This is a genomic window from Aeromonas sp. TS_SC_11, assembly GCF_057318915.1.
Map to the genome: position 1 here is coordinate 2537809 of NZ_CM170470.1, position 115343 is coordinate 2653151.

General features: G+C 52.8%; 108 protein-coding genes, 1 other RNA gene, 1 pseudogene and 1 CRISPR repeat array (2 of these 111 only partly in view). Of the genes and pseudogenes, 50 read left to right on the forward strand and 60 right to left on the reverse strand.

The genetic code is table 11. The features are described 5' to 3' along the window. The 8 genes from AC1P02_RS11895 to AC1P02_RS11930 all read right to left on the reverse strand — a co-directional run. Positions 1-342, reverse strand: the 5' portion of a protein-coding gene (locus AC1P02_RS11895; RefSeq protein WP_485182283.1) for a hypothetical protein. It extends 114 nt beyond the left edge of the window; 342 of the gene's 456 nt are visible here — the first part of the coding sequence; the start codon lies at positions 340-342; its stop codon lies off the left edge, out of view. Positions 343-396: 54 nt separating this feature from the next. Continuing rightward, positions 397-1155 carry a substrate-binding periplasmic protein gene (locus tag AC1P02_RS11900; protein ID WP_485182284.1) on the reverse strand — a complete coding sequence of 253 codons (759 nt, stop codon included), beginning with the start codon at positions 1153-1155 and terminating at the stop codon, positions 397-399. 118 nt (positions 1156-1273) lie between these two features. Next, the gene (locus AC1P02_RS11905; protein ID WP_485182285.1) at positions 1274-4378 is read right to left on the reverse strand and encodes an efflux RND transporter permease subunit; all 3105 of its coding nucleotides are present in this window, start codon (positions 4376-4378) and stop codon (positions 1274-1276) included. A 9-nt stretch (positions 4379-4387) separates the two neighbouring features. Next, positions 4388-5587 (reverse strand): efflux RND transporter periplasmic adaptor subunit, encoded by a 1200-nt coding sequence (locus AC1P02_RS11910; protein WP_125598067.1) that lies wholly within the window; start codon positions 5585-5587, stop codon positions 4388-4390. A 345-nt stretch (positions 5588-5932) separates the two neighbouring features. Further along, positions 5933-6739: an exodeoxyribonuclease III gene (xthA, locus tag AC1P02_RS11915; RefSeq protein WP_021138035.1), complete on the reverse strand. Its 807-nt coding sequence runs from the start codon at positions 6737-6739 to the stop codon at positions 5933-5935. Positions 6740-6878: 139 nt separating this feature from the next. Further along, positions 6879-7841, reverse strand: a complete 963-nt coding sequence (locus tag AC1P02_RS11920) for an ion channel (RefSeq protein ID WP_087756156.1) — start codon at positions 7839-7841, stop codon at positions 6879-6881. 60 nt (positions 7842-7901) lie between these two features. Further along, positions 7902-9548, reverse strand: coding sequence for a tetratricopeptide repeat-containing response regulator (locus AC1P02_RS11925; RefSeq protein WP_113720179.1), 1647 nt, complete (start codon positions 9546-9548; stop codon positions 7902-7904). A 110-nt stretch (positions 9549-9658) separates the two neighbouring features. Continuing rightward, a complete protein-coding gene (locus AC1P02_RS11930; RefSeq protein ID WP_429233469.1) occupies positions 9659-10699 on the reverse strand; it encodes an FAD:protein FMN transferase in 1041 nt (346 codons plus the stop codon). A gap of 331 nt (positions 10700-11030) precedes the next feature. Between AC1P02_RS11930 and azu the strand changes: the two genes are divergently transcribed. Further along, on the forward strand, positions 11031-11471 hold the full coding sequence (azu, locus tag AC1P02_RS11935; protein WP_005312677.1) for an azurin: 441 nt from the start codon (positions 11031-11033) through the stop codon (positions 11469-11471). 212 nt (positions 11472-11683) lie between these two features. Next, the gene (locus AC1P02_RS11940) at positions 11684-11887 is read left to right on the forward strand and encodes a hypothetical protein (protein WP_005312679.1); all 204 of its coding nucleotides are present in this window, start codon (positions 11684-11686) and stop codon (positions 11885-11887) included. A 33-nt stretch (positions 11888-11920) separates the two neighbouring features. Here AC1P02_RS11940 and AC1P02_RS11945 read toward each other — a convergent pair whose 3' ends face one another. After that, a complete protein-coding gene (locus AC1P02_RS11945) occupies positions 11921-12478 on the reverse strand; it encodes a HutD family protein (RefSeq protein WP_485182286.1) in 558 nt (185 codons plus the stop codon). 296 nt (positions 12479-12774) lie between these two features. Between AC1P02_RS11945 and AC1P02_RS11950 the strand changes: the two genes are divergently transcribed. Together AC1P02_RS11950 and AC1P02_RS11955 are read left to right on the forward strand one after the other, a co-directional pair. Then, on the forward strand, positions 12775-13743 hold the full coding sequence (locus AC1P02_RS11950; protein ID WP_096118767.1) for a nucleoside hydrolase: 969 nt from the start codon (positions 12775-12777) through the stop codon (positions 13741-13743). Between the two features lie 158 nt (positions 13744-13901). Then, positions 13902-14237, forward strand: coding sequence for a DUF3634 family protein (locus AC1P02_RS11955; RefSeq protein ID WP_192896151.1), 336 nt, complete (start codon positions 13902-13904; stop codon positions 14235-14237). A 71-nt stretch (positions 14238-14308) separates the two neighbouring features. Here the strand turns inward: AC1P02_RS11955 and AC1P02_RS11960 are convergent, their stop codons facing one another. Further along, positions 14309-15508, reverse strand: a complete 1200-nt coding sequence (locus AC1P02_RS11960) for a c-type cytochrome (protein WP_485182287.1) — start codon at positions 15506-15508, stop codon at positions 14309-14311. Next, positions 15505-17430, reverse strand: coding sequence for an NAD(P)-binding protein (locus AC1P02_RS11965; protein ID WP_485182288.1), 1926 nt, complete (start codon positions 17428-17430; stop codon positions 15505-15507). Before AC1P02_RS11965 ends, AC1P02_RS11960 begins: the two co-directional genes overlap by 4 nt. Positions 17431-18038: 608 nt before the next feature. Between AC1P02_RS11965 and cyoA the strand changes: the two genes are divergently transcribed. The 6 genes from cyoA to AC1P02_RS11995 all read left to right on the forward strand — a co-directional run bounded on the left by cyoA (position 18039) and on the right by AC1P02_RS11995 (position 24453). Then, the gene (gene cyoA / locus AC1P02_RS11970; RefSeq protein ID WP_087756149.1) at positions 18039-19064 is read left to right on the forward strand and encodes a cytochrome o ubiquinol oxidase subunit II; all 1026 of its coding nucleotides are present in this window, start codon (positions 18039-18041) and stop codon (positions 19062-19064) included. A 3-nt stretch (positions 19065-19067) separates the two neighbouring features. After that, complete coding sequence (gene cyoB, locus AC1P02_RS11975) at positions 19068-21044, forward strand: cytochrome o ubiquinol oxidase subunit I (protein ID WP_021138023.1); 1977 nt, start codon at positions 19068-19070, stop codon at positions 21042-21044. A 4-nt stretch (positions 21045-21048) separates the two neighbouring features. Then, positions 21049-21663, forward strand: a complete 615-nt coding sequence (locus AC1P02_RS11980) for a cytochrome o ubiquinol oxidase subunit III (RefSeq protein WP_005312702.1) — start codon at positions 21049-21051, stop codon at positions 21661-21663. Next, entirely contained in the window at positions 21664-21996 is a 333-nt protein-coding gene (locus AC1P02_RS11985; RefSeq protein WP_005312705.1) for a cytochrome o ubiquinol oxidase subunit IV, read from the forward strand. A gap of 11 nt (positions 21997-22007) precedes the next feature. After that, complete coding sequence (gene cyoE / locus AC1P02_RS11990; RefSeq protein WP_005312708.1) at positions 22008-22901, forward strand: heme o synthase; 894 nt, start codon at positions 22008-22010, stop codon at positions 22899-22901. Positions 22902-23091: 190 nt separating this feature from the next. Further along, positions 23092-24453, forward strand: coding sequence for an MFS transporter (locus tag AC1P02_RS11995; protein WP_485182289.1), 1362 nt, complete (start codon positions 23092-23094; stop codon positions 24451-24453). Positions 24454-24531: 78 nt separating this feature from the next. Here the strand turns inward: AC1P02_RS11995 and AC1P02_RS12000 are convergent, their stop codons facing one another. The 4 genes from AC1P02_RS12000 to AC1P02_RS12015 form a co-directional block, all read right to left on the reverse strand. Next, complete coding sequence (locus tag AC1P02_RS12000; RefSeq protein ID WP_485182290.1) at positions 24532-26250, reverse strand: alpha/beta fold hydrolase; 1719 nt, start codon at positions 26248-26250, stop codon at positions 24532-24534. A 481-nt stretch (positions 26251-26731) separates the two neighbouring features. Continuing rightward, positions 26732-27835, reverse strand: coding sequence for an ElyC/SanA/YdcF family protein (locus AC1P02_RS12005; RefSeq protein ID WP_485185450.1), 1104 nt, complete (start codon positions 27833-27835; stop codon positions 26732-26734). 235 nt (positions 27836-28070) lie between these two features. Continuing rightward, a complete protein-coding gene (locus tag AC1P02_RS12010) occupies positions 28071-29291 on the reverse strand; it encodes an alpha/beta hydrolase family protein (protein ID WP_485182291.1) in 1221 nt (406 codons plus the stop codon). 344 nt (positions 29292-29635) lie between these two features. Then, positions 29636-30673 (reverse strand): Mal regulon transcriptional regulator MalI, encoded by a 1038-nt coding sequence (locus AC1P02_RS12015; protein WP_485185451.1) that lies wholly within the window; start codon positions 30671-30673, stop codon positions 29636-29638. A gap of 315 nt (positions 30674-30988) precedes the next feature. On the opposite strand from AC1P02_RS12015, the gene malX reads away from it, so the two are divergent. Together malX and AC1P02_RS12025 are read left to right on the forward strand one after the other, a co-directional pair. Further along, positions 30989-32560, forward strand: a complete 1572-nt coding sequence (gene malX, locus AC1P02_RS12020) for a maltose/glucose-specific PTS transporter subunit IIBC (protein ID WP_485182292.1) — start codon at positions 30989-30991, stop codon at positions 32558-32560. A gap of 86 nt (positions 32561-32646) precedes the next feature. Beyond that, positions 32647-33843: a MalY/PatB family protein gene (locus tag AC1P02_RS12025; RefSeq protein WP_485182293.1), complete on the forward strand. Its 1197-nt coding sequence runs from the start codon at positions 32647-32649 to the stop codon at positions 33841-33843. 65 nt (positions 33844-33908) lie between these two features. Here the strand turns inward: AC1P02_RS12025 and AC1P02_RS12030 are convergent, their stop codons facing one another. Next, positions 33909-34238: a hypothetical protein gene (locus AC1P02_RS12030; protein ID WP_429233478.1), complete on the reverse strand. Its 330-nt coding sequence runs from the start codon at positions 34236-34238 to the stop codon at positions 33909-33911. Between the two features lie 146 nt (positions 34239-34384). Then, the gene (locus AC1P02_RS12035) at positions 34385-36292 is read right to left on the reverse strand and encodes a PTS fructose transporter subunit EIIC (protein ID WP_429233479.1); all 1908 of its coding nucleotides are present in this window, start codon (positions 36290-36292) and stop codon (positions 34385-34387) included. A gap of 707 nt (positions 36293-36999) precedes the next feature. On the opposite strand from AC1P02_RS12035, the gene AC1P02_RS12040 reads away from it, so the two are divergent. After that, positions 37000-37155: a hypothetical protein gene (locus tag AC1P02_RS12040; protein ID WP_005312738.1), complete on the forward strand. Its 156-nt coding sequence runs from the start codon at positions 37000-37002 to the stop codon at positions 37153-37155. Positions 37156-37384: 229 nt separating this feature from the next. Here the strand turns inward: AC1P02_RS12040 and manA are convergent, their stop codons facing one another. Beyond that, positions 37385-38584: a mannose-6-phosphate isomerase, class I gene (gene manA, locus AC1P02_RS12045; protein WP_485182294.1), complete on the reverse strand. Its 1200-nt coding sequence runs from the start codon at positions 38582-38584 to the stop codon at positions 37385-37387. A 132-nt stretch (positions 38585-38716) separates the two neighbouring features. On the opposite strand from manA, the gene AC1P02_RS12050 reads away from it, so the two are divergent. Next, the gene (locus tag AC1P02_RS12050; protein WP_059167618.1) at positions 38717-39592 is read left to right on the forward strand and encodes a helix-turn-helix transcriptional regulator; all 876 of its coding nucleotides are present in this window, start codon (positions 38717-38719) and stop codon (positions 39590-39592) included. Positions 39593-39793: 201 nt separating this feature from the next. Continuing rightward, the gene (gene icd / locus AC1P02_RS12055; protein WP_005312750.1) at positions 39794-41047 is read left to right on the forward strand and encodes an NADP-dependent isocitrate dehydrogenase; all 1254 of its coding nucleotides are present in this window, start codon (positions 39794-39796) and stop codon (positions 41045-41047) included. A gap of 76 nt (positions 41048-41123) precedes the next feature. Here icd and AC1P02_RS12060 read toward each other — a convergent pair whose 3' ends face one another. From AC1P02_RS12060 to dsdX, 3 genes are all read right to left on the reverse strand, one after another. After that, entirely contained in the window at positions 41124-41300 is a 177-nt protein-coding gene (locus tag AC1P02_RS12060; protein ID WP_005312753.1) for a hypothetical protein, read from the reverse strand. A gap of 339 nt (positions 41301-41639) precedes the next feature. Beyond that, on the reverse strand, positions 41640-42971 hold the full coding sequence (dsdA, locus tag AC1P02_RS12065) for a D-serine ammonia-lyase (protein ID WP_485182295.1): 1332 nt from the start codon (positions 42969-42971) through the stop codon (positions 41640-41642). Positions 42972-42988: 17 nt separating this feature from the next. Further along, positions 42989-44326, reverse strand: a complete 1338-nt coding sequence (gene dsdX, locus AC1P02_RS12070; RefSeq protein WP_282790645.1) for a D-serine transporter DsdX — start codon at positions 44324-44326, stop codon at positions 42989-42991. Between the two features lie 226 nt (positions 44327-44552). On the opposite strand from dsdX, the gene dsdC reads away from it, so the two are divergent. After that, positions 44553-45497 carry a DNA-binding transcriptional regulator DsdC gene (dsdC, locus tag AC1P02_RS12075; protein WP_485182296.1) on the forward strand — a complete coding sequence of 315 codons (945 nt, stop codon included), beginning with the start codon at positions 44553-44555 and terminating at the stop codon, positions 45495-45497. A gap of 509 nt (positions 45498-46006) precedes the next feature. On the opposite strand, the gene AC1P02_RS12080 is transcribed toward dsdC, so the two are convergent. Further along, entirely contained in the window at positions 46007-46558 is a 552-nt protein-coding gene (locus AC1P02_RS12080; protein WP_485182297.1) for a hypothetical protein, read from the reverse strand. A 120-nt stretch (positions 46559-46678) separates the two neighbouring features. Here AC1P02_RS12080 and AC1P02_RS12085 point away from each other — a divergent pair, with 120 nt between their 5' ends. The 6 genes and pseudogenes from AC1P02_RS12085 (at position 46679) to AC1P02_RS12110 (ending at position 52096) form a co-directional block, all read left to right on the forward strand. Then, positions 46679-46885, forward strand: coding sequence for a helix-turn-helix domain-containing protein (locus tag AC1P02_RS12085; protein ID WP_485182298.1), 207 nt, complete (start codon positions 46679-46681; stop codon positions 46883-46885). A 394-nt stretch (positions 46886-47279) separates the two neighbouring features. Further along, the gene (locus tag AC1P02_RS12090; protein ID WP_485182299.1) at positions 47280-47549 is read left to right on the forward strand and encodes a hypothetical protein; all 270 of its coding nucleotides are present in this window, start codon (positions 47280-47282) and stop codon (positions 47547-47549) included. After that, positions 47528-48694 (forward strand): hypothetical protein, encoded by a 1167-nt coding sequence (locus AC1P02_RS12095; RefSeq protein ID WP_485182300.1) that lies wholly within the window; start codon positions 47528-47530, stop codon positions 48692-48694. The genes AC1P02_RS12090 and AC1P02_RS12095 overlap by 22 nt, the downstream gene beginning before the upstream one ends. A 561-nt stretch (positions 48695-49255) precedes the next feature. Next, positions 49256-50359 (forward strand): DUF3289 family protein, encoded by a 1104-nt coding sequence (locus tag AC1P02_RS12100; protein ID WP_485182301.1) that lies wholly within the window; start codon positions 49256-49258, stop codon positions 50357-50359. A gap of 609 nt (positions 50360-50968) precedes the next feature. Continuing rightward, a pseudogene (locus tag AC1P02_RS12105) lies at positions 50969-51154 on the forward strand (DUF4172 domain-containing protein); the annotation flags it as partial. Between the two features lie 114 nt (positions 51155-51268). Then, complete coding sequence (locus AC1P02_RS12110) at positions 51269-52096, forward strand: Fic family protein (RefSeq protein WP_485185452.1); 828 nt, start codon at positions 51269-51271, stop codon at positions 52094-52096. 76 nt (positions 52097-52172) lie between these two features. Here the strand turns inward: AC1P02_RS12110 and AC1P02_RS12115 are convergent, their stop codons facing one another. The 6 genes from AC1P02_RS12115 to AC1P02_RS12140 form a co-directional block, all read right to left on the reverse strand. Beyond that, positions 52173-52433, reverse strand: a complete 261-nt coding sequence (locus AC1P02_RS12115) for a hypothetical protein (protein ID WP_485182302.1) — start codon at positions 52431-52433, stop codon at positions 52173-52175. 224 nt (positions 52434-52657) lie between these two features. Further along, on the reverse strand, positions 52658-53146 hold the full coding sequence (locus AC1P02_RS12120) for a TIGR00645 family protein (protein ID WP_374840757.1): 489 nt from the start codon (positions 53144-53146) through the stop codon (positions 52658-52660). A gap of 357 nt (positions 53147-53503) precedes the next feature. Further along, complete coding sequence (locus AC1P02_RS12125) at positions 53504-53911, reverse strand: H-NS family histone-like protein (protein ID WP_485182303.1); 408 nt, start codon at positions 53909-53911, stop codon at positions 53504-53506. Positions 53912-54697: 786 nt separating this feature from the next. Next, the gene (locus tag AC1P02_RS12130; RefSeq protein ID WP_485182304.1) at positions 54698-55000 is read right to left on the reverse strand and encodes a hypothetical protein; all 303 of its coding nucleotides are present in this window, start codon (positions 54998-55000) and stop codon (positions 54698-54700) included. A gap of 119 nt (positions 55001-55119) precedes the next feature. Further along, a complete protein-coding gene (locus tag AC1P02_RS12135) occupies positions 55120-55311 on the reverse strand; it encodes a hypothetical protein (RefSeq protein WP_265455427.1) in 192 nt (63 codons plus the stop codon). A gap of 15 nt (positions 55312-55326) precedes the next feature. After that, positions 55327-55578 (reverse strand): hypothetical protein, encoded by a 252-nt coding sequence (locus tag AC1P02_RS12140; protein ID WP_125602553.1) that lies wholly within the window; start codon positions 55576-55578, stop codon positions 55327-55329. Positions 55579-55787: 209 nt separating this feature from the next. Between AC1P02_RS12140 and AC1P02_RS12145 the strand changes: the two genes are divergently transcribed. The 3 genes from AC1P02_RS12145 (at position 55788) to AC1P02_RS12155 (ending at position 59392) form a co-directional block, all read left to right on the forward strand. After that, on the forward strand, positions 55788-56231 hold the full coding sequence (locus AC1P02_RS12145; protein WP_042010740.1) for an antitoxin Xre/MbcA/ParS toxin-binding domain-containing protein: 444 nt from the start codon (positions 55788-55790) through the stop codon (positions 56229-56231). An 805-nt stretch (positions 56232-57036) separates the two neighbouring features. After that, a complete protein-coding gene (locus AC1P02_RS12150) occupies positions 57037-58527 on the forward strand; it encodes a SulP family inorganic anion transporter (RefSeq protein WP_485182305.1) in 1491 nt (496 codons plus the stop codon). Positions 58528-58546: 19 nt separating this feature from the next. Next, positions 58547-59392: a universal stress protein gene (locus tag AC1P02_RS12155; RefSeq protein WP_485182306.1), complete on the forward strand. Its 846-nt coding sequence runs from the start codon at positions 58547-58549 to the stop codon at positions 59390-59392. 940 nt (positions 59393-60332) lie between these two features. Here AC1P02_RS12155 and AC1P02_RS12160 read toward each other — a convergent pair. Next, complete coding sequence (locus AC1P02_RS12160; RefSeq protein WP_485182307.1) at positions 60333-60836, reverse strand: SRPBCC family protein; 504 nt, start codon at positions 60834-60836, stop codon at positions 60333-60335. Between the two features lie 185 nt (positions 60837-61021). Here AC1P02_RS12160 and AC1P02_RS12165 point away from each other — a divergent pair, with 185 nt between their 5' ends. The 7 genes from AC1P02_RS12165 (at position 61022) to AC1P02_RS12195 (ending at position 67802) form a co-directional block, all read left to right on the forward strand. After that, on the forward strand, positions 61022-61486 hold the full coding sequence (locus AC1P02_RS12165; protein ID WP_485182308.1) for a hypothetical protein: 465 nt from the start codon (positions 61022-61024) through the stop codon (positions 61484-61486). A gap of 369 nt (positions 61487-61855) precedes the next feature. Then, positions 61856-63232: a hemolysin family protein gene (locus AC1P02_RS12170; RefSeq protein WP_485182309.1), complete on the forward strand. Its 1377-nt coding sequence runs from the start codon at positions 61856-61858 to the stop codon at positions 63230-63232. Continuing rightward, complete coding sequence (locus tag AC1P02_RS12175) at positions 63229-64242, forward strand: CNNM domain-containing protein (protein ID WP_485182310.1); 1014 nt, start codon at positions 63229-63231, stop codon at positions 64240-64242. Before AC1P02_RS12170 ends, AC1P02_RS12175 begins: the two co-directional genes overlap by 4 nt. Before the next feature lie 231 nt (positions 64243-64473). Further along, entirely contained in the window at positions 64474-64956 is a 483-nt protein-coding gene (locus AC1P02_RS12180; protein ID WP_485182311.1) for a hypothetical protein, read from the forward strand. 118 nt (positions 64957-65074) lie between these two features. Beyond that, on the forward strand, positions 65075-65869 hold the full coding sequence (locus AC1P02_RS12185; RefSeq protein WP_485182312.1) for an undecaprenyl-diphosphate phosphatase: 795 nt from the start codon (positions 65075-65077) through the stop codon (positions 65867-65869). A 13-nt stretch (positions 65870-65882) separates the two neighbouring features. Continuing rightward, on the forward strand, positions 65883-66944 hold the full coding sequence (locus AC1P02_RS12190; RefSeq protein ID WP_485182313.1) for an AI-2E family transporter: 1062 nt from the start codon (positions 65883-65885) through the stop codon (positions 66942-66944). Positions 66945-67013: 69 nt separating this feature from the next. After that, a complete protein-coding gene (locus tag AC1P02_RS12195; RefSeq protein ID WP_485182314.1) occupies positions 67014-67802 on the forward strand; it encodes a hypothetical protein in 789 nt (262 codons plus the stop codon). A gap of 31 nt (positions 67803-67833) precedes the next feature. Here the strand turns inward: AC1P02_RS12195 and AC1P02_RS12200 are convergent, their stop codons facing one another. The 12 genes from AC1P02_RS12200 to umuD all read right to left on the reverse strand — a co-directional run bounded on the left by AC1P02_RS12200 (position 67834) and on the right by umuD (position 81985). Continuing rightward, positions 67834-68055, reverse strand: a complete 222-nt coding sequence (locus AC1P02_RS12200) for a hypothetical protein (RefSeq protein WP_485182315.1) — start codon at positions 68053-68055, stop codon at positions 67834-67836. Positions 68056-68482: 427 nt separating this feature from the next. Continuing rightward, positions 68483-69457 carry a hypothetical protein gene (locus tag AC1P02_RS12205; protein WP_485182316.1) on the reverse strand — a complete coding sequence of 325 codons (975 nt, stop codon included), beginning with the start codon at positions 69455-69457 and terminating at the stop codon, positions 68483-68485. A gap of 424 nt (positions 69458-69881) precedes the next feature. Next, a complete protein-coding gene (locus AC1P02_RS12210; protein WP_485182317.1) occupies positions 69882-71207 on the reverse strand; it encodes a hypothetical protein in 1326 nt (441 codons plus the stop codon). A 407-nt stretch (positions 71208-71614) separates the two neighbouring features. After that, positions 71615-72574: a bacteriophage abortive infection AbiH family protein gene (locus tag AC1P02_RS12215; protein ID WP_485182318.1), complete on the reverse strand. Its 960-nt coding sequence runs from the start codon at positions 72572-72574 to the stop codon at positions 71615-71617. A gap of 1 nt (position 72575) precedes the next feature. Then, positions 72576-73676 carry a PIN domain-containing protein gene (locus tag AC1P02_RS12220; RefSeq protein ID WP_485182319.1) on the reverse strand — a complete coding sequence of 367 codons (1101 nt, stop codon included), beginning with the start codon at positions 73674-73676 and terminating at the stop codon, positions 72576-72578. A 277-nt stretch (positions 73677-73953) separates the two neighbouring features. Then, positions 73954-74409, reverse strand: coding sequence for a hypothetical protein (locus AC1P02_RS12225; RefSeq protein WP_485182320.1), 456 nt, complete (start codon positions 74407-74409; stop codon positions 73954-73956). Between the two features lie 2 nt (positions 74410-74411). Further along, a complete protein-coding gene (locus AC1P02_RS12230) occupies positions 74412-74831 on the reverse strand; it encodes a hypothetical protein (RefSeq protein WP_485182321.1) in 420 nt (139 codons plus the stop codon). Next, positions 74828-76933: a hypothetical protein gene (locus tag AC1P02_RS12235; RefSeq protein WP_485182322.1), complete on the reverse strand. Its 2106-nt coding sequence runs from the start codon at positions 76931-76933 to the stop codon at positions 74828-74830. Before AC1P02_RS12235 ends, AC1P02_RS12230 begins: the two co-directional genes overlap by 4 nt. Next, positions 76917-78524, reverse strand: a complete 1608-nt coding sequence (locus tag AC1P02_RS12240; protein ID WP_485182323.1) for a hypothetical protein — start codon at positions 78522-78524, stop codon at positions 76917-76919. Before AC1P02_RS12240 ends, AC1P02_RS12235 begins: the two co-directional genes overlap by 17 nt. 1 nt (position 78525) lies before the next feature. Further along, the gene (locus tag AC1P02_RS12245; RefSeq protein ID WP_485182324.1) at positions 78526-79752 is read right to left on the reverse strand and encodes a tyrosine-type recombinase/integrase; all 1227 of its coding nucleotides are present in this window, start codon (positions 79750-79752) and stop codon (positions 78526-78528) included. Positions 79753-80301: 549 nt separating this feature from the next. After that, positions 80302-81561 (reverse strand): translesion error-prone DNA polymerase V subunit UmuC, encoded by a 1260-nt coding sequence (gene umuC, locus AC1P02_RS12250; protein ID WP_485182325.1) that lies wholly within the window; start codon positions 81559-81561, stop codon positions 80302-80304. Next, entirely contained in the window at positions 81542-81985 is a 444-nt protein-coding gene (gene umuD, locus AC1P02_RS12255; RefSeq protein WP_485182326.1) for a translesion error-prone DNA polymerase V autoproteolytic subunit, read from the reverse strand. Before umuD ends, umuC begins: the two co-directional genes overlap by 20 nt. A gap of 116 nt (positions 81986-82101) precedes the next feature. On the opposite strand from umuD, the gene AC1P02_RS12260 reads away from it, so the two are divergent. Beyond that, positions 82102-82290, forward strand: a complete 189-nt coding sequence (locus AC1P02_RS12260) for a DUF3283 family protein (RefSeq protein ID WP_485182327.1) — start codon at positions 82102-82104, stop codon at positions 82288-82290. A gap of 44 nt (positions 82291-82334) precedes the next feature. Here the strand turns inward: AC1P02_RS12260 and AC1P02_RS12265 are convergent, their stop codons facing one another. Next, on the reverse strand, positions 82335-83252 hold the full coding sequence (locus AC1P02_RS12265; RefSeq protein ID WP_485182328.1) for a BrxR family helix-turn-helix transcriptional regulator: 918 nt from the start codon (positions 83250-83252) through the stop codon (positions 82335-82337). Positions 83253-83394: 142 nt separating this feature from the next. Here AC1P02_RS12265 and cas3 point away from each other — a divergent pair, with 142 nt between their 5' ends. From cas3 to cas2, 7 genes are read left to right on the forward strand one after another with little or no spacing between them, the layout of a single operon-like run. Further along, on the forward strand, positions 83395-85938 hold the full coding sequence (gene cas3, locus AC1P02_RS12270) for a CRISPR-associated helicase Cas3' (protein ID WP_485182329.1): 2544 nt from the start codon (positions 83395-83397) through the stop codon (positions 85936-85938). Then, the gene (cas5c, locus tag AC1P02_RS12275; RefSeq protein WP_485182330.1) at positions 85928-86656 is read left to right on the forward strand and encodes a type I-C CRISPR-associated protein Cas5c; all 729 of its coding nucleotides are present in this window, start codon (positions 85928-85930) and stop codon (positions 86654-86656) included. Before cas3 ends, cas5c begins: the two co-directional genes overlap by 11 nt. Next, positions 86653-88569, forward strand: a complete 1917-nt coding sequence (gene cas8c / locus AC1P02_RS12280; protein ID WP_485182331.1) for a type I-C CRISPR-associated protein Cas8c/Csd1 — start codon at positions 86653-86655, stop codon at positions 88567-88569. Before cas5c ends, cas8c begins: the two co-directional genes overlap by 4 nt. Before the next feature lie 10 nt (positions 88570-88579). After that, positions 88580-89428 carry a type I-C CRISPR-associated protein Cas7/Csd2 gene (gene cas7c / locus AC1P02_RS12285; protein WP_042081050.1) on the forward strand — a complete coding sequence of 283 codons (849 nt, stop codon included), beginning with the start codon at positions 88580-88582 and terminating at the stop codon, positions 89426-89428. Positions 89429-89465: 37 nt separating this feature from the next. After that, the gene (gene cas4 / locus AC1P02_RS12290) at positions 89466-90095 is read left to right on the forward strand and encodes a CRISPR-associated protein Cas4 (RefSeq protein WP_485182332.1); all 630 of its coding nucleotides are present in this window, start codon (positions 89466-89468) and stop codon (positions 90093-90095) included. Beyond that, positions 90092-91126: a type I-C CRISPR-associated endonuclease Cas1c gene (gene cas1c, locus AC1P02_RS12295; protein WP_485182333.1), complete on the forward strand. Its 1035-nt coding sequence runs from the start codon at positions 90092-90094 to the stop codon at positions 91124-91126. The genes cas4 and cas1c overlap by 4 nt, the downstream gene beginning before the upstream one ends. Positions 91127-91138: 12 nt before the next feature. Continuing rightward, positions 91139-91432 carry a CRISPR-associated endonuclease Cas2 gene (gene cas2 / locus AC1P02_RS12300; RefSeq protein ID WP_485182334.1) on the forward strand — a complete coding sequence of 98 codons (294 nt, stop codon included), beginning with the start codon at positions 91139-91141 and terminating at the stop codon, positions 91430-91432. A 183-nt stretch (positions 91433-91615) separates the two neighbouring features. Continuing rightward, positions 91616-93538: direct repeats of the CRISPR family, unit length 25 nt; unit sequence CCCCCGCGGGCGCGTGGATTGAAAC. 141 nt (positions 93539-93679) lie between these two features. Here cas2 and radC read toward each other — a convergent pair. The 7 genes from radC to AC1P02_RS12335 form a co-directional block, all read right to left on the reverse strand. Next, positions 93680-94180, reverse strand: a complete 501-nt coding sequence (gene radC, locus AC1P02_RS12305; RefSeq protein WP_485182335.1) for a RadC family protein — start codon at positions 94178-94180, stop codon at positions 93680-93682. A 111-nt stretch (positions 94181-94291) separates the two neighbouring features. Then, a complete protein-coding gene (locus AC1P02_RS12310) occupies positions 94292-94549 on the reverse strand; it encodes a hypothetical protein (RefSeq protein ID WP_485182336.1) in 258 nt (85 codons plus the stop codon). Continuing rightward, positions 94542-94952, reverse strand: coding sequence for a hypothetical protein (locus AC1P02_RS12315; RefSeq protein WP_485182337.1), 411 nt, complete (start codon positions 94950-94952; stop codon positions 94542-94544). Before AC1P02_RS12315 ends, AC1P02_RS12310 begins: the two co-directional genes overlap by 8 nt. Before the next feature lie 9 nt (positions 94953-94961). Next, positions 94962-95387, reverse strand: a complete 426-nt coding sequence (locus AC1P02_RS12320; protein ID WP_485182338.1) for a DUF2787 domain-containing protein — start codon at positions 95385-95387, stop codon at positions 94962-94964. A 19-nt stretch (positions 95388-95406) separates the two neighbouring features. Then, positions 95407-95754, reverse strand: a complete 348-nt coding sequence (locus AC1P02_RS12325) for a YkvA family protein (protein WP_485182339.1) — start codon at positions 95752-95754, stop codon at positions 95407-95409. An 82-nt stretch (positions 95755-95836) separates the two neighbouring features. Further along, positions 95837-96667, reverse strand: a complete 831-nt coding sequence (locus AC1P02_RS12330; RefSeq protein WP_373884538.1) for a hypothetical protein — start codon at positions 96665-96667, stop codon at positions 95837-95839. 16 nt (positions 96668-96683) lie between these two features. Then, positions 96684-97007 (reverse strand): hypothetical protein, encoded by a 324-nt coding sequence (locus AC1P02_RS12335; protein WP_123173866.1) that lies wholly within the window; start codon positions 97005-97007, stop codon positions 96684-96686. 246 nt (positions 97008-97253) lie between these two features. Here AC1P02_RS12335 and AC1P02_RS12340 point away from each other — a divergent pair, with 246 nt between their 5' ends. Continuing rightward, positions 97254-97604, forward strand: a complete 351-nt coding sequence (locus AC1P02_RS12340) for a helix-turn-helix domain-containing protein (protein ID WP_101530889.1) — start codon at positions 97254-97256, stop codon at positions 97602-97604. Positions 97605-97615: 11 nt separating this feature from the next. On the opposite strand, the gene AC1P02_RS12345 is transcribed toward AC1P02_RS12340, so the two are convergent. From AC1P02_RS12345 to AC1P02_RS12360, 4 genes are all read right to left on the reverse strand, one after another. Next, entirely contained in the window at positions 97616-98596 is a 981-nt protein-coding gene (locus AC1P02_RS12345; RefSeq protein WP_485182340.1) for a recombination directionality factor, read from the reverse strand. Next, positions 98593-99582 (reverse strand): YqaJ viral recombinase family nuclease, encoded by a 990-nt coding sequence (locus tag AC1P02_RS12350; protein ID WP_485182341.1) that lies wholly within the window; start codon positions 99580-99582, stop codon positions 98593-98595. Before AC1P02_RS12350 ends, AC1P02_RS12345 begins: the two co-directional genes overlap by 4 nt. 94 nt (positions 99583-99676) lie before the next feature. Then, complete coding sequence (locus tag AC1P02_RS12355; protein WP_373884535.1) at positions 99677-100630, reverse strand: DUF932 domain-containing protein; 954 nt, start codon at positions 100628-100630, stop codon at positions 99677-99679. 170 nt (positions 100631-100800) lie between these two features. After that, positions 100801-102561 (reverse strand): hypothetical protein, encoded by a 1761-nt coding sequence (locus AC1P02_RS12360; RefSeq protein ID WP_485182342.1) that lies wholly within the window; start codon positions 102559-102561, stop codon positions 100801-100803. Between the two features lie 89 nt (positions 102562-102650). On the opposite strand from AC1P02_RS12360, the gene AC1P02_RS12365 reads away from it, so the two are divergent. The 3 genes from AC1P02_RS12365 to AC1P02_RS12375 all read left to right on the forward strand — a co-directional run bounded on the left by AC1P02_RS12365 (position 102651) and on the right by AC1P02_RS12375 (position 105767). Next, positions 102651-102923 (forward strand): helix-turn-helix transcriptional regulator, encoded by a 273-nt coding sequence (locus AC1P02_RS12365; protein ID WP_373884533.1) that lies wholly within the window; start codon positions 102651-102653, stop codon positions 102921-102923. After that, the gene (locus AC1P02_RS12370; protein ID WP_485182343.1) at positions 102920-104458 is read left to right on the forward strand and encodes a YfjI family protein; all 1539 of its coding nucleotides are present in this window, start codon (positions 102920-102922) and stop codon (positions 104456-104458) included. The genes AC1P02_RS12365 and AC1P02_RS12370 overlap by 4 nt, the downstream gene beginning before the upstream one ends. Before the next feature lie 592 nt (positions 104459-105050). Next, positions 105051-105767, forward strand: a complete 717-nt coding sequence (locus AC1P02_RS12375) for an inovirus Gp2 family protein (protein ID WP_485182344.1) — start codon at positions 105051-105053, stop codon at positions 105765-105767. Between the two features lie 141 nt (positions 105768-105908). Here the strand turns inward: AC1P02_RS12375 and AC1P02_RS12380 are convergent, their stop codons facing one another. The 3 genes from AC1P02_RS12380 to smpB form a co-directional block, all read right to left on the reverse strand. Next, the gene (locus tag AC1P02_RS12380; RefSeq protein WP_373884530.1) at positions 105909-107159 is read right to left on the reverse strand and encodes an integrase domain-containing protein; all 1251 of its coding nucleotides are present in this window, start codon (positions 107157-107159) and stop codon (positions 105909-105911) included. Between the two features lie 177 nt (positions 107160-107336). Continuing rightward, positions 107337-107696, reverse strand: a transfer-messenger RNA (tmRNA) gene (gene ssrA, locus AC1P02_RS12385). 122 nt (positions 107697-107818) lie between these two features. Then, complete coding sequence (gene smpB, locus AC1P02_RS12390) at positions 107819-108307, reverse strand: SsrA-binding protein SmpB (protein ID WP_005312834.1); 489 nt, start codon at positions 108305-108307, stop codon at positions 107819-107821. 88 nt (positions 108308-108395) lie between these two features. Here smpB and AC1P02_RS12395 point away from each other — a divergent pair, with 88 nt between their 5' ends. The 3 genes from AC1P02_RS12395 to AC1P02_RS12405 are packed head-to-tail and all read left to right on the forward strand — an operon-like array spanning position 108396 to position 109437. Then, entirely contained in the window at positions 108396-108611 is a 216-nt protein-coding gene (locus AC1P02_RS12395; protein WP_282684446.1) for a hypothetical protein, read from the forward strand. A gap of 39 nt (positions 108612-108650) precedes the next feature. Beyond that, positions 108651-109085 carry an SRPBCC family protein gene (locus tag AC1P02_RS12400; RefSeq protein ID WP_005312837.1) on the forward strand — a complete coding sequence of 145 codons (435 nt, stop codon included), beginning with the start codon at positions 108651-108653 and terminating at the stop codon, positions 109083-109085. After that, positions 109078-109437: an RnfH family protein gene (locus AC1P02_RS12405; RefSeq protein ID WP_005312840.1), complete on the forward strand. Its 360-nt coding sequence runs from the start codon at positions 109078-109080 to the stop codon at positions 109435-109437. Before AC1P02_RS12400 ends, AC1P02_RS12405 begins: the two co-directional genes overlap by 8 nt. Positions 109438-109550: 113 nt before the next feature. Here AC1P02_RS12405 and AC1P02_RS12410 read toward each other — a convergent pair whose 3' ends face one another. The 4 genes from AC1P02_RS12410 to AC1P02_RS12425 all read right to left on the reverse strand — a co-directional run bounded on the left by AC1P02_RS12410 (position 109551) and on the right by AC1P02_RS12425 (position 114475). Then, the gene (locus AC1P02_RS12410) at positions 109551-110186 is read right to left on the reverse strand and encodes an NAD(P)H-binding protein (RefSeq protein WP_096119233.1); all 636 of its coding nucleotides are present in this window, start codon (positions 110184-110186) and stop codon (positions 109551-109553) included. Between the two features lie 61 nt (positions 110187-110247). Beyond that, complete coding sequence (locus tag AC1P02_RS12415) at positions 110248-110586, reverse strand: outer membrane protein assembly factor BamE (protein WP_011898937.1); 339 nt, start codon at positions 110584-110586, stop codon at positions 110248-110250. Positions 110587-110706: 120 nt separating this feature from the next. Next, on the reverse strand, positions 110707-111426 hold the full coding sequence (locus AC1P02_RS12420) for a hypothetical protein (protein WP_485182345.1): 720 nt from the start codon (positions 111424-111426) through the stop codon (positions 110707-110709). Position 111427: 1 nt separating this feature from the next. After that, positions 111428-114475, reverse strand: coding sequence for a DUF1566 domain-containing protein (locus AC1P02_RS12425; protein WP_485182346.1), 3048 nt, complete (start codon positions 114473-114475; stop codon positions 111428-111430). Between the two features lie 221 nt (positions 114476-114696). On the opposite strand from AC1P02_RS12425, the gene AC1P02_RS12430 reads away from it, so the two are divergent. The 3 genes in view from AC1P02_RS12430 to cpaB are tightly spaced (at most 8 nt apart) and all read left to right on the forward strand, a layout consistent with a single transcriptional unit that may run on beyond the window. Next, positions 114697-114900 carry a Flp family type IVb pilin gene (locus tag AC1P02_RS12430; protein WP_005312855.1) on the forward strand — a complete coding sequence of 68 codons (204 nt, stop codon included), beginning with the start codon at positions 114697-114699 and terminating at the stop codon, positions 114898-114900. Beyond that, positions 114897-115313 carry a prepilin peptidase gene (locus tag AC1P02_RS12435; RefSeq protein ID WP_485182347.1) on the forward strand — a complete coding sequence of 139 codons (417 nt, stop codon included), beginning with the start codon at positions 114897-114899 and terminating at the stop codon, positions 115311-115313. Before AC1P02_RS12430 ends, AC1P02_RS12435 begins: the two co-directional genes overlap by 4 nt. A gap of 8 nt (positions 115314-115321) precedes the next feature. Next, positions 115322-115343, forward strand: partial view of a Flp pilus assembly protein CpaB gene (gene cpaB / locus AC1P02_RS12440; RefSeq protein ID WP_219615376.1) — the beginning only. 869 nt of this gene lie beyond the right edge of the window; the window shows 22 of its 891 coding nt (coding positions 1-22); the start codon lies at positions 115322-115324; its stop codon lies off the right edge, out of view.

The window sequence follows — 115343 nt, forward strand, 5'->3', positions numbered from 1 at the left end:
CCCCAGATGGGGCAGCAGCAAAAGGGGGAGGGCAAGCAAGGTCAGCAGCGCGGCCAGCAGTGGCAGGCCGGCCCCGGTTGGCGAGGTGAGGCCGCCGTGCATCTGGCAATCTCCCTGGCTCATGGCGTTGCCTTGCTCTCCATCATCGGCTGCCATAGTGTGACAGGCGAGCCCCTGCATGGCGGTCGCACTCATGGTTGCGTTGTTGCTGCCGGTCGTCATGGTGGAGGAGATGACATCGGTCCCGTGCCAGCTGATACAGAGGGTCAGATTGCAGACAAGCATCAGCGCCAGCAACAGCCGGGCCAATAGCAGGGTGGGCAATCGAACCAAACTCATCATGTGTCAACTCTGGCAAGGGATGGGGCAAATCTAAACCTTACTCGCGGGAGAAGGTCAAGGCATCTGCTGAGTCTGTCGTTGCTGCTCCAGATAGAGGGTGCTGTATTTGTCCAGCAGTTGATCTATCCACTGACCCATACCCGGGGCCTGCAACATGGGTTCGAGTTTCTCCAGGGTATCGAGGTGAGGGGAGTTGAGGGACACCGAGATGTAGAGTTCTCCCTGTTGCAGGGGCCAGAGCAGATCGGCCAGACCGCTATCCGGGTAATTTTCCCGTAAAAAGAGGCGACCAGAAGAGCGACCGTAGGGCACAAAGTCGACCCTGTCGCTGGCCAGCAGCCCAAAGACCTGCTTGAGGGAGTTGACCCTGTGGATCCGGGTATTCTCTTCCAGAAATGTGTCCAGCTCGCTGCCAAGGCTGACCCCGATCATCATAGCTCCCCTTAGCCCGGCCAGATCCTCCCGTTGCTCCAAGAGACGCGGGCTGGGCTGGCGAACAAACACAGCCATGTCATTGATGGCCATCGGTGTTTGCGTGAAGCGGGAGTAGCTTTCACGCTCGCTGTTGCGCAGGGCACAAATATTGATGTCTACCTCGCCGGAGGCCACCTTTTGCTGGCAACGGGCCCAGGGGCCTACGTAGTCAAGGTTAACGTTGAGCCCCAGCCGTTGATAGAGGGTGCTCACTACTTCGGCGCAGACTCCCACGATTTTACCGCCCGCATGCCAGTTCCACGGGGGATAGTCATGGTGACCACAGGCTGTCATGTTTGATCCGGCAAGTGCCGCAGCGAGCCAAAGCTGAACCAGCATAGAAATACTCCCCCTCAAATCTCCCTGAGTTTAGGTGATTGAGTCGAGTTGATTTGAATAAAAACGCCCTCGCAGAGCGAAGGCGTTTGAGCAAATACCATATTGATTGATAACGGTATTAGCGCTTCTTTTGCGAGCCTTGCATGATCAAGCGGAAGAAGAGCGGGATAAAGAAGATGGCGATAAAGGTGGCTGCCAGCATGCCGCCAATGACCGGCCAGCCGAGAGCATGGCGGCTGGCCGCCCCGGCACCGCTCGATGTGATCAAGGGGATGCAGCCGAGAATAAAGGCCAGCGATGTCATGACAATCGGGCGAAAACGCAGGCGCGCCGCCTCTAGTGCCGACTCGGCAATACTCATCCCTTCCTCATGCTTCATCACGGCAAACTCCACGATCAGGATGGCGTTCTTGGCCGCAAGCCCCACCAGGGTGACCAACCCAATCTGGAAGTAGACGTTGTTGGTGAGGCCCACGGCCCAGGTGGCGAGCAGGGCCCCGAACAGCGCGAAGGGAACCGCAGTGATCACCGCAAACGGCAGACTCCAGCGTTCGTACTGGGCCGCCAGAATGAGGAAAATCATCACTATGCCGAAGCCAAACGCCATGCCGGCACTGCCGGCAGAAGCTTTCTCCTGATAGGCAGATCCGGTCCACTCCAGTTTGGCATCGTTGCCGAGGGTACTGTTCGCGATCTCTTCCAATGCGGCAATGGCTTGTCCTGAACTGTATCCCGGTGCAGGTTGCGCCATGATCTTGGCGGCAGGGAACACATTGAAGCGCTCTACCAACTCGGGGCCGCTGGCGTCGCGTACCGTCACCAGGCTGCTAAGGGGGATCATCTCGCCCTTGTCGGAACGGACATAGATGTTGCGAATGTCGCCCTTCCTGGCACGATAATCCGCTTCTGACTGAAGCTGGACCCGATAGGTACGACCGAACTGGTTGAAGTCGTTGACGTAAACCTGACCGAAGGTGGCCTGCATGGTGTCGAACACCGCATTGATGGGCAGCCCCAACGCCTTGGTTTTTTCCCGATCAAGATCCAGATAGACCTGAGGGACATTGGCGCGATAGGTCGAGGTGACGCTGGCAAACTCAGGCCGTTCTCTGGCTGCGGCCAGGAAATGTTCAACCTCTGCCGAGAAGGTCTTGGCATCGCTGCCGCTGCGGTTTTGCAGATACCCTTCCAGTCCCCCCGTGGTGGACATCCCCTGGATTGGTGGTGGATTGAAGGAGGCCACAAAGCCATCCGCCAGCCCCATCAGACTCATGCCTTGAAAGGTATTCGCCAGGGAGAAGGAGTCTTGTCCTGCGTCTTTTCGCTCGCTCCAGTCCCTGAGGGTGATGAAGCTCAGGCCGCTGTTGCTGATCACAGCACTGGAGAGAATGTCGAAACCGGAGAAGGTGACGACATCCTTCACGTTCGGGTTGGCCATGGCGATTTGGTCAAACTTGTCAGCCAGCGCCTGGGTGCGAGTGAGTGCCGCTGCGTCTGGCAGCATGATGGCAGAGATGAGGTAGCCTTGATCCTCATCCGGTACCAGTTCCCCCGGTACTTTCATAAACAGCAGATAACTGGCGAGCAGCATGGTCACTATGATGCTGAAGGCCAGTGCCACCCGGCGATTCAGGAAAGCCACCCCACGCACATATCCTCTGGTGAGCTGGTCAAAGCGGTGATTGAACCAGACGAAGAAGCGAGCGGGCTCCTGATGGCCGTCCTTGAGCAAGACAGCACACAAGGCCGGCGACAAGGTAAGGGCAATGATGCTGGAGATAACCACAGAGACGGCGATGGTGATGGCAAATTGCTTGTACATCACCCCTGTCATGCCACCCATAAAGGCCACGGGTATAAACACGGCGCACAGGACCAGGGTGGTGGCGACGATGGGGCTGAACACCTCCTGCATGGCGAGAATGGCGGCTTGCGGCGCCGAGAGCTTTCGCTCGCGCATGCTGCGCTCCACGTTCTCCAGCACCACTATGGCGTCATCCACCACTATGCCTATGGTCAGCACCATACCGAACAGGGTGAGCAGGTTGATGGAGAAGCCCAGCAGCAGCATGCCGGCAAAGGTGCCGATCAAGGACACCGGCACAGCGATACAGGGGATCAGGGTGGCGCGGAAATTCTGCAAGAAGAGGTAAACCACCACGAACACCAGCACCATGGCTTCAAACAGGGTATGCACTACCTCCTCAATGGAGAGTTTTACGAACTCGGTGGTGTCATAGGGGATTTGATACTCGATATCCTGCGGAAACCGGGTTTGCAGTTGCGCCATGGTGGCGTGCACGGCATCTGCCACGGCGACGGAGTTGGCACCCGGTTGCAGATAGGTCGCTATACCGATGGCCGGTTTGCCGTTGGCGCGAGCGACTATGTCGTAATCCTTGCCACCCAGCTCGACCCGGGCAATGTCTTTGACCCGAATTTTGGCGCCATTTGGCATGGATCGGATGATGATGTTCTCGAACTCTTTGACATCCTCAAGGCGCCCCTTGGTCTGCACCGTGTAAGTGAAGTCGATGGGCGTGCTGGTGGGCTGAGCCCCTATTTTGCCCGCGGCAAATTGGGTGTTCTGTTCACGGATGGCGCCAATCACATCGCCCGGAGTCAGCTGCAACTGGGCAAGACGATCCGGGCGCAGCCAGATCCGCATGGCGTAGTCAGTGCCACCAAAGAGCATGGTGTCGCCAACGCCAGGTATCCGCTTGAGCTCGTCGATGATGTTGAGCAGGGCATAGTTCGACAGGTAGGTCGTATCAAATGACTGGTTGGGTGACACCAGGGTGATGACCTGCAAGATGGAGGTCGATTTTTTCTTGACCGTGACCCCCTGCTTTTTCACCTCTTCCGGCAGTTGGGCCATGGCGGCCGAGACCCGGTTGTTGACGTTGATGGTGGCCTGATCCGGATCGGTACCGATCTCGAAGTAGACGTTGAGGTTCATCTGGCCATTGGAGGCGGAGCCAGATTGCATGTACACCATATGCTCAACCCCGTTGATCTGCTGCTCGAGTGGGGCTGCAACGGTTTGAGAGATAGCTTCAGGGGTTGCCCCCGGGTAAAAGGCCGTGACCGATACCACGGGGGGCGTGATCTGCGGATACTGCTCGACGGGCAGGGAACGCATGGCGGCCAATCCTGCCAGTACGATAATGATCGATATCACACAGGAAAATATGGGGCGCTCAATGAAGAACTTGGAAAACATACGAGCTCCTTACCTGGCCGCTGGCTTGCTGGCCATCTTGTCGCTGATCGCCTGCATCTCTTGGGCCGAGACAGGTTTGACTATGCTGCCGGGTCTGGCTTTCATCAGCCCCTCTACGATGTAACGCTCGCCTGCATCAATGCCGCTCTCGATCAGCACACCTTCTGCAATGGCCGGACCGAGTCTGACTGGGCGTGGCACCACCTTGTCATCGCCGTCCACCACCATCACCATGCGATCGGCCTGGGATTGCACAATCGCTCTGGCTGGCACCACTATGGCGTTTTTACGAATACCTAGGTCGATGGTGAGTCGGACAAATTGACCCGGTAGCAGGACCCCCTCTTTGTTGTCAAAGATGGCGCGGGCCCGGATTGTTCCCGTCTGTGGGTCGACCCGGTTATCGGAGAAGTTGAGCTTGCCCGCCTGGGGATAGACGGAGCCATCAGCGAGACGGATATGGGTACGCCAGTTGGTGGTGTCTTTGGCCTCAATCAATCCTTTTCGCACCGAGGTTTCAAAATTGAGACGGTCCTGTTCCGAGTAGGAGAAATTGACGTAGAGCGGGTTGTACTGGGTGATGGTGGTGAGCAGGCTGCTGTTGGCATTGGTTGAGATAAGGCTCCCCTCGGATTGGGAGCTCTTGCTCGCCATGCCATCAATCGGTGCCGTCACCTGGGTGTAGCTGAGGTTGAGTTCTGCTTCTTTGACTGTTGCCTGTGCGGCCTGGCGGCTGGCAATGGCCGCTTCGTAGTTGGCGATGGTGTCGTCATAGTCCTTGCGGCTCACGACCTGGCGCTTGAACAGCGGTATGATGCGATCCCGATCTGCGCGTGCCTTGTTGAACCTGGCCTGTTCCTGAGCCAGGGCCCCCTTGGCCTGTTCCAGTGCCACCTTGTAGGGGGCGGGATCGATGAGGAACAGCTCCTGGCCTGCTGTCACGGGTTGCCCTTCCACATAAGTGCGTTCAAGCAGGATGCCGTTTACCCGGGAGCGAACTTCGATTTCGCGATAACCCGCCGTCTCTCCCACCATCTCGGTCGTCAGCGGCACATCGGTCAGTTTGGCCTCGGCCACTACTACGGGCACAGGGGGGCGTACCTGGGCACTACTGGCTGGTTTGTCGCCGCAGCCAGCCAGCACGCTGACCAGTGCCAGAGCAATGCAGCCACGCTTGAACATACTTTCCCCGACGTTTTGCACCTTCATCATCACACTCCTGTTGAATGGACAGCGATCGTCGTGCCCACCCCTGTTCTGAACTGATGTCATCAACTGCATGATTAATAATTCAACTTATTGGATTACAAATAGTTTTTAAATGATAGAGCACAGACATTGAACCCAAGCTGCTCGGTGTTGAATGTTGTCAGCTCCAAGGAGGAGATGGGCGGTAGGCCAGCGACAATGGTTATCCTGATGGTGCGGGCGCACTCCATTATGAGCATTGCTCATGATCCGGGAGGTTTGTCGGGAATTATAAGAAGGAAAGGGGTGGGGGAAGTGGGGGCTGGGTCACAGTGGGGAGTCAAACGTCCCCACTGTGTGGATTTATCAGGCGAAGGTGGCCCAGATGGGAGCGTGGTCGGAGGGTTTCTCGATACCGCGCAGCTCGTAGTCGATGCCGGTTTCGGTCACTGTGTCCTTGAGGGCGTCGGAGGCCATGATGAGATCGATGCGCAGGCCGCGGTTCTCGTCAAAGCCCTTTGAACGGTAGTCAAACCAGGAGAAACGTTCGCACTCCGTGGGGTTGGCTGCGCGGAAGGTGTCGGTCAGGCCGAACCCTTTCAGGCGTTCCATCCATTCGCGCTCGATGGGCAGGAAGGAGCACTTGCCCTCTCGCAGCCAGCGTTTGCGGTTTGCCTCGCCGATACCGATGTCGAGATCCGTGGGGGAGATGTTCACATCCCCGATCAGCACGAGTTGATCATTCGGGGTGTGGTGAGTTTCCAGATAGTGCTGCAAGTCCTCGTAGAACTTCTGCTTGGCCGGGAACTTGGTCTCGTGATCCTGGTTCTCCCCTTGCGGGAAATAGCCATTCATCACCTTGATGAGGGAGCCATCCTCCCGTTTGAAGGTCGCCATGATCATGCGGCGTTGGGCATCTTCCGGATCGGTAGGGAAGCCTTTTTGTACCTCGACCGGCTTCTGCTTGCTCATGATGGCCACCCCGTAATGGGCCTTCTGACCGTGGAACTCCACGTGATAGCCCATGGCTTCCACGTCTGCCAGCGGGAAGGCCTCGTCGTGTACCTTGATCTCCTGCAGGCCGATCACATCCGGCTGGTGTTTGTCGATGATGGCTTGCAGCTGATGAAGGCGGGCGCGCAGGCCATTGATATTAAAAGAGATGATCTTCATGTCAGGGATGCTCATGTCATTTTTATAAGTCGCTATTGGACTAGGAATCCGCTGCGGATGCAAGTTCAGGGGCCGGCTTGGCCCCGCTTGCGTGGGAGCTTGCCCCGGCGCCAACGCTGGCCGGGGAGGGCGGCGCCACTCACCGTGTCATCTTTTTCACGAACACCACCACAAATAGTGCCAGCGTGAAGCTGCCGGTAAAGGCCTCGAAGGCGGCAAAGATCCGCGACAGGCCCACGGGAGTGAAGTCGCCATAACCCAGGGTGGTGAAGGTCACCACGCTGTAGTAGAGGCATTCGAGCAGGAAGATGGCGTTTTGTTCGAAGGGGGCGCCGGGCTGGTAGATGAGGTACTCCCCCTGGAAGTTCAGGCCGAAGAAGAAGTAGAAGATGCTGCAGATGAAGATGAGCAGCAGGGAGAAGAGCACCACCCGCATCGGCGCCTCGCCGTAGCCGCAGAAGAGATCGACGATCCAGGAGGTGAACCTCTGGATTGACCAGAGTGGCAGCTGCAGGCGGCGCATGGTGAGCTCCCGCTGTATGTAGCGGCCGGACATGGTGAAGATGCCTTGCGCCTCCGAGGCCTTGCGCAGATCCCGGTAGGTCTCTTCCGCCTCCTTGAACCAGATGCGGGCTTGCGCCGGATCCCGCTCGCTGCGTCCGCGCCGCTCCTGCATCAGTCGTTTGCCGGTGTTGAGGTTGTCGAGGCGGGTGTTGTGCCAGCGGATGCCGAGCAGATTGACGTTGTCGAGTTCGGCGCAGTGGAGGTTGGCATCACTGAGATCCGCCTTCATCAGGCTGCCGCCCTTGATGCGAATGCCATAGAGGTGGGCACCTTGCAGGTTGGCCCGATAGAAATTGCACTGCTCCAGCAAGAAGCCCTGTGGTGCCCCCTTCTTCACCAGATTGAGCCCGGCCAGGTTGGCACGGGCCAGTTGCAGGCCGTGGCACAGACCGCCTTGATGAATGTAGTGCTCAAGCTCATGAGCCGTCTGGGGATCCTGATGATCGGCGTGGGGATCGTGCCAGCGGCACAGCTCGTGCTCCCCTGCCTCCTCGCTGCAGTGACGCCCGTCCGCCACCAGATATCGACACATCGCCATTGCGGTTCTCCTCCCGTCGCCGAGTCTGTATCAGCATAGGCGAGAGGAGCCGCTTCCGAGTCAGCTGAGTTGGGTAAACTCCTGACGCAGCTTGCGAAAACGATCCTGCTGGGCGGGATTGAGCGGTATGCCGTCCAGCACCTCCAGCGTCTCCTTGCACTCGGCACCAAACTCCGGGCTCTTGCGATTCTTCTGCATCAGTTGCAGCAGCACCTGGATCTTGTTGAGGGCGGCGCCTGTATTGGCAGGGGCGCGGCGCAGGGCCTCGCGAAAGTGGCCGAGGGCCTGCTCCAGCTCACCGCTCTGATAGGCCTTGATACCCAATTCGTTGAGCTGCTGGTAACGCTGACGTCGCTCCAGCACCGTCTTGTCATCCCGGGTGGCCTGGATGCAGGTGGTAAGCAGCCTGTCTTCATCCTCCGCCAGCAGTGCCTGCAGGCTCTCTGCGTATTCGAACTCGCCGAGCTGGTAGAGCGCCAGTATGGTCTCGCCCAGCAGGCTGGGGGGCATGGTGGCCGGTTGATCGAGCCAGTTCTGGTTGGCGCGATAGAGCATCTTCTTGCCCTTGAGCAGCTCCCCCAGGGCGATCTGCACTCTGGCCTGGCAGATCTGCTCGAACACCGGGTAATTGAACTCCGCCATCATCAGCGAATCGCGGATGCGAGACAGGGCCGAATTCACCTGTTTTTGCAGATTGGCGATGTGGTAGCTGTCGTTGCTGTTGAGGGCGTACAGGGTCAGGGTCTGAATATAGGCCCCCAGGTAGTGGGGGGTGCGATGGATGGAGTTGCGCGACAGGTCGATGAGGGACAGCAATACATCCTTGGCCTGGGCGTAGTCGTGACGCAGCAGACACACCTCTGCCAGCCGACGGGAGAGCTGCACCGACTGGGGTGAGATATCCACCGCTCGCCTGAGCTCCTGCTGGGCCAGTTCGCCATTGCCAAGGGCCAGCTGGGATTCCGCCAGCCAGAGGTGGGCCTCCACCATCAGCGGGGTATTCTTGAGGGTGGCCTGCAGGTGGCTCACTGCCTCCTCGTTCAGGCCCAGGGTGTGGCACGCCTTGCCCAGCGTCAGCCGGGCCCAGCTGTTCTCTTGCCCGGCCAGCAGTTGGCGCATCAGGCTGCGAGCCTCCTTGGCCTGCCCCAGCTTGAGCTGGGTATCGGCTTGCAGGCAGCGGCAGAAGTTGGCAAAGCGCGGCACCGCATCGGCTCGCTCGGCGCAGATGGCCAGCAGAGCAGGCAGATCGTCCTTGGCAAGGGCGGTGAAGACGCTCTCCAGCGCCTGACGGCGGGCGAGGGCACGCTTGAGGCGAAAGGAGAACTGTTCCTGGGAGAAAGGCTTCATCAGGTATTCGTCGGGCTCGGCCTCCAGCGCGCTCAGCACCATGGCGCGGGAGCTGTCAGCGCTCACCATGATCACCACGCTCTGGGGGGGGATGAGATTCTGATCCCGCAGGCTTTCCAGCAGTTGACGCCCGTTCTCGCCGCCTCCCAGTTCGTAGTCGAGCAGATAGATGTCAAAGGTCTCTTTCTGACAGCGGCGCCGGGCCTCCTCGGCCGAATTGACATAGGTGATGCGATTGATGCCCAGGTTGATCAACATGGCCTTCATCATCACCTGAAAGGATCGCTGTTCGTTGACCAGCAAGATGCGTTTGGGCTTGGGCTGGGTTTTTTTCTCTGCTTCGGGTTCCGGTGTCTGCATCTGTCAGGGTCAAGGCGCTACGGGCGGATAACAGAAGTGTGCCACCAAAGCGCGCAGACAGGCAATTGAACATGGGCTGGCCCCGCTGTTTTTCAGCGGGGCCATACGGCTTATGGCTTTTCTTGCACCAGATAAGGTGCAAACTGGGGAGTGAATTTCGCGGTAAAGCCCTGCTCCGTCTTGATGATGAGATAGGCCGCCAGCTGGTGTTCTTTGGCGAAGGCCATTGCCTGATCGGGCCCCATCACCATGAGCGCTGTATCGAGGGCGTCGGCCTCCAGCGCAGTGTTGGCAATCACGCTGGCGGAGACCAGTTTGTGGGTCACGGGGGCGCCTGTCTCCGGGTCGATAATGTGGGAGTAACGCTGGCCATCGAGCTCGTAGTAGTTGCGATAGCTGCCTGCGGTGCTGAGGGCCATGCCATTGGGCGTCACAACATCGGAGAAGGCACCGGGTTGATCCGCCGGTTTGACAATGGCGACGCGCCAGGGCTTGCCCTTGCTGTTGTTGCCTTTGCTGCGCACGGCGCCTGCCACTTCGATGAGGTAGTTGTGGACGCCCTTGCTCTCTAGCAACACGGCTATTTCATCCGATGCGGCGCCTTCCCCCAGGGTAGAGAGATCGAGGTAGAGATCCGGGATTGCCTTGCTGAGCAGGAAGTGGTCTCCCTGCGGGGTCAGGGTCAGCTTGTCGATACCCACTCTCTGACGCGCCTTGGCGATCTGCGCGTCACTGGGTTTCTTGAGCGGGCGCATGTCCGGCCCGAATCCCCAGAGGTTGACCAGAGGGCCCACTGTGACATCCAGCTTGCCCCGGGTGAGGTGTCCAGTATCAATGCCCTGTTGCACTATGGTTGCCATGGTGGCCGGAATCATCATGGGCACCCGGGCTGGTCCCTGGTTGAAGCGGGAGATGAGAGAGCTCTTGTCATAGGTGGAGATCTCCTTGTTCATCCGCGCCAGCAGGGTATCAAGTTCACGCTGCAGCGCCGCCTCACCGCCCGGATAGGGATCGTTCACCGTCACCACATAGTAGGTGCCCATGGTTTTACCCTGAATGCGGGTCTGGGTGGGGGCTGGCTGGCAGGCCGTCAACATCAGCACCATAGGTAACAGCAGGCCACGCAGGGCCGACACAAAGGTGAACGACATAAGCAATATCTCTATCTCAAACAGGGCGTTGTGCCATAGGGTCGCCAGCTTAGCCAAGAGGCTTTCAGGTGGCGAGCGTCTGGCACACAAAATCGCGGACAAAATTAAACACAGGTGGGCCTATGACGAGGCCGATGCGTATCCATTCAGGCTCAAGGTCTGTTGTTAATAAGCTCAATCTGGTGACTTGACCCGCAGCTTTGCACTAAAGCCATAGCCGATTGACAACACTTGAGTAGAATAAGGTCGATTTTGACAGCATCTTTGCCCGTTGTGGATCACAGCCTGAGGCAATTGTGTTGCCATCTATTGCCAATCAAAGGAGAAGATGATGAAAAAGGCGATCACCCTGCTGTTTCTGAGCACCCTGGCGGCCCCGGTCCTGGCCGATGAGTGCGCGTTGGTCATCGAAGGCAATGATGCCATGCAGTACAACCTCAAAGAGATGAGCGTACCGGCGACCTGCAAAGAGGTGACAGTGACCCTCAACCACACCGGCAAGATGCCGGTGACCGCCATGGGCCACAACTGGGCGTTGTCGAACACCGCCGACTATCAGGCTGTTGCCACCGCCGGCATGAGCGCCGGTGCCGACAACAACTACCTGCCCAAGGATGATCCGCGGGTGCTGGCCCACACCAAGATGATTGGCGGTGGCGAGAGCACCAGCGTGACCTTCAAAACCGACGGTCTGGCCGGTAAAGACCTTACCTTCTTCTGCTCCTTCCCCGGCCACTTCGCCATGATGAAGGGCAGCTTCAAGATCGGCTAAGCCGCTTGTTCTGGTCGTCATGAAGAAAAAAGCCGGGCTGCCCCGGCTTTTTTTATGATGTGCAAACCTTGTGTCGATCGCGGATGTAGATGAGCCAAGCGATTGAATAAAGGATTCATTTCGTGATCTGGCAAGGAGTAGCCGCGCCTTGGACGGGATAAAATAGGCCGCAAGCGAGGCCTGCTGGCCCGGACACTGAATGGATGTGAGTGATGAGAGCAGTCAAATGGGTTGTCAGCTGTTGCCTGATGCTGGTGTGCGCCCTGGCGCTGGCGGCAGAGCCCCCGGTCAAGAAGAGCCGCAACGGCATCTGCCACCCCCAGGGCGGCACCTACTACAGCCGCACCAAGCACTATGTCCCCTACGACACCATGCAGGCCTGTCTCGACAGCGGTGGCCGAGCTCCCAAACGTTGAGCCCGTCTCCAATGGCCTGCGCGGGCCTCTCTCTTATCTGGCTTGCAGGGTAAAGAAGGCGATGGCGGTCTTCTTCTGGCACTCCAGCCGTATGCTCTCCTCACCGGTCACCACCAGGGTGTCGTTGACCGCCACGGTATGATTCTGAACCGTGAGCTGACCGCTCAGCAGATGGCAGAGGTAGGTTTTGTCGGCCTCCAGAGTCAAGCTGAGGGGAAACGGCAGATTGAGCACCCGTACGTTGGCGCTGATGCGCGCAGGGTCGTAGATGAGCCCCAGATCCGTCACCTCTTTTTTTAGCAAGGCGCAGTGGGTCTCGTCATCCCCGCTGAAATGGGCCGCTTCAAGGGTGGCGTAAGGATGGCCGTTGAGCACGAAGCCGGCGCCGCTGACGGGCAGCAGGATGCGCTGGTAACCCGGGAACCGGGAGAATACACCGGCTTCCTTGATGGGGGCCGAGCTCAGCCGGTAGTCAAAGTCGAGCTTGTCCAGGGTCGCTCCCTTGGGAGAGATGAGGATCTGGGCTGTGGTGCCCTGCTTGTTCTTCCAGGGCATCTTCAGCTGGTCCGACTCTTTAATCAGGGTGATCACAATGGCGCCTCGGCAGATGGATGAGAGAAGTGGTCAATGAGGCCAAGTGATACCATTCCGCACGGCGGCTCACAAGGCGGCAGCTATCCGCGGCCGTCCGGTTGCCCACTATTTCAGCACTCTTTCGCTGCGCTGGCCGGCTGTCAGGTTACCGGCCTGTCTCTGCCACCTGTTCTGCTCAAGAAGACGCCACTCGACCCGATCAGGGGGAAGGCAATCGTCAGGGTGTGATCACAGCGCTGTTAAACGGGCAGGGTGTCGTTACACTGGCAGCTCCGTTGTTGTCTGGAGGCCCTATGAGCCACAAAATCATTCTGGATACCGACCCGGGTATCGACGACGCCATGGCAATTCTGTTTGCCGAGGCGCACCCCGCCATCGATCTCATCGCCATCACTACCGTCTTTGGCAACGCCACCATCGACAATGGCACCCGCAATGCACTCTGGCTCAAGCAGAAGTACGGCATGAAGGCAGATGTCGCCCAGGGCGCGGCCGCACCGCTGCTGCGCGATCCCGTGGGGCCGACCACTGTCGTGCACGGCCCGAGTGGTTTCGGCGATGTCGAGGCCGGGGAGGTGAGCCTCACCCCGGATGCTCGCCCGGCCTGGCAATACATAGTCGACGCGGTGAAAGCCGCCCCCGGCGAGATCACCCTGGTCACCATAGGGCCGCTCACCAACCTGGCGCTGGCGCTGCAGGAGGCGCCGGAGATCACCGGGTTGGTAAAGCAGGTGGTGGTGATGGGCGGTGCCTTTGGCGTCAACGGTCATCGCGGCAACGTGACCCCCTATGCCGAGGCCAATATCCACGACGATCCCGATGCCGCCGACCGGGTGTTTACCGCCAACTGGCCCGTGGTGATTATAGGGCTGGATGTGACCCAGCAGAGCTTCTTCAGCAGTGGCTATCTGGATGCGCTGCGCGATGAGGCGGGCGAGCCGGGCCGCTTCCTGTGGGAGGTGAGCCGTTTCTATCTGCGCTTCTACTCGGAGCGCATCGGCCTGGATGGTTGTCACGTACACGATCCCTCCGCCATCGCCTACGTGATCGATCCGACTCTGTTCACCCTGAGAAAGGGGCCTGTGCGGGTGATCAACAGTGGCCCCGCCATCGGTCATACTCTGCAAAAGTTCGATGACAAATCCCATCCTCATGACGGTTGGGCCGACTATCGTGCCCAGCATGTGGGGGTGGCGGTGCGGGATCAGGCGCTGCTGGCGCTCTATCGCGACACCCTGGTGGCCTGGGGCAAGGATTGCTGACCTGCGTAGGGTGACTGAACGCAAGGTGAGTCGACGGCTGTGATCCGCGCCAAACATTCCGGCAATGGGGCCGCTTATACTGTCTGACAGCAAGACGTCAGCGGGGCTGGAAATAGCCTGGAGTGACGTGCTGACATTGAGTCGTTAGGAGGGAAGAGATGGCCTGGTTATCCTTGTTGGTGGCAATTGCCCTGATCGGGTGGTTGATGACGCTGGGGCGGGGAGCCCTGTTCGAAATCCGGTTGCAAGCGGACAAGGTGGTGGTCAAGCGGGGCAAGGTATCCCCCACGTTTTTGGCCCAGGCCCGGCAGATCCTGCACCACGATCCCGTGCGGGGCCGCATCCTGGGTCAGCGGGACGGGCACGGGGTCAAGCTGGTCTTCTCCCGTTCGATCCCGGAGCCAGTCGCCCAGCGTTTTCGCAATATCTTCCCTTACGCCGATTACCACCAGTCAGCTGTGTCCACCCAAGGTCCCAAGTCCCGCAAGGGCTGACGCCCTGATGGCACACAGCAAACGGGCCTCCATGGGAGGCCCGTTTTTTATGGCGAAGGTCAGTAGTCGTGCTACTCGTGCAGCTCGCGCTGGGCCTTGACGGCTGCCGGTTTGATGGCGGCTCCTTCATTGCCCCAGGAGGCGCGCAGCGTATTGGCCAGCTCGGCCATCTGCTCGTCGTTGAGGGTCCAGCCATAACCTGGCATGTGGTAGCCGAGATGGCCCTGAGTGATCGGGGTCTCGGCGCCGTGCAGCAACACGTTGAGCAGGCTGGCCGGATCATCGGCCAGCACAGTCTGGTTGCCCACCAGTGAAGGAATGACGTGGTCATTGCCTTCACCGTTGACCCCGTGACAGGTCGAGCAGTACATGGAGTAGTCTGCCTTGCCGCCCACGCTGGCGTAGGCCCGGTTGCCCTGGCTCACCGGCGTGTCGTCACTGAGCTCGGTGAGATAGGTGGCGATGCTGGCCAGATCGGCGTCGCTGAAGTACTGGCTGCTGTGAGTGATCACTTCCGCCATGGGGCCAGAAACGGCCTGATGCTGGCTGAGGCCGGCTTTCAGCAGATCGATGATCGCCTGCTTGTCGTACCGGGCACCGCGGATGTTGGGGGCATACCAGCCATCGAGCGTTGCACCGCTCAGATAGAGGGGGTCTGCCTCGGTCAGGGCCTTTTCCTGCATGCCGAGCCCGCGCGGGGTGTGGCAGCTGCCACAGTGACCGGCACCCTGCACCAGATAGGCGCCACGATTCCACTGCTCGCTCTTGCCCTCTACCGGGGTGAAGCGACTGTCATCGTGATAGAGCCAGTTCCAGCCCATCAGCGGCCAGCGCATATTGAGCGGCCAGGGGATGTCGCTCTCCTTGTTGGCCACCGCCAGCGGGGGAACCTCCTTCATCAGGTAGTGATAGAGATCTTCAAGATCCTTATCGCTCATCTTGGCGTAGGCAGTGTAGGGCATGGCCGGATAGAGCTGGTGACCATCCCTGGCCACCCCTTCGCGCATCACCTTGATGAACTCCGGCAGGCTGTAGTTGCCGATGCCGTGGGTCTTGTCAGGGGTGATGTTGGTGGCGAACACTGTGCCTATGGGGGTCGGGAAGCCCTTGCCACCGGCAAGCGGGGCACTGGCCTCGCTGGTGTGGCAGGCGGCGCAATCCCCCAGCTTGGAAATATACTCGCCTGCCGACATGGCGGAGCCCGCCAGCGCGGGTTGGGCCGCCATGGCTGCCAGCAGGGCGGTGGCGGTCAGTGACAGGGTGCGGATCATTGGGCACCTCCTTTTTGCATGGCGACCAGCTCGTTGACCGCGCGCCAGGCCTGATCGATGGCGGAGTGGGCGTAGGGGCTCCAGTCCGAGTCGGAGTTGGCGATGGTGATGTTGCCGATGGGCTGGCGACCCAGCTCAATCCATTTTTCGCACTGCGCTTCGTCATCAAACAGGGTATTGGTGATGTAGGAGTAGCCGTGGGACCAGCGGTTGACCGTGATGGCGAGGATGTCCTGCTCATGGTTGAAACCGGCGCTGCCCAGCATGCCCTGCAGTTGTTCGCGGATCATCTGTTCGTGTTGCTCGAACGGCATGCCGAGGATCATGGCGCGTCCCTTGCGGGACTGTTCGCGAGCCGACAGGCCGCTGCCCGGCAGGGTCGGCACATAGACCATGTGCAGGCACATGGGCTGATCCGGATTCTTGGGATGCTCATAGCCGCCGAGGTTGACCGGGTAGTCCAGCTTGACCCGGCTGTAGGGCGCCGCGGGGGAGTAGACCTCGTGCACTCCCAGCTTGACGAAGGATTGCCAGTTCTTGATCACCACCTTGGTGTAGACCAGCGGCGCCTTGGCGTTCTGGCGCAGGGCCTCCTTCTGGGGCTCTGCCATCTCCGGCACCATGTAGGGGATCATCATGTTGTAGCCCGCCATGACTGACTGCTTCGCTCGCACCCGATGCAGTTTCCCCTCCTTGATGTAGGTGACATCCACCCCAGTGCTGCCATCGGTGCGGCGGATGTTCTTCGCCTGCAGCGCCGTGCTGCCAAGGCGCAGTTGCACCTTGTGCTCCGGCAGATCGAGCTTGCCGTAGTCAAACTTGGCCAGCACCACATCCTGCATGGTGTGGCCCGGCGCCACCGGAGGGATCAGCTTGCGCACCATCAGGCGGGTCAGGCCGGCGTTGCCATCCGGGAAGTGGAAGATGTAGGGATCGTCCAGCTCCGCCTGCTCCTCGGCATCGAGAGGAGTGAGATCCAGCCCGTCGAAGCCAGGCAGGGCACAGAGGCGCGCATCGGCGCAGGCGGTGGCATCGATACCGACCGCCTGGAAGTCGTTGGTGCGCTGCTGGAAGTAAGTGATTGCACGCTCGCTCAGGCCCACCTTGTCTCGCAGGAAGCTGGTGTAGCTGTTGCGGGTCATCCAGAGGTCTTTCTCCTCCCGGCTCATGCCACTGAGGTAGTCGATCTTCTCTTCGTGCAGGGCCAGCAAGGCTGCACGGTCGCGCTCATCGAGCGGGAAGTCACCGATGAATTCGGCCAGGGGGCGGCCGTTGAGGCGATCCCGGGGGATGTCGTCGGCCACGTTGTGGCCAGGGTCACCGCTCACCACCTTGTTGACGCCAAAGTGCTTCTCGTCGAAGTAGACGCCGCGGCTCAGGCCCAGATCCGGATAGAAGGTCTGCTGGAAGCCGGCGGCCAGTTCGTCGATGTTCACCTCGAGCGTCTTGAGCAGGCCGAGCGCGATGGGGCTGTAGACGGAGCGCGGCGATTGCAGGGATTCACTGCCGCCGTAACCCAGCCGCAGGCCATCGGGCGTGGTGAATTCGTTGCGCTTGGCGTGGCCGCCAAAGTCGTCGTGGTTGTCCAGCAGCAGGATCTTTTTATCCGCGCCGAGCAACTGCTGATAGAAGCAGGCGGCGGCCAGACCGCTTATCCCGGCGCCGACGATCACCAGATCATACTCCCCCTCGAGGGGAACATTGGCGAAGTCATACTGCTTGCCGTCGCGGGCTATGCTGTGGGCCGGTTCAAAGGAGCCCGGGTGGTTGCCGCGCAACCCTGTGAGGGCGGGCGGATAGGCAAGCGTCTTGTCGGCCAGCGCCTTGCCGCCCTCTGCCGCCTGCAACAGATTGATGGGGGCGATGCCTGCCGCTATGGTGATGGCTACGCCGTTGAGAAAGTCTCTGCGTGTGATACTCATGGCAATCCCTGTGGTATGAAGAGTCAAATGGGGAATGGGATAGGGTCGGTTTCGTTACTGGCTTGGCAACGAAGGGGCGCAACCTAACGCCATATCCGGATGGAGTCCATGGGTTTGATAATAACTTATTAAACAAGATGATGACGGTTGTGATGAAGCAGACCCGATGAAATGCATGAGACAGGTATGTTCAGGAGATAGTCTCACCAAGAGCATGGAATTAACTTGAGCGTATTTTGATTAATTAAGGGTCTGTAAGAGTCTTTATATCTGCTTTTTATGTGGTTATTTCCATTTTTGAAAACAGGGCCGCTTGCAGCTGATGTAAATACAGGAAAAGTCATTTAACCGCATTAAATAAAGGGTTTAAAACTGACTGTTCACTTGCTGAGCTAATTCTGATTGAAATGAAATCAATGTTGCTGATGAATAATTGCACAGTCATTATGAAAGTGGCGGCTGTCAAGGCATTAACATACATCACAGGTCACCTCCAAACAGAAAACAACTTGCAGATTAATTTCCCACCTTGTTTACATCCATTCTCAATGCAATATAATGATGCGCTTTTTTTATACCTTTACGCCTGCGAATGATGAGGACACTGCATGAGACCTTTTGAATTAAAGAGGGGCTTGGGTGCTTTGCTGTTGATCGCATCGGCCAGCTTGCTGACCGGCTGCGACATGGCGTTGATGAACCCCAAAGGGCAGATTGGTCTGGAGCAGAAATCACTGATATTAACCGCCTTGGGGCTGATGTTAATTGTGGTGATCCCTGTGATTATTATGGCAGTGGTATTTGCCCGTAAATACAGGGCATCCAATACCGACGCCAAATATACCCCGGATTGGTCTCACTCCAACAAGATTGAAGCGGTTGTCTGGACCGTTCCCGTCATTATTGTCGTCATTCTGGCGACCATCACCTGGAAAACATCCCACGAGCTGGACCCTTACAAGCCGCTCGATTCCGAGGTCAAACCGATCCTGGTTGATGTTATTTCCCTCGACTGGAAATGGTTGTTTGTCTACCCGGAGTTGGGGATTGCCTCGGTCAATGAATTGGCCTTCCCGGTCAACACGCCGGTGAATTTCCGGGTGACGTCTGACACCGTCATGAACTCCTTCTTCATTCCCAAACTGGGCGGGCAAATTTATGCCATGGCCGGTATGCAGACCAAGCTGCATCTCATCGCCAATGAAGCCGGGAAATATGACGGCATCTCCAGCAGCTATAGCGGTGCCGGTTTCTCCGGGATGAAGTTCAAGGCCATCGCCACGCAGGATCAGGCAGGTTTCGACGCCTGGGTCGCCAAGGTGAAACAGTCGCCCAAGCAGCTCACCACAATGGCGGAGTTCGATGCCCTGGCCAAGCCTACCGAATACCATCCGGTGGAGTATTTCTCCAGCGCCGATCCGGCACTGTTCGTCAACCTGATCAACAAGTTCATGGGTGACATGGGCCACGGTGAGCATAAAGGGATGGCGCACGGCGAGACCATGGATCACACCACCATGGATCAGCAAACAATGAACCATGACGCCATGGCGCATGACGCACAAATGGATCATGCCGGGCATATGTCGATGCCGACGGATGACAACTCTGTGAAAGCGGGATCCGAGGAATAACTGATGTTTGGAAAATTAACGCTCGATGCCATTCCGTACCATGAACCCATCATCATGGTGACTGTGGCCGGTATCATTCTGGGTGGCCTCGGCATTGCCGGGCTGATCACCTATTTCGGCAAGTGGCAGTATCTGTGGAAAGAGTGGTTCACCTCGGTCGATCACAAGCGTCTGGGGGTCATGTATCTGATCCTCGGCATGATCATGCTGCTGCGCGGCTTTGCCGATGCGGTGATGATGCGTACCCAGCAGGTGATGGCCTCGGCCGGTGGCGATGGCATTTTGCCGCCCCACCACTACGACCAGATCTTCACCGCTCACGGTGTCATCATGATCTTCTTCGTGGCCATGCCGCTGGTAATAGGTCTGATGAACATAGTGGTGCCGCTGCAGATCGGTGCCCGTGATGTGGCCTTCCCCTTCCTCAACAACATCAGCTTCTGGTTCACCGCTGCCGCCGTTGTGTTGATCAACGTCTCCCTGGCGGTCGGCGAGTTTGCCCAGACCGGCTGGCTGGCGTATCCGCCACTCTCTGGTCTGGAATACAGCCCTGGTGTCGGGGTGGATTACTGGATCTGGAGTCTGCAGATCTCGGGGCTGGGTACCTTGCTGACCGGCGTCAACTTCTTCGCCACCATCATCAAGATGCGCGCCCCCGGCATGACCATGATGCGTCTGCCGGTGTTCACCTGGACTGCCTTGTGCGCCAACATTTTGATCATCGCCTCCTTCCCGATCCTGACCGTCACTGTGGCACTGCTCACCGCTGACCGTTACCTCGGCACCCATTTCTTTACCAATGACATGGGTGGCAACATGATGATGTACATCAACCTCATCTGGGCCTGGGGCCATCCCGAGGTGTATATCCTGGTACTGCCGGTGTTCGGGATCTTCTCGGAAGTGGTGGCGACCTTCTGCAAGAAGAAGTTGTTCGGTTACACCTCGCTGGTGTGGGCGACCATCGCCATTACCGTGCTCTCCTTCATCGTCTGGTTGCACCACTTCTTTACCATGGGGTCCGGCGCCAACGTGAATGCCTTCTTCGGCATCACTACCATGATCATCTCCATCCCGACCGGGGTGAAGATCTTCAACTGGCTGTTCACCATGTACCGTGGTCGCATCGAGTTCACCTCGCCCATGCTGTGGACCATAGGGTTCATCATCACCTTCACCATAGGTGGCATGACGGGGGTACTGCTGTCGGTACCGGCTGCGAACTTCGTGCTGCACAACAGCCTGTTCCTGATCGCCCACTTCCACAACGTCATCATCGGCGGCGTGGTGTTTGGCTGCTTCGCCGGTATCACCTACTGGTTCCCCAAGGCGTTCGGCTTCACCCTGGATGAAACCTGGGGCAAGCGCTCCTTCTGGTTCTGGATTGTCGGCTTCTTCGTGGCCTTCATGCCGCTCTACGTGCTGGGCTTCATGGGCATGACCCGTCGGGTCAGCCAGCAGCTGGATCCGGCCTTCCACCCCTGGTTGGTCGTGGCCGCCGTAGGTGCCGGCCTGATTGCCATTGGCGTCTTGTGCCAGGTGATCCAGGTGGTGGTCAGTATCCGTGACCGCGAGAAGAATCGCGATCTGACTGGCGATCCCTGGGGTGGCCGTACCCTGGAGTGGGCGACCTCTTCACCGCCGCCCTTCTACAACTTCGCCATCGAGCCGACCATCACAGGTCTGGATGCATTCTGGGAAGCCAAGCAAAACGGCACCGCCTATCAGCAGCCCAAGCAGTATGCGCCGATCCACATGCCCAAGAACACAGGGGCGGGTGTCATCATCGCAGGCTTCAGTGCCCTGTTCGGCTTTGCCATGATCTGGCACATCTGGTGGATGGCGATTGCCGCCTTCGTCGCCATGATTGCCACCTGGATCATCCACAGCTTCAACGATGATGTGGACTACTACGTGCAGGTTGACGAGATCGAACGCATCGAAGGTCAGCATTTTGCCAACATCAACAAGGGGGCGTGACGCCATGGCGACCGACGTTCTACATCACACTCACGAGGGTGCCCATGACCATGGGCACCATGATGCCGGAGCCAACAAGGTATTCGGTTTCTGGATCTACCTGATGAGTGACTGCATCCTGTTTGCATGTCTGTTTGCAACCTATGCAGTCCTGGTCAACGGCACCGCCGGCGGCCCCAGTGGCAAGGATATTTTCGAACTGCCGTTCGTGTTTGCCGAAACCATGCTGCTGCTGTTTAGCAGCATCACCTTCGGCTTTGCCATGCTGGCCATGAACAAAGGCCGTGCCGCTGCCGTCAATGGCTGGCTGCTGGTGACCTTTGTGCTGGGTGCCGGCTTCATCGCGATGGAAATCTACGAATTCCATCACCTGATTGCCGAGGGTTATGGCCCGGATCGCAGTGCCTTCCTCTCCGCCTTCTTCACCCTGGTTGGCACTCACGGCATCCACGTGACCAGCGGCCTCATCTGGCTGATCGTCATGATGGTGCTGGTAGCCAAGAAGGGGCTGACTGACCGCACCCGTTCCCGTCTGATGTGCCTGAGCCTGTTCTGGCACTTCCTGGACGTGGTGTGGATCTGCGTGTTTACCGTGGTCTATCTGATGGGAGCAATGTAAATGAGCACTCATAGCGTTGACAATCATGGCGCCAGCCACGGCAGTGCCAAGAGCTATCTGATCGGCTTCGTGCTGTCAGTCATACTGACCGCCATCCCGTTCTGGATGGTGATGGACGGGGGCTTCACCCACCAGACCATGCTGATCACAGTGGTGGCCATGGCGGTGGTGCAGATCTTCGTGCATCTGGTTTACTTCCTGCACATGAACACCTCGTCCGAGGAGCGCTGGAACCTGGTGGCACTGGTGTTTACCGTGCTCATCATCGCCATCGTGGTCGTGGGTTCCCTGTGGATCATGTACAACCTCAACATCAACATGATGGTTCACTGAGCAGGTTGGCAATGATGATGAAGCAATACCTGCAAGTGACCAAGCCAGGCATCATCTTCGGTAACCTCATCTCGGTTATCGGCGGATTCCTGCTGGCGTCCAAGGGGAGCCTGGATGTGCCCCTGTTCATCCTGACCATGGCCGGTGTCTCACTGGTGGTGGCCTCCGGTTGTGTGTTCAACAACTACATAGACAGGGACATCGACTGCATCATGGAGCGTACCAAAAACCGCGCTCTGGTGAGGGGGCTCATCGCCCCCGGCGTCTCGCTCTGGTATGCGAGCGCGCTCGGTGTTGCGGGCATTGCACTGCTCTACTGGGCGGCCAATCCGTTGGCCGCCTTGCTGGCGGTGCTGGGCTTCATTGTCTATGTGGGGGTCTACAGCCTCTACATGAAGCGCCATTCTGTCTATGGCACCCTGGTTGGCAGCCTTTCTGGTGCCGCGCCACCCGTCATCGGCTACTGCGCCGTGAGCGGCCAGTTCGACTCGGGGGCCCTGATACTGCTGGCGATCTTCAGCCTGTGGCAGATGCCGCACTCCTATGCGATTGCCATCTTCCGCTTCAAGGATTATCAGGCGGCCAACATTCCGGTACTGCCGGTGGTGAAGGGGATTGTCGTGGCCAAACACCACATCACCCTCTACATACTGGCCTTCATGGTGCCGACCCTGATGCTGTTCCTCGGCGGTTACGCCGGTTACAAGTATCTGATCGTGGCCACTGCGGTCAGCGTCTGGTGGCTGGGCATGGCGCTGTCGGGTTACAAGCAGGCGGTCGATGACTCCCTCTGGGCCCGCAAGCTGTTCATGTTCTCCATCGTTACCATTACTTGCCTGAGCGTGATGATGTCGGTGGACTTCCAGCCGGACGCGACGCCCGTGCTGGTGAGCATGCTGCCCTGATGGTCCGTGTCTCCAGCCCCCAAGGCTGTGATGCAACCCAGGAAAATCAATAGAATCCAGAGCCGGGAACTTTCCCGGCTCTGTTATTATGAGGCCCGCCCTCTGGGGCACATTGTCGGCTTTTTCGGGTGTGGAGTGCCTTGTCATCCGCCCCTTTTCTCTTCTCTCTCTTTGACCTATCGAGGCCATCATGAATGATTTCACCATGACGAGGGGCGAGCGCCGCGCCACCTGGGCGCTCGGCTCCGTCTTCTCTTTGCGCATGCTCGGCATGTTCATGGTGCTGCCGGTGCTGACTACCTATGGCATGTCACTGGCCGGCGCCTCCGAAGCCCTGATTGGTCTGGCCATCGGCATCTACGGTATGACCCAGGCCCTGTTCCAGATCCCGTTCGGCCTGCTCTCTGATCGCATCGGCAGAAAGCCCTTGATCGTCGGCGGCCTGCTGATGTTTGCGTTGGGCAGCGTGATCGCGGCACTGACCCACTCCATCTGGGGCGTCATCCTCGGCCGCGCCTTGCAGGGCAGCGGTGCCATCTCGGCCGCCGTCATGGCGCTGCTGTCGGATCTCACCCGCGAGCAGAACCGCACCAAGGCGATGGCCTTTATCGGGGTGAGCTTTGGCATCACCTTCGCCATTGCCATGGTGACGGGCCCCCTGATTACCCATGCGCTGGGGCTCTCCGGCCTGTTCTGGCTGATAGCCTTGCTGGCCCTTGGGGGCATTGGCATCACCCTCTGGCTGGTGCCGACCCCGACCAGTCATCTGCTCAACCGCGAGTCCAGCATGGTCAGGGGAGGGATGCGCACCGTGCTCACCAACCCGCGCCTGCTCAAACTCAACCTCGGCATTTTGTGCGTCCATACCCTGCTGATGTCGAGCTTCGTGGCGTTGCCGCCACTGCTGGAGCAGGCCGGTCTGCCCCGCGACAGTCAGTGGCAGGCCTATCTGTTCACCATGCTGGTCGCCTTTGTGAGCGTGGTGCCGTTCATCATCTATGCCGAGAAGCACCGCCAGATGAAGCGGGTATTCCAGATCTGCGTGCTGGTGATGCTGATCGCCGAAGTGGTGCTGTGGCAGGCCGGGTTGCAGTTGTGGGGCCTGCTCGCCGGGTTGCAGCTCTTCTTTATCGGTTTCAACGTAATGGAGGCGCTGCTGCCATCCCTCATCAGCAAGGAGTCCCCCCCCGGTTACAAGGGCACCGCCATGGGGGTCTACTCCACCAGCCAGTTTATTGGCGTGGCTCTCGGTGGCAGCATGGGCGGGCTCTTTTACAGTCTGGGGGGCGGTGCACTGGTGTTTGGTTGCTGCGCCCTGCTGGCCCTGATCTGGCTCGGTGTGAGCCTGACCATGCAGGAGCCCCCCTATGTAAGCAGTCTGCGTATCGTGCTGCCGGAAGGTGTGGAGGCGAGTCCGGCGCTGGAGCAGAAGATCCGCGCCTGCGATGGGGTGAGCGATGTGATGCTGGCCAGTGCAGAGCGCTCTGTGTACGTGAAAATCGATGCCAAGCGCCTCACTCGCCAGGATCTGGAGCAGTTGATCGCCGCCTGATCTCTTTGTGCCATCGATAAAGAAGCCCGCCAATTCGGCGGGCTTCTTGTTTGGTTTTTTGTGGGTCAGGGCAAGTGCTTAATCAGCCTTGCAGCTTTGCTCCCGCACCAGTGTTTGCCTGTCGCCCAGCAGCAGGGTGCTGAGGGCCTGATTGGCACATTGGACACTGCCCAGCTGAACATGGAGGTTGCTCTGCTCGATTCTGACCAGACGGGCCGCCTGCCCAAAGGCGGCCTGCATCTGGCGCGTATTGCTGAAAGGGGTTATGGGGTCATATTCTGCCCCCAGTACCAGTGCCAATGATCCAGCTGGGAGCGCAATCTCTCCGGCGTCCACAGTGGGAACTGGCTTGCGGGGATAGGGCCAATCTGCACAGGCATGGAAGCTGTTATCCAGCATAAAAGCCCCCGCACCCTGGAAGCTGGCATCTTCCGGATCCAGATCCTGCCAGCGGTACGATTGGCCGTTGTCGGTGCAGTGAATGGCGGAGAAGAAGGGACCGCCCATGATCTCCTCGTAGGGATTGTTCCCCTCTTGCTCTTTGGCGAGACGAGCCAGCAGTTCGCTGGCATCGTCCTGCAGCCAGAACGCCAGCTGGTCGTAGCCCTCTTGCCCGGTGAGCGCATCTCCCATGACCGCCTCCCACTGCTTGTGATCCAGAGTATTGCCTTGGTTATCGACATACTGGCCCTTGTCGCGCAACTGCCGGGTCACCTCCACGCTGCGTTGCAGCGCCTGGGCGCCAAAGCGCCAGTTGAAGACACGGCCCGCATTGGCGGCATCCTCCCAGAAGATGGCCGGATAGCGATCCTCGCTCGGAGACATGGAAGAGTCGACTATCACATCGGCCACGTGGCTCGGGTAGCGCTGGGCGTAGAGAGCTGCGAGGCGGGTGCCGTAGGAGAAGGTGAGGGGGGTGATCTTGTCATGCCCCAGGTGTTGGCGCAGGCGATCCATGTCCTGCACTATGGCCTGGGAGCCCAGATGAGGCGCGTAACGACGAAATGGCTCGTCGCAGCGCTCCTGTATCAGTTTGCTGAGAGCCTTGCCGTGATCGCCGCTATTGTTCAGTGCCGGCAGGGCGCCCTTGTCCCGTTCAATGAATAATCTGGCGAGCTCGCTTGGGGTCATGTCAGGTTTGACGCCGTTTTTGTCTTTTAGCAGGCAGCTTCTGAGCTCGTGTCCGAGTGCACTGTAACCAGCCCCTCTGGGGTCCATGGTGACGATATCGTAATGTCTGAGAATGTCAGGATCGGCACTGTGCAGCGCGGTGAGCAGGGGGCCCATCCTCGGGGTTGCTGAATCGGGGCCGCCCGGGTTGAAAAAGAGGGTGCCGCGATAGTCGCCGGTGGCGCGATAGTGCACATAGAAGAGATCGATGCTGTCACCCTTGACCTTGCGGGTCTCCTGCTTGACCTGACCCAGGTCGATGCCGTTTGACCAGGAGGGAGTCGAGAACCTGGTTGTGCTATCTGACCAGGAAGGGGATGAGAAGCGAGTCGTGTTGCCGGAAAGGAAGGAGGTTGCTGTGGTGGGGGCAGGGCGCTTCTCCCATTTGGTCTGTTTGACGTCGACCCACTCCTTGTCGTAATCCAGCGGTACCGTCAGGTAGTGGCAACTGAGCTGACTGGCGATGTCATCTTGCTGCCACTCCTGCTGCAATTGGCGACAGACGACACCAGTGTCATAGGCGGCGGTGATATGTTGTCCCTTGAAGGGGGGATCCTCTTTCTTTTCCAGTTCGCAGCCCGCCAACAGGGTGGGTGCCAGTAGAGAGATCATCAGCGTGTATTTCATCGTTTGTTTCCATCGTATTGCCTGAACAAACGGATGGTAAGCGAATGAACGAGATGAAGCGCAGCGATTAATTGTGTGAAAATATTGCTGTTGTTTATATCAAAAAATAAATGAAAGACATTAAATAATAAGATAGATAGTAACTGTTGTGTGCAGAGCCATTATTTTCAATTTACTCATCCCTGCATTAGAGATTTAAAAGATGTAATTAAACAATTGGTTAGGTGTTTATTGTGGGTTTCGTTACCTTGTCTGCCAGGTTGCCAATATAGTTTTAAATATAGGCGACTTGATGATGGCCGCTATCTGCTGGCGGCTGTTGCATTCTGTATTTTGGTTGCCTTTTCGCCACTCTGGCGGCCTCTTCCTGTGGATGGTAAATAAGATAATAGTGAGCTGTCGCCACCCGGGTGAGAGTGGAAAAAATAAAAACGCCCACTCATGAAGTGGGCATTTTTATTTTCTGGCCGGGTGCTGGCTATTAGCGCTCCAGCAGGGGGGCGGAGCGGTAACTCCAGAGGCCATAGGTGCGCAGCGCATCGCGGTAGATGCCGAGCAGTTCGCTGTCGCTCACCTTGGCCAGTGCCGAGAGAGGCTTGTCCGGGTAGCTGACGCTGTCTATCTGGATCCCGGCGGGACCGCTCTGCCAGCAGGCGATCTCCAGCAGGGTCTGGCCACGGCGCACGTGGCTGGCCGAGCTCACCAGGGTCGCATACTGGATCTGGTGACGGGCCAGGGCATAGCCGCTGTAGAGGGCATTTTCCACCGTGCTGGTGGCGTAGTTCTCCTCAATGATGCGCGAGCGATCTACCCCTTTCTTCACCAGCCAGTCGGCCATCAGCTTGCCTTCGGTCTGGCGGTTCTGGGGCACGCCACCTGTCAGTATGATCAGCGCTGCCGGATTGGCCTGGGCCAGGGAGCGGGTGGTCTCCAGTCGGCCCAGCAGGATCTCATGCATGCTGCCATCCTGGTTGAGGGCATACCCCAGGGTGACGATGGCTTGCCGCCCCTTTTTCTTTTCCCGGCCCTGACGCTCCTTGAGTGGAGTGGCATTGACTCTGTCTATGGTGTCGAAGATGCCTTTCAGGTCGGCGGCGCGGCCGCTGTTGAGCTCGCTCACCCGTTTGAAATAGTCATCAGCCTTGCCCTGATTGCCTTTGAACCGCTGCCAGGTGGCGAGATAGGTGTTCAAATCCAGATCGTCTGGTGCCGTGCTGAGACCCTGCTCGAACAGAGTGATGGCCTTGTCCACGTTGCCGTTGTAAATCTGGGCGTTGGCTGCCGAGATCAGCAGATCGGTGCGGTAGGGTTCGAGCTGATAGGCCTGCAGCAGCAGCTCTGTGACCTGCTCCATGTTGCTCGGCATCTTGGCGGTGAAACCGGCAGTGGAGATGCGAGCTGGCGACTTGAAGACCTGCCAGGCATCCGCCAGCAGTTGATCAACCACCTGGCGCTTGCTGATGTACTGATCGTAATTTTGCTCCTTTTGCAGGGAGCGCACAGGGGCTGCCCAGGCATCGGAGGGGATAAACACTGGCAGCGCCAACAGGCTGGCCAGGGTCAGGGCAATCGCATTTTTCTTCATCATGGCGTTCCACCGAGGGTTAAGGGCACCAGGCCATTCCATCACCCGTAGGGGCTTTTTCAATAAAAACATCAACTTGGTGATTGCTTACTCTACTCCCTTTCAGATGAAAAAAACGTGAACCGCTTCGGTTATCGGGGGATGGGCTGTGGTGGTGCGGTCAAAGAGAGCAGCAAGGTCTGTGATGCAGAGCAAGAACCCGATACCCATGCAGATACCGGGGCAGGTGCCGAGGTCACTTTGGCTTTGCGACCTTGTCGAACCAGGCTTTCCATTGGGGGACTGCGGTGGCGAAGGTGCCGCGATGGGTGGTCGGGCCGGTCGAGATGGCCTCGACGTTCTGGTTGCCCGATCCCATGGATTGGGCATACGTCATCGCCATGCGACCGACTCCCGGTGTGATTGCCTCATCGGTTTCCCCGTAGTAGTTGCGTACTGGTGACTGTATGACCCAGCGGTAGGCGTGTGCTGAGCCGATCAGCTTGCCAAACGCAGAGTTGGCAAAATAGTGAGGGTCGAAATAGGCCGGGCGGATCAGCTTGTGCAGATCCGTGGTGATGTCGGACGGATTGAAGGGCTCTCTGTCATAGGCCTTCTTGGCAATGTCGTAATACTCGTCGGTCAGCAAGGAGCGGGCGAGTCCGGGTATGCCGTAGTAATGCTCGTAGGCAAAGGATGAGAGGATCATGATGCTGTTGAGCCAGACGGCATCGAACTTGCGCGGGTAGACCAGAAAGCCCTGCATCAAGGCGTAGACATCCAGCGGTGCGCTGGCGGTGGCGGCGCCATCGACCTTGACCCCGGCTGCTTCGAGTTTCTCGAGGAAAGCCATGGTCACGAAGCCCCCCTGTGACCAGCCCGCCAGAAACAGCTTGTCGCTGACGATCTGCATGTGGGCGAGCACGGCGCGGCTGGCCATCAGCAGATCAAATGTGGCCTGTTGATGGCTGCCCTTGACCATATAGCCTTCCGGCTCGGTCGAGGTGCCGAGGCCAAAGTAGTCGGCACCGATGAGCAGGTACCCCTGACCCGCGAACTGCGCGATCATCAACTGGGTTTCCGGTGACTGATCGGCAAAGGAGGGCACCTCATTGTGACCATAGACGGTGCCGTGCTGATAGGAGACGGTCGGAAAGTCCTGGCCACCGGTGTCAGGCACAGCCAGCAGGCCAGAGGCCACTGTGGGTTTGTTGCCCATCTCGGGGATGACGGAGTGGTAGCTGATGCGGTAGAGGCGCACGGCATTGCGCGCGGGAGTATACGAGACAGTGATGCCGGCAAAGGCCGGTGTGTCACGGGTCAGGATCTTGTTCAGCTGATCCTGATCCCAGCGTGCAATCAACTGGTATTGGATGCCTGACGTTACCTGAATCGGCTCGCTCTGTTGAGCAAACGCCGGTGACACGCCTATGTGCAAAAGCAGGGTAAAAATACCGAGACGAATCCAATTTCTCATCCTGAAGACTCCATTTTCCAGTAAAGATACGCAATGTGGCGCTGCTCATTTCCCGGCTTTCTGCGTCTGCAGAGCCTGGGTGTGTCCGCGTGAAAACAAGGCAAAGACAGGGCCTGACCACCGTCAGTTTATTCCTGTTAGCCAGCCCAGTGTGGTCCATCCGCGCCATGGATGCGACCCCCTTGAGGCTTGATTGCTCACTGCTCATGTCAAGGGCGAAAACCGAAAGGGACAGCAGTGCGTGGTGATAATCGGTTCCCGATCATCCAATGGCCTGTTTGTTGATAGCGACCCGGCATCTGGAGGGGTGGGGCGACTCACAATACAAGGCGAGGCCTGCCTGGTCAGGCTGATGCCCGCTTCTGCAGATGGGGGGCGATGATATGACGATTGGGGGCAAGCTCGGGTTGCTGCATCCGGGTCAGCAGCCGCAGGGCAGCCTGGCGGCCTATTTCCCGTGCCGGTGAGCTGACGAAGGTGAGGGTGGGATAAGTGAGCTCGGCCTCAGCCACATCGTCAAAGCCGAGCAGGGCGACCTGTTGGCCTATGTAGTTGTCCTTGCCCACTGTGCGTCCGCTCGCCTCCACCCCGTAAATGCCCCCCAGCGCCACCTCTGGGTAGTGGCAGAGCACGGCGGTTACCTTGGGATGCTGGTACAGCAGCTGGGCTATGGTGTCGGCGGCGCTGCGCTGGGTGCGCTCGCACTCCAGTACCCACTCCGGTTTGAAGGGAAGGCCGTATTGCAGCAGGCTGGCGCAGTAGCCGCCGATGCGCTCGGCGCGGGTGAGGGAGTCGGCTCGCCCGCCCACGTAGGCGATATGGCGGTGGCCCTGCTCGATGAGATAGGTGGTGGCCTGCTGGGCGGCATGGGTGTTGTCGGGGCCGATAAAGTCCACGTCATCCCGGTAGTAGGAGCGGGCGGCGCACACCACCGGCAGTTGTGAGTCAAGCAGGGTCTCCAGGGTTTTGGCCGCCGCGCCGCGCACCGGATTGAAGATGATGCCTGCCACCCCCTGGCGTGACAGGGACTGGATGCTCTGCTGCAATCGCTCCGGGCTGTGGCCGCACTGGGTCAGAAACAGCAGATAGCCCTGTTGCTCCAGCACCTCGCTCACCCCGGCGGTCACCTCGGTATAGAAGGGATCCGTGATGTCGCGCAGGATCAGCCCCACCAGATTGGATTGCTGGCTGCGCAGGTTGGCGGCGGCGCTGTTGGGCACGTAGTCGAGCGCTTTGATGGCCTGCTGAACCCGCTCGGCGGTCGCCAGCGAGATACGCCCCTTGCCGTTGAGCACCATGGAGACGGTAGTGACCGAGACTCTCGCCAGCTGGGCGACATCGGTGATCTTGGCGTTTTTCGATACAAGCGGTTTGGTCGATATAGGTTTGGACGGCATGGGTTGTGACGACATAGGGCGAGTGCAGCAGCCATGGGCAAAGAGACCGGAGATCCACAGCATACCCCCTCGTATACCCAAGTGAAACGTTACATCACGGCTGCGCCGATCTGGCTCACAGATTTTGATCCACTCGCCATTCGGGCCTGCCATTCTGTGATCCTGTCGGCACTTGTGAGTTGATAAAACGTTTTATCATCTACAAAACCTGATGCGGTCTCTCTTCCCTGCCTGCCCTCCCTGGCGCAGTGCGGGAGATCGGCATCGAGACGTGACCTTCACTTCACAAGGATCAGACACATGGCCAAGTCCCCCGCCAAATCCACCATATGGGAGTTTCTGCAGAGCCTCGGCAAGACCTTTATGCTGCCGGTCGCCCTGCTGGCCTTCTCCGGTATCCTGCTCGGTGTCGGCAGTTCGCTCACCAGCGATGCGGTCAAGCAGAGCATGCCCTTCCTCGACAACATGGTGTTGCAACTGCTGTTCCTCTGGATGACCAAGGTGGGGCTGGTGGCCTTTATCTACCTGCCGGTGATGTTTGCGGTGGCCATTCCGCTGGGGCTGGCACGGGAAGAGAAGGGGGTGGCGGCCTTTGCCGGTTTCGTCGGCTATGCGGCGCTCAACCTCTCCATCAACTTCTACCTCACCGTGGCCAATGTCATCGGTGACGCGGCAGCAGAGAAGGCCTACGGGGTGAAATCGATCCTCGGCATCAGCTCCATCGACACCGGCATTCTGGGGGCCATCATAGTCGGGGTGATCGTCGCCAAACTGCACGCCCGTTTTTACACCTACCGGATGCCAGATGCGCTCGCCTTCTTCGGCGGTGCCCGCTTCGTGCCCATCATCACAGTGCTGGTGTTGGGTGTGGTCGGTCTGGTCGTGCCGTTCGCCTGGCCCTGGTTTGCCGCCGGCATCAATGGTATCGGGGCGCTGATTTCCCACGCCGGTCCCTTCGGCCCCTTCCTGTTCGGTACCGGTGAGCGTCTGCTGCTACCGCTCGGTCTGCACCACATTCTGGTGGCGCTGATTCGCTTTACCGAAGCGGGTGGCACCCAACTGGTGTGCGGCAACGAGGTAAGCGGCGCCCTCAATATCTTCTACTCCGAGCTCGCCTGCGCCGACACCAGCGGCTTCTCGGTCTCTGCCACCTCCTTCCTCTCTCAGGGCAAGATGCCTGCCTTCCTCGGCGGCTTGCCGGGTGCGGCGCTCGCCATGTATCACTGCGCACGGCCGGAAAATCGCGGCAAGATCAAGGCGCTGCTGGTCTCCGGTGTGGTGGCCTGCGTCATCGGTGGCATCACAGAGCCGCTCGAGTTCCTGTTCCTGTTCGTGGCACCTGTGCTCTACGTCATTCACGCCATCCTGACCGGTCTCGGCTTTATGACCATGGGGCTGCTCGGCGTCACCATAGGCAACACCGACGGCAACCTCATCGATTTTCTGGTGTTCGGCGTGCTGCAAGGCACCGCCACCAAGTGGTATCTGGTGCCGGTCGCGGCCGCCATCTGGTTTGCCATCTACTACAGCGTGTTCCGCTTCGCCATCGTGCGCTTTAACCTGAAAACTCCCGGCCGGGAAATAGAAACCAGCGAAGCTGCCCAGCCCGCGGGCAAGAAGGCAGGCAACAGCGGCTACAACGGTGAAATCATCCTCAACGCCTTGGGCGGGGCTGATAACATTCTCGCGCTGGATAACTGCATTACCCGCCTGCGGATGTCGGTGCAGGACATGAGCCGGGTCGATGACAAGGTATTGAAAGCGAACGGCGCCATCGGGGTGATCAAGCTCGATGAGCACAACCTGCAGGTGGTGATCGGCCCGCAGGTGCATCTGGTGAAAAACCAGCTGCAGAGCCTGATGGGGGCCTGAACCAGCCAATGAAATCCGAACGGGGGGCGCAAGCCCCCTTATTTGCCTCTCCAAATATGTCTCCTGTTTATGGAGGGAGAAACTTCATGCACGATATTTATGACTTCGATCGCGTGGTCGACCGCCACGGTACCTACTGCACCCAGTGGGACTATGTAGCCGACCGCTTTGGCCATGCCGACCTGCTCCCCTTTACCATCTCCGACATGGACTTCGAGACCGCCCCCTGTATTCGCCAGACCCTGGCAACCCGGCTCGAGCACGGGGTATTTGGCTACAGCCGCTGGAATCACGATGACTTCAAGGGGGCGGTGAGCGACTGGTTTGCCCACCGCTACGGTGCGCAGCTCGACCTCGAGACGCTGGTTTACGGCCCCTCGGTTATCTATGTGATTGCCCAGCTGGTGAGCCTCTGGTCGGCGTCGGGGGAGGGGGTGCTGGTGCATACCCCCGCCTATGACGCCTTCGGCAATATGCTGGCCGCCAACGACAGGCTGCTGCTGCCTTGCCCACTCAAAAAAACAGAGGGGAGTTACCAGATCGACTGGCAATGTTTCGAGCAACAGGCGGCCCGCACCGATTGCCGGATTTTGCTGCTCTGCAGCCCCCACAACCCCACAGGCCGGGTCTGGACGCGGGATGAACTGAGCCGGATGGCCGCCATCTGCCAGCGCTACGGGGTCAAGGTGATCTCGGACGACATCCATATGGATGTGAGCTTTGCCCGCTACCTGCCCTGGAGTGAAGTGGCGCCGGACGATCACTGGGCGCTGGTGAGCTCGGGCTCGAAATCTTTCAATATTCCGGCCCTTGGCGGTGCCTATGCCTTTATCGCCAACGCAGAAGCGCGGGCCGCCTATCTGCAGCGACTCAAGGCGGCCCATGGCCTGTCTTCGCCGCCCATTCTCGGGGTGCTGGCCCATATCAGCGCCTATCGGGACGGCGCTGTCTGGCTCGATGCGCTCAAATCTTATCTGCACGGCAACCTCGCCCATGTAGCGGCGCGGCTCAATGCCGCCTTCCCCGCCATTGACTATCGGGCGCCCGAAGGGACCTACCTTGCCTGGATTGATCTGCGCGGACTTGGCATCGACTCGACCGAGCAAATGGATGTGCTGCAAACCTTGCTGGTGGAGAAATACCGGGTCGCCATCATGCGTGGCGACACCTACGGCCCCGAAGGCAAAGGCTATATCCGCCTCAACGTCGGCTGTCCGCGATCTAAGGTAGATAAAGGCCTCGACGCCCTGATTGGGGCGCTGCAGGAGCTGCTTGCCGGATAGAGAACTGCCGCCCTCGGGCTGCGGTTGTTATTTCGAGGCAGAGAACTGTCGGTTCTTGCTCTGAGTCAGAGAATGGCGCGACTGCGAAACAGCACCTTGCCGCAAGCAAGGCAGGTGTGACGCAGGCGGTAATCACCGGAGCCGGTCAGCGGGCTGAACAGCACCTTGTGGGAACCGCAGGCGTAGCAGCTGGCGTTCTCGTCATCCTCGGTGGTGCACTCGGGATGCAGGCTGAGGTACTCAGGCAGGGTGGGCAGCTTTGGGTCATCGCACGATTCTTGAGAATGATGCCAGCGGTCACCAGACCCGCCAGGGTGAGCAGTACGTCCGTCAATTCCATCTGTGCAAGGCTCCGTCCATGTGCGATCGCCAGGCCGGCTGGCAGGCGAAGGCACAATATGGCTCCTATCTTATCGATCCTGAGGGTGAGGGCGCTATCCCCGTTCGGGCGGCTGACGAGCGGGGCTTGCAGCTGCCTGATGCCGAGATAAAAGAAGGGGCCCTAGGCCCCTTCTGTCGTAGGTACTCTCAAGTGCCGTTATCAGGCCACCTTGCTGCTTGCCAGGGTGCGGGCCAGCAGTCCTTCCGGGTTGTGGATGGCCTCCCTGGTCTTCACATCGATAACCTCGATATTGGCGAAGCGCTCCCGGTTCTTGATGGCCACATCGTGGGCCAGGATGACACAGCGAGCGTTGGCTACGTCCTTGGCGCTGATGCGGTTGATGATGCCGTTGGCGCCTTGTGTCTCCACCTTGAGCTTGATGCCTGCCTTGGTGGCCGCTTTTTGCAGGCTCTTGGCGGCGAGGAAGGTGTGGGCCACGCCTGAGGGGCAGGCTGTGATGGCGAGCACGTCCGCTTCCCCTTCCGCTTCGATGATCTGATAGCCGCTGTCGGCGGTTGTCACTGTCTCATCCTCGGTCACCGGCTTTTTCAGCAGGTTGACGATAAGGGCCGTGGTCAGGGCGCCGAGCACGGTTCCCAGGATATAGCCCATCTTGCCTTCGACCACAGGTAGCACTATCCAGCCACCCCAAGGGGCATGGTTGATGCTGTGCATCATGAAGCCAGTGATGTTGCCGACGATGCCGCCAGCGACGATTGCCGGAATAACACGCACCGGGTCGGCGGCGGCAAAGGGAATGGCCCCCTCGCTGATGCCTATCATGCCCATGATGGCGGCCGCCTTGCCTGCTTCACGCTCTTCCTTCTTGTAGCGACGGGGGGAGAGCAGGGTCGCCAGCGCCATGCCAAGCGGTGGCACGCAGATGGCGATACCGACCCCGCCCATCAGCCAGGGCTGGGTGTTGACCTGGGTCTGGGCGAACAGGGTCGCCACCTTGTTGACCGGGCCGCCCATGTCAAAGGCGGTCATGCCACCCAGGATGGCACCCAGCATCACCTTGCCGGAGCCCGCCATGCTGGAGAGCCAGTGGTTCATCCCCTCCATCATGGCGGCGATGGGCGCCCCTATCACCCACATGACGATGCCGCACACCAGGAAGGTACCGATCAGCGGATAGATGAAGATGGAGCCGAGCGAACTCATGGAGTCCGGTAGTTTTATGCGTTTGAGCTGATTGACGATAAGCCCGGCGATGAAACCCACCAGGATGGCGCCGAGAAAACCTGTGTGAAACTGCTGCACCGCTATCCAGGAGCCGATCATGCCGGGCGCCAGGCCCGGTTTGTCCGCCATTGAGTAGGCGATGTAGCCGCCGAGTACGGCGGTAAAGAGGGTGAGCCCCGCTATCCCCATGTCGGCCATGTCCTTGAGCACGCCTGCCTCGGGCACTGCGCCCTTGCCGCTCATCATCACCGAGAGTGACAGCAGCACGCCCCCTGCGACTATGAAGGGGATCATGTGGGAGGTGCCAAACAGCAGATGCTGCTTGAGGGTATTGAGCTGGGCCTTGATGCTGCGATCCTGGGGTTCAGGTGCACTGGCTCTCGGTTGAGCTGCTGCCTCGGCGCGCACCGGTTGCTTGCCGGCTACGCCGACAGGCGCCGTGGCCGCCAGCAGTGACAGCACCTCGGCCTTGCTGGTGGCCGCCTGCATCCGGGGGATAAAGCCGGGTTCCAGCAGCTTGGTGGAGAGCTCGGCCAGCACCTCGATATGGTGGTTGGCGCCGCCCGCCGGGGAGGCAATCATGAAGAAGAGTTTGGAGGCCAGCCCATCTTCGGCGCCGTAGTCGATCTCCTGCCGGCTGATGCCGATGACGATGGCAGGCTGTAATACCGCCTCACTCTTGGCGTGGGGCAGGGCAACTCCCTGTTCAAAACCCGTGTTGTCGAGGTTCTCCCGCGCCCAGAGGTCGCGCACGAACTGATCCTGATTGGCTATCTTGCCGCAGGCTTTGAGCCGGGCGGCCAATTCGACAAACAGTCCCTGCTTGTCGTTGGCCGCTATGTCGAGGCAGATCAGCCCTTCATCTATCAAGGTGGTGAGCATAGGTGTCTCCTGGCTCTGCGAGCCCTGGTGATATGAGTAACGAATGGAGCAAACGATTGACCTGCCTATTGTTTCGCTCAAGCCATGTCACCGAAATCGGATATATGTGCCCTTTACTGGATTTTTGTGTCAATGCCCCGGTCCTGTGAGCAGGCTCGCACTTTGATTGTCAGATGAGCGCTGGACTGAATGGATTTAAATATGTTTAAAAACAAATGCTTGCTTGTTTTCATGGAATGATGGCAAGAGGCGTTGCGGCTCCACTCTCTTGCAAAAGGGGAGGTCGGGACGGGTTTTTGAACCCTTTAACCGCCTCTTGAATGTGAGCCGTTTGGCAAAAGTGCTGCCGGGGAGGGGGATCTTCTTTTGCTGCCTATGTCTGTACTGGTCAGCCGGGGCAAGGAAAGGAGGCCAGGCATAAGCAGTCGCAGGGGATTGGCCGCCTTGGGTATATGCATAGCTCCTTGATATTGCTGCACAATCCGGGTGGGCAGAATGGTCCTCTTTCGGCTTGGGAAGCATGGGGTGTATGGCTTCATAAGAAGCTATTACCCATTTTTTAGATTGGTTTATAGATAATCAATCGTTTATTTCGTTGGGCGGTTATGGGGATCGGGGTGTCTGACTAGGTGAGCAGGTTGGCCAATAGCGCCGTCAGCCAGTCTTAACCTTGTCATGCTAACCCAATGATGTAAGGAGACATTCTGATGGAAACACTTGACCAGAAGATCGACGCCATGAGTGAAGAGCTCAAGCAACAGGAGCTCAAGCAGGCCCACGACAAGTGGCAAGTCAGAGTCGATGAACTGCAACAGATACGGGCAGGGGAACGGCAACCGGAAGAGGAAGAGGTTGAAGAGTAGCCCCTGATCCTGCCACTGGTCGATAGCCACGCCAGTTGTCATCGTCATCAAGCAGAAAAGAACAACCCCCGCCACCCGCAAGGGCTGTGGGGGTTTTTATTAGCCAGGCGGTATGCGCCATCAAGGGCAGACTAACGGTGGAGATGATTTCCAAAGAAAAACAACAAGGGCCATCAGTGATGGCCCTTGTGCGTTTATTCAGTCATTTAACCCGTGCCAGGTTCACGCCTTAGCAGCGGTTGCCGGCGCGGGCGACCCGGCCTTCGGCCAGCAGCTGGTAGTGGCCGGTGGCGGCAGGGACAAAGGCGGACTGGCCCTTCTCGAGGCGCAGCGTCTCGTCGCCCTGCTTGAGCGTCACAGTGCCATCGATGGCAAACAGGATCTCGGCGCTGGTGGTGGTGAGCTGATGCTCACCTGCCGGATAGACGCTGAAGGTGAAGTCCGGCACAGGTACATCGAAGTGCTGTACGGCACCCTCTACGCGGGGGGCCAGCAGGATCTGGTCATCTGGCTTGGGCAGGCAGCGAGTGCAATCCAGCAGCTCTGCCACGTCTATGTATTTGGGGGTGAGACCCGCGCGCAGCACGTTGTCCGAGTTGGCCATGATCTCGAGACCGGTACCGCGCACATAGGCGTGGGGGGTGCAGGCATCGAGGAACATGGCCTGACCCGGCTGCAAGGTCACCACGTTGAGCAAGAGCGGCGAGAAGAGTCCCACATCCCCCGGGTACTGGGCGGCCAGGTTGATGATGAGGGCAAAGGTTTCTTCATCCTGATGCGCGGCGGCATAGGCCAGCAGGCCCGCCAGGGCGTCTTCCTTGCGTGCCCCTTGTAAAATCAGCAGCTGGTGGAAGAAGTGCTGCAAGCCCGCTTCGTTCTGGCTGGCGGCAAGGGCCGCAACCAGATCGGCGATGGCCGCCAGCTTGACCCGCTCGAACAGCGCCAGAATGGCGGGAATGGCGCGAAAGCCGTTCATCGCCTGATAGGGGGTGAGGGCAAACACCAGCTCTGGCTTGTGATTGGGGTCTTTGTAGTTGCGATTGCCCGCCTTGGGGTCGATGCCAGCGGCTTCTTCTTTGGCAAAGCCAGCTTCGGCCTGGGCCTTGCTCGGGTGCACCTGGATGGAGAGGGCCTTCTCGGCGCACAGCACCTTGAACAGGAATGGCAGGCTGCCGAAGCGGGTGATTGTGGCCTCGCCCAGTGCGGCGGCCGGGGCTGTGTCGATCACCGCTGAGAGCTTCTGCGTACTGCCCGCCAGGGTCACCTCGGAGCAGCCGTTGGGGTGGGCGCCCATCCACAATTCGGCCTGGGGTTTGCCCGTTGGATTTGGGATGCCAAACAGGGTGGTGAGGGAGTCATGGCTGCCCCAGTCGTAACCTTGAATCGGATTTTGCATTAACAAAAAAGAGGGCAGATCGCGACTGCTCATAAGGGATGCCTCATTTAGTGTGAAGAAAGTCGGGTGAAGAAAAGGGTGGCATTGCTGCTGTGGGCCGGACTATAACATGGGCGGTTGTGGCCGCCGCAACCGCTTGCCTCTCTCTATTTGATCAGGATCAGCATGTCACTTATCTTCAGCCAGCTGCTTGATGGCGCCCTCCATGAGCAAGCTCCTTTCGAGCAGATCTGGTTTGCCCAGGATCAGGGGGTGCCGCCCGGTTTCAGCTATCAGGTCAACTTTCCCCGCCTCGAACTGGTGTTCAGCGGCGAATACCTCAACCAGGTCTGGGACAAGGAGCAGGGCTGCAAGGAGATAAGCGTACTGCCGGGACAGGCGCTCTACATACCGCCCAACGGTTGGAACAAGCCACTGTGGACCACGGATTGCTCGGTGCTGAGCCTGCTGTTTGGCAAGCGCCAGCTCGGTTTCAGCCTGGTGAGCAAGCGGCGGGAAGACCCTGATTTTTTCGATGTGCAAAAGCACAGCATAATGGCGCGGGCCGGCCACGTGATCGAACACATACTGGCGGCGCTCAACGTGCTGACCGAGGATCCCGGCCGCTCCCCCACCGACAACCACCTGTTGCAGGCGCTGCTCACCAGTGCCCGCCAGCTGCTGGCGGAATCCGCCGCCGAGCGGCCAAGAGGGGCAGACCTGTTTCATGGCATCTGCATCTATATCCAGGAAAATTTTCACCGCCCCATCACCCGCGACTCCATCGCACACCGCTTCAACGTCTCGGCCAGCCATCTCTCCCACCTGTTTCGCGAGCAGGGCCACATGCGCCTGGCCGATTACATCAGCTGGGTGCGGATCGACAGGGCCAAATTCATGCTGAAAAAGTACCGCTTCCGCCTTGAAGAGGTGGCGAGCCGCTGTGGTTACGGCGATGTGAACTATTTTTGCCGGGTGTTCAAGCAAAAGACCGGGCTGACCCCCTCACAGTACCGCTCCCTGAGTCAGCCGCAAGGGCAGGGGGATAGGCTGGTGGTATGAGTCATGCCGCCGTCTGGGCCCGAGTACAACAGGGCTGGATGGCGTCGAATGTATGCAGGGGCGAGCGAGCCGGCCGCATTGTGATCCAGTACTCGACTATGGTCTGACATGCGTGCTAGCCATTTGATTATGAAAACGAATGGGCTAAGATGGCCGCGCGCAACTTACAGATTGATAACAAACGGAAGTTAGGAGATGCCGATGGAAAGCAAAGTAGTTATCCCGACCCAGGGCCAGAAAATCACAGTCGATGCCAACGGCAAGCTGCAGGTTCCCAACCATCCGATCATTCCGTTTATTGAAGGGGATGGCATCGGTGTGGACGTGACCCCGGCCATGTTGAATGTGGTCAATGCCGCGGTCGAGAAAGCCTACAAAGGCGAGCGCAAGATCGCCTGGATGGAGATCTATACCGGCGAGAAGTCGACTCATATCTATGGCGAAGGTGCCTGGCTGCCGGCCGAAACCCTGGATTTCATTCGTGAATATTGCGTGGCCATCAAGGGCCCGCTGACCACTCCGGTCGGTGGCGGTATTCGCTCCCTCAACGTGGCCCTGCGTCAGGAGCTGGATCTCTACATCTGCCTGCGCCCGGTTCGTTACTACGAAGGCACCCCGAGCCCGGTCAAGCGTCCTGACCTGACCGACATGGTGATCTTCCGCGAAAACGCCGAAGACATCTACGCCGGTATCGAGTGGAAGGCGGACAGCGACGAAGCCAAGAAGGTGATCGCCTTCCTGCAAAACGAGATGGGCGTGAAGAAAATTCGCTTCCCCGAGTCCTGCGGCATCGGCATCAAGCCCATGTCCAAGGCCGGTACCGAGCGTCTGGTGCGTGCCGCCATCGAGTATGCCATCGACAACGATCGCGACTCCGTGACCCTGGTGCACAAGGGCAACATCATGAAGTTCACCGAAGGTGCCTTCAAGGATTGGGGCTATGCCCTGGCCCAGAAAGAGTACGATGCCCAGCTCATCGACGGTGGCCCCTGGTGCTCCTTCAAGAACCCGAAAACCGGCAAGACTATCGTGGTCAAGGACGTCATCGCCGATGCCTTCCTGCAACAGATACTGCTGCGTCCGGCCGAGTACGACGTCATTGCCTGTATGAACCTCAACGGTGACTACATCTCCGACGCCCTGGCCGCCCAGGTCGGCGGTATCGGCATCGCGCCGGGCGCCAACATCGGCGACGGTGTGGCTCTGTTCGAGGCGACTCACGGCACTGCGCCCAAGTATGCAGGTCAGGACAAGGTCAACCCGGGTTCGCTGATCCTCTCTGCCGAGATGATGCTGCGTCACATGGGCTGGGTCGAAGCAGCCGATCTCATCATCAAGGGCATGGAAGCGGCCATCGCCAACAAGACGGTCACCTATGACTTCGAGCGTCTGATGGAAGGCGCCACCCTGCGCTCCTGCTCCCAGTTCGCCCAGGACATGGTCGACCAGATGTAATGGGATCCAGAAGGTCTTGAAAAGCAAAACCGGCGCCATGAGCGCCGGTTTTTTTATCGGTGAAGAGTCAAGTGGCTTACTGCGCTTGCTCTGCGTGTTGCTGATAGCGCTGCTGCCATTTGCTGCTTTCGGCTTCGTCACCCTGGGTCTGCCAGAACTCGCAGATGGAGTTGGCGAGCTCGGATGCCATGGCGTGATCTCCATCGCGGCGACTCATCAGATATTGTCCCAGCCAGCTTTGATATTGTTTCATTGCCCGATCTCCTTATCTAAGGTGCCCTTGTTGTTGCCCGTCTGGCAAAACGGCCTCTCGACCGCGGCCAGACCTGACTCAACCAGGTCACTGTTTTTCTGCGCACCTCTGTTCGTTGTTATCACCGGATTGGGTAGCGATCTCGCGGGATAACGGTGCGAACTGGGCGCAGATGTCAAAAAACGGACCCTATCCTATCACAAAATAACCAACTTGGGGGGATTGGCAGCCGAAGGAGGAGACGTGACGTGATCATGCTCAGCGCAAAGGGTGTGCCATCTTGCTGATCCATGAAGAGAAAAACCCGCCAGGGTGGCGGGTTTTTCGGGTGAAAAAAGATCAAATTTCGGCGGTGGCCAGGTATTTTTCCATCTCCTCGGCGGGCACCATGCCGCCGCCGGTGGCCCATACCAGATGGGTGGCCCGGGCCAGGGTAGCGGCATCGAAGCCGCGCTCCGCCTGCCACTCGCGATCGGCCGCGATGCGCCACGGGCCTGGCATGCCGGCCAGCGCCGAGGGTTCGAGTTTGATCTGCTCGTCCCGCGCCAGCAGCCCCAGCAGGTCATACATCTCCTGATCGCTCAGGGTATAGAAACCATCAAGCAGCCGCTCCATGGCGCGGCCGACGAAGCCGGAGGCGCGCCCCACCGCCAGGCCGTCGGCGGCGGTGAGGTTGTCTATCCCCAGATCCTGTACCGCAATGGCATCGTGCAATCCGGTATGCACTCCCAGCAGCATGCAGGGGGAGTGGGTGGGTTCGGCAAACAGGCAGTGGACGTTATCCCCGAACGCGAGTTTCAGGCCAAAGGCCACGCCGCCGGGGCCGCCGCCCACACCGCAAGGCAGGTAGACGAACAGCGGGTGTTCGGCATCCACCTTGATGCCCATCTCATCGAACTGCTTTTTCACCCGCTCACCGGCTACCGAGTAGCCGAGGAACAGGGTGCGGGAGTTCTCGTCGTCGATGAAGAAGCAGTTGGGGTCGCGTTCGGCCTCCTTGCGACCCTGCTCCACCGCCACCCCGTAATCTTCTGCGTATTCCACGACTATGACCCCGTGTTCGCGCAACTTGCGCTTCTTCCACTCCCGCGCATCGGCGGACATGTGGACTGTGACGGTGAAGCCGAGCTTGGCGCTCATGATGCCGATGGACATGCCGAGGTTGCCGGTGGAGCCCACCGCAATGCTGTACTGGCCGAAGAACTGGCGAAACTCGTCCGTGAACAGCTTGCGATAGTCGTCTTCTTCGCACAGCAACCCGGCCTTGATCGCCAGCCGTTCGGCATGGGTCAGCACCTCGTAGATGCCACCGCGCGCCTTGATGGAGCCGGAGATGGGCAGGTGGCTGTCTTTTTTCAGCAGCAACTTGCCGGTCACCTCGACGCCGTAACGCGCATTGAGCGTTGCCTGCATGGTAGGGATGGCGGCGATCTCGGACTCCAGAATGCCCTTGCTGGCACGAGTCTCGGGGAAGGCTTCGTACATGTAGGGGGCGAAGCGGGCAAGCCGGGCGGAGGCATCCGCCACATCGCTGCCATCCAGTCCCACATAGGGCAGGCCAACCGCCAGCGTGCTGGCCTTGGGGTTGAACCAGGTCACGGGCTTGAGTGCGATCAGGGATTGCACCAGCGGGAATTGGGTAATGAGTTGTTGGACGTCGATGTTTTTCATGGGATGTCTCGGTCTTGTTACACGATATAGGAGAGCAGGAAGGTACCGGCCAGCGCCATCAGGGAGGCGACAAAGGTGGCGGTAGTGTAGTACTTGAGCGTTTCATTCAGGGTGGCGCCGCAATACTGCTTGACCAGCCAGAACAGGGAGTCGGTCACCATGGTGCAGCCAATGGCGCCGGAGCCGATGGCGAGCGTCATGATCTCGGGGCTTATCTCGGGGTAGTGCACCATGATGGGGGAGACGATGGCGGTGGCCCCCATCATGGCGACGGTGGCCGAGCCGACGGCTGCGTGCAGCACTATGGCCACCAGCCAGGCCAGCAGTATGGGGTGCATGTCCAGCTGGGAGAGGATGGTCGCCAGGCTGTCTCCCAGTCCGCTCGCCTTGAGCACGCCGTTGAAGGCGCCGCCTGCCCCTATGATGAGCAGGATATTGGCGATGGAGGAGAAGCACTCCTCTGTCTTGCCCAGCAAGCCTTCCATCTTCATGTGCTGACGGATCCCCAGCACGTAGTAGGCTGTGAAGGCGGCGATGAACATGGCGGTGATGGGGTTGCCGATAAATTCCAGCACGGTATAGAGGCTGCTTGCGTGATCCATGTTGAGCTCGGCCACCGTCTTGGCCAGCATCAGCAGTATGGGCAGCAGCACGGTGAAGAGGGAGGCACTTAAGGTAGGGAGGCTTGCCTCGTCGCGCGCCTCTATATTCGCAAAGGCGGCGGGTACCTCCTTGAACGGCACCCGTTTGCCGAGCAGCTTCAGAAACAGCGGGCCGCCCACCAGGGAGGCAAACAGCCCGACCGCGAGACCGTAGACGATGACGGAACCTATGTCGGCCCCCAGCTGATTGGTGACATAGAGGGCGGCCGGGTGGGGCGGCACTATGCAGTGCACGGCCATCAGGGCGGTACAGAGCGGGATGGCCAGGGTCAGCAGCGAGGTCCTGGTCTTGCGGGCGATGGAGAAGGCCAGCGGAATGAGTAGCACGACTCCCACTTCGACAAACAACGTGATGCCGCACACCAGACCGACCAGCACCATGATGACCTGAGGCGAGAGCCAGCGGCACTTTTGCAGGGCGAGCCCGATGCGCTCCGCCGCCCCCGATACCTCCATCATCTTGCCGAGTATGGTGCCAAGGCCGATGACGGCGGCGAGAAAGCCTAGCGTGCCGCCTATGCCCTCTTCCATGGCGTTGACCATCTTGACCGGGTTCATCCCCATCATGGTGCCCACATAGAAGCTCGCCAGCAGCAAAGCCAGGAAAGGATGTACCTTGCCCTTCACTATGGTGAAGACAATCAGAATGATGCTAGTCAGCAAGGTACCGACGACCCACACTTCAGAATTCATACTGCGCCTCTATGTGTCATGAGTGATGATGTAGGCGCCTATTGAATGAAAATGATGGGCGGCTGACAAATGATGAAAATGGCGTCTTGAGTGAGGCAGATTGATGCAAAGGTGCCACATTCATCACATTTTTCTTCTTTGATGAAATTTGAGTTGTTGGGCTGCATCCAAAGACGGAATTTCTGGCTATCATCTGTGCGTTTTTTGGGGCGAAGAGGCGTGCCAGATGTATACCGAAGACAACTACGTATCGAGAAACAAGCTGCTAAACGGTTATCAGCTCTCCAAGCTGCATACCTTCGAGGCGGCGGCCCGTCATAGCTCGTTTTCCCTGGCGGCGGATGAGCTGGCGCTGAGCCCGAGTGCGGTGAGCCACAGGATCAGTGCGCTGGAAGAGGAGCTCGGTTTCAAGCTGTTCCAGCGCTTTCACCGCAAGGTGATGCTGACCGCAGAGGGACAACGAGTCTTCTGGGCGCTCAAGTCATCGCTGGAGTTCATCAATCAGGAGATCCTGGAGATCAAGCATCAGGAACTGTCCGGTTCCCTGACCGTCTACTCCCGCCCCTCCATCGCCCAGTGCTGGCTGGTGCCCAGACTCGCGGATTTTTCTCGCCTGCATCCCCAGATCGATCTCAACGTCATGACAGGGAACGAGAACATCAATCTGCACGGCTATGGTATAGACCTGACGATCTATTTCGATGACAAACTCCCTGAGCGGCTCGCCATCCACCCGCTGATGGATGAGTACATGGTGCCGGTCTGCAGCCCCGAATATGCCGAGCAGCATGGGCTGCTGGACAATCCTGACCACTTGCCTCGCTGTCGCCTGCTGCACGACAGGCAGGCCTGGGGCTATGACTCGGACAGCGACGAGTGGAGCAGTTGGGCTCGCCAGTGCGGCATCTCCCTCGATGCCTGTCGGTCGAACATGGGGTTCGATCGCTCCGATCTCGCCATTATCGCCGCCATGAACCATGTCGGGGTCGCCATGGGACGCAAGAATCTGGTGAGCAAGCGACTGGCCAGACATGAACTGGTTGCCCCCTTCTCTGGCATGGAGGTGCGCTGCGAGCAGCGTTACTACATAGCAACCTTGCCAAACCGTCAGTGCCCCAAGATCCAGGCCTTTGTCGACTGGGTCTGCGCCCAGGCACAGGAGACACAATAAGTAGCAGGGCCAAGCGCCGTTTTATTCCTCGTCTGGCGTGCAGGATGGAGGGCGAACACCTGGCAAAAAACGGTGTAGATGGCAGTAGAGGAACCGAAGGGTTAGGTAGATTTGTCTTACATATCAGCTAGTTATAAGAATGATTTGTCAGTAAAGGCTCAATCGTTCGATACGGGATGGAAACAGGATACAAATAAAAAGGGCCACTTCTTGCGAAGTGGCCCTTTCCAAACGTTTGGTGGAGTTCTTTAGACCTAAGAATTATCAATTGAATGAACGAATTAACTATTTTTAATTAAAACAATATCTTATAAGGTAAGTTTTTTAAACTAGGAATTTTTTCAGGTAAATTTGTTCTGTTTTTCCACGGTCTGTGGACAACCCCCCCGCATAGGGGATGACTTTTTTCCTGATTTTACATGGTTGGCTTTTGAGTGAACTTCTGATGAGTTGCTCGCTTGTAGCCAACGTTAGGCTGGTCTTACCCTAGATACAGGTCGATTCTCTTTCTAGACCTTCAACGCCCTCATCACCTCCTCCACGGCTGACAACCGTCCTCGTAAGCAACGATACTCCTTACAGGTGTGCCTGAGCACATTATCAATGGTTGTCTCTAGCGCGGGGAAATCTGTTCGTAGCTCACAATATTCGGCGAACGTAGCCTGGTATTCCTGGAGCTCAAATCGATAAGAGCGTGCCCTAGCCTCCAGCACCTTGATCCCTTCATTTCTCACTTCCACGACAGCTTTTTGCTCGACCGGAGTCACTGGAACCTCTGGATCTAATAGGTATTCCCGAAAGGTTACCTCATCAAACATCGCTGTTTTGATGTAATTGGGCCGCGGCAATTTGTTGCCAACATTACGTCTATCCAAGAGACCCATATCGACTAGCTTGTTCAGATTGCGATATATGAGTCCATAGCGCCTCTGTTGTGACAAGCGTTCAATCTTGTCACCAAATACAGCGATTACGCACTCCTGTGCAGTGAAATCGTTCAGCTGCAATCGAATTAGTGCTGTGTAGAGTGCGGTTGGTAGCCACACTGTCTGGGAGCCCATATGTAATCCTCAGTCTCGAACGACAATAATTAGTGGAAATTAAAATCAGATTGCGGATTATAGTCCGTGGCCGTAAGCCAGACAACTAGGGATAGTGCTCGCCAGAGAGAGAGGCGAGACATGCAAGATCTAGCAAAAAAATTTGGCGATGCTATACGTGAGAAACGGCTTCAATTGGGCGTATCACAAGATGTACTCGCACATGTGGCCGAGATTGATAGAAGCTACGTAGGACGGATTGAGCGTGGTGAGGTCAATGTCACCCTGGAAAAGGCTTATCGCCTTGCTAGGGTGCTTGGGTGTGATATTAGAGATTTATTGCCATAAATAAATTTTCCAAAAAAACTCCTTAATAGAAAACTCTATTTATCTGTTAATGTTTAAATAGTTTCCATATCAGACTTCCATTCATAATCTGAACTTCTGCCAGCTATTAATGTAGGGTAGTAACAGGATCTCACCCTACAGATAGACAGATGCCGCCTAAAAAACGGCATAACTCATTTATACTTATAGAAACCTATAAAGTTCACATGCTCAAATAACTAAAGGCGAACCTTATTGAAAAGGTTTTTAGACCAACTATGCTACACGGCATTTAAGATGATTTTTAGGAAGCTAGGATTATAGCCAAAAGCCTATCCCAGTGATATTCTACAGTAAAAATAGGAGGTGGTTTGTGGGGAGTTATACCAATTTCACAACAGCTACGATATGCAGAATGGTCAAGATTGCCCCTGTATTTTTTAGCAAAAAAATGAATCTTGCCAGCAAGTTCTACTACGAAACCAAAGAATGGCACGAACAGAATGCAGAGCGTAAAACCAATAATATAATCACTCATTACAGCCTGCTCAACCCACAACTAAAATGGAAAGCAAAGGCCATCAGTAGCTTTTCTTCCATAAGTCAAGACAACGCAATAAAATTAAAAATAGTTATCTGGATGATTCCTACGCCAAGAACTCCATGTTTAATAATGGTTTTTTAAATGTGGGCTTTTTTAATATAGGTAGTACATCAAAAGGATATCATGTTGATGGATACATTCATTATAAAAGTGATTACATCGAACGTTGTTCGGTACAAATAATACATATAGATGGAGGCTTAGCCTTTTTAGCTCTGTACTGGATATTATCTGACAAAGCTACAGAATTATTAAAAGATATTGATGTGACAGATATTGAACCTGAGCAGATACAATATTTAAGCTGTAACCCATTTAGCACACAGTTCGTAGCCTCAACCACATTAGGCCGGTTAAACTTGGCTGAAGAACGTTTGTTATCAAGACTTGAATTTTTACATAAAGAAATACAATTGGCAGAAAGCCAGCTATACAATTTCTTTGGCATAAGTCAAACCGAAGCACCTGTATATACAATGGATATCCATATAGATGATATAAGTCCATACTTTATTGAAAAAGTAACGCCTCCAAAAGAGATAAATAATGATAACTGTGATGCACATTTCATTCAGCATTTCTATGGGTATAATTCATCCTTTAAAAGTGATAATTTTAAAAGATGCTTATTTCCCCTTCGTTATTTGAGACCGAGAACAACCCCTCCTAAAATATCTCATCTATATATTGCATCCCAAACGTCTGAAGAGGTAGATGAACATCGACTTAATGATTTTTCAGTTCGTTTATTTTCACCAATAAACTCACATCACATCTATCAATTTCTCCATATTTGTGATGCAAGATTTGAGCGTTTAGATAAAAACTACTGTCTGTCAATCATAGACAGCTATAATGAATCTCCTGATAAAAGCTATAACCACATCTATAGTTCATTCGTGGAAATATTAAAAATAGAAGAATTACTTACAGCCTTTATCGAGTCAAAACATAATTTTATAAATTACAGAGCTGATGACAGTCTGAACTATGAAATTTTTTTTGAAAAAGCTAGCGTTTACTTGGGTAACGTCCGTAAAATCAAGAAAAGCCTGGAATTAAAAAAACAGGCGTCTAATGAAAAGGTTCAATCTGCAAATCTATCATATCAAAAGCGAATGACTTGGTTTGTTGCTATCCTGACAATCATTCAAATATTGCTCGCCATTAGCTTTCAACAAATTTCCAACTTTATAAGTTGGATTTTATCATTTGAATTTATTTAGTTGTAAACGCAAGATGAAATAGTGGCGTTAGTATTGAAGAATAATATTATCAATCGGCCATGAGAGTCATCGATGACATCGATGACATCGAATAAGATTCGATTATTGTCGGTATATAAATGCTGTTAGATAACTAACCGGAAACTTTAAGATGTCAAAGTCACTTAAAAAACTTAACGCAAGCGCCAAAGTATCAATCTGATGAATGCGATCTATGTGCTCGGTGTTCTGACACACAAAGAGTTAGTGAATGTGCTGCGGTTACCGCCAGCTGGGTGAAGAGCGAGACGATATACACAGATGCTGAAACGACAGGCTTGCATGAGGATGAGGATATCCCACTCTTGTTTACCTGCCACCACCTCCTGAACTCTCCAGATAGAACCTCTCGATCACCAAGTTCTGCCTTGGGGTTCATCACAGTCATTGCTGTTTCCTTACCTCGTGCCCATCAATAAAAAGCGTCAAAAACTGCCGTTTTCAGAAAATGCCTACATGGTCTCGATTGGCGCATTGATGATAAAGTGACCCTTTCACTACTCTTCATCGAGCCCTCTATACATGCAGAAACCAGACCTCAGAGACATCCACCAACTTACCAAGGACGAGTTCAAGCGCATTCTAGGCCCCGTGGCTGGAAGCCTTGATGACGGGTCAAAGGTTATATTGGGGATGCAATCTGATGTGTTTGCGTGCTGCACTATCCAGGGAGATCAAATCTCGGTGAGGGGGACGCCCAGGTTTGAGCAGACCATCAAGTCGGCATATGCCCAAGCCAAGCCGACAATGTGGTTTGGTTCGGCAGAGAAAGAGCGCCCGAAGGCAGAAACCATTCCTCCTGCCCTCAAACCAAAAACCGATACAACGTCAGCCACAACCTATCGTGTACCTGTGCTCATCTACAAGTCGAAGCGTGAGCCAGGTAAGAACGTTGATGGCAGTCCCGCCGAAGATATGACCTATGGCACGATGACAGCAGAGCAGATTAAGGCTATCCCCATGTTCGTAGGGAAGATGGGAGATGACGGCTTTATTGGCGATCTCGAAAAGACTGACCCCAAGGCGTTCTTTAGTAGCTTCCGCAACATGGCAACATTGTTTGCAACTGGCGACTTGAAGATGAACATTCTGGCCATGATCGCCAAGTTCGAGAAATCTGAGGGGGGTGAATACCGGAACCAAGCGTTGACGAGAGCAGCGCGAGCTCACCCGACCACGATCAAGTTCTCAGATACCCTTATCAAGGAAGTGAAGGCAAAGCTGGCCGAACTTGATGGTGATGTGAATAAGCTTGTTCTGAGTGACTTGATGCAGCAATACAGCAAGACCTCCGGCTTTCGGTTACCCATCTTCAACTCTGCGGCGGATAAGGTGCAGGGCCTCACAATTGCGGTTAACGATGTCTGGGCAGGCAAGGCGGAAATCACGACATATGAAAAGTTTGGCGACTTCTACCAAGGGACGATCAAAGTAACGCTATATGACCACTTTGGTCTCGATTATCCTGACATTGGCCCTGACCCCACGACCGGAAGAGTCAAGTTTTACGGCCTAGCGTCCGGTTTCAGAAGCTGGTTTGTTCTTCAACACTACAAGCGCTTTGCCTACAAGCCATTTTTGACCGTCATTGAACTCAGCTATCCATTCCAAGGGGAACTAAAGTGAGCGCAGCAGTGAAGACAGAGAGAACATGGGTATTCGTGTTGTTCATGCTCTATCACCTCTTGAATGCATCGATCCTGTTCATTCAGCCTGTCTATGACTGGTTTAACGATGAATACTCACTGACTGGCCTATATGTACTGCTCATGCCCTATCTCTGGGGCCTGATAACGATACTGGGGGCGATTTTGTTCTTGTCAGACCGCTCTTGGAAATACCTGGCAGGCAATCTACTCGGTGGTTCGATCCTTCTCTTCTGGTGGCTTAGACTGGCATCCCAATATTAGTGAGTATCGTCAGGCATATGAATGAGTAGACCGAACGGCATTTTCTTGGGCGTGGCTTCATGCAGCGCAAGCTGCAAGCTCACAAGAACCATTCGAAACGAAAACGAGCTCCCGCCTTGTCTATCTACTGGTTGCTGTAGCGCCACACAGCATCAATAAATCCAGTTTTTCATTAGCTCCGGTCTGAGATTTTCAACCTAGATCTCCATCCTCATTACCGGCTCTGCTGGTCTGCTGCATGTGTTATATTCGGCTCAAACATTGAGCCGAATGATGGGCTGGGTCGGCTCATTATTGAGACCCTAGCACGTTGGATGAGGAAATAATGGAACCATTTTGGATTTGGCAACAAGCTGATTGGCCCCATTTTCGTTGGCAGGATAGCGAGGTATTGCCCAGATTACGGCATGCTCAACGCAGGCTGGGAATGCTAATAGGTAGTCATTCCAGATTGGGGAACTCCGACCAAACGTTGGATACGTTACTGGCTAACATCATCTCCTCATCCGCTATTGAGGGTGAGCGTCTCAATGCCCAATCCGTGCGTTCTTCCTTGGCTAGGCGGTTAGGGGGATCACAAACTCCGTCCTATCCCGTGTCAGGTCGCTCAGAGGGGCTCGCGGCCATGATGCTGGATGCCATTGACAACCATGAACAACAGTTGACGATTGAGAGGCTTTACCAATGGCATCGTTGGCTGTTCCCTGCCAACGAATGGTCGGTGCAGCCAGTGAATGTAGGACAGTTGCGAGGAGATGAGCCGATGCAGGTTGTCTCTGGGCGTGTTGATCGCCCCACAGTGCATTTTGAGGCACCGCCCAGAGCAACTCTGGACGATCAACTGGCCGCGTTCGTCTTCTGGTTTAACCAGACTCGGCATGACCCCACGATGGATCCCCTTCTTCGTGCGGCAATCATCCATTTCTGGTTCGTGACCCTGCATCCCGTTGATGATGGTAATGGGCGGCTCACGCGGGCATTGACCGATCTCGCGCTGTCACAGGCTGACAGCCAAAGTATGCGGCTGTATGCCATGTCAGTTGCTATTCTCGAACGGCGGGATCACTACTATCGGGCGCTTGAGTCAGCGCAGAGGGGCCCGCTAGATATTACCTCCTGGATCTGTTGGTTTCTCGATACGCTGGATTACACCCTAGAACTGGCATTACAGGTTATTGACCGTTCTCTTGCCAAGACACATTTCTGGTTGCGGTACTGTCATGACGATCTGAGTCCAGAGCAAACCAAAGTGCTGAATCGTTTACTGGATGGCGGCAAAGAAGGTTTTGAAAATGGCATCAATGCAAGCCAGTATCAAAAAGTGGCAGGAGTCAGCAAGGCGACCGCTACACGCCATCTTACGCAACTGGTGGATAGGGGGTGCATTGAGAAATTACCTAGTGGCGGACGCAATCCACGCTATCAGATCCGCTTGCACACCGAAGGAGTTTGAAAAAACATCGCCATAGAGGCGTTAATTTCATTTGGCAGATGAGATCTGCGATTGACGTACTAATGAAGTTCTTTAGTTAAATACTGATGCCATGATGCGTACCATCTGGCATATGAACGAATAAAATCAGCCGACACTCGTGGTTTTCAACAGATCTTTTGAGTGATAACAAACTGTCGAGAACATCGGCATCAATTTCAGGAACATCGTCCGCCCCCAGCTTAGAAAGCAGTTTGGTCACACTGATACGAACCAGTTGCTCTTCGGCAAGCTCCTGAGCTCTCAGGACTACCTCGGGTGATTCAGATGAGATGAGTTCATCCAGTATTTTACTCATTGATACCGCCAACAATTATTGCCTTTCGCGAGAACAAGAAAGTAGAAATTCATTAATTTATTACTTTCATAAAATTAGCTCATTAAACAGCAATAGAGATCAATCATGATAGTAAAAACATCATTATAGTCTTGTCCGAAACTTAAGAGTGAACCCTATGATAAAAAGGCCAATATGCATTATCTCAGAGTAACACAATGGCCTTACCATTATTAATAGCAGAACTATTTTCTAGTTATTTTATCGAGATAACCCATGGCGAATGCAGACAAAACAAAAGTGATATGAATCAAAAGATACCATTTTATTTTATCATTAGGAATATTCTCTGTATTCATAAACACTTTTAATAGGTGAATAGATGATATTGCCACAATAGATGCAGCTACTTTATTCTTGAGCGAACCTGCATCTAGCTTACCCAACCAGCCTAACTTATCGTCATTATCCCCTACGTCTAACCTTGATACGAAGTTCTCATAGCCAGAAAACATCACCATAACTATTAGCCCACCAACAAGAGCAATATCTATAAGTGAAAGCGTGACTAGCACTAACTCAACCTCTTTTATCTTCCATATGTTTGGGATTATATGGAATATTTCTTGGAAAAACTTCACTCCAAGTGCTAGTAGTACCAGGCTGAGACCTAGATATATAGGAGCCATAATCCAGCGAGATGAATACATTAATTTCTCGAATGCTTTTTCCATACAGTCCGCCAAGCCTATTTTTTAACAAGTGAGGTGACTATAAGCATTAATTCTACAGTCACCCCAAGTATTTTTATAAAACCATTATTACATCTATGAAAATTTAATTCACATCAAAAGCCCCATCACGATATAAAACCATCTCGTTTCTATCTAGGATATACCATGAATAACCCTAGATAGATTATTGCCATAAAGATACTAACTTAGTATGAACAAATCCTGAATAGAATGGCGACAACTGTGATTATAGTGTTTAAATAGTTAAGTAATATGCACATAACTAATTTTATACGATGTGAGGGTTATTGAAATAACTAATTACTTAGCCCATGGAGCTCCATGGGCTAAGTAAAGTTAGATCAGGAAATCTTCCAACGCTCGACCACCCTCAACCGCTGCCGCGATGGCCTTGGGCATGCGCCCCTGACCAGTCCAGGTCTTCTCCTGACCGTCTTCGGTGTACTTGTATTTTGCAGGACGGGGAGCGCGTTTGGCTTTGACTGAACCCTCAGATTTCGCCGGAGCCGCAGTACCAACCAGCTCACTCGGATCTATGCCTGCTTGTTTCAGCATCTCGGTAAACTCAGCCAGTTTTTGCAGGCGCTCGGCGGACTCTGCTTGGATTTTACTTTCTTGCTGCTCACGCTCAGCAAAAACCTCATCCAATTTCTCTTTAACTTCGACCAACTGCTCAAAAGAAAGTTCGCGCAATGCAGCACGCAAACTACGAATATTCAGCAGTGTTTTCAAAAAATCGTTCATTTTTAGCCTCATGTATCATATTTTTATATCAGGAAAATTATCTCTCAATCCCAGCATCAGCTCCACTGTTTTTGGCACCAAGACGATTAGATAAATAGTATTATTCAAAAAGACGTGAGCGAAATCGCGTTTGGATCTGCTTAGTGACCTAGCTCCAATCTTCTATAAAACTGTGTAGTTAAAAAATTAATATAGGTGGTAGTGAGCGTTGAGACCATCTCACCAGATGAGCCGATGAACTATCTTGATCGGCTCACGAAATGAGCCGATTGGACAATATCATTGGCTCACAGAATGAGTCGATGATAAGAAGTTTTAGATTTGCCCCTTGAGGATCCAGACACTTCGCCCCTCTTAACTTAAGAGGTAGTCTTGGATGACTAGACCACTACACATCCATGTCTCCAGAAAGCAAAAAACCCCGCAATGAGGCAGGGTTTCAGCATTTTTTTCAACTTCGCACTCAGGGTAGCGACTCTCCCTTGTTTCAACTTCGCACTCAGGGTAGCGACTCTCCCTATGTTTTGATCCTATAACAAGGTTAAGCCGCTAGTCAACAGTCACAAGTAACCACTTCGATTTCGGGTTCAAGGGGTCACCCCAACGACTCCTTCGTGGCAACGGGAACCTTTTGGTTCCTGATTGCTAAGTATGCAACTTTATTACTTAGTGTGACTCTTTATTACTTGGCGTGAAACAGCCTCAAGAAAGTCTTGCGTATTAGCGGCAGTACAGATGATAAGAAACATTTCTCTCCACACAAACTAGAGTATGGGAGCATATTATTCATATTATTTCCCTATTAGAATCATCACGCCCAAATGTTTCTGGGTTTGCAGCCTCATAGTCATCGTCAAACATATGATGTCCGCGATGCATCTCCCTCACTGTTGCGAGTGTACCGAAAAAACACATTTCACACAGATGCACCTGGTAACGTTCACCATCATGATGCTGGGAACCATAGCCAAAATCTGCTGACAGGCAGCCATATTCATTGGTTCCAAAATTCGTTTTTGTACTACGACCACAAGCGTCACAGAGGACATCGACAACTTGTTCTGTTGGAACAACTCCTTTTACGAGCATGCTACGCTCCTTATTTAAGACTTTATGAAAACTATAATATCTTCTGCTCTTGATGTGGGAGTAACCAGTGCTGGCTATTTATCACTGGAATAACCCGCATTGAGCACTCACTTGATATGTTATTTTTGGATATCTTTGCACTCAAATTTTGGAGGTGTTTTCCAACCTGTAACGCGCCCGCTGCGTTTGTTGATCCTGCGGTATTCATTCCCCAACAGAATTTCCCATTCAGAGCCGTTCTCCGATAGAACCTGAAAAGTATTCCCAAGCTCAATACCTATGCCAGGCTCAGTACAGATCAGCTCAGTCATCGACTCTCCTCGGTGCTAGGACATATCACCATTTTTTTCCGATTGTTCAAGAACGGAAGCCATCGCGTCTAGTGACCGAGCAAGGGCACGACACTCGTCTGCGGACATTAAAGCTGATGTGAATGCGGCAGCATTCTCATTGTGAACATCCATTTCACTGACTCTGATGTAGCCACCATACGGGCTGGAATAGACGCTCACCTCTACTTGATGGAGTGGTGTTCCGATTGGTTTATCCAACTTTAAAACACTTGTATAAATAGGCATAGCCCCTATTCCTAATCGAACGCTTCGAAACTATAGAATATTGCTCGGGGTTGCTCATGATGTCCATCAATAAATCAAGACACCAACCTAGTTGGTTGGAAACCAAGTGTCGGCCCTGCAACATGTGCAAACTTTGTTGAGCACTGGGCACGACAGTGTGGGGGGAGATAGGGCATGATAAAGAGCCCATGCAGACAGAGGAATGTAACATGAGACCCGATGCAGTCCATAACCCGAACCTTAGAGCGACACTTCTTGACCCCTTGGGTGTTCCTCGTGAAGCACTGAGTGCTCACCTGTGGATTGTGGCTGGGGTTCCTACGGACATCATCCATCAGTTAGCTGCGCTCGTTAGAACTAATGTTGGTGTGATATGTAAGCTGGCTGGTATTAGCCAGAGCACTGTGACTCGCAGGCTCAAAGCAGATACCCCTCTATCAATATCACAAGGTGCCAGGGTGTATGGAGTAGTGCTCGCCCTTGATGCCGCTCTGTCCCTTCAGGAAAACGATGCCGTCATGGCATTGTCGTGGTTACACCGTCCTGCATGGGGCCTTGGTGGCGTAGCACCTGCCGATCTATTGACTACACCGATGGGTGTTCAGGCTGTTATCGAGCTTGTGGGGCGGATTGAACATGGGGTTTGCCAATAAGTAATCAGTCGGGGGCTGAGAGGATAAAACCAGCTCAATTGGTTAACATTCATCCAAACAGAATGATTTTCAAAATTTTTTCGCATCCCCCCACTTGAAAAATTCGGAAAACTGTCCATTTACTAATTATGAGAGCTTGAATTAAATTTCAGCGTTTGAACATTCCGCTGCTACGCAGCGAAGAGAGCCCAGTTTTACAACCCCTCACACGATTTTATTGAAAATAACATATGAAAGTCGCTTTTATAAACCAAGGTTAATTGGATTGACATAATAAATTAATGCTCTGTCACTTGGTAATGGATTTAAAATTCATAAGCTGAGAGAGAATAGAGAATAGAGAATAGAGAATAGAGAATAGAGAATAGAGAATAGAGAATAGAGAATAGAGAATAGAAATCAGAAATCAGAAATCAGAAATCAGAAATCAGAAATCAGAAATCAGAAATCAGAAATCAGAAATCAGAAATCAGAAATATAACATCAGTGATGATGTGTGGTTATATTCGCCCCCTAGGGTGGAAAATTAAAAAAGTGTTTTGCAAAAATGAGAGCTCTATCTATACAAGCTCCTCTCTGCTATCATTTTCCGCCCATGAACAAATCGCATACTGGCGTGACTGTAACGCCGCCCTAACCCCTCCCTCTGCGGCTCCTGCCGCCTGACTCTGGTTATCACAACCGGAGCGCTTTTTTACACCCATTAGATCCCAATACAACAATCTGATCCTGCCCGAACTCCATCTGCCCCCAAGTCGGTGGATGCGTTGCGCTATGGATCCTAAACAAGCGAGAAAATCCCCCCATGCTAGAACGTGCAAGACAAGAGTGGTTCTCCAACATACGTGGTGACCTGTTAGCCGGAATCGTGGTCGCACTGGCACTGATCCCAGAAGCCATCGCCTTCTCCATCATCGCTGGAGTAGACCCCAAGGTCGGCCTCTATGCCTCCTTCTGCATCGCAGTGGTCATCGCTTTTGTCGGCGGTCGTCCAGGCATGATCTCGGCAGCCACAGGCGCAATGGCGCTCCTGATGGTGACCCTGGTCAAAGAGCACGGCCTGCAATATCTGCTTGCAGCGACTCTGCTCACTGGGGTACTCCAGATCGCGGCGGGTTACCTGAAACTGGGCAGCCTGATGCGGTTTGTCTCCCGTTCCGTTGTCACCGGCTTCGTCAATGCGCTGGCGATCCTCATCTTTATGGCCCAGTTGCCTGAGCTCACCAACGTCACCTGGCAGGTATACGCCATGACGGCGGCTGGCCTTGGCATCATCTATCTATTCCCGCTTATTCCGGTGGTTGGCAAGCTAGTGCCTTCTCCGCTGCTCTGCATCGTCATCCTGACGGCAGTCGCCATCACCATGGGGATCGATATCCGCACTGTAGGCGATATGGGCGAACTGCCCGATACCCTGCCCATCTTCCTGTGGCCAGAAGTGCCACTCAATCTGGAGACGCTGGCGATTATTTTCCCCTACTCTGCGGGCCTGGCTGTGGTCGGTCTGCTCGAATCCATGATGACGGCGGCCATTATCGATGACCTGACTGATACCAGCAGCGACCGCAATCGCGAGTGCAAGGGCCAGGGGATCGCCAATATTGGTGCGGGCCTGATGGGTGGCATGGCGGGCTGCGCCATGATTGGTCAGTCCATCATCAACATCAAATCCGGTGGCCGTGGCCGCCTATCTACCTTTGTGGCTGGCACCCTGCTCATCCTGATGGTGGTCTTCATGGATGAGTGGATCCGCCAAATACCCATGGCGGCCCTGGTAGCCGTGATGATCATGGTCTCTATCGGCACGTTCTCTTGGGATTCACTGCGCAATCTGAAAAAGCACCCGCTCTCCACCAATATCGTGATGATCGCGACAGTTGCTGTGGTCGTCGCTACCCATAACCTGGCGCTTGGGGTATTTGTCGGGGTACTGCTCGCCTCCCTGTTCTTTGCCAACAAGGTTGCCCACTTCATGCTGGTCAAGAGTGACAGTGAGCGCAGTGGCGAGGTGCGAACTTATCAGGTACGGGGCCAGGTGTTCTTCGCCAGTGCCGAGCAGTTCTTTGCCGGATTCGACTTCAAGGAGGTGGTAGAGAAAGTGGTGATCGACCTCACCCACGCCCACTTCTGGGACATCACCGCTGTCACTGCGCTGGACAAGGTGGTCATCAAGTTCCGCCGTGAGGGCACCGAGGTTGAGCTGATTGGTTTGAACGAGGCGAGTGCCACTATCGTTGACCGCTTTGGTGTACACAACAAACCGGAAGAAGTTGAAAAGCTGCTGGCTGGACACTGATGACAAGAAGGAATTCATCATGACAAACATTTTTGCCTGTATCGATGGCTCCCCAGCCATGACAGCAGTGTGTGATACGGCGGCATGGGCCTCTGCCAATACGGGGTTACCCGTCACCTTGCTGCACGTATTGGAAAAAAACGAGTTTGAAGGACACAGCGATCTCTCCGGCAATATTGGTCTTGGCAGCCGCGAGCTTCTTCTCCAGGAGCTCGCCGAGCTGGATCATCAACGCAGCCGCCTCGCCCATGAGCAGGGACGGATGCTGCTCAACAGCGGTAAGGATTATCTTGCTGGCTTGGGGATGCCAGAGGTCGATACCCTGCAACGCCACGGCCAGTTGGTAGAGACAATCCTGGAACACTCATCCAACATGCGGATGTTGATCATGGGCAAACAGGGCTCGACCCATGCCCACGATCTGATTGGCAGCAATATCGAAAACGTCATCCGTACCCTAGCTAATCCCATCATGGTGGTGCAGCCGGGCTTTCAGGCCCCAAGCCGCTTCCTGTTTGCCTATGACGGCAGCCCGACTGCCAAGAAGGTGCTGGAGCTGATCGCAAGCAGCACCCTGCTCAAGGGACTTGAATGTGACTTGGTGATGGTCGCCGAGCCGAGTGAGGAGCGCGAGCGTCAGCTGGCACAAGCCAAACAGGTCTTGAAAAGTGCGGGCATCAGGGTTGAATCAACGCTGCTGCAAGGAGAGGTGGTGTCAGTGGTTTGCCAGCATGCCGCCGACATGGGGTGCAACCTTATCGTGATGGGGGCTTACGGTCACTCTCGGATCAGGCAGTTCATTGTGGGAAGTACGACAACACACATGCTGAAAAAAACCGAAACGTCTCTCTTGTTACTCAGGTGATCACTCAGTTGTTGGGATGACCTCAAAAATAGCTTTTTTTCATTACACTGAAAAATCATTGATTTTACGCTTATCTAAAATTTCTATGCAATCAACAACGGCACATCACATCATTTATGATGTGCCGACTTAATGAACCATTGAATAGTTTTATAAAAGCTCGTAGACCACCATAGCTGAAAAAAGTGAGCTAGCCAAAATAAGCAGTCCCTCAATTTTCTCTCTGTTCATGGTTGCCTCCACATGGTTAAACCACGCCTACAGAAAGCGTACATGTTCGTGCTCGCTAATAAAATGAAAATACGATCATGAAGAAGTGAATTTTTTGTGACAAGCAAACCAGGAGAAGGGACTCCATGAGGCTCATCCATCCATTGAGCGCCCACCTTCTCTCGCGCCAAGGGGCGCCATTTGGAGTCGATGGTTTACTGGGAACATAGATGAGCTTTAGAGAGCAACTCGATGCGAAAAACAGGGACAGGATCGCTATGACCCCTACCTTACCAACCAGTTATGATTGGAGAAAACAACGCCACTATGTCTTGAATAGAAGTGGTTACACTGGACAGTGTTGCCGCCCTAATAGGCCTCTGGATCTCTTCAATCCCGTAGCCTATGCAGCTGTTCGCGATGTTGTATTGGGAGGGATTGGAGTTCTCAGTCATAAGCTATTGAAGGTTAGACTCGACTACCTAATTGCCCTTCCGTCAGGTGAGTCAATGCGAGGCCAAGTGGTTCGTAGTTTGCCAGATAAGTTATTTCCCAAGCTGTAGCGAAGCGGTATTCGATGGCATCGTTACCCTTCCGCTGCCCAATTCACACAATGACTGCCTTTTATCCAGTCCCAAGATGCTACAGATTTTGAACGAGACTATCGGTTGATCATGTCGCTAGTCCAAAATATCTGCTGAATATCTACTGCAAAAGAATCTATTAATCCTTAGGATATATATTCGTCAGCAGCCAACTTATGGTAAGAGATCCAGTCTATGGGCCCCTGAGTGAATCGGCGCTGAAGCCTGGGTAGGAAAACATTCTCCCATAAATTTCTGGAAAATTCGCAGCCATCTGCCCAATCATCACTAGATAAACCATCTTCTTGGGAAAATGAAACTACCGTTTTATCTCCCTGCGATTTAAAATAAATACATATCAGCAACTTTTGATTTTTAAGGCTTGGGAATTTTGATGAAAAACTCCACGAAAAGCTTAAAAGCTTATATGGGATAACAGATAAAAAATAGCTCCCTTTGCTACTCTGCTCATTATTATCACCTAGATTTTCAAAGAAAATCTCAAAAGGCCCATTAGGTTGCGCAATAACGTGACATACTGGCGCCATGAAATTACGAATACCATTCTCGGTCGTAAATTCATCCCACACCATATTTATTGGTGCTGGTACAGTAATACTATATAAAGGCTCCTGATTAATGTTGGGCATAAGTCATATCTCCATTATGATAGAAAAAATCATAGAGCAGTGAATCTGTATGGATTATGAACAGCAAACTCTTCCCATAACACCATGCGATCAAGGAGTTTTAACAGCAACCACCGAGCCAAAATGTTTGATCGCTATCTGTATGACGGATAGCCTCCAGACCCATTTGTAAATGATATCGCTTGGTGAAAAACTCCGAAGGTGGTGTTTCCAGAATTGGAGATATTATGTCTATAAAAATCGAGCACGGAAGATACTCAATAGATCTCCATGGTGATGGCCTGATTACATGCGAGCTCAGCGGTACATTCAATAAGGAAGGAGTGGATGCATGGATCTTAGAAATGCTTTCTACCATTGAACCCATTAAAACTCATCCATTTGGCTTGCTGATTGATGTAAGAAATTATGCTGGAGCCACAGAAGATGCTCTTCAAGCAGCTGATAACTTTCATCAATTGTTGAGGAATAGCATGCTGGTGTGTCAGGCCCATGTTATCTCGTCAACAACCTTATACTCGATTTCGTTAAGTAGGATCCCTTCACTCAAGCATCATGTAGTCAAAAGCTTTCTAAGAATCGATGAAGCCAGTACATGGGTGACAGAGAAACTGGCAAGCCAGGCCAATGTGTGTGAAACCGGACGATAGGTACTTGACCTGAACAGTCTGCTTGAGTAACAAACTTGGTAAGTTATGCTCCCTTGGGGTAGCGAAAAGCTTAGTTCATCCCTCATGATGCTCTTCTGGCAGTACGAGATTAACCAGCTAAGTCACTGACGTAACAGCTATGGGGGGACGGACTTGTGACATGGAGTAAAGGTCACGACATCTATGATTTTTTCTACGATATGTTACATGAAAAAATAGCATATGCGACCGCTTGACGATGTAAGCGCAACACTGATATACATCACGCACTTTTAACTACCATGGATGCATTAACCCTACCGTGAACAGTCAACTATCGTCTGTAGCCTCCTTTAATATCAAATGTAACTTAAATTATCTGAGGAGGACATGGTGATAGAACCAATCCTCTCCCTCCTGCTAGGGATATTGATCATCCTGGCAATCATCGCTGCTAATGGTTACTTCGTTGCTCAAGAATTCGCCTACATGGCTGTTGACCGCACCAAGCTTGCTGCTCGTGCTGCCGAAGGCGACCTCGCTGCCAAGCGGGCTCTAGCCGTTACTAAGCGTACAAGCTTCATGTTATCGGGAGCACAGCTGGGGATCACAGTCACAGGACTCATCATTGGTTTTGTTGCAGAGCCACTCATTGGTAAGTCACTCGGGGCCATTCTCGGCGGAGTAGGTATATCGACTGAGGTCGGTGTGACTATAGGCACCATATTAGCTTTAGTCGCTGCAACGATTATTCAGATGATCTTTGGCGAACTTTTTCCCAAGAACCTCGCTATTGCTAACTCTGAACCACTTGCTCGGGGATTAGCGAAATCAACACTTATTTATCTGACGGTATTTGGCTGGCTTATTGGTTTCTTCGACAAGTCTGCCAACCTATTGCTAAAAGCACTGCGTATTGAGCCTGTACATGACCTGGATGTCAGTGTGTCAGCTGATGACCTTCCCCGCATCATTGCGGACTCTCGTGACAGTGGAGATCTGCCTATCGAGCTCTCGCTGATGATGGATAGAATTCTAGACTTCCCTCAACGTGACGTAGAGCATGCAATGATCCCCCGCTCCCAGGTTGATTGGCTAAGTCCATCAATAACTCTGGGTGAGCTTCGTGAACTTATGGCTCATGGTCATACTCGCTATCCAGTTATTGATGACGATACGCCTGTAGGCGTTGTTCATCTAGCCGATGTACTTTCGAGCCTATCCAAAGGTGGGCGCGATCTCCCTGTCTCCGCCGTAATGAGGGATGCCTCTGTTGTCCCAACGCTGATGCCACTGCCGGATGCTCTCCGCCAATTGATTAGAACCAATAACCAGCTTGCTTGTGTCATTGATGAGTACGGTGGTTTTACTGGTGTCCTTACTCTGGAAGACCTGGCGGAAGAGATCGTAGGCGAGATTACAGATGAACATGACGCTGAGCTTGGTGAGCCTGTAACATCGAGCGGGGATAACATCTGGCTAATGGATGGTGACGTTCATCTAGATGAAGTTGAACGAGCGATTGGGTATGAACTACCTCGTAGTGATGTTGAAACTATTGCGGGTATGCTTATCGAAGAACTCGGAGCCTTGCCTGTTAAAGGTGACTCTGTGACTATCGTATTGCCTGTTGATCCTGCTGAGTTGGTTTCGGAAGAGCCTATTCAAAGGAAGTTGATCGTTGATGTTTTAGAAGTCGAACGATATGTCCCAACGGAAGTACGTGTACGGTTGGTCGAAGAAGTAATGAATGAGGATGTCCGATGAACGACCCACTGTTCGTAACTTTAGCCACAGTAGCTTTAATCGTACTAAGCGGCTTATTTGTCATTATTGAATTTGCTCTTCTCGGTGCTCGTAGGCATCGCTTGGAGGAACTTGCTGAAAAAAGTAGCTCCGCACGAGCGGCTTTGCGTGGTATGAACGATTTGACATTGATGCTTGCTGGCGCTCAATTGGGTATTACGTTCTGTACTTTTGCGCTAGGTGCTATCACTAAACCTGCTGTCGATAATTGGCTTGAGCCCTTATTTTCCGCATGGGGAATGCCTTTGTGGATCGCAGGAGGAGCCGCCTTTGCACTAGCCCTTTTTGCTGTCACCTTTTTGCATTTGGTCATAGGTGAAATGGCTCCGAAATCTTGGGCAATCGCACATCCAGAAAGATCCGCATTAGCTATTGGCATAGTTGCCCAGGCTTATATTTGGCCGTTACGGCCTTTGATGCGCTGGGTGAACAGCTTGGCAAACCGTCTTGTAAGGGCTGCTGGTGTTGAGCCTCTGGAGACTGCTGCTGTAGGGGGCCAGGACATAGCAACCATTCGTCAATTAGTGGAGCATTCCGCTAGTACCGGAACGCTAGCACCACAAGTTCAACAACAAATCTCAAGCCTGATTGATCTGGGTACTGTCCAGGTAAAGAGTCTACTGTCAGATACTTCTGCTCCTACCTACGTAAAAATCGGAGCCACGGTTGCAGATATTCGTGATGCTGCCGAAAAGTCTGGTCATATGCGGATCCTTCTCTTAGGCCCTACAGAGTCAACACCATTAGTCGTACACTTAAGGGACACTTTGATAGAGCTCGATGATCGCCCTGCGAGTGAAATTGCTCGCCCTGCATTCATTCTTGATGCCAAGACACCGGTCTATGAGTCATTAGCTCGCATGCGAAAATCGAGCGTCCAGTTTGCCGTTGTTATGGAGGAGCAGCATATGTGTGGTGTAGTTACTCTTAACGACATTTTAAAGAAGGTGTTACCTGCTGCATCTTCATAAATGCATGTCTATCACTCAGCAATAAATGTCAGTTAGTTTAGATTTTATAAATTTTCTGCTATGTTTATAACAGCGACCCTCTTTTAACGCTTACTTGATGTAAGTAGAGAAAGAGGGTCGTTTAATTACGATAGGAAAGGATTTCTGGATGACCCTCAATGAAATGAATACATGCAACATGAATATACAATGAACGGTAGTACACCCCAATGAAAAGATGGATTGATAAAAATGGCTAAAGTTGGAATATTCATCATGCTCATGATGGCCGTTTTATTTTTTATACAAATACCCCGACTACAGCATGTTTCGGAGGAAATCACTCTTAGCGCTGATGGAATCACAAGCGACTTAATTTCGCCTAAAGATATAAGCAATGAAAAGGCGATGTATACATACATAACAGCCAATATTATATATTGGGAGGAACACATCTGGAACCTTATTAATAAACCAGATGAACTTAATAGCACCATTACTATTTTGGCAGGAATTAATAAAGCCTTCAATGAAATAACTTATCCAGAGTGTCTTTCGCCTATAGAGAAAACTTTAAAGAATCACTCTAATGAGACCATAAAAAAGCTATCTATTAAGCAGTCGGATGACTTTAATAAAGCAATACATCAATCCATAAGAGAAAAAATAGAAATAAAGCCACTGCTGATGGATGCTATTGTATCTTGCCAACTTAAAGTTACCTCCTTACTCTGAGTGAGTTGGTGTAATTTAAGCTCAGCCATGCTGAGGCAATTTTCACAAAAGACAAGACACAATTAATCATTGCATATTATAATGATTAACTAAACCTGTAGCATTATTTGGATTTACGATGGATTATTTTCAATCAGTTTTTCTTGCCCTCGTTCAAGGGTTAACAGAGTTCCTTCCCATATCAAGCTCGGCCCATCTCATATTACCAGCAAAGATTTTTGGATGGAATGACCAAGGTCTTGCATTTGATGTTGCCGTACATGTAGGTACGTTAGCAGCCGTAATCATATATTTCCGCAAAGATGTTATCTCTCTTATTCATGGCTTAATATCACATGTCAGAGGCGACAAGACAGAAAACGGTCGTATAGCATTGCTTTTGATTCTAGCTACAATACCTGCAACATTACTTGGTTTCCTAGGGAAAGATATTGTTGCTGGCGCAGCTCGAAGTACACTTGTAATAGCCATTACTACAATTACCTTTGGATTGTTGCTTTGGTATGCAGATAGAACATCGTCCCTCTTAAGAAAATTAGATAGCCTAAATTATAAAGATGCCCTAAAGGTCGGGCTTGCTCAGGCTGTGGCGTTAATACCTGGAACATCTCGTTCTGGTATAACGATGACAATGTTGCTAATGTTAGGCTTTGACAGACAAACTTCCGCTAAGTTTTCATTCCTCCTTTCTATTCCAATTATTACACTGGCAGGAATATATCTGAGCTACCAGCTTTTTGTCAGCTCCATTCAGATAGATGTCATCGAGTTGCTTATTGGAATTTGCGTAAGTTTTGTATCAGCCTATCTATGCATCCATTATTTCTTGAAAGTGATTGAAAAACTAGGAATGTTGCCGTTTGTTGTGTATAGATTGTGCCTAGGTGTGGTATTAATACTATTCTTTCTTTGAAGATGGAGGCTAAATGAAGACGACATCACTAGAAAACAAGGCATTTCTTCTGACACTGATAATTGTCAGCTGCTTCTTTATATGGGTTATTTTACCTTTCTTTTCAGCTGTATTCTGGGCCTGCATTATAGGCGTCCTGTTTGTGCCTGTGAAAGAGTTCATCTCTGCAAGAACAAGGCTAGGTAAAAATACATCATCATTGCTAACCCTTCTCATATGTATAATTATATTGGTTGTTCCATTGCTTTTCATTGGATGGTCATTTGGCAAGGAGATAAATAGCTTATACAAAACAATGCAAGAAGGGAGTGTTAACTTTGGTGAATATCTAGATACCATTAAGGTATCCTTCCCAAGGCTACATGACTTAATGGTTTCTATCGGTGTCGATTACGAAGATATAAGAAATCAACTTACTGACGCAGCAGTGTTTGCCACAAGATTTATCGCTCAACATGCATTGGTACTTGGGCAAGGAGCCTTCAAAGTCATACTTGATATCTGTATTATGCTATATATTGCATTTTTCATGATTCGGGATGGGCGGCATCTGGTGCAGAAAGCTATCGAGGCTCTTCCTCTTGGCGATGACAGAGAAAAACTCATGCTTGAAAAATTCTCCGAGGTAGCTAGGGCAACGATGAAGGGGAACTTTGCTGTTGCCTCGTTGCAAGGCTTTCTTGGTGGTTTAATCTTTGCAGCTCTTGGGATCCAGGGCCCTATTATATGGGGTGTTGTGATGACGCTACTTTCGTTGATCCCAGTTGTGGGTTCTGGTTTGATTTGGGGGCCTGTAGCTATATATCTCTTTGCCTCTGGTAATATAATGGATGCTGTCATACTGACTACTTTTGGCGCGTTAGTCATAGGTCTTGTTGACAACATTCTTAGACCTATACTCGTTGGTCGAGATACTAAAATACCAGATTATTTAGTTCTTCTTTCAACATTGGGAGGAATAGTGGCATTTGGTCTTAATGGATTTGTATTAGGGCCTATCATTGCGGCCCTATTCATTACTACTTGGTCAATCTTTGGTGATGACCTAAGCTTTAGAAAAGAGTTCAGTGATTAGTAATTAAAAACATTAATTAAAGTGTTTGGCCCCTTTAGATAGAAGGGGCCAATAGTGAAGGAGTGTGGAATGTTATTCTATAAGCGCATGCTAATTGTGTTGAGCTCAGACATCAATGATGTACCTGTGTCAGTTTTGCAACAGGTGATTGAGCTTGCTAAAGAAAATGATTCAAAGGTAACAATGCTAAAAATCATTCCACACTTTACCCCCTTTCTGATAAGCAGCAAGGATGAAACAATTATTAAAAATAATTTTATCGAAGGGGAGAAATCTGAGTTGCTTCGATTTTCATCCTCTTTTGGAAAAGAGATAGATATTGATGTGGTATTGTCGATTGGGGATTACAATGCCGAAATAAAACGCCAGCTGGATAAGTATGATTATGGATTGATAATTCAGTTTGCTGATGAGGGCTCTTGGTTCAATAAAATTATAAATGATGAGCATTACAGTTACATACTCAATTCTTCAAGCTCACTTTTACTTGTAAATAGCAGAGCGAAAAGATTATTTGATGACATGCTTATGATAGACCCTGACGCTAAAAATTCAGGGTGTATAGAGCAGATGTTGTCTATGTTAAATCACTCGATTAAACCATCAAAAATTAGTATTGCATCAAGCCAATTAAATGTTATCGCCCCAGAAGAAGACATCAAAGTTGAGTTGGCAACAATAGCGACAGAGTTTCACATTATAAATGGTTATCACGAAAAAGAAGTATTAAAGCTGATCTCATCATTAGAGAGTGATGTGCTCGTGATAAGTGGAGGTGAATCTTCCATTCCTCTCGAAAGAATAATTCAGAAAGTGCTATCTAAGTCAGATTGTTCAGTTCTCGTCATGCGAAAATAAATGGCAAGATGGTACGTATGTGCTGATGAGACTAGGAAAATTCATCTTCATCGCACAGATGCCTCAGGGTGACCTCATCGGCTATTGCATACGCATAGGCCCACAGCTCTTCGATCTGGTCTGCTTCTTCACCAACAGCCATGCTCTGAATCTCTTCGAGCTCTATGGCATGCGCCCTGGTAAAGGGTCTCTCATTGATGATTTCTCTCGCTTTGGCAAGGAGTTGCATACTTGCATCATGGGGCTTGTCCATAGTTCACTAACCATCATCCAAAACCGCAACAAATCTATCATTAAGTGCGCATGGTGGCTACGCGCTTCGATGAATTGTACAGGCAGTGGTAGATGGTGCAGGGGGGGTGACCACAACATACAGCCATCAACGGTTTGATGAAATCTGCCGTAACTATCAGACCTATAGGGCCAATAGCTGACTCAACAGATTGCTTGGTTGCAAAGGGATGCCTCGATTACTCCCTAGCCAGGCCCACTGATGGTGCCTTAGGGGAAGCGGAGGAGCTTGGCTGACCATCACAGGTGGGAGGCCCCTACAGCATGTTGAAGATGGCTTGAAATTGATACGAAAGGAAGTGCGCACTCAAAGTAGCGTAAACAAGACACCGGTTTGAGGCCGGTGTCAGGTGATAACTAGATCTGTACAGTCTCTATTACATGAAGTTTTATTCCCTCAAGTCAGAGAACTGCTTGTTAACTACATCCTCGAACTGCTTCAGTGTCTTTTGATACTCCCTTAGTTCACGTGGAATAAGTGCATCAACAGTTTTAAGCAGCTGCTCAACATTATCAGGCAGCTTAGGCATTGCAGCATCTCTAATCAGCTGCTCAAGATTATCAGGCAGCTTAGGCATTGCAGCATCTCTAATCAGCAGCTCAACATTATCAGGCAGCTTAGGCATTGCAGCATCTCTAATCAGCTGCTCAACATTATCAGGCAGCTTAGACATTGCTGCACCTCTAATCAGCGGCTCAACATTATCAGGCAGCTTAGGCATTACTGCACCTCTAATCAGCTGCTCAACATTATCAGGCAGCTTAGGCATTGCAGCATCTTTAATCAGCTGTTCAACATTAGCAGGCAGCTTAGGCATTGCAGCATCTCTAATCAGCTGCTCAACATTATCAGGCAGCTTAGACATTGCTGCACCTCTAATCAGCTGCTCAACATGAACAGGCAGCTTAGGCATTGCAGCACCTCTAATCAGCTGCTCAACATGATCAGGCAGCTTAGGCATTGCTGCATCTCTAATCAGCTGCTCAACATTATCAGGCAGCTTAGGCATTGCTGCATCTCTAATCAGCTGCTCAACATTAGCAGGCAGCTTAGGCATTGCAGCACCTCTAATCAACTGTTCAACATGATCAGGCTGCTTAAGCATTGCTGCACCAATCTTTTCAAACAGTTTTTCCAATTTCTCAGGTAGTTTAGGTGATATTACCGCAGAGGGCTGAAGCTTATTATTAAGCTGCTGCATGGCATTGTGCCACCCACCAGAAATTCCATTGAGTTCAGCAATGATGTCTAACGCTTGGGCTAGATTTATTCCCTTTTCCTTGACGAGCTTTTTGGCTTTTTTACGGCAAAATTCGACGGTATTACCAGAAGGGAATTTGATGTGATCGTTTTGGTGTTTCATGATACGCCTGTCCTTCATAAATTTAGATGCGCTAGCCGACATACGCCCTATAGAAGAATAGGGTTAATTGAATTTTCTTTCACTCTGCTGGTCACACACCTTCGCCTAGGTCGGCTAACTGGGTGCAGAAGTACCCATGACAGTATCATGCCATAAACAAAGAGGACTCATCAAGATCTTTTCTATTGGCTTTATCAGTTAGCTCTCTCTGAATCGCAGTATCTTCAACGATAATGCTGACCGTGGATACGCGCTGCTCTCCCGCTTGTCGCCAACGTGGCCGCATGGAGCGCTACATTGTTGCCAGTCCCATGGGACTTGTACGCTATGTCACATGCTCTTGGGGTCAAACAATTCCAGGCAGTGCTGTCAGTTGATGATGGGGTCAAGCGCAGTTGTCAGGTTAGAACTAGATCTGTACAGATTATGGGATTTTTATGAAAGAACCATATTTTCGCCTTAAATCATCAATTGCTCTAATGGCCTGCCTTTCTTTTTCCTCCAGTGCTTTTATCTCATTTGATTTTTCTTTTAGCCACTGTGAAAACATTACTTGAGCCTGTTCTCTTGACTTAAGATCAACGATGATTGCCAAGTCTTTGGATCTTTCTGTTAGAGCATCTTCTCGTTCTTGTATGGAAATGAGACTATCATTTAAATTTCTCTGTATCAGATCTAAGGAGGCTGAACGCCTACGTATTTCTACCTCTCCAGCATCAAGCCGAACCTCTTTGGCTTTAATTGTTCTATTTATATCATCAGCCTGTGAATGAAATTCTGCCTTAAGCTCATCTAAATTGAGAAGGTCGTTTAGTAAGTCTTGCTTTTTATCAATTTCATCTTGTATATAATAGAGACGGCCTTTTAATTCCATTTCAAAGCTTCTGTATTGGTCTTCCAATAGGATTATCTTTTCCTGTGCCTCTAAAATGGACGACTCTTTTTCTTTTAATACTCTCTCCCATCTTTTTAAAATTGCGTTAGCCTTGCCTTCTGCATGCCGAGACTGTTGAATTACTCGCTGCATATCACTTAGCTCAGATTGACTCGTATTTTTTATCGCGTTGTATTCTGCATTAAGCCTCTTAACCTCTGCATGATGCTTTGCACTCAAAGATGAATGTTGATGCTGTAAAGATAATAATTGTTGTCTATTATGGGAGTAAATCATTTCGGAGAAGTTGCCAACAGGGGCTACAGACACCCATTTTTTAGGGCATTTTTTTATGTAATCTCTAATCTCATCTTTTGAGATTATCTCTCCTTTTACACGAAATCCACTAAGGTCAAGTTCAACGCAGGTTGCATTCACCTTCTTCAGTTCTTTAATCTTCTCTCTATCACAAAAGTGCGTAACTGCAACTTCGATGAGAACCTTCTCTCCCTCGATGAACCCAATTACATCAGGGATTACTCTACCCTCATAAACCTCACATGCCATCTCATCAAAGGATATATTTTGATGTATTGGGTTTATAGTTCCAATAGGCAGTAGCAACTGCCTGTCAGTTGCTAAAACCTCTTTAGCTAGGATATGTATTTCCGTTTCTGGCTTCCAGGTACAGGAGTTCTGTTCGATTGAATTAGGCTCATGAGCAAAATAATGGGCTTTAATTGGCCCTTTCATTGCCCAGACAGCGCCCTGACAACCGATGCATATGCAATTGCATCCTTTTCCACTAACAACGTCTTTGACATCAACGATATGGCCGTTGTCATCAAGAGCACGGGTCATCAGGATTCTTGCCATCTCTATCCTACCTACAAATGGATCTATGTATAAAAGCGCATCATTTTATTCAGCCCACGTAGATGCGTACACTACATCAGTTACTACAACATTTTCATGAAAAATCATACACTTCCATTTGATTGTTTTGAACTTAATCAAGATTCAATCGGATTCAGAGATATGACCACTCCCCAGGCGAGCTCATTGGGCTTTAGAGGATGCGTAGGAGCGATCAGGGAAGGATGATACAAGGGAAACCCCACAGTATGTTGAAGACGGCTCTGAAATTGATACCAAAGGAAGGGCGCACGAAAGTAGCGTAAACAAGACACCGGTTTGAGGCCGGTGTCAGGTGATAGCTAGACTAAATCTGTACAAGAAATATTGAAATTCACCGCAATCGTTAATAATTTTCCAGGTTTTTCTTATATCTGTTCCATTCTGACAACTACAACGTTAGCTATTCCAAATCCTTTTAGAGTGTCACCGTGTTTTTTCTCATCATTAGGGTCATAAAAAGTCACAACCCATTTAGCATCAGGTCTGACTGATTGAACCAACTTCTTGAAGTAAGGTAAATCTACGTCAGCTAATGAGTGACCGAGAACATATACTTCATCAATGTTGCCGAGCTTTGCAAAGAAGTCTTCATTGTTTTTTATGACCTGATCTGTGCCCTTGAAAGTGGCTGAGAAATACTGATTAATAGCATTTTTACCAAGATCGAATGAGTAGTCATATTGATCAGATTGATAATCCATCCAACGTTCTAAGTCTTCATCACTCAATCCTGATGGTGGTTCAGCAGGTTTCTCTTTGAAGTTATCAGGGTCAACACCATGACCGAGAATTAACTCATCAACATGTGTATTGGCTTTTCCGTGAATAAATAATATGTTCTCATCGGGGACTGCGTAGTATTGAGAAAGTGTATCTGTGTAGTTGAATGTGAGGTAGAGAGCGTCCCTATTAATATTTACTGAACGGCCATGATCAAACATAGGAAACTGCACAGCCAAAATGAACTCGTTGAATGCTTTATACAGTTCAGTGGTCAGAAGGCCAAGTATTCTCTCCATTTCAATTAAAAGCGTGTATCTGTCTCGGTCTCTAAAGTCATCAGAGGAATAGTTTGGCATTGCATCCATGTTTGCTTCCAAAACAGAATCTGTATCAAGTAGTGACATACTTGTTTCAAATTCAGACCATAAAGGGTCTGACATTATTGTTGGACAATCTGGGTCTAAGTCAGCAAACCCGTAATAGTCGAGAAGTAGTTCATAAGTTTCCCTGTAGTTTTTTTTGAGATAAATTCCAAAAGATGTATACCTAGTGTCAAGGCCATGATGAACATCAAATCCATTACCTATTACATACAGCTTCATGTTATTCACCATTAATATCTAGTTCTTTGAAGCTAATGACTTCTGAGTCACCATCAGTCAGTTCAAAATATGTGTCTTGGAAGTAAAGCTCTTCAATGTGTGCGTTAGCTTTCAATCCATCTGGATAGGCAAGTGTTAGGTGAGCAGTATATGTTTCTTTGTGTTTTACGATTGACTCATTACTCAAGATGAATACATATTGCTTGTCTTCAGGATCCCAAGGTGAACGGTCATAATCTGAAAATTGGTACTCTGCCGTAACAACCACCTCAAACTCTACTTCGTATTCTGCGCCCTCGGCATCGACATTCTGCAAGCTTTTCTTTTCAACATTTAGTGAGTTGATTTCTATAGAATTGATAATGTCATCGAAAGGGTCTGCATGTTCATAGTTGAACTCGCCATCTTTTATAGCTTGCAGGGCATCCACTTTGATTTGTTCTAGGAGTTGTTCGAAAACTTCATCAGCAAATTCGGCTGGCTCTTTGTACGCTTTGTCGCTTCGAACAATTAAGTCAATTAGGTCATCTACTTTTTCAAGATGAATGAAGTTATCCTCTTTCTCACAGAAGGATTTCATATCGCCGTCGTCACTAACGATATAGACTGCATTCCCTCTAGCCAAGCTCACCTGTTTAATAGCCTCTAGCGCAAATGCATCAGGAAACTCGTGTTTTTTTGACTCTTTGCCAAAAGGTGGGTGGTTGTTGAAGTAAGCATCAAATACAAGTTGAGGGTTAACAATGCTTACATTTATTGTTTCAACGTAGCCACTTTCGACAAAATCATCAAATTTATTACTGACAACAGTATAAATATCCTCACCTTTAACCTTGGTAAAGATTCCATGACAGTCAAGGTCGGGAGTGTTTCTTAGGAACATCCCATCTCTTTGCATCTTACTTATCATAGAAGCTGCTTCTTCAGATTTTCGTTTAAGATGAGAGTCGATCTCTTTCCTTGTCACATCAGTAATGAGCAAGTGAATTTTCTCATCCTCAATTAGTTCTTGAAGACGACCAAGTGCATATTGTCCAAATTGATAGTTTTTCTTTTCAAAAGCACTTGTATCTATAAAAGCTAGCCTTGTCTGTAATTCCATAGTAAATACCTTGAATACGTGCGGTAAATTGCCAAAAAAATAAATTAACAAAACAATCAATTTCTAAAAACTAAATGCATATTAATTCATTGCCAAATTTTGGACAAGTAACAAATTAGCAAGGTGTGATGAGGAATTACTTTAAATTATTATGGTTACTTCCGATGTTGCAAACGGCTTCAACTTGATACCAAAGGAAGGGCGCTCGAAAGTAGCGTAAATAAGGCACTTGTGTCAGGTTATAACTGGAACTGTAAAATTAATGACGTTGGTCCATTCAATTACCCTCTGGAGGTTTAGGTGCTTTATCTAGTAGCAATTCATCAACGGCTTCATATTTTTGTAAAAGAGACCGCAGCAGGCGGTTCTCCATCTTCAGTGCGGCAATATCGTCTTCTAACTTATTTATTTTAGATTTTGCACGTCTTACATAACCTACTTTACTAGGTAGGTTATCATTTACATTTTGAGCTTCTGCTTCATTCCTTGTGTGGTAGGCAGATACCCAACGATACTCGGCGTTCCTCAATTCAGCAGATGCTTCATTAACATTAAGAGTTGATGTGCTGATACCAAGGAGTCGTGCTAATTCTTTGCGCTTTACACCTTTGAATGCTTTAGGGCCCGCTGTCTGTATCCAGTTATAAAAATCAAGCTTAGTGTCACGTTCTGCAATCCATACACGAATGCTATTTGCTATGTCTTTTGCTCGTGAAATATTTGATTTAGCCATACTCATCGCCCCCGAGAATTGATTGTCTCTTGGCTAACAGGTAAAGCTCTGTTCAGTTCAGCTTCGCTTATTCCGCGATCCGTTGCATTCTTCTGCCATAAGACAAAACGATGTAACAATGCGTTATTTTCTCGCTCTAATCGACGTATTTTACTTTCCAATTCTTCGATACGTTTTGCTGCATGACTTAGTGAGCTAGGCTTTTTAGCCGATGCAGAAATGCCAGTTTTCAGTTCAAGTTTTCGTTCTTGTATTCGGTTAGTTATTCGTGGGAAATTTCGAATTGCTCTATCTGATGGTGCGTCACCATATTTTGATTTTAGCCTATTAAGTAGCTTAGGTGTTGAGAGAGTTCCTTGTTCTATACTCCAAGTGTCAATCAAATGGAGTAAGTAATCTATGTGTTCTTCTTTCAACCTCATTCTTCATCCTCACTATAATCTGATAGAAATTCATTAAACTTTATTTCAGCTAGGATATTTTTTTTGCTTTCTATGGCCTCAAGCTTTGGTAGTATTCTTGATAAACCAAGGTGCCTAATTGCTTCTGTATGTTTTATTGTTGTTAACTTATTACCGTTCTCAATTTGTTTTGCTAGTTCTTGTGCTTGATATATCAACCCTGATTTTGGGGCTTGCTCGTAAGCCAGCATAACAAGTGCACCATCTTCGAGCGGCGAATCATCCCCTAATATTTTTACCAATCCATCTATGATCTCATGACGAATCTGCAAGCGTTTCAGTCCGAATGAATCGCATTCAGATGCAGCTAAGGCTATTTTATCGCTGACTTCGTTGAGTTCCTCTATCAGTCTTTTAAGTGTTCTCTTATCACCCTTACAGTGAAGGTTTTCAGGGCACTCAATGCAGTTACATGTTCTAATACAGGGTGATTCACAGTAATTGTGTGTACACATACCTAGCGGTGTTTTGAAAGTGAATCCACCTGTACCTTGAGCTACTAATTCAAATTTGAGACCAAGATTTTTCCGTGTCATAGGTATCTGGTGGTTAATTCGATCAAGACGCTGTTGTGGTGTTAGCTCCATTGCTTCAAAGTTGCCGCCTGTGGATACCATTATTCTTTTTTGTTCAGCTGTTCGATGATCATACACAGATCCCATTTCTTGACGGTGGCTCCACCAGTTTAATTGAAACTCTCCCATCCCACCTAATCTTGCCGCTGTGTTGACCATATGTCGGTATGCATGTGTATTATAGTCATCTGGATTTAAGTTGAGATGCTCGTAACCTATTCTTTCAAAAAAACTACGCATATATATATCTGCTCCTGACGAAGCACTTTTTACTTCTTTAGAACGCAACCAATCTCTAAAATGGGATTTGTTAATTTTTATTGCGCAATTTTCTACGGTATCTCTACTCTGATGGGTTTGATGCTTGAGCATTACCATTAATGCTTCGGAATAACGAACTTTATTTTGTTCTGAGTAAATTGGAAAATCTGCTGGAACCCAGCCATTTTTTAGTGCATGTTGGTATGCTGATGGATCATATTCTGGACACTGTTCATCCCAAGATTTAAATACTTGTCGGGCTGGTTCTGTTACATACTTAATTCTTTCAATAGCCTCAATGATGGCATGTTCAAACTCTCCATTTACTGTCGATGGGACTAATTTCCAGTGATCCATATCAGTTTTTTTTGCATACCAAGTAATGCCATAAACTACGGTGTCATCTACTTTTGCAGTCACAAGACAATTAACTGAAAGTTGTTCGAATAGATCTTGAGAACGAGCAGGAACCATCATCAAGATCGTTAGAGAAGATGATACTATGACGTTTTTGAAATCATTGTCCAATTCAAAGGCATTTTCACCATGTGATAACCACGGTTGATTACGAAAGTAATCTGCTACTGCCATTACTGCTTCGTAATCAGGAAGCTTATGGCTGTTTCCATCTATTAGTTTTTCCTTGTAGCTATCACTCGATATCTTGTTGTGTACTTTTAATCTTGGATTTATCCATTGTAGAACACTCTGGGATTTAATAATGCCTAATGAACCAAAGTACTCTACAATGAGTTTTAGACTTTCAAAAATAGAACTCATATTCTTCTGTAGAGTATTATTGAGGTCAATTAATGATATGCTTGTGAAATCGGCTTCATTGTTCAATGAACGCTCTCTGAGAACATGTTCAAGTGCAAGATAATCTGAAAGTATAGAATTAACAGCAGTTCTTGAAATGCCGCCTTTCATGATGTACATATGTAATATAAGAGACTGAATGAGCTCTCGTGATTCTTTGGAGATAAGATACACTTCGCCAGGATTCAGGTTTTTGATAACATCTTTAAATTCATGCTTTATGAATCGACCCGCGCCGTGCCACCTACTTTCGTTCCATGCCCATGATTTGGAGGCATCAAATGGGCAAGTTATTGGTTCAGACATCATCCTACGATAGTGTGAGATGAGTCGCTCTATTGCTTGTCGTCCTTCAAGTTGTTCCCTATTAACATAGGCTATAACATTCATTCTATTTTTCCCCTTCATACTGTATTCCCTTAATTTCAGGGAGTTCACTTAGCATTTTAAGCCGTACTTGATCTGCCATGAATTTGCGTTCTAAAACAGCTATCTGAATAGTTCGCCAATTTTCAATTCCCCGAAAATCACCAAATTCGCACGCCTCTCTAATTCTATCCTCCACATAATTGAGTACGGCTTTGTGATTTCCAAATGGGCTTGGGATAAACAGTTCACATTCATAACAGGCTATAGGGTAATCCTCGGTACAAAAGACTTCTTTACCACATAGACCAACATCATGGGACTTATGCTTTGTGTAGAGTTTTATTACCTTGTCAGTGTCAACAGAGATCACTTGGTTTTTATCAAATCGTTTAGCTAAAGCCGAAAGAGTTTTCTCTAGATGTTCGCCAATCTTGATAGCCAAAACGGGTAGTGCATTCACGTAAGCCATGGCTGCCTTGTAGCTAGCATGGTCTAGAGAGTTTGCTACCTCTGCAATAGATGCTCCAGATATTGCTTGCTTAGTTGCGTAAGTGTGTCGTAATCGTCTTGCTGTGAGATGAAGTATCTTACCTGTACGTTCAGATGAAATGGAAAATATTGAATTATCTTCAAAAGCATAGTTTATTCTTGCTTCGACACCTGCTCTATTGTGTAGAATTTTTCCACCCAGTACTGTATTGATGCTGTGTCGGGAGATTTCACTTCGTAATACTTTAGTGGGCCTTTCAATACAGAATAAAGGAACATGTTTCTTTTGCTCTAAAGTCAGAGGGCCTAATAATTTTTCAGTTAACGTGATTGACCTATCAGCAACAGCTGAAATATCTTTATCAAATTCAAGTTCCCAAGATAATGGTATCTCGTTGAACTCTACACGGAAGGTTTGAAATTTCTGCTTCGCAACAGGACAGTTGTATAGTATAACTTTCTTTGGTGTGCCATCTATGTTTATAAATCCATTCTTGAAATCACATAGCTTAGTATTTGCCAATTGCTCTGCACGCTTGCCAGTTATGAATATGAGCTTTAATATTAAATAGGTTCTTTCACATATTTTACCAGTGAAATGAGCGCGGACAAGTTGGTATATAAATTGTTTTCGTTCATATTCTGTCAGAGCACGAGTATCTTCGCTCTTTTCATGGTTGAATCTGTTTCCACGGTCACCTATAACTAGCTCAGATAAATAACTCTCCATTCCTGGTTCAAAAGCATTTCCGTAACCCTCTATAAAACAGCGTTCAAGAAATACTTTTACATTTGATTTAATATGCTTTGGTTCATCTGATGCAAAGAAAGTTAAAATCACATTAATAGAAATGCCATCAGCAGCGTCAACATAAGTGCTTAAAAATCTTTTAAAGTCTAGAACTGATATACAAACGGTGGATGCTGCCAATTGAGTGGCTCGATAGGCAAAGGTTCGTCTAAGGGCCTCTTCTTGAGCATCAGGCAATAAATCAGCTAGCCAGTCAATATTTAAAGACGAATTTACACTTAACTGCCATCGAGAAGTGTAAATATCAAACTCAAAACCATCCTTGGATGTGTAGGTCTCACGCTCTCTTGACGGAATTGAGTATCCATTTTCCAGACGTTTATTCACCATGCTATTCCTTATTTAACAAGGAAAATATGTTTGATACTTCCTGTACATATTCATCTTGCTGCTTTATTTGGCGCTCGAAAAGCTCTTCTTTAATAAATTTACGTGCATAGAGCCGTACAGTTGGTGATTTTTCACTTGCCCATCCAAATTTGAGCAAGAGAAGTTCTACAAAATCGTTCCACTCTTTGCCTTCTTTTTTCATGCGAACACAATACTTCCATGTTGCAGTATGTCTAAATACGTGGGGTGTTAAATCAATCGATGTAACCTTACGTATATCCTCTGTAATACTATTAATGCTGTGTAATGGCTTTCCTTGGCTACTGTTACTGTGACTGACAAAAATGTATTCTGTTTTTTGTCCATTTGGTGTTTTTGCCTTTACCTCTGTTATGTAGTGGTTCAGAGCCTTAAATGCAGTATCACTGATGGGAACTTCACGTTGAACTGTCTTGGGAAGTCTTTGCTTCTTGCGAGGATCGTTGATAGAGCCAGACCGTTGAACTATACGTAAGCCACATTGTTTGGTCTTACCACGAATCACATCGGTAATCTTCAAATTCAGTAGCTCACCACTTCTCATGCCTGAATCAAGTAAAACCAAAATAATCGTGAAGTTACGAATTCGTGTCGCCTCTCCATCCCATGGGTTTTCAGGTGAAAGTGGATTTACAACCTTAAGAATTCGCTGAATCTCGGCATTTCCAAGAGACTTTGATGCACCGAAATTATCCTTAGGCACTACTACCTTTTGACCACCTAAGGAGGTTTTAAATTCATAACCAACGGTGCGAATCTGTTCTCTTGTAATGCTTTTGCTATGGCAGTCAGAGAGAATGTTTGATAACCACTCAATGTACTTTCCAATGTACTTGATTTTATCGTTGAAATTGGCGGGGGTGACCTGCCGTGGTATAGCATCAAACTTTTTCCAGATGTTTCGAGCCTGGCTCGTTTTCACATGTATTTCGCTTGTACTTGTATAGAAGCTGGAAATGAGTTTTGGTAGTTCGTCTGCACGTAACTTCAAAATTGAGGTAAGTGAGTCAGTATCATTAATGTTGAAGGCTTTACCACTGGCTATTTTGTCTATGAGATTGATACCTCTAAGCTCAGCCCACATGAAGAGTGATTGAAGTGCTTGTAGATGCTTTTCAATCGTACCTAGACGAAGGTGGCGTGCGCGGAGAGAGTTTGTGACATATAGCGTAGACCAGTAGTCGGGCACTCCTGACTCACTATCAAGCAGAAGCATATTTCTCTGGCCAGATGGTTCTATGTATAGTCTCGTTACTAGCACATATCTTCCTCAAAAGTCTCAGCTTAAAGAAATGCTAGTTGTTGAGTAAAAAAAAAGCAAGCCAACTTTCCTAATGGGAAGTGCTTGCTTTTGTTGCCTGTAAAGGCTTATGAGACATTTTGAGGAGTAAAACTTCCTGAAAACTCTCAGTTGTAATGTGGTGCTGGGGGAGTCTGAACTTGATATATAAGCATTTGATTGTTAACTAAAAACATATCTGTCATTTCTTTGTGGTGTTACTAAAGGTGTTACTGTCTGGTCAACCACCCTGACTCGAAGAGTGTTTTGTACTTGATAGCTATGCCAGACTTAGAAAGGGATTTGAACCGGCATCCTGTCGCTTGTATGTAGCTGTATACCTGCCCTTATCACTACTTCTCATTTTGTAAATACCGATTAGCAAAAATCGACTCTAGGCTCCCTATCACTCGGTAGATATTGGGATGCTCTAATTTGAACAAATATTCTTGCTCTTTACTATTTTGCCACCGGCAGGTCCTGCCAGCGGGTGGTATAACAAGGACTCAGGTGCTCTTGTCGCATCATCCACTCGGCTGATCCCGTGCCTTGGCTGGCAAACCCTACGCGCCCCAATCCCTTGGCTTTGATCTGGTCCATCACTGCCATCAGCGCATCCGATTGAGCAGAGGACGGGGCAAACAGATCGGCCTGTTGCTGCCCCTTGGGGGTGAACTCACTCAGCATGACTCCGCCTTTCTGATAGCGGTAACCGTCGCGCCAAATCTGTAGTAGCAGCACATTCACTTGCTGCAGCAACAACCGTGTGTCATCGCTAGGGCAAACTAGCCGAACGCCAGCCTGCTCGCTGTAGTAAGGGGCTCGTTCATCGAAGGGGCTGGTGCGCACGAACAGGTGCACCCGCTGGCAACACATCCCCTCGGCCCGCAGCTTCTCGGCAGCGCGAGCCATAAAGCCTGACAACGCTTGAGCCATTTCACCACGGTCAGTCACGCGCTCACCAAAGGAACGGCTCGAGAGGATCTGCTGCTTCGCCACCGGTTCAACGGTCAGCTCCGCGCAAGGCAGGCCACGCAGCTCCTGTACGATCCGCTCGACCACCACCCCGTATTGGGCCCGCAACCCTTTGGCATCGCTGGCGACCAGGTCGGCGACCGTGTTGATGCCTTGTGCCATTAACTTGGCTGACAACCGCCGCCCGATACCCCACACCTTATCCACCGGGGTGATGGCCATCAGCCGGGCGCGGCGCAGCTCGTCACGCAAATCCACGACGCCGCCAGTGGCAGGCCACTGCTTGGCGGCATAGTTGGCCAGCTTGGCGAGGGTCTTGGTGGGGCCGATCCCAACCCCGACCGTGAGGCCGGTCCACTGCCAGACTCGCTGCCGGATCTGTTGCCCATAGGCCGTCAGATCCCCGGCAAACGACTCCGACAGAGACAGGAATGCTTCATCGATGGAGTAGACCTCCAGCTCAGGGGCCATGGTCTCCAACGTGCTCATCACCCGGCCCGACATATCGCCATAGAGCGCGTAGTTGGAGCTGAACGCCACACCGCCATGCGCTTCGAACTGCTCGCGGATCTTGAAGTAGGGTCCGGCCATCTTGATGCCCATCGCCTTGGCCTCGGGGCTGCGTGACACCACGCATCCATCGTTGTTGGAGAGCACCACGATCGGCCGTCCACGCAGATCGGGGCGAAACAGCCGCTCACAGCTGGCGTAGAAGTTGTTTACATCAACCAGCGCGATGGCCATCACGCCGCCTCAGATTGCCAATCACATGGGTCACTACGCCGAACAGCTCCAGCCCATCGCTCAAGCTAGGCTCGATAGGGGCAAACGCCGGATTGGCGGGCAGCAGCCGCACGCTGGGGGTGAGCTGCAGGGTCTTGACGGTGAAGCCGCCGTCGAGCAGCGCGATCACCACATCACCATGGCGCGGGGTCAGGCTCTTATCGACCACCAACAAGTCGCCGGGAAAGATGCCGACCCCGGTCATGCTCTCCCCCTCGGCACGCAGATAGAAGGTTGCTGCAGGGTGCGACACGCAGTAGGTGTTGAGGTCCAACTTCCCTTCCAGATAGTCGCTGGCTGGGCTGGGAAAGCCGCAAGAGGCGCGGTGCAAGAACAGCGGGATGGTCACCTCGGCGGGTGATAGGGCTGGGGTTAACAGCTTCATGGTAACAATGCCTGTGTTTATATACAGGCATTATAGCGCACCACCTTTGAACCAGCGCAAGTCCCGCATGTCAGTGATGGCGTACCATGGCGCCAATAGATAACAAAGAGGTCAGTATGAGTCACAATCTGTGTGCCCTACCGAAAGAGCAGCAAGAACGGGTCGAGGTCGAGAAGGCCGCCGCATATGCCGTATGGAAGGAGCGCAACGGTCACTTGGCCAACGCAGAAAGCGAAGCAAGCCAGAATAAGGGTGAGCTGGGCAGCTATTTTCTTGAGCAAGTAAGTAGGTACAAAAGGGGCTAGCCTTCCTGTAGTCATGTTTTTATTCTGGGAACACCCTAAGTCCCTTAACTCTCGCGTAAATCCGGGCTTCGGAGCTTGAAGATGCAGCCCTTGGCTACCAACTCGTCCCGGTTTGCCAGCACCAGCGGGTAGAGCAGCGGATGCTGTTCGTGATCGCCGTTATAGCTCACCTGCATGCGCTCCAGCACGTAATGCATCAAAGGGATGCGCTGGTTGAGCAGCATCTTGCCATCTGGCATGGCATAGTCACTGGCAATGATGGCCTGTTGTCCTGCGCTGAGGGTTGGATTGGGTATGACCACCGCAGTGACCTGGGTGTTCCACTCAAGATCCTGATTCCGGCCGTGAGGGGAGGTATCCAGTAGCTCAGGTTCCCCACGAAACCGGCTCATCACAAAATCCAGATACCCCCCTTTCTTCTCGCAGTAAGCGCGAACGTGCCAGCGGATCCCGTCATAGACCAGGGTATGGGGCACGATATTGCGGCCGCTCTGCTCCTCTGAGCTGAGGGAGACGTAATCGACATCGACCCGCAACTGACCGCGAGCCGCTTGCACCAGACCCCGCACAATCTTGGGGTCGATATGGCGATTGAGCACATCCAGGATCTCGATATGGCCGTAGCGCAAATCCATCAGCGGCAGGGTCAACAGCCCCGCTTCATGTTGGCGTTGGTGCTGCTTTTCACGGTGCAGCAGCATCAGGTATTCGTCCACCTTGCCTTCACTAAAGCGGGGCACAAATTGCGCGGTAGGTTTGTACCCTTTCAGGCGTCGGTCATAGACCAGCCCCTCTGGGGCGTAGTCACTCATATAGCGATTGATGTCTCGCGAGGCTTGCTGGCGGCCGATATTGAAGGCGGTTGTCAGGTGATTGGTGGTCAGTCGTCCTTCCCATTGCAACACGATCTCCAACAGGCGAAAGCGCAGAGTTTGATCCCAGGTGAGTTCGTTGGCGGGCATATGTGCTCCAAAATGCGACATGTGCATTTATACACCCGTTTAGGATGTAATAAATACTCTGTATGATGGCTTCACTGGAAACTTGTTCTTTTTAATCAACGGCTTCAGCAACGAGTAGTTATTTGTAGATCATGAGGATCCCATGCATAGCGAGCAATCCCTTTTTAACAAGAGGCAGTCAATGGATCCTCTGACGGTTAAACCAGCGATGGCTCATTACCGAAAGCGTGACAATTCAATGCATTTGGTCGGTGAACATCTGCAGAGCGTGGGGTTACTAGCTGCCGGATTTGCCGGGAAGTTGAATATTGCTCTGGCAGGTGAATTGATTGGGTTATTGCATGACATTGGCAAGTACAGCCAAGAGTTTCAGGATTATATCCAATCCGCACTTGGTCTAGTGAATTGTGACGAAGATGACTATGTGGATGCTGATGCCCAGCGTGGCAAAGTAGATCACTCTAGCGCAGGAGCGCAGTACATTTGGCGAGCTTTGTCCGAAAGGGGGGGGCTGGAGTCCCTCTTTGCTCAAGTGCTTGCCCTTTGCGTGGCATCGCATCATTCCGGCCTGATTGATTGCTTGGATGTGGAAGGTGAAGACAACTTCTCCCGTCGAATGAACAAGGCTAAGGAAAAGACACACCTGGATGAAGTGTGTCGCGCCGCTGATACCGAGATCATGGCGCGGATCGATGAACTGCTGGGTATGCCCGAACTGTTTACAGAACTGCGCAACAGCATCGGCAACATCTTTGCCAAAAACCGTGAGCCCCACAAAGGGAAGCTCCGAAACGCCCACCAACAAATCGGGCTGGCAGTGCGCTACCTGTTCAGTTGCCTGATCGACGCAGACCGGATAGACACCGCCGATTTCGAACACCAGCGAGTCAAACTGCTCCGCCCGAACGGCGACTACGCCAAATGGCCAGCGTTGATTGCTCGGCTGGAACGCAAGCTCTCGGCCATGTCACCCACACGGCCTATCGACCATTTGCGTAGGGACATTTCGCAGCACTGCCTTGATGCCGCAACACGGCCCGGCGGTACCTATACGCTGACCGTCCCAACGGGTGGTGGCAAAACGCTAGCCAGCCTGCGTTTTGCGCTCCATCACGCACAACAGCGCAAGCTTGATCGGATTATCTATGTTATCCCCTTCACATCGATCATCGAGCAGAATGCGCAAGTCGTCCGTGACATCCTTGAACCTGCAGATGCACCGGAAGATCACGGGAAAATAGTGCTGGAACATCACAGCAGCGTCACGCCTGAGCAACAGACTTGGCGCGAGAAGATCCTGTGTGAGAACTGGGACGCACCCGTGGTTTACACCACCATGGTGCAACTTCTGGAGACCTTGTTCGGGGCTGGAACCCGTGGCGCCCGGCGCATGCACCAGCTCGCCAATACGGTGCTGATCTTCGATGAAGTGCAGACCCTGCCCATCAAATGCACCCACCTATTCAATAACGCCATCAACTTTCTTACCGAACAGTGCAATAGCACCGTTGTACTTTGCACCGCCACGCAACCATTGCTTCACAAGGTGGCTGCGGAAAAAGGCGCGATCCGGCTGGTGGCGCAGCACGAAATCATGCCGGATGTGCACAAGCTCTTTGCCGATCTGAAGCGCGTCGATGTGCGAGACCAACGTAAACCGGGTGGCTGGAGCGTAGCTGAGGTAGCACAGCTCGCGCTGGATGAGCTGAGGCGTGCAGGTAGCAGCCTTGTCATCGTTAATACCAAGCGTGCCGCGCAAGCAGTCTTCGAGCTCTGCCACACGCAGCTAGAGCAGGGACAGGCTTTCCATCTCAGCACCGATATGTGCCCGGCCCATCGTAAGGATGAGCTTGCCAACGTTCGGGCTCGTCTGGCGGAAGGCTTACCGACCCTGTGCGTCAGCACGCAACTGATCGAGGCGGGCGTGGATGTCGATTTTGGTGTGGTCATCCGCTATCTCGCAGGTCTGGATTCCATTGCGCAAGCGGCCGGCCGCTGCAATCGAAATGGTCGGCCAGAGCCAGGCATTGTCCATATCGTCAACCCTCGACCCGAAGACGAAAAACTGACCTGGTTGCCGGACATTGCCAAGGGGCGCGATGTCGCATTGCGGCTGCTGGATGACTATGCCGTTGTCCCCGCTCGTTATGCCGACAACCTGTTCGGGCCTGTGGCACTGAGCGACTTCTATCAGTACTACTTTTTCGAGCGTCAGAAAGAAATGGACTACTGTGTCTCGGCCTCTGCGCTGGGGCGTGATGACACCATCGCTAACCTGTTGGCTGAAAACTCGGGAGCCGATGCCGACTGCCGTCGCAAATATGGAAAAACGCCTGAACGTATGCTGAATCAGTCTTTCATGGCGGCAACCAAAGCCTTTAAGGCCATCGACGCCCCAACGCAAGGAGTCGTTGTGCCCTATGGCCCGGAAGGCACAGATATCATCGCGAAGTTGCATGCCTCTTTTGACGTGGAATTGGATGTGCCGCTGCTACGCCGCGCTCAGCAATTTACGGTCAACGTCTTCCCCAACGTGTTTGAGCAACTCGTGAAGGCTGGGGCCGTTCATTCGGCCGACCCCAACAAACAGGCTCGTATCCTGACCCTCGATCCTCGTTATTACAGCCCACAGTTCGGGATCTCAACCGAACCCGTATCCACGATGGAGGCGCTCTATGTCGACTGAGCATCGCAACAGCATTGAATTCAGGGTGTGGGGGCGTTATGCCCTGTTCACCGATCCGCTCACCAAGGTAGGTGGCGAGAAGTTTTCGTACCAGGTGCCGACGTATGAAGCACTGAAAGGCATCTGTAAATCCATCTACTGGAAGCCGACGCTGGTCTGGGTCATCGACGAAGTGCGCGTGATGAAGCGCATCCGCACCCAGACCAAGGGCACTAAGCCGCAGGAGTACAGTGGCGGGAATACGCTGGCGATCTACACCTTTTTAGCCGATGTGGAGTATCAAGTTCGCGCCCATTTCGAATGGAATACAGCGCGCCCTGAACTCGAAGCCGACCGCAACGAGCACAAGCACCACAACATCGCCCGACGCATGCTGGAGCGCGGCGGTCGGCAGGATATTTTCCTCGGCACTCGTGACTGCCAGGGCTATGTCGAACCCTGTGAATTTGGATCGGGAGCCAGTGAACTAGATAGTGCTGGCGAGTTGGCGCTGGGCCTGATGTTTCATGGTTTCGACTACCCCGACGAAGTCGGTGGTGATGCGCTCCATGCGCGCTTCGCCCGTATCGTGATGCGTGACGGAGTGATCCGCTTCGACCGGCCTGAGCAATGTTCCGTTAGAAAGCGCGTGCGGGCGATGAGCGTGAAGACTTTCGGGTTGAGTGAAACAGTGCGTGCGGCAGATGAGGAATGGGCTGAACTGGAGAAGCAGGCATGAGCTGGATTCAGAAGCTGTATGAAACTTACGATGCTTGCGTAGGTAGGGAGCCGGAGGGTGCTGAACCTTTGATGCCGATTTGTCATACCACACAACAGGTGCAAATCGAAGTTGTCCTGGATCAAGACGGCGTTTTCAGAAGGGCATCCGTTATAGACAAGGGATCTGCGACCACGATGATTCCTTGTACTGAGTCGTCTGGTGGGCGTGCTGGATCCAAGCCAGTCAATCACCCTTTCGCGGACAAACTGCAATATGTCGCCGGGGATTTTCTACGGTTCGGCGGGAAGGTCACTTCCGGATTCGCGGCCAAACCGGATGAGCCACACGTTTCGCTCTTAAAGGATTTGCGGGCATGGGCAGCATCGCCATATTCCCATCCCAAGCTAAAAGCAGTTCTTAAGTATTTGGAACGCGGAACCTTGGTTTCTGATCTGGTTTCAGCAGGAGTTCTTCCGATCCATTCTGATGGCATGCTGATGAAATCTTGGCAGGGTGACAAAGATGCTGCCCCTGCCATTTTTAAAGTGATCCAGGCGACGCAAACGCCTGAAGATGCTTTTGTTCGCTGGCGCGTCGAAGAAATCGGCAATCCTGTGTCGGCCACATGGGAAGATGCGGAACTGATCTCTGCTTGGGTCAAGCATTACCAAAGTACGCAGAGCACGCGGGGATACTGCATGGCAGCCGGTACTGAAATGGCACTGGCCGTTCAGCACCCCGCAAAACTCAGGCATGGCGGTGACAAGGCCAAGCTGATTTCATCAAACGACACGGCTGGCTACACATTTAGGGGCAGATTTCTCGGCGCAGATGAGGCCGTTTCGGTGGGATTTGAAGTCACACAGAAAGCACACAACGCGTTGCGCTGGCTGATCCCACGACAAGGTTCGCGCAATAGCGAGCAAGTGATTGTGAGCTGGGCCGTGACGGGGCAGCCTGTACCTGATCCTTTTGCCAGCATTCTGGATCTTTTCGGTATTGAGCCTGCCGAAACCTCAACGGCCACTGGCCATGCCGACACAGCCCAGTCGTTTGCTCTGCGGCTTAAGCGCGCAATAGCAGGCTACGGCACCAAGCTTGATCCCAGTACAGATATCGTTGTCATGGGCATTGACTCAGCGACACCTGGACGCATGGGTATCACCTTCTACCGCGAGTTGAAAGGCTCTGAATTCCTGAATCGTATCGAGGCTTGGCATGCAAATAGCGCATGGCCACAGTATTTAGGTAAGGACAGGAGGTTCATAGGCGCGCCCGCGCCACGAGATATTGCCGAAGCGGCTTATGGTCGCAGGCTGGATGACAAGCTGAGCAAAGCCACTGTCGAGAGACTGTTACCTTGCATTATTGATGGTTCGCAACTGCCGCGGGATCTCGTTGAGACGACAACACGACGTGCCAGCAATCGGGTTGGTTTCAAAGAGCATTGGGAATGGGAAAAGTGCTTGGGTATCGCCTGTGCGCTTTTCAGGGGGCATAACAAACAAAGGAATTACCAAATGGCACTAGAGCAAGACCGAATTACCCGCGATTATCTCTATGGTCGCCTGTTGGCTGTGGCCGAAAATATTGAAAGCCGGGCGCTGTTCGTAGCTGGTGAAAAGCGTGACACCATGGCTGCGCGGTTGATGCAGCGCTTTGCTGACCGGCCCTATTCCACATGGAAAACGATAGAGCTGTCACTTTCATCCTACAAGACCCGTTTGCGTACCAAAAGGGCGGGTTTCTTGTATGCCATGGAAAAATTGCTGGATGAAGTAATGGGGCTTTTCCAGAGTGAGGACTTCACCAAAGACTCGCAACTTACTGGCGAATTTCTCCTGGGGTATCACTGCCAGCGGCAAGCGCTGCGCTCTGGCGATGCCGCCAGTGCCGAAGAACAATCCACCGAAGAAACCGTAGCCGGCTAAGGAGCCACCTATGAGCACATTACAAAACAAGATCGACTACGCCCTGGTTCTGCGCGTGAAGAATGCCAATCCCAATGGTGATCCGCTCAATGGCAATCGCCCGCGCACCGATTACGGTGGCTTTGGTGAGATCACCGATGTTTGTATCAAACGCAAGTTGCGTGATCGGCTGCAGGAGGCCGGTCAATCCATCTTTGTGCAATCGGATGATCGCAAAACGGATGACGAAACCAGTCTGCGTAATCGCGCCGAGTCCAGTCTGAATGGTTTGGGTAAAGACAACTGGAACCCGAAGAAAACCAAGAAGGACGATGCAGCCAAGAAGGCTTGTGCCAAGTGGTTCGATGTCCGCGCCTTCGGTCAGGTTTTTGCCTTTGGCAAAGACGCTGACGCCAGCGGTGTTTCTATACCAGTCCGGGGCCCGGTGACGGTGCAGTCAGCTTTCAGCAAGGAGCCGGTCAGTATCACCAGCACCCAGATCACCAAGAGCGTGAATGGTGAAGGTGATGGCAGTAAGCGTGGTTCTGACACAATGGGCATGAAGCATCGCGTTGATGGCATGAGCATTTATGAGTGCTATGGCAGTATCAACCCTCAATTGGCCGAAAAAACCGGCTTCAGTGATGCGGATGCTGACATCTTCAAGTCTGTGCTGCCCCGGCTTTTCGAGAACGATGCATCATCTGCACGGCCAGAGGGCAGCATGGAAGTCGTCAAGGTGATTTGGTGGAAACACAATTGTAAAGCCGGTCAATACTCATCGGCTAAAGTACATCGATCTCTGGTTGTGAATGCCGATGGGACCATATCAGTCGAATCCCTTGACGGTTTGGTACCGGAAATTATCGAAGGCTTTTGATTGTCATTGCTTCAGATGATGTCACTTGGTGAAAACAATGGACGATCCCCGCCTGATCCCACTTTCTGCTTTGCAGCACTATGCGTTTTGCCCAAGGCAATGTGCCCTGATTCATAACGGTCAAGTCTGGGCCGAAAACTGGCTGACAGCGCAGGGGCAGTTGCTGCATCAGCGTGTAGATCAGGGTGAGCCGGAGACGCGCAAGGACGTGCGTTATGAGCGTGGGGTACTGGTCAGTGCCCTCCGTCTTGGTCTGACCGGCAAGCTTGATCTGCTGGAAAAGGATCTGGTCAGCGGGGAGCTGCTGCCTGTGGAATACAAGCGTGGCAAACCCAAGAGCCATGATGCCGATGCTATCCAGTTGTGTGCCCAGGCGCTGTGTCTGGGGGAGATGACCGGCCAGTTTATACAGCGGGGTGCGCTCTGGTACTGGCAGATACGGCATCGGACAGAAGTGGTGCTGGATGCGGTACTGCGGGAGCGGACGCATCAGGTCATCGCGCAGGTCGCCTTATTGCTGAAATCGGGTGAGATCCCACATGTGAAGCCGGGCAAGCATTGCCAGGCCTGTTCATTGTGGGAGTGGTGTCAGCCGGAATATCAGGCAAGGGATCGCTCAGTGGCTTACGTAGCGGATCTATTCTCAATGCAGGAGGGCGACGAGTGAAAAAATTGCAAAACAGCCTCTATATCACTCGCGATGGCGCCTATCTGCACAAGGAGCGGGAAACGCTGCTGGTGGAGCAGACGGTCGAGGGGCAACGCAAAAAATTGTTGCAGATACCCATTCATTCGGTGGGTAACATCTTTTGCTTTGGCAATGTGCTGGTGTCGCCGCAGTTGATGGGTTTTTGTGGTGAAAACGGCACACAGCTGGCGTTTTACGATGCCTTCGGCCGTTTTCAGGCCCGGGTGGTGGGCAAACAAACCGGGAATGTCTTGCTGCGGCGCGCCCAGTTTCGCCGCGCGGATTGCGTGGATAGTCGTGAAAACCATATTGCCCGCAACATTGTCGTGGCAAAGGTGCACTCCTCGCGGGTAGTGCTGCAACGGCATCTTCGAACATATGGTTCAAATCCGGATGTCTCTGCAGCGGCGCATCGGTTACGGCAGATCGTGGCCGAGTTGAAAAGCCAGAGCGATCCGGAGCGGATCCTTGGTTTTGAAGGGGAGGCGGCCCGTCATTATTTCGGGGTATTCAGTCAGCTGATCAACTCGCAAACAGGGTTCGTTTTTGATGGCCGGACTCGGCGTCCCCCCAAGGATCCCGTCAATGCCATGTTGTCATTTATGTATTCCGTGCTTTCGAAAGAGATCAGTGGCGCGCTGCAGGGCGTGGGTCTGGATCCACAAGTGGGGTTCTTGCACGAAGAACGGCCGGGAAGGGATAGCTTGGCGTTGGACTTGCTGGAGGAGTTTCGAGCGCCGATAGTGGATCGATTGGTGTTGACCCTGATCAATCGTCAGCAGGTCAAGGTGGGTGATTTTACAACCGATATGCTGGGCGGAGTCGCCATGAAGGAAGATACCCGGCGGTTGTTGTTACAGAGCTGGCAAGCCAGAAAGCAGGAAGAAGTTACCCATCCGTTCTTGGGTGAAAAAGTAGCCGTCGGCCTGCTGCCGCATGTGCAGGCCATGTTGCTTGCGCAACATCTGCGCGGTGATTTGGCGGAATATCCGCCCTATGTTCATCGGTGAGGTAGTACAGCCATGATGATATTGGTGACCTACGATGTTTCTCTGGAAGATCCTGACGGGCCTCGGCGTCTGCGCCATCTGGCAAAAATCTGTCTGGACAATGGTGTGCGCGTACAGTACTCGGTGTTTGAATGCGAAGTGGAACCAGATCAGTGGGTGCGGTTTCGGGATCAACTGTTAAAGACCTATGATCCGGATGTCGATAGCCTGCGTTTTTATCGTCTCGGAAAGGAGTGGCGCAGCAAGGTGGAGCATCATGGTGCCAAACGAACCCTCGATATCTTCAAGAGTGACCTGATTATCTGAACGCCAACCGCTAGTGCTCATTATAAATCCGGAAGATTAGCAATTTTTTAACTAATTGAGAAATCGCGATATATTGAAAGGCAGCCTTTCGGGATCGCCTATCTGTGATCCAACTGACATGGGTTGGCGCAGAATACCGTTTTCCGATAGGCGGTTTCTGTCTTTGCAAGAAGACGGTCGCGCCCCCCGCGGGCGCGTGGATTGAAACATCCCTGATCTTGCCAGCCGCCTTAACCCAGAGGTCGCGCCCCCCGCGGGCGCGTGGATTGAAACACTTCCTCGATAGAGATGGGGGATCCGAGGAAGCGTCGCGCCCCCCGCGGGCGCGTGGATTGAAACTCTCAGCGAACTATTGCTGACCTTGATAAGTACAGTCGCGCCCCCCGCGGGCGCGTGGATTGAAACTCGTCCTTGTTGTCCTTGCGGTACTCCAGCCACGTCGCGCCCCCCGCGGGCGCGTGGATTGAAACTCGATGATGACTGCTGATGTGGGTGAGATTGTCGTCGCGCCCCCCGCGGGCGCGTGGATTGAAACGCATCAAGACCGCCGGCCGCAACATCTGGGTGTAAGTCGCGCCCCCCGCGGGCGCGTGGATTGAAACGCTGCTGCACGGGGTCATCACCCGACTGGCTGAGTCGCGCCCCCCGCGGGCGCGTGGATTGAAACACAGCTATTCGCGAGGCGGTCGAATCCCTCTCCAGTAGCGCCCCCCGCGGGCGCGTGGATTGAAACTTGCTGCTGCATTGCGAGGGCGCATTGAGTCAGGTCGCGCCCCCCGCGGGCGCGTGGATTGAAACTTGAACATGCTGCCTGCCACCTCGCGGCGCATTGGTCGCGCCCCCCGCGGGCGCGTGGATTGAAACCCTGATGATGACATCTATGAAGTAGCATACCCCGTCGCGCCCCCCGCGGGCACGTGGATTGAAACACCGACAAGACGGCTGAGCAGATCCTGGAGCACGTCGCGCCCCCCGCGGGCGCGTGGATTGAAACATCGACACAGCGAGCCTGCTGAACGACATCAGGGCGTCGCGCCCCCCCGCGGGCGCGTGGATTGAAACTGCATCAGGCGGGTAAGGGTGGCAAACTCACCCAGTCGCGCCCCCGCGGGCGCGTGGATTGAAACCCCTTATGCCTTGTACGCGCGGACGAGCTGGCCGGTCGCGCCCCCGCGGGCGCGTGGATTGAAACATGGCCACGGCGTCGGCCCAGCGACGCTGGTTGGTCGCGCCCCCGCGGGCGCGTGGATTGAAACTCCAGATCGCCAGGAGTAGCAGTAACGCTGGCACGTCGCGCCCCCGCGGGCGCGTGGATTGAAACATGCAAATCATCCAGTGGTTCATTGGGTCAGCAAGTCGCGCCCCCGCGGGCGCGTGGATTGAAACATCACCTGGGCATCCAGGTTTTTGTTCATGATGGCGTCGCGCCCCGCGGGCGCGTGGATTGAAACTTGGTGTCCGTGGTGGGTGATTTGGCCTTCTTCGTCGCGCCCCCGTGGGCGCGTGGATTGAAACTTTACCGATGAAGTGATCATCGACCAGCTGCGTCGTCGCGCCCCCGCGGGCGCGTGGATTGAAACATACAAGTTCGAAGGTGGTACGCGAGCACGAGGGTCGCGCCCCCGCGGGCGCGTGGATTGAAACACAACCGACATCAGTGAGGCCAACGCCGCCATTCATCGCGCCCCCGCGGGCGCGTGGATTGAAACGAGCTGTCCAAAGAAGCGCAAGAGTTCGTAGCGTGTCGCGCCCCCGCGGGCGCGTGGATTGAAACTACGACAACGCAAACACGCGCCTTGATGTGTACTCGTCGCGCCCCCCGCGGGCGCGTGGATTGAAACACATTCCGCCCGCCGTGTTGTCGTTTCAGCATTTGTCGCGCCCCCCGCGGGCGCGTGGATTGAAACTTTGCCAGCTCTTTGGCAGCGGCCTCACGGCCCTTGTCGCGCCCCTCGCGGGCGCGTGGATTGAAACCGCCTAAAAAATTGGCGGCAAGGTTGCCAAGTGGTCGCGCCCCCTGTGGGCGCGTGGATTGAAACTCGTCGTGGTAGCCGGTGATGTGGCGTACCTCACTGTCGTGCCCTCCGCGGGTGCGTGGATTAATAATGGATGTGAGGCGGTGATGTGGTTAGATAGGATCTGGATATTCAAGGGGCCAATCTAGGATCATTGGTGCGCCTCACATGAAAAAATAAAAAGAAAAGGGTTCAGCAAGGCCGAAGGATAGCTTGGCTGAGCCCTGATTCGTTAGGCAAGTACTCCTCTCTCTGCCAGCGACACGATGCCTTCGCCGCCCACAACTAGATGATCCAGGGTGCGGATATCCACCAGTGCCAAGGCGCTTTGCAATCGTTGGGTGATCTCGATATCCGCTCTACTGGGTTCCGGGTGGCCGGAGGGGTGGTTATGCACCAGCATCAGAGCTGCAGCATTGAGCGCCAACGCACGTTTAACAACTTCCCGTGGGTAGACGGAGGCACTGCTGAGCGTGCCGCGAAACAGTTCTTCATATCCCAGGATCCGATGCTGGTTATCCAAAAACAGCATGGCAAATACTTCGTGCTCCCTACTCTGCAATAGGGTTTGCAGTGCCTGTTGTGCCAAGTATTTGTCTGTAATCGCGACGCCCTTGGCCAGTTTCTGACGGGCAATCTGGTTGGCGATAGTCAACAGGTCCTCTTCATTAATCAGCTCAGTGACGAGATAGGTGCCGGGGATCTCCCCGGCGATCAGTTTGTGATGCAACATGATGGTGCTCCATACGCCATCGCCCCACCACGTGGGGTGCGGCAGGGTAGGCGAAGTAGTTGGTTAATGGGTTACTGAATGGGGGGGGACCACAGGCTTGGTTGGCTGTGTTCAGGCCGCCAAGGTGTGCGGGGTGTAGTCGTGCAACGGAACGCGGTAACTGGTGGCGAGCATGGTGCCTAACTGGGTTAGCCAGTGGTGATCCGGGTGGTCGCACAGCCATTGCGCCAGTGCGTCTCCCCGTTCGTTTTCATAGCGTAGGTAGAGGGCATAACCGTCCACCAGTTGGCCTCGGTCATGCACTGCTTCAATCTGACCATTGTGCTCAAGGTAAGCCTCCAGCTCGATGGCGATCACGGCGTTAATCATCTTCGGTCTCCTTGTCGAGGATGGGGTCGCTCTCCACGGCATAGCCGCGATGGATGCAGATGCGCTGCAGGTCAGCCAGAAAGCTTGCGAGCACACGGGGCTGCTCGGTGAGCGGGACCGGTCCTGCCTGGCAGCGCCAGAAATAGCGGCGCTTGGGGTCGATACAGATTTCATCTCTCGGCTGGCTCATGGTGCGCCAGTCCTCGGCATTGGTGATGGAGAGCAGTTGCCACTGCACACCAGACCAGCGCACTTGCAAGGTGACGGTGCTGGCTTGTTGACTTCCTGGGGTCAGATGTAGCAACCAGCGCTGACCACTGCAGGTGGGGGTTAGCTTGGCGCTGGTGGCGACTTGTCCCAGCCACTGACGTGAGTAGTGGGAGAGCGCTAATTCTTGGCTCATCGTGACCTCCTAATCCCCTGCTACTGTGACGCTGAAGCACTCCAACCGGCAGTAGGCAATGAAGTTGCTCTGCCAGATGTCGAACAATTCCCGCGCTTCGGCCAGCCGCAGAGGCCCCCAGCCCAGCATGGTGTGCTCACCATCTAGAAAATTGAAATCGAGCTCCTTGCAGAGCTCGGCATCTAGGCCGAGTCCCTGGTAACTGAAGTCGGTGACGTAATCGAATAGCCAGCCATCGAGCCCACGGATCAGGCGGATCTCGACCGGGTGCACGCCGCCTTGCTCGGCGCTGTAGCCGGGATTGCGAAAGTTGAAGGTCAGTTGGGTTAAGCGCTCAATATTGAGCTCGGTTTTAGCTATTTCCTGGTCGAGCAGAACCAGCAATGCTTGGTCAACGGGCAGGGCAAAGCCGTCCCGGAAAAAGAGAATAGTCATGATGTACTCCTTGTGGGGTTTAATCTTGGCCGAACAGCTCGCGCATTTTTCTGGCTGTACGGGCTCGGATCTGCTCATCAATAAAGGCGGTAATGCTGGCGAGTGCTGCACTCAGTACCGCGATGTCATCGGTGAGCCCCATCGGTAACACGTCCGGGATCGCATCGAACGGCGAGATAAAGTAGGCCAGCGCACTGTAGATCAGCAGTTTGGCCCAGAGCGGTAGGTCATCCTTCTGGCTGGTGTAGTAGAGCAACAGACAGGTCTCGATAAAGGGCCGACCGGCCCGTTTGGCAAAGGCCCAAAGTTTGTGCCAAAAGCCATGGTGATCGAACGGCTCGCATTCGGGGGGAATGCAGGGGGGCATGGTGTGTCTCCTTCACGGGTGGGTGAATTGCAGAAATGAAAAAAGGAGGCTAATAGCCTCCTCGTGATATCGTCGGATTCAATCATTCATATTCGATGTTGTAGGTAACACTGCCAATATTGGTATTAATCGAAACCTCATAGACTTTGTCACAGTGACCGCTCCCTCTTACGATGGGGAACTGCGTCTTTTGACCATACTGCATGGCTAAAGGCAGTTTGGGGGATGGTACACCTTCAATTTCACTGTATTTAGCCAGTCTACATTGGCCACGGTTGCCCGTTACCGAGATGACGTTTACATGGTTATTTAAACTGACGAGCTCGATGGATTGAACGGATACTGGACGATAGTCTTTATCAAATTTGCCAACAGACACGTTAAAGCTAATCGGTCCAGTTGCAACGCCCTCCTTCGCATCCTCTTGCGGCAGGGTGGCGTTGCTTTCGTCATCAGGGAATGTCAATGCGGTATCTGTCTTGCAAATGAAATTCTTGGCATCGGGGTCGGGCAAGACCTCCTTGGCATTAGACATGTACAGGGTGTAGCTTTTCCCTATGCCATACACAATCTCAACAGCAGTCGCATTCCTTAATGCTTTCATAAACCATTTAAACTGTTCGACCACCAAGGGATCATTAAAATTAAACGGATTGTAGTAAGGTTTTCCATTGATGTTAAAAACCAGATTGGTATATCGATTTCCTCTAATATTTAACTCCGCATTGGCAGCATGTTGGTCACTGCACATAATTGTGAAAGAAAGACCGTCAGCGGATTGTATGAAATGTTGCTCAGAACCAACCGACTCAAGCGCCCATGTCGGTAATGTTACCTTTGGTGGTTGTTCTTCAGACTCATACGCCCATGTCAGAAATGGGATACACAATAACAAAAGACCTAAAATTTTCATTTTCTATCCTCCTTAATTATCCAACGTAGTAACCCAACACATTTTGTAAAAAGCCACCTGCCGCGATGTAGCCCACCACACCCCCGATGAGCTGGGGGCCAACTTTCCAAAACAGCTTCTTCTTGAACATCTCCTGTGCGCCGTCAGCAAACAGCATGTCTGGTTGGGTGAAGCGGCGGAACAATTCCCCTCCCATCAGGCCAAGTGAGGTAAACAGAGAGCCAAAGACAAAGTGCCAGATATGGCCCCAGAACCCGAGCTGCGGGGAGCTACCGGTCCAGAGTGAGTAAATGGTGACGACGAGAAAAAAGAGGGAGGCAATAACGGGATAACGAGCCATGTACTTTTCCTTATGTAACAGAGTAATAGTAACAATGGCAGTCGCCCTAACCGCTCGCGTAAAAGAGCTTTACCCGAGATGGGAGGGGATGCCACAAACGAGGATTGATGTTTGTTGTCGGTGAGTCGGTCAGCGTAGCGATCATCGATTTACGACCAATTACAACCAACTTAGTTGATACTCGCCTTTTTGAGTCCTTATCGTCAATGGGTCCATGGTCAACCATACGGGTTGACTGGAGGAACCATGACAGATATCAACCTTGAGCTGTTAGCCAAGAGCGTTGGCAAGGCGATTAGCCACAAGCGTACTCAAGCCGGATTCACGCAAGAGCATGTGGCTGAACACCTCAATATCGGGATGGAGGCCGTCTCTCGAATGGAGCGAGGGATTGTGGTGCCTACCGTGGTGCGGCTGGCGGAGCTCGCTCAACTGTTTGGTTGTGAGCTGGCGGACTTTCTGCGCGAGACCAGTAACCGCCCGACCGAGCAGGGCATTGTGCTGAGCCAGCAACTGGCCCGGCTCGATGATGCTGACCGAACCCTGTTGCTGGAAACGGTAGAACGGTTGGTGGAGCGGTTGGCGCGTCCTCGCTGATCATCCACCATTCACTGGGGAGGGGATGGGGTCCCTTTCCCCAATTTATTGGTGAGCGGACTCCTTCTTGATTGTGGCCTCTGTGGCGTTCTGGTTGCTTGGCTTTGCGGTGCGTTAAGCGAGGCAGTCGCCACTGCCCCTACGTTACCATTCGCCGTCTCGTCACTGTTGGTTTCGGGATAGAACTCCTCCAGCATCATCGGCACCTCTTCATCGATATCCTCAAACTGGCCGTTACGCAGCAGCTCGCGAGCGGCTTGCTCCATCTGGTCGATGGCGAGCCCCGCCTCTTGGTCGCGCTGGGCGGCCTCCAGTGCCTGCCTGACTGCCTCGGTCAGGTTAGTCTCTTCCCGCAAGGTCAAATCCACGTAGTAGACCGGTGTGCGGTAGGACTGGGTCGTGCTCTTGGCCCGCAGCCTCAGGGTGAGCGGCAGATAGCGGGTATGACCCCCACTCACTGCCTCCAGGTACTTTAGCCGAGCCGCCAGAGTGCGCACCGAGTTGTAGCCGGTGGTGCGGAAGATGAAGCTGCCCAGCTCATCCCCTTGCCCCTCCACAAACAGGTTCAGTCGCCCGTACAGCTTGCAGCCCTGTTGCCCAGCAAAGGCGCAGCGCTCAGGCCCTGGGCAGCTGACCTCCTCCATGCCTTGTGCCCCCACGCGTCTTGCCATCTCCCCATTCCCGACACAGAGCGGCCTGCCGGTTTGCCGGTCAAAGGCGGTGTATTCCGCCCGTAGATTCAAGTCGCTGTCGTTGAACAGCACCCGCACTGGAATAGCGCGGATCTTGGTCTGCTCCTGCCCTTGACCACTCTTTTGCGATGAGTAGTGTTGATGCAGGGGATGGAGCAACCATCCCCCCTTCTGCTGTATCTGGGTGGTGAGGGTGAAGCTGTCGTCCTTCTCCGGTACCCACTTATCCTGTTTTTGCACCAGCTTGCCGATGCAGATCCGCCCGATCACGGGCGGGGTAATCGCCAGTCCTTTGATCATGGTGTTTGCCTCAAGGGTTGAATGGTGAAACGGCGCACGCCAGGCACCGGTTTGACGTAACGGGTAAGCAAGTCGGGATGATCCTGACCGAGCTTATCCAGATCCGGTGCCAGCCGGTCTTTACTGCGCTTCCAGGTGATCTTGCCATCGGCAAATAGCCCGGCTGTCGCTTCACCCAAAGTGGCTTGCAGCCGCTGCTTGAGTTGTGACTCCTGCTGCTCGACAGCTTCCTTTTGCTGACGCAAGCGCAGCAGTTCGCCAAACAGTTGGTTGAACTCGGGGGAATCGGAGAGATCCACCGTCTGGCCATCGTCACGGGGGAAGAGCCAGCTCAGGGCATTGGCGGCATCACTGGATCCATCAGGCTCAGGCTGTTGGTCTTGTTGCACCATTTGCCAAAACTGTGCTTCCCGCTCGGTGAGATCCTGGATCTTCTCCTCATCGCGCTCGATGCGGTAAATCCGAAAATCCTGGCCGCCGATGAGCACTGCCACTTCTGCCCAGGCATGGCCGGTAACGGCTAGTTGATGCAGTACCTGACACTGGTAAGCCACCGGCACCCCTTCCTCCCACTGGGGGGCGCTGTGATAGCTGGCTGTCTTGATCTCCAGAATGCCTGGCCCATCGGGATGGCCGACCACCTCTCGGTCGAGGTTGGCGAGCATGAAGGGTTGCTCGGGGTGTTGCAGCACTGCATTGACCCGGCGCACCTTGTAGCCGGTGCGTTTGGCGTAGACCTGCGCCAGCACAGGTTCCAGTTCGATGCCCCACAGCACAGCTTCTTTGTGGGAGATATCCTCCGGCTCCTTGCGGCCGGTTTTCTCCAGCCACAGGCTGAGCGGACATTTGTAGGGGGAAAGCCCCACTGCCACGGCGGCATCGGAGGAACCAATGCCGAGCTTGCGGATAGCGAGCCACTGCTCGCGGGTTAACTGGGTAGTAGAGGCCAGCCGCAGGGCTTGGCCATATTTGGCTTTTGCTTTCATGACGACTCCTTGTTGACGGCATAAATGGCGACGCCCGGATTGGCTTACGCCAGTCCGGGTGAAGTCGTTATGCGGTTTAGATAGGGAAGAGGGATTACTGCAGCAGGGTAAGTGCTTGGTTCAAGGCTTGGGATTTGAGTTGTGCCCCCTGACCAAACCAGGCGGAATCGAGCCGGTGATCCTGGCTGCGAGCACGGCGGTGGTGATCCACGTATTCGGTGACCGCATTAACCAACCCCCAGGCGGTATTGCGGGAGCTGGCAAGCTCTGAGCCCATGCCTGCGCCCATATACAGCTCGTGCAGTTTTTGGGCGGGACGGCTGAGAATAATATTCTCATCATCGCCAGCCGGATCATTGAGTAGTTCACCGAAGAAATTAAGGGCTTCCACGGGTGATACCGGACGATTGCTCAACGATGTCATCTCTTGTTGGAAACGATCCCAATTTGCCATACCAAGGCCCAATGCCTCTTTGACGGCAGCAGCATTAAATTGAGTGGAGTGGGGAACCTTGATCGCACCAGTATTATCCCGTAGTGCTATTTGCAAGGTGTTATTACAGACAACTCGTAGCGAGGTAAATTGTGCTGTGGTGCACAGCGTACCATCACAACTGGTGGCGAGCAGCAGGTATGATTTCACCCTATCTCCACCTTTCAATTTCATATCTTGCCCCGTTTTTGCCAGCGCCCATAATTTGCGGCCGCCCTTGAGCGAACCTGCAGTTTCCAACTCAAAGCCGCCCACTTCTACTAGATCTTGATAAAAATGCAGCACCTCATGAGGCTGTACCACATTATATCGGCGAGAGACGACGGATAGAGGCTCCAGATTATCAGAGCGGTACAAAACTTTGCTGTTTGAATAAGGGCGAATATGGAGTGCATCGGAGGCGACGTTAAACATTACGTCACTCTGCTCGATAGTCCAATCCATCCCGGCAGCCTGTAGCCAGATATCCAAAGATTGCCGTGGCGGCAATATATTGCCAAGGCCATGCCAGGGGGTTTGGCCGGTGTAAGCCATTGTGTCAATTAAGTGAGTCATATTGACTTCCTATATTGGGAGCAGATTCAACTAGGCAATATAGGTGTGAAAATAATTGGGAATGGAACGTGGATATGAAAAACGAAAACCACAGTCACTACGCAAAGTCAATCTGCGTGACAGGTGATATTTTGCGCTACTCTTGCTATGAATAGCGCAATAGCAGAAAACTATACCTGTATGAGTGCTGAATCTTGTTCATACTGCGCTGGGTCGAGTGCCATCAGTAACGTTTTTCTGTACACTATGTCTTCAAGGAGTTGCAGGGTATGCGGGTGGCGTTCACTCGAAATGGGAAGGTAGGAGAGCAGGTTCTCCAACTCTCTCACGCAGTGATATAGGGTTGAATTGGGAAGGTAGGTGATGAATACTTTTTCTTTATCCGCTTTTGTTAACAGTGACGTTATCACACTCACCCTATTGCTTGTCGAGATACCAATTAATTTTGTCGATATTTTATCTAGCTGTGCATCCACACAATCCCATGTGTCAACAATAGATAAATGAGCACGATTTTTGGGCGTGCTTAGGTTCGTTGATACAAGATGATTATACTCTTTTATGCTACGCAGGATTGCATGAGCATCTGTATTTGAAATGAATGATGTAAACTTCATTTTTAATAAGCCTGCAGAATCTAGCCGGATATCATCATACAGTTCTTGAGTGTTAATGATTATTTGAATCAACGGGCTGAAATTACCATTTTTTAGCTTGGTGGAATTGGTTTTGATGGTTAACCCCAAGAATAAAACAGCAGCGTAATAGGGAAGCGAGCCTGCCACGTCATCAAACAAACATGCCTCGTCACTATCCAATAAGTCTAACGCTTCTTGCAGTTGCTCATTTTTTACGTAGTATAACAACTGTAGCATCATGGCGTAAGGCTTCAGATAGCGCATGTCCTCTTGGTTTTCGACAAGGAGAAAAAAACGTTCTGATTCTTTATGGTCTTTTATCCTTTTCATCGAACATGCAGCATAGCCTAGTAAGTAAAACATTGTATTAATGTTTTTCATTACGTATGAATTTGTTATCCGTGGAATATTATTGACGCCCACTTTCCATAAATTATCGATGTGCATTTTGGCTTCTTTGGGGAGTGCGTTATCGATATATTTTGGGGTTGCAATAAACTTTATTATGCTACTGCTTAATGAATTAACACGAATGTCAGAATAATCCACCCTGTTCATTGACGTGATTTGATGTAGCCATGCGAAATGACAACCTAGGCCGGTCTTGATATCAAAATAGATTGCAGCCATACATGCGATATAGGCGTCTTGGAAGTCTGCGAGTGGTTGTACGCATTTTTGCTGTTCGTCCAGATTTTCGATAGCACGGCAAGTAATCTTGGCTAAGCGGATTTTTTGCTCAATAGTCGCGCGTCGCTGAGTCCTGTCCGGTCGGATATCACGGATAAACTCCGTCAGCTCTTCACGATAATGGTTACATTCCGGGATTGCCAAGATAGAGAGCAGCATCTTGCGAGCTGCGTGGGCCACACCCTGTTCGTTGATTGATGAAAGCAGAGTATCCAGATGTCGTATGACAGGTGCTTCATCATGAAACTCGCTGAAGATTTCCATGTAAGCGACCAGTAGTGGACACAGGATATGCTTGGCATAGCGCTGATTTATCTGTTCTTTACTTAAGGGCGCAATGACGGGTTTTGAGAGTAAATAGGAGGCGGCCACTTCGCTAAAGTCCAACAGACCATTGACCAATATGCGGACGTCGCGATTTTGGTTGCAAAGTGTTTGCATGAGCTTCTCATGGAGTTCGTTTACGTAGACATCCTGTTTGCTGCTGTAGCTCCGCTTTCCCTTTAAGCGAGCGTTTCTATTGCCGTCGTACAGATCGAACGCCCACAGCAGATGATCCACAAAAAAATCATAACCGATTGTTTTAACTTCCTTTAAAGACATTCCGCTCTTGCCTCTGCAAAACTGCCGTCATTAATTTGATAACGATTCTATACATTGTGCCGCTCAACCCTCAGCGACTGGAGTCACAGATGCGCAAAGTAATTAACAAATCAGAAGTAATTTCTCATGACGAGCTTATTGACCGGATTTTGCGAATGAAGGAACTGAGCAAGACCACCGGTGTGAGTCCATCTACCCTCTACGACTGGATGAACGAGAAGTCGCCTCGTTTTGACCCCAGCTTCCCCCGAGCAATCCGATTGGGCGCGGCCTCGGTTGGCTGGAGCTTGCGCGCGGTTCAGGCCTGGATTGATTCTCGCCCCCAAGCCAATCCGATCCCTGCACACAAGGACCAAGCATGATGAACTATGACCACTATCTTCAACTTGTAGCGCCCATCACGCCGCAAATCACTTCTTTGCAGATACCTCTGCAGATAGTTGAGGCAAAGCCACTGCGTTTGCCTTTGCCCGCTTTCCCAGTCTGGGTGCTGCCTGAGGAATTACAAAAGATCATTCGTTATGTCCAGCAGGAAACCCAGGCATCAGCGGACTTGATTGCCTCTTCTCTGCTCGGTGGGATGGCACTATCCTGTCAGGACTTGTATGACGTCTCTCCCAAGGCTGGATTGCGCATTCCAATGTCGTTGTATCAGGTGGTGCTGGCTGAATCCGGGGAGCGCAAGTCCACGGTAGACAAGATGCTGATGAAGCCTGTTCGTGACCTCGAAGGGGTGTTGGAGACGCAGTATCAGGAGGATAAGCAGCGTTACAATATCGCGATGCGTCTGTGGCAGAGCGAGCAAAAAGCATTGGAGAAGGCGTTCGAGCGGGAGGTAGGCAAAGGGGAGGCCAAGGCAGGGAGCGCACAGCGCTTGGCAGAGTGTTTGGAGCGTCAACCGATGGCACCACAGCGCAAGCGACTGCTGGTCAGCGATGCAACTCGAGCGGCGGTAAAGCTGGCGTTGGGTAAAGGCTGGCCCTCTTTGGTGCTGCTCTCGGATGAAGCCGGCAGCATCCTCAATGGCGAACTGCTCCACGATACGCCGCTCTTGAACTCGCTGTGGAGCGCCCAGCCGATTGAAGTGGACCGTGCAACCGGCGATACGTATCGCATCGAAGATGCCCGCTTTGGGGCTATGTTGATGGTACAACCTGGCTTGTTCAAGGAGTATGTCAACCGCCAGGGACGACATGCACGGGCCTCTGGTTTCTTTGCCAGAACACTGCTGTGCCAGCCGACATCAACCATTGGCGCGCGGCTCCACGGTCCGCAACAAGTTTTGCCGCCCCCCGTTTCTGGCAAACATTTGGAATGGTTCCATGCGCGAGTCCTGAAGCGTTTGAATCAATCATTTCAACGTCGGGAAGAAGATGCTGTGCGTACTTGTCTGACACTGTCACCCGAGGCGGCAGCCAAGTGGCATGCCGAGTACAACCGGATTGAACTGATGTGCGGCCAAACGGGCTCATTGCGTGAATATCGTGACTATGCCTCCAAACAGCTCGAACATGTGGCCAGAATTGCGGGTGTGCTGGAGGCGTTTGTAACGGGTAATGTGGTCATATCTGAGCACACTATGCACGCGGCGATTCAGTTGGCTAGTTACTATCTGGATTCATTTATTCACCTGATGGCTGATGATACGTTGCCCGAAGAGATGGAGGATGAACTGGAGTTAGAGAAATGGCTGCATAAAAATCATTGCCGATTTAATTTCAAATCAATCCCTAAGAATTATATTCGCCAGCATGGCCCGAATCGACTCCGGAATAGTCAGCGTCTGACTCGAACACTGGAGCGCTTGCAGATGAAGGGGAAGGTCCAAGTTTATAAAACAGGGAAAACATGGCACGTCCACATCAGCCATAATAATGGCATTGTGCCCGGAATTTAAGCTGGAAATAAGGCGCTAGCTCTAGCTCTAGCTATATCTATAACGGTCACTTTGCAATAATCTGAGTGATTTTATGGCTCCAACCAGAGAACAGAGGACAAGCTAAGTTCAGAGTAACTTTCTTGCCTTAACAACCAGTATTAGTGGAGGTTTATTTAAAACATTCACATATTCCCCAGTGATTTAGACGGTCGCTAAGTTCGGTAATAGTAATATATACACACAAGGTGTATAACAAGGTAGAGGGTGTAGGAGATATATCGAGGATGAGAGTGATACACCGTCAGAGTGTATCACAGGGTATACCAACGAGAGCATGTGATATACACACGAAGTGTATGCCAATCAGATACACATCGGGCTTGTACGTCAGATACAAGCAATTAGCCGTATACATCGACATAGCGCAGCATATGCAAAGCACAGAGTGCTAAATGCAGGTTGGTATATCAACCTAGTGGTTTGATAAGAGAGCAAGGTATCAGTTGACCGTAAAGTTTTACGCAGCGGTCCTCATTAATGACGATGAGTACTGTCACCTGAGCATCTAACCAATTGGCATGGGTGTTCCATGTAAATCATAGGGCCGTATATGAAATCAAATGGCGGATATTATTTAATAGGCAACGAGCTAGACAACTTGCGAGTTGTGGCTGAGGCCAAGTATGGTGAAATATCCTTTGAGCAGCTGAAAACATCCGTGGAGGTGATAGCCAGCTTTTTGAGTAAACATCCGCGAGTGTTTGCTGTACGCGTTGATCTACGTTTCCCTCATATACCAGTTATGGATGATCCGGACATGCCGACAGGCTTTCCACCGGAGGTAGAAGAGGAAGAGGTTATTACGCGCTTTTTTGCTTCACTAAAAAGCCAGATACAGGCGTTACGTCACCGTAAGGGTCAGACTGGTAAACGATTCTTCTTGGGTTATATCTGGGTAAAGGAGCAAGTAACAAGCCAGTATCCTCATTATCACGTGGTGCTACTATTTAACCGAGATGACTACGGTTATCTTGGTGATTACTCTAATTTTGATGCGGATAACATGGCGACGCGTATCCGTAAAGCTTGGTGCAGAGCATTGAGGCTTGCATACCCTGATTATGCGTCTTTGGTGCATTTCCCTGCTGACGCAGAGTATCGATTTGATCGCCGAGATGCAGAGCTGCATAATGAGAATTTTTATATCTTCTTGGTGAGGATCGGGTATTTATTTAAATTGCGTTCGAAAATAAGAGATGAACGTAATTTCGGGCATAGCAAACGGACCAATAGCGTTAGCACAAGCCACGCCCTTCCCAAGCTTTAGCCCAGCGAGCGAGAGGTTGGGGGAGGGGGTCCACAAGACTGATCTGGCAGTTTAGTATCCGAAATCAGGTAACTGTCAGATCAAATTTGGACTTCAACACTACAGATTATCGGCCTCTTACATAGAGAAATTTATTTCCCCCTATTCACCCACCATTCGTAGCCCTCTATTGCCGATGGCCATGGAAATGCTTCCTTGGCTAGCCTGTTCAATATGATCACTCCACCACTGCATCATCTTCACGCGCTGTTCGAAATAATCTGAACGATTGTAAGCTCGGCGGATCTCATTTTCGTCGGCATGGGATAAGGCAGCTTCAATGGCATCTGGGTTAAAGCCCTGCTCGTTTAGCGTGGTACTGCCTAGTGAACGCAGACCGTGTGCCACCAGTCTCCCACCATAACCAAGTCGTTTCAGTGCTGCATTAGCACTTTGCTCGTTGACATGGCCAAGTGGATCACGCCGACCTGGGAATACAAATGGGCGGTGACCACTGATTGGCTTCATGTATTGTAACAGTGCGAGAGCCTGACGGGTCAGTGGTATCCGATGTGGGCGATCCATCTTCATACGCTCAGCGGGGATGTTCCATACTTTGTTCTCGAAGTCGATCTCATCCCAACGCGTGCCCGCTGATTCACCTGGGCGCACGAGTGTATGAAGGCTCCATTCAATCTGGCGGCGGGTGGTGGGGTCTAGCCGTCCATTTGCAATATCGGTCATCAATAACGACAGCTCGTCTGGCTTGAGAGTCGGCATGTGTTTTTTGGCTGGTTTCTTGAACACCTTGCGGACGGCTGCACAGGGATTGGCATCGAGAAGACCATGATTGACGCTGTAGTCGAGGATCTCATTGATGCGTTGGCATAAGCGACGTACGGTTTCAAGCTTGCCATCGGCTTCAAGGGGGCGCAGTAACTCGATCACCTTTGGGGCTCGGATCTGGTCGATAGGCATAGCCCCAATGAACGGCAGAACATACAGTTCAAGGGAACGCCACGAATCGGCGGCGTAAGCTTCGCTCACATCGTGTCGTTTCAGTTCCAACCATTGTTTAGCCATACGCTCAAAAGTGTTTTCATTAGCAGCTTGCTCAGTCTGTTTGATGGCAGTCTGCTCTTGCTGGTAAACCTTGGGATCCACTCCCTGAGCCAGCAGGGTACGCGCATCACTGCGTTTTTGTCTAGCCGCAGCCAATGAGACATCAGGGTAAGGCCCGAAGCTGATGTTTGCTCGCTTCTTGTCCACAGGCCGGTAGTAGTTGAATAACCAGAGTCTAACCCCGTCCGGCCTAACTCTAAGGCTCAACCCACTACCATCACCAAGGTTGTATTCCTTTTCTGCTGGTTTAGCTGCTCGCAACTTGGAATCGGTTAGCTTGTCTTTGCTCATGGCATCCTCTCAACAGTAACACCTAAAAATGGTGTTAAACGCAGGTGTTACGATAGATGTTACCAATTTTGCTGGATGCCAGTGAATACCTTTGGAATGCATCGGACAACAAAAAACCCGCAAAGCTTTACGCTATGCGGGTTTTTGTACTTCTTCGTTCCGAGTCGGAACAGTATTTGGTGGAGCTGGGGGGATTTGAACCCCCGTCCAAAATTACTACATCCTCGGTACTACATGCTTAGTCACTCTTTACATTCGCCAACCCGCTGCGGAGAGACACGCCACGAATTGACTAGCTCGATTGGTTTTAATGCTTCCGCCCCGAGCAGGACTTCCACACGATCCTGTGAAGGATGACCTTCCGATTCCCTAGGACACAGGCAAGCTAGGGTAGAAGGGCTCTATGCAGGTTATTAAGCTGCTAGTGCGTAGTTTTCGTCGTTTGCGACTATTTTTTTGCGGTTTGTTAACGAGGCCTACCGCACCTCGGCATGCACCTTGGGTTTCGTGAATCTTGTCGAATCCAGAATCAGCCCCAAGTTGTCAAAAGCGATTGTACGCAAAAATCCTGTCATGGCAAGGCGTTGATAGCAATCGACCGGCCTTGGCCGGTCGATTGCTGGTTTATTGGACGCCGCGCAAGCGCTGGCGGCGCACAATCAGCCGCGATGCTTGTTCTTCATGATGCGGGCTTTCTCCCGATCCCATTCGCGGGCCTTGGTGTCTTCCCGCTTGTCGTGTTCTTTCTTGCCTTTTACCAGGCCGATCTCGACCTTGACCCAGCACTCTTTCCAGTAAAGTGCCAGCGGCACTATGGTGTAGCCCTGACGGGCAGTCAGGCTCTCCAGCTTGTCGAGCTCATGGCGGCTCAGCAGGAGTTTGCGGGTGCGAGTCGGGTCACACACCACGTGGCTGGAGGCGGCATTCAGTGGCAAGAAGGTGGAGCCGAACAGGAAGGCTTCGCCTTGCATGAAGATGACATAGGCTTCGCTGATATTGGCCTTGCCCGCCCGCAGGGATTTGACTTCCCACCCTTGCAGGGACAGACCGGCTTCCACACGTTCTTCGATGAAGTACTCGTGACGGGCGGTTCTGTTGAGTGCAATGGTGCTGGACCCGGCTTTGTTTTTACTGTTCTTTTTGCTCATGACGGGCGCCTTTGGCAATGATTAGGAAGGCGCATTATACGTGGGTGGCGGCGGCTGTAAAACGCGCAACCGCTCAAGTGGCGGCTTTGTGAGCAGTTTCGGTGGTGATTTTGGCCGGGACGGTGATTTAGAGGTGGGTGGCGGCGGCGGTAAAACGCGCAACTGCTTGAGTGATGGCATTGTGAGCAGTTTCGGTGGCGATGTTGGCCTGGAAGGTGATTTATCGGTGGGTGGTGGCGGCGGTAAAACGCGCAACCGCTTGAGTGACGGCATTGTGAGCAGTTTCGGCGGTGATTTTAGCTGACAAGGTGATAAAATCGGCCCGATTGGATGAGGAAAACCCATGCCCCGTATTACTCGCAGTGCCCTGGTGATGTTCAGCGCCGAACAAATGTTCCGGCTGGTCAATGATGTTCACGCTTATCCGGAGTTTCTGCCCGGTTGTGTCGGCAGCCGCGTTCACGAAACCGGCAATGACTACATGACGGCCTCGGTGGATGTGGCCAAGGCGGGAATTGCCAAGACGTTTACCACTCGCAACCAGCTCGATGCCAACCGGCAGATCAAAATGGAGCTGGTGGACGGCCCCTTTAGCAAACTGGCCGGCTGGTGGACCTTTACGCCGCTGGATGTGGATGCCTGCAAGGTCGAGTTCGACCTCGATTTTGAGTTCACCTCCAAGCTGATCGAGCTGGCATTTGGCCAGATTTTCCGCGATCTGGTGGGTTCCATGGTGCTTGCTTTCTCCAACCGCGCCAAGGTGGTGTACGGTGTCTGATTTACTCAATATCGAGGTGGTGTATGCCCTGCCTGAGCGCCAGACGGTGCTGCGCATCCGGGTTGCCCCCGAGACGAGCGTGCTGGCTGCCATCGAGCAGTCCGGCATCGTGACCAAGCACCCAGAGATCGACCTGTCGGTCAACAAGTTCGGTATCTACAGCCGTCCGGTCAAGGGTTCCGAGTTGCTGCAGGACGGGGATCGCATCGAGATCTACCGTCCGCTCATTGCCGATCCGAAAGAGATGCGCAAGAAGCGGGCAGAGAAGGCCAAAGAAGAAGGGCGCGCCGATGTGGTGACTGGCGGCCGGCCCAATACCAACCGTAAGCGAGGGGATGCAGACTCGGCCTGATGCCGAGCGCTGTGATCACAAAAGGCGCCTGGGCGGCCTTTTTGATTTTTGCCGACCGCACTGCTGTCGGGTTGGCGAGTTCTTTAAATCGTCCCCGCCAGAGGGCGAAGAGGTTACATGGCGAGCAGGCGCTCGTTCTCCACCAGCTCGATACCATGTTCCTGCTGGCTGAGCACTATCATGGCGTGGGCGACCTGGCTGGCGTCGATGGCGCGCCAGCGGCGCAGCTTGCCGATGAGCAGGGGACGCAGCAGCGGATAGAGTGCCTGAAAAAATTGCTCGGAACGGCGCGGTGGCTGGCGGTTGCCGAGCAGCATGGCGGGGCGCACTATGGCAAGCCGTGGCCAGGATTGTGCCAGCAAGGCCTGTTCCATCTGCCCCTTGGTGCGGGGATAGAGGGTCGGTGAGCGTGGGTTGGCTCCCAGACTCGAGACGACGATGAGGCGTTGACAGCCGTGGCGGCGAGCGAGCTTGGCAAAAGCCAGCACATAATCGTGGTCGACCCGACGAAATGCGTCGTCAGAGCCTGCCTGCTTGCGGGTGGTGCCCAGGCAGCAGAAGGCGATATCGACAGGGGAGGGCAGGTCCAGATCCGCCAGTTGTTCGAAGTCGGCTGGCAGCCAGTGATGCCGGGGCTGGGGAGCACCCGCCTTGCGACAGAGCAGGGTCAGTGAGTGAGCGGGATCGAGTTGGCGGACAAGGGCTGTGCCGATCAGTCCGCTGGCACCGGCAATCAGGATCTGGCTCATCAAGCACTCCTTGCGAACGAGATAAAACAAAACCGGCGCTGGGCCGGTTTTGTGAATGCGATCAGAGCGGGGTGTGGAAGGCCGCTGGTAACGGGAAGTCGCCGGTGACCGTGGCCAGCTTGTCGTTGGCGAAGGTCACGGTGAGCTCTTTGCGCTCTTTTTCGCCGCGCCCCGGCTGGAATTCATAGAGGTAATACCAGGTGTTCGGGTCAAAGCCATCGCGCAGCATGGCGGAGCCCAGCACGAACTCGACCTGTTCGCGGGTCATGCCCTGGCGCAGTTTGTCGACCTGTTTTTGTTCCACATAGTTGCCCTGGGGAATATCGATGCGATAGACCAGGCTGCAACCGGACAGGGTGAGGGCGGTCAGGGCCGCGGCAATCAGGTGTTTCATCCGCATATCGAGTTCAGATCATCCATTCAAGTCTTTTACGCTGGCCGAATCATACCTACTCCCTTGGCGGAAGTAAAAGCCATGGAAAAAATAGCCAGAGGGCGCCTGGCCCTCTGGCCGATGGGATCACTCCTCAATGGTGGGGATGAGACGGACCAGCCGCAGCATGACACTGGATATTCCTATTCCGCCAACGTTGAAGGTTTCCCCGCTGCCGGCAAAGTTCAGAAAGTCGTATCCTTCCCCCCCCGAGCTGTCTGAACCAAAGGCGATGTTGGTCAGTGCCCAAAGTTGTTGTTCAGCTGAGCGGCATGCAGCTTTGACATCATCGGGAGCCTCGATCCACTGCTCGGTTACCTTATCCCACTTGGACGCTGCGTCAGCACACAGGGTTTCTTTATCTGCCACTATCTGTGATTGGAGGGATGTCGCAGGGTAACCTTGTGCCGCATAAATGGCTGGCTGGCACTGGTTGTTGTAGAGGGTAAACAGTTCCTTGATGTCGGGGGCCCGCCAGGGTTGTGCGGGTGTACCAAGCTGGTCGTTGGCCTGTTTGATAACGCCCATCAAGGGATTGTCTTCAGCGTTGGCGCGGGTTGAAATAAACGCGGGTGTGCCTTCGCAGCCGGTGCCATCGGCACTGGCGTGCTGACCATAGGGACAATAGAGCCACTGCAGACCTGTGGCTCTGTCGTTGACCACGTTCAGCTTGCCCTCGGCCGTGTCGACTTGCTCGCTGACGAAACGGTTGTGATCGTCTTGATAGCCAGGCAGACACTCGCGGGCCTGGCTGGTGACCGGCAACAGGGTGGCGATCAGCAATAGGGGGGGGAAATAGCACTGCATCTTATTCTCCTGTGACCTTGAAGCCATCGCTGACCAGCATGACGTAATGGGGTTGATACTGGCGGGCAATACTGCCTCTGAGGTCAGAGCCTGGCCGTACCTTGTAGGCATCCGGCCCGCCATCATCCTGGCTCCAGGTGCCGACCGGGCGACTCACTGGCATGACATCTGCCGTCCAGAAGCCATAAAAGATACCTTCCAGCTCGTTCCATTTGCCGTAGGTGTATGTCAGGCCGGAATAGAGCGGGAAATAACGGGTATCGAGCGCTATGGGGTTCTCTTTGGTCAGGGTCATGATGCCGTAGAACTCCTGCTGGCTCGGGGCGCGCCAGTTATCCAGGCCGCACAGCTTGCTCTGATTGACCTGATTGACCTGACGTTTCAGGTTGCAACGGCTTCTATCACTTGCCAGGGTGCCACTTTGCGGGTCATAGCAGCTGCCGTTGAAGGCGTTGTCGCTCTGGATATCGTCATAGGCAAACAGGCTCTTGTCATCGTGCAGGGAGGATTCCCCATCCTTGTGTTGCACCTTGGTTTCCCATACCAGTCCGCTCAAGGCATCAACCACGCAGGCGAAGGGCAACTGTTTGTATGAGAGGTCTTGCCGTGGCAGGGGTTGCCCCTGGCTGTCCAGCTTGATGTAGCGAGCGCCAAGCACCCCATCCTGATTGCTGTTGACGGCCTGACCGCTCAGGGGATCGCAGCGATTGTCGAGATCCCGTCCCCGCTTGCCGTCATCGTCTCCCATGCTGTGGGTGATGCGGGTATCGGCCACATGCAACTGGCCCGTCCGATAGTGGAGGGGGGCGCTGATGGTGCCGCCTTCGCTCATCACTCTTATCTGGTAGTCCTGATAGCGAGGGAGACCCTTGAGAGTGATGCGAGTCTGCTGGCTGATGCCTTGCTGTTCGGCGTTTTCAATATGCTCAAACGGGGTTTTCCCCCAGCCAATCCGATACTGACTCGCCCCCTCCTGAGGTTGCCAGCCAAGGGTGACCCAGTGGCTGCCATCCTGATCACGGCCCTGGCCCAGAATGGCCAGGCCGATCACTTGATCTGACAACACCTCGCGCTGACAGACGGGGGATAGGGGGCTGTTGGGGGAGGGGGTGACCCAGCTACCCGGTGTGTTGGTACCGGGATAGAGAAGTGCATCGCTTTCCGAGTTGCGGATAAGACTGGCCGCCGCCTTGATGATGTGGGAGATGTTCTTGTCTGGATTGGCATTCAACAGGGGGCCCAGCCCGCTATTGTCGGCGATGGCGGATTCCAGTTTGAACAGGTCCGGTATCTGATTGTTGCGGGACACGGTTGAATATTCATTGGCCATGTTGATCTCCAGCCAGCTCAGCAGTTGCTGGCGAAAATCAGTGCCCTCGATCAGGTTGACGGGCTGCTGCCAGAGCTCCCCCTCGGCCTGCAGGGCAACCATGGCTGCCAGCAGCTCAACCTGATGCCTCGGCAGTGCCTTGAGTTTTTGATCCAGCTCCGCCAGGGTCCAGGCTTGCCAGCCCAGGAAAGATCCCATGCTGGCACTGAGTGTGGTTTTGAGCAGCAGGGCTTGCTGGGCCGTGCTGGTATAGCCCACTTGCAGGCGCGGGAATTCGCTGGCGGTGAGGATGCCGTCCCGGTTGCCGTCCCGCTTGACCAGTTCGCACAGGGATCCGAGTACGGATCGCAACTCCACCTCGCTCTTCTCATCCTGTACCACCAGGGTGAGGGTGTCCTGCATCAGGTCATCGCTGGTCTCGCTCTCGCCAGGTTTGCAAGTGGTGAAGGTATTGTTGAGGTCCGGCAGTGCGAGGGTGAGGCTGTACTGGTTGCCCTGTTTGACGGGCAGACCGTCAAGCACCTGGCCATCCAGGGCCCTGACGGGGAGTTGTTGTGGCCGTATTGGGCGTTCCGGTTTGAAGTAGTACTGGTTAAGGCCATCGTGATTGGGCTTGGCGCCTATCTCCACCATGACGGTCGGCTCACCAAGCCGCGAAGGGAATATTCCCTGCAGGGTCAGTTGTCGATGAGGGTAGAAGGTGGTGTGCAGCTGATAGGCCGGGGTGCGGGTGTCGAGGGCCGCCATGGCTTTGAACGCAGCAGCCAGCATGGTCTCCGTATCGACAGGCAGTGCCGTCCCTTGCTGGACGGCATAGTTCAACAGCCCTTCTTGCAGGTCAGCACCTGGCTGAACCTGCTGGTAGGCGACCAGGTGCTCGGCCAGCTGGGTGATCTCGCTGACAGGGAGGGGAATGTCGCCATCGAGTACCAGTTGCAGCAGTGCGGTCAGTTCGCGGGCCATGCCGTGATTGAGCTGTGGATCGCTGACCAGCAGCGCCGTGACATCCTGCCTGCCTTCCCGTTTTTGCAGTGCCGTGGTCAGGCTCTGGTATGCCAGCAGCATGGGGGAGAGGTGCAGATGGGGGGCCTCCTGTTCGGTGATGATGCCATCCCCATTCTGATCCTGCTTGAGCAGTTGCTCCAGCGAGGGCAGCTGACTGCTGAGGATAGGCGCACTCTGCTGGCGGTTGCTGGCGGTCAACCTCAGTGGTTTATCCTGAGGCCACTGGCTCAGCTTGAGTTTGAACCCAAAGCTGCCGTCGGCCAGGGCGCTCTGAGTCACGCACACCTTGTCGGCACAGAGCTGGATATCGAATTGGGCTCCCTGCTCGTGTGTGATGGAGAGCGCACCCGCCAGATCCAGGCTGGTGGGTTTGGTGGCGGGATCTGGTGCCTTGTCCGGTTGATCCGGTGGTGTAGGCGGGGTCACAGTGCCTGTGTTGCCTGTGTTGCCTGTGTTGCCTGTGTTGCCTGTGTTGCCTGTGTTGCCGCTTCCGCTGCTGTTCCCCGAACCCGTGCCGCTGCCGTTGCTCCCGGTGTTGTTGTCCGATGGCGGGGTCACGGGATCCGGGGGGGGAGGTGTGGTTTGACTGCTGCCGTTATTACCGCTGGTGTTGCCGTTGTTTCCTTCCTGATCCGGGGTGCCCAGCTCGGCCTTGCATGCCAGCAAGGTTGCGCAGCAGAGGGCCAGGATCAGGGGTCGCGTTGTCCTGAACAAGATCGACTCCATTATTGTTGTATAGGTGAATAAGCTGCTGAACCAGTCTCTTCTTGCGAGTTGAACGATTAGTGCAGATTTTTTTGCTGTTAAAAGTGTCAAAAACGAAAATTCACTCTGCGAATTATTTCATTTGATGATAATGATATTGATTCTCGTTTGTGATCTCAATATCATATTGTCGCTGTTTAATTTCAGGCATAAAAAACAGGGACAATAAAATGAAGATGCGAGTTTGGGATTACCTTGGGGACTATCTGAAGGATGACACCGGCGCCACGGCGATCGAATACGGCATTCTGGCGGCAGGGCTGGCGGCCGGGATCCTCGCCATCTTCGGCTCGGACGGGATCTTCATCACGGCCTTGAAGGAGAAGTTCACCGCCATAGTGGCGGGGTTGAACATGGATGCCGCGGGCAAGTGACAGCGCTCGGGCAGTGGCTGGCCATATTGATGGCGTGCTGGTGTCTGGTCAGCGACTTGTTTGAGCGGCGTATCCCCAACCTGGCTGTGCTGGTACTGGCACTCTGGGCGCTTTGGCTGCTGCCGTTCAATCCGCTTTCGTTGACCCTGGCCCTGCTGACACTGCTGCTGGGGCTGTTTGCCTATCACAGGGGCTGGTGCGGGGCCGGTGACAGCAAGTTGCTGGCGGTCTGCCTCTATGGTGCATCCGGACGCTGGCCCGAGTTGCTGATCTGGATGGCGCTCTCGGGTGGCGTGCTCAGCCTCGTATGCCTGGCTTACGCCCGTTCCCGGCCATCTCCCGAGCCCGTCACTGTGCCTTATGGATTCGCCATTTTGTGGGCGGCGAGTCTGACCACTCCTCTATTTATGTAGTCACACCTATGAAGAAACTCTTCTCTCTTA

Coding starts and splice junctions, on each gene's coding strand:
- AC1P02_RS11900 (WP_485182284.1), bottom strand. CDS start 1,155: ATGCTGGTTCAGCTTTGGCTCGCTGCGGCACTTGCCGGATCAAACATG.
- AC1P02_RS11905 (WP_485182285.1), bottom strand. CDS start 4,378: ATGTTTTCCAAGTTCTTCATTGAGCGCCCCATATTTTCCTGTGTGATA.
- AC1P02_RS11910 (WP_125598067.1), bottom strand. CDS start 5,587: ATGAAGGTGCAAAACGTCGGGGAAAGTATGTTCAAGCGTGGCTGCATT.
- xthA (WP_021138035.1), bottom strand. CDS start 6,739: ATGAAGATCATCTCTTTTAATATCAATGGCCTGCGCGCCCGCCTTCAT.
- AC1P02_RS11920 (WP_087756156.1), bottom strand. CDS start 7,841: ATGGCGATGTGTCGATATCTGGTGGCGGACGGGCGTCACTGCAGCGAG.
- AC1P02_RS11925 (WP_113720179.1), bottom strand. CDS start 9,548: ATGCAGACACCGGAACCCGAAGCAGAGAAAAAAACCCAGCCCAAGCCC.
- AC1P02_RS11930 (WP_429233469.1), bottom strand. CDS start 10,699: ATGTCGTTCACCTTTGTGTCGGCCCTGCGTGGCCTGCTGTTACCTATG.
- azu (WP_005312677.1), top strand. CDS start 11,031: ATGAAAAAGGCGATCACCCTGCTGTTTCTGAGCACCCTGGCGGCCCCG.
- AC1P02_RS11940 (WP_005312679.1), top strand. CDS start 11,684: ATGAGAGCAGTCAAATGGGTTGTCAGCTGTTGCCTGATGCTGGTGTGC.
- AC1P02_RS11950 (WP_096118767.1), top strand. CDS start 12,775: ATGAGCCACAAAATCATTCTGGATACCGACCCGGGTATCGACGACGCC.
- AC1P02_RS11955 (WP_192896151.1), top strand. CDS start 13,902: ATGGCCTGGTTATCCTTGTTGGTGGCAATTGCCCTGATCGGGTGGTTG.
- AC1P02_RS11960 (WP_485182287.1), bottom strand. CDS start 15,508: ATGATCCGCACCCTGTCACTGACCGCCACCGCCCTGCTGGCAGCCATG.
- AC1P02_RS11965 (WP_485182288.1), bottom strand. CDS start 17,430: ATGAGTATCACACGCAGAGACTTTCTCAACGGCGTAGCCATCACCATA.
- cyoA (WP_087756149.1), top strand. CDS start 18,039: ATGAGACCTTTTGAATTAAAGAGGGGCTTGGGTGCTTTGCTGTTGATC.
- cyoB (WP_021138023.1), top strand. CDS start 19,068: ATGTTTGGAAAATTAACGCTCGATGCCATTCCGTACCATGAACCCATC.
- AC1P02_RS11980 (WP_005312702.1), top strand. CDS start 21,049: ATGGCGACCGACGTTCTACATCACACTCACGAGGGTGCCCATGACCAT.
- AC1P02_RS11985 (WP_005312705.1), top strand. CDS start 21,664: ATGAGCACTCATAGCGTTGACAATCATGGCGCCAGCCACGGCAGTGCC.
- cyoE (WP_005312708.1), top strand. CDS start 22,008: ATGATGATGAAGCAATACCTGCAAGTGACCAAGCCAGGCATCATCTTC.
- AC1P02_RS11995 (WP_485182289.1), top strand. CDS start 23,092: ATGAATGATTTCACCATGACGAGGGGCGAGCGCCGCGCCACCTGGGCG.
- AC1P02_RS12000 (WP_485182290.1), bottom strand. CDS start 26,250: ATGAAATACACGCTGATGATCTCTCTACTGGCACCCACCCTGTTGGCG.
- AC1P02_RS12005 (WP_485185450.1), bottom strand. CDS start 27,835: ATGAAGAAAAATGCGATTGCCCTGACCCTGGCCAGCCTGTTGGCGCTG.
- AC1P02_RS12010 (WP_485182291.1), bottom strand. CDS start 29,291: ATGAGAAATTGGATTCGTCTCGGTATTTTTACCCTGCTTTTGCACATA.
- malX (WP_485182292.1), top strand. CDS start 30,989: ATGGCCAAGTCCCCCGCCAAATCCACCATATGGGAGTTTCTGCAGAGC.
- AC1P02_RS12025 (WP_485182293.1), top strand. CDS start 32,647: ATGCACGATATTTATGACTTCGATCGCGTGGTCGACCGCCACGGTACC.
- AC1P02_RS12035 (WP_429233479.1), bottom strand. CDS start 36,292: ATGCTCACCACCTTGATAGATGAAGGGCTGATCTGCCTCGACATAGCG.
- AC1P02_RS12040 (WP_005312738.1), top strand. CDS start 37,000: ATGGAAACACTTGACCAGAAGATCGACGCCATGAGTGAAGAGCTCAAG.
- manA (WP_485182294.1), bottom strand. CDS start 38,584: ATGAGCAGTCGCGATCTGCCCTCTTTTTTGTTAATGCAAAATCCGATT.
- AC1P02_RS12050 (WP_059167618.1), top strand. CDS start 38,717: ATGTCACTTATCTTCAGCCAGCTGCTTGATGGCGCCCTCCATGAGCAA.
- icd (WP_005312750.1), top strand. CDS start 39,794: ATGGAAAGCAAAGTAGTTATCCCGACCCAGGGCCAGAAAATCACAGTC.
- AC1P02_RS12060 (WP_005312753.1), bottom strand. CDS start 41,300: ATGAAACAATATCAAAGCTGGCTGGGACAATATCTGATGAGTCGCCGC.
- dsdA (WP_485182295.1), bottom strand. CDS start 42,971: ATGAAAAACATCGACGTCCAACAACTCATTACCCAATTCCCGCTGGTG.
- dsdX (WP_282790645.1), bottom strand. CDS start 44,326: ATGAATTCTGAAGTGTGGGTCGTCGGTACCTTGCTGACTAGCATCATT.
- dsdC (WP_485182296.1), top strand. CDS start 44,553: ATGTATACCGAAGACAACTACGTATCGAGAAACAAGCTGCTAAACGGT.
- AC1P02_RS12080 (WP_485182297.1), bottom strand. CDS start 46,558: ATGGGCTCCCAGACAGTGTGGCTACCAACCGCACTCTACACAGCACTA.
- AC1P02_RS12085 (WP_485182298.1), top strand. CDS start 46,679: ATGCAAGATCTAGCAAAAAAATTTGGCGATGCTATACGTGAGAAACGG.
- AC1P02_RS12090 (WP_485182299.1), top strand. CDS start 47,280: ATGGTCAAGATTGCCCCTGTATTTTTTAGCAAAAAAATGAATCTTGCC.
- AC1P02_RS12095 (WP_485182300.1), top strand. CDS start 47,528: ATGTTTAATAATGGTTTTTTAAATGTGGGCTTTTTTAATATAGGTAGT.
- AC1P02_RS12100 (WP_485182301.1), top strand. CDS start 49,256: ATGCAGAAACCAGACCTCAGAGACATCCACCAACTTACCAAGGACGAG.
- AC1P02_RS12110 (WP_485185452.1), top strand. CDS start 51,269: ATGATGCTGGATGCCATTGACAACCATGAACAACAGTTGACGATTGAG.
- AC1P02_RS12115 (WP_485182302.1), bottom strand. CDS start 52,433: ATGAGTAAAATACTGGATGAACTCATCTCATCTGAATCACCCGAGGTA.
- AC1P02_RS12120 (WP_374840757.1), bottom strand. CDS start 53,146: ATGGAAAAAGCATTCGAGAAATTAATGTATTCATCTCGCTGGATTATG.
- AC1P02_RS12125 (WP_485182303.1), bottom strand. CDS start 53,911: ATGAACGATTTTTTGAAAACACTGCTGAATATTCGTAGTTTGCGTGCT.
- AC1P02_RS12130 (WP_485182304.1), bottom strand. CDS start 55,000: ATGCTCGTAAAAGGAGTTGTTCCAACAGAACAAGTTGTCGATGTCCTC.
- AC1P02_RS12135 (WP_265455427.1), bottom strand. CDS start 55,311: ATGACTGAGCTGATCTGTACTGAGCCTGGCATAGGTATTGAGCTTGGG.
- AC1P02_RS12140 (WP_125602553.1), bottom strand. CDS start 55,578: ATGCCTATTTATACAAGTGTTTTAAAGTTGGATAAACCAATCGGAACA.
- AC1P02_RS12145 (WP_042010740.1), top strand. CDS start 55,788: ATGAGACCCGATGCAGTCCATAACCCGAACCTTAGAGCGACACTTCTT.
- AC1P02_RS12150 (WP_485182305.1), top strand. CDS start 57,037: ATGCTAGAACGTGCAAGACAAGAGTGGTTCTCCAACATACGTGGTGAC.
- AC1P02_RS12155 (WP_485182306.1), top strand. CDS start 58,547: ATGACAAACATTTTTGCCTGTATCGATGGCTCCCCAGCCATGACAGCA.
- AC1P02_RS12160 (WP_485182307.1), bottom strand. CDS start 60,836: ATGCCCAACATTAATCAGGAGCCTTTATATAGTATTACTGTACCAGCA.
- AC1P02_RS12170 (WP_485182309.1), top strand. CDS start 61,856: ATGGTGATAGAACCAATCCTCTCCCTCCTGCTAGGGATATTGATCATC.
- AC1P02_RS12175 (WP_485182310.1), top strand. CDS start 63,229: ATGAACGACCCACTGTTCGTAACTTTAGCCACAGTAGCTTTAATCGTA.
- AC1P02_RS12180 (WP_485182311.1), top strand. CDS start 64,474: ATGGCTAAAGTTGGAATATTCATCATGCTCATGATGGCCGTTTTATTT.
- AC1P02_RS12185 (WP_485182312.1), top strand. CDS start 65,075: ATGGATTATTTTCAATCAGTTTTTCTTGCCCTCGTTCAAGGGTTAACA.
- AC1P02_RS12190 (WP_485182313.1), top strand. CDS start 65,883: ATGAAGACGACATCACTAGAAAACAAGGCATTTCTTCTGACACTGATA.
- AC1P02_RS12195 (WP_485182314.1), top strand. CDS start 67,014: ATGTTATTCTATAAGCGCATGCTAATTGTGTTGAGCTCAGACATCAAT.
- AC1P02_RS12200 (WP_485182315.1), bottom strand. CDS start 68,055: ATGGACAAGCCCCATGATGCAAGTATGCAACTCCTTGCCAAAGCGAGA.
- AC1P02_RS12205 (WP_485182316.1), bottom strand. CDS start 69,457: ATGAAACACCAAAACGATCACATCAAATTCCCTTCTGGTAATACCGTC.
- AC1P02_RS12210 (WP_485182317.1), bottom strand. CDS start 71,207: ATGGCAAGAATCCTGATGACCCGTGCTCTTGATGACAACGGCCATATC.
- AC1P02_RS12215 (WP_485182318.1), bottom strand. CDS start 72,574: ATGAAGCTGTATGTAATAGGTAATGGATTTGATGTTCATCATGGCCTT.
- AC1P02_RS12220 (WP_485182319.1), bottom strand. CDS start 73,676: ATGGAATTACAGACAAGGCTAGCTTTTATAGATACAAGTGCTTTTGAA.
- AC1P02_RS12225 (WP_485182320.1), bottom strand. CDS start 74,409: ATGGCTAAATCAAATATTTCACGAGCAAAAGACATAGCAAATAGCATT.
- AC1P02_RS12230 (WP_485182321.1), bottom strand. CDS start 74,831: ATGAGGTTGAAAGAAGAACACATAGATTACTTACTCCATTTGATTGAC.
- AC1P02_RS12235 (WP_485182322.1), bottom strand. CDS start 76,933: ATGAAGGGGAAAAATAGAATGAATGTTATAGCCTATGTTAATAGGGAA.
- AC1P02_RS12240 (WP_485182323.1), bottom strand. CDS start 78,524: ATGGTGAATAAACGTCTGGAAAATGGATACTCAATTCCGTCAAGAGAG.
- umuC (WP_485182325.1), bottom strand. CDS start 81,561: ATGGCCATCGCGCTGGTTGATGTAAACAACTTCTACGCCAGCTGTGAG.
- umuD (WP_485182326.1), bottom strand. CDS start 81,985: ATGAAGCTGTTAACCCCAGCCCTATCACCCGCCGAGGTGACCATCCCG.
- AC1P02_RS12260 (WP_485182327.1), top strand. CDS start 82,102: ATGAGTCACAATCTGTGTGCCCTACCGAAAGAGCAGCAAGAACGGGTC.
- AC1P02_RS12265 (WP_485182328.1), bottom strand. CDS start 83,252: ATGCCCGCCAACGAACTCACCTGGGATCAAACTCTGCGCTTTCGCCTG.
- cas3 (WP_485182329.1), top strand. CDS start 83,395: ATGCATAGCGAGCAATCCCTTTTTAACAAGAGGCAGTCAATGGATCCT.
- cas5c (WP_485182330.1), top strand. CDS start 85,928: ATGTCGACTGAGCATCGCAACAGCATTGAATTCAGGGTGTGGGGGCGT.
- cas8c (WP_485182331.1), top strand. CDS start 86,653: ATGAGCTGGATTCAGAAGCTGTATGAAACTTACGATGCTTGCGTAGGT.
- cas7c (WP_042081050.1), top strand. CDS start 88,580: ATGAGCACATTACAAAACAAGATCGACTACGCCCTGGTTCTGCGCGTG.
- cas4 (WP_485182332.1), top strand. CDS start 89,466: ATGGACGATCCCCGCCTGATCCCACTTTCTGCTTTGCAGCACTATGCG.
- cas2 (WP_485182334.1), top strand. CDS start 91,139: ATGATGATATTGGTGACCTACGATGTTTCTCTGGAAGATCCTGACGGG.
- radC (WP_485182335.1), bottom strand. CDS start 94,180: ATGTTGCATCACAAACTGATCGCCGGGGAGATCCCCGGCACCTATCTC.
- AC1P02_RS12310 (WP_485182336.1), bottom strand. CDS start 94,549: ATGATTAACGCCGTGATCGCCATCGAGCTGGAGGCTTACCTTGAGCAC.
- AC1P02_RS12315 (WP_485182337.1), bottom strand. CDS start 94,952: ATGAGCCAAGAATTAGCGCTCTCCCACTACTCACGTCAGTGGCTGGGA.
- AC1P02_RS12320 (WP_485182338.1), bottom strand. CDS start 95,387: ATGACTATTCTCTTTTTCCGGGACGGCTTTGCCCTGCCCGTTGACCAA.
- AC1P02_RS12325 (WP_485182339.1), bottom strand. CDS start 95,754: ATGCCCCCCTGCATTCCCCCCGAATGCGAGCCGTTCGATCACCATGGC.
- AC1P02_RS12330 (WP_373884538.1), bottom strand. CDS start 96,667: ATGAAAATTTTAGGTCTTTTGTTATTGTGTATCCCATTTCTGACATGG.
- AC1P02_RS12335 (WP_123173866.1), bottom strand. CDS start 97,007: ATGGCTCGTTATCCCGTTATTGCCTCCCTCTTTTTTCTCGTCGTCACC.
- AC1P02_RS12340 (WP_101530889.1), top strand. CDS start 97,254: ATGACAGATATCAACCTTGAGCTGTTAGCCAAGAGCGTTGGCAAGGCG.
- AC1P02_RS12345 (WP_485182340.1), bottom strand. CDS start 98,596: ATGATCAAAGGACTGGCGATTACCCCGCCCGTGATCGGGCGGATCTGC.
- AC1P02_RS12350 (WP_485182341.1), bottom strand. CDS start 99,582: ATGAAAGCAAAAGCCAAATATGGCCAAGCCCTGCGGCTGGCCTCTACT.
- AC1P02_RS12355 (WP_373884535.1), bottom strand. CDS start 100,630: ATGACTCACTTAATTGACACAATGGCTTACACCGGCCAAACCCCCTGG.
- AC1P02_RS12360 (WP_485182342.1), bottom strand. CDS start 102,561: ATGTCTTTAAAGGAAGTTAAAACAATCGGTTATGATTTTTTTGTGGAT.
- AC1P02_RS12365 (WP_373884533.1), top strand. CDS start 102,651: ATGCGCAAAGTAATTAACAAATCAGAAGTAATTTCTCATGACGAGCTT.
- AC1P02_RS12370 (WP_485182343.1), top strand. CDS start 102,920: ATGATGAACTATGACCACTATCTTCAACTTGTAGCGCCCATCACGCCG.
- AC1P02_RS12375 (WP_485182344.1), top strand. CDS start 105,051: ATGAAATCAAATGGCGGATATTATTTAATAGGCAACGAGCTAGACAAC.
- AC1P02_RS12380 (WP_373884530.1), bottom strand. CDS start 107,159: ATGAGCAAAGACAAGCTAACCGATTCCAAGTTGCGAGCAGCTAAACCA.
- smpB (WP_005312834.1), bottom strand. CDS start 108,307: ATGAGCAAAAAGAACAGTAAAAACAAAGCCGGGTCCAGCACCATTGCA.
- AC1P02_RS12400 (WP_005312837.1), top strand. CDS start 108,651: ATGCCCCGTATTACTCGCAGTGCCCTGGTGATGTTCAGCGCCGAACAA.
- AC1P02_RS12410 (WP_096119233.1), bottom strand. CDS start 110,186: ATGAGCCAGATCCTGATTGCCGGTGCCAGCGGACTGATCGGCACAGCC.
- AC1P02_RS12415 (WP_011898937.1), bottom strand. CDS start 110,586: ATGCGGATGAAACACCTGATTGCCGCGGCCCTGACCGCCCTCACCCTG.
- AC1P02_RS12420 (WP_485182345.1), bottom strand. CDS start 111,426: ATGCAGTGCTATTTCCCCCCCCTATTGCTGATCGCCACCCTGTTGCCG.
- AC1P02_RS12430 (WP_005312855.1), top strand. CDS start 114,697: ATGAAGATGCGAGTTTGGGATTACCTTGGGGACTATCTGAAGGATGAC.